Origin of the sequence: Bradyrhizobium sp. 142 (genome assembly GCF_023074015.1) — a bacterium.
Taxonomy (GTDB): Bacteria; Pseudomonadota; Alphaproteobacteria; order Rhizobiales; family Xanthobacteraceae; genus Bradyrhizobium.
This window is the reverse complement of sequence record NZ_JADPKQ010000389.1, coordinates 1-98,722: the sequence shown is the minus strand read 5'-3', so window position 1 is coordinate 98,722 and position 98,722 is coordinate 1. Positions and strand designations below refer to the sequence as shown.

General features: G+C 64.1%; 92 protein-coding genes and 3 pseudogenes. 49 read left to right on the top strand and 46 right to left on the bottom strand.

Annotated features, from left to right (window positions below; genetic code table 11):
• Positions 1-309: 309 nt before the first annotated feature.
• A complete protein-coding gene (locus IVA82_RS35935) occupies positions 310-1,689 on the bottom strand; it encodes an LLM class flavin-dependent oxidoreductase (protein WP_247381414.1) in 1,380 nt (459 codons plus the stop codon).
• 241 nt (positions 1,690-1,930) lie between these two features.
• Between IVA82_RS35935 and IVA82_RS35930 the strand changes: the two genes are divergently transcribed.
• The 6 genes from IVA82_RS35930 to IVA82_RS35905 all read left to right on the top strand — a co-directional run bounded on the left by IVA82_RS35930 (position 1,931) and on the right by IVA82_RS35905 (position 7,697).
• Positions 1,931-3,316 carry a M20 family metallopeptidase gene (locus IVA82_RS35930; protein ID WP_247381416.1) on the top strand — a complete coding sequence of 462 codons (1,386 nt, stop codon included), beginning with the start codon at positions 1,931-1,933 and terminating at the stop codon, positions 3,314-3,316.
• Between the two features lie 99 nt (positions 3,317-3,415).
• The gene (locus tag IVA82_RS35925) at positions 3,416-4,327 is read left to right on the top strand and encodes an amino acid ABC transporter substrate-binding protein (RefSeq protein WP_247381418.1); all 912 of its coding nucleotides are present in this window, start codon (positions 3,416-3,418) and stop codon (positions 4,325-4,327) included.
• A 127-nt stretch (positions 4,328-4,454) separates the two neighbouring features.
• Positions 4,455-5,186 (top strand): amino acid ABC transporter permease, encoded by a 732-nt coding sequence (locus IVA82_RS35920; protein ID WP_247381420.1) that lies wholly within the window; start codon positions 4,455-4,457, stop codon positions 5,184-5,186.
• A gap of 4 nt (positions 5,187-5,190) precedes the next feature.
• Complete coding sequence (locus tag IVA82_RS35915) at positions 5,191-5,883, top strand: ABC transporter permease subunit (protein WP_247381422.1); 693 nt, start codon at positions 5,191-5,193, stop codon at positions 5,881-5,883.
• A gap of 12 nt (positions 5,884-5,895) precedes the next feature.
• Positions 5,896-6,627, top strand: a complete 732-nt coding sequence (locus tag IVA82_RS35910; protein WP_247381424.1) for an amino acid ABC transporter ATP-binding protein — start codon at positions 5,896-5,898, stop codon at positions 6,625-6,627.
• 209 nt (positions 6,628-6,836) lie between these two features.
• Entirely contained in the window at positions 6,837-7,697 is an 861-nt protein-coding gene (locus IVA82_RS35905; RefSeq protein WP_247381426.1) for a D-amino-acid transaminase, read from the top strand.
• Between the two features lie 205 nt (positions 7,698-7,902).
• Here the strand turns inward: IVA82_RS35905 and IVA82_RS35900 are convergent, their stop codons facing one another.
• Genes IVA82_RS35900 through IVA82_RS35890 form a run of 3 tightly spaced genes read right to left on the bottom strand, consistent with a single transcriptional unit; the run spans position 7,903 to position 11,249 of the window.
• Complete coding sequence (locus IVA82_RS35900) at positions 7,903-8,361, bottom strand: carboxymuconolactone decarboxylase family protein (RefSeq protein WP_247381429.1); 459 nt, start codon at positions 8,359-8,361, stop codon at positions 7,903-7,905.
• A 29-nt stretch (positions 8,362-8,390) separates the two neighbouring features.
• The gene (locus tag IVA82_RS35895; protein ID WP_247381431.1) at positions 8,391-10,010 is read right to left on the bottom strand and encodes an MDR family MFS transporter; all 1,620 of its coding nucleotides are present in this window, start codon (positions 10,008-10,010) and stop codon (positions 8,391-8,393) included.
• Between the two features lie 57 nt (positions 10,011-10,067).
• Positions 10,068-11,249 (bottom strand): HlyD family secretion protein, encoded by a 1,182-nt coding sequence (locus tag IVA82_RS35890; protein ID WP_247381433.1) that lies wholly within the window; start codon positions 11,247-11,249, stop codon positions 10,068-10,070.
• A 328-nt stretch (positions 11,250-11,577) separates the two neighbouring features.
• Here IVA82_RS35890 and IVA82_RS35885 point away from each other — a divergent pair, with 328 nt between their 5' ends.
• Positions 11,578-12,486: a LysR family transcriptional regulator gene (locus IVA82_RS35885; RefSeq protein ID WP_247381434.1), complete on the top strand. Its 909-nt coding sequence runs from the start codon at positions 11,578-11,580 to the stop codon at positions 12,484-12,486.
• Positions 12,487-12,623: 137 nt separating this feature from the next.
• On the opposite strand, the gene iaaH is transcribed toward IVA82_RS35885, so the two are convergent.
• Both iaaH and IVA82_RS35875 read right to left on the bottom strand, forming a co-directional pair.
• Positions 12,624-14,042: an indoleacetamide hydrolase gene (gene iaaH / locus IVA82_RS35880; RefSeq protein ID WP_247381436.1), complete on the bottom strand. Its 1,419-nt coding sequence runs from the start codon at positions 14,040-14,042 to the stop codon at positions 12,624-12,626.
• A 76-nt stretch (positions 14,043-14,118) separates the two neighbouring features.
• A complete protein-coding gene (locus IVA82_RS35875; RefSeq protein ID WP_247381438.1) occupies positions 14,119-17,568 on the bottom strand; it encodes an indolepyruvate ferredoxin oxidoreductase family protein in 3,450 nt (1,149 codons plus the stop codon).
• A 154-nt stretch (positions 17,569-17,722) separates the two neighbouring features.
• Between IVA82_RS35875 and IVA82_RS35870 the strand changes: the two genes are divergently transcribed.
• Positions 17,723-18,178, top strand: coding sequence for an Lrp/AsnC family transcriptional regulator (locus IVA82_RS35870; protein ID WP_247381440.1), 456 nt, complete (start codon positions 17,723-17,725; stop codon positions 18,176-18,178).
• Between the two features lie 159 nt (positions 18,179-18,337).
• Here the strand turns inward: IVA82_RS35870 and IVA82_RS35865 are convergent, their stop codons facing one another.
• From IVA82_RS35865 to IVA82_RS35855, 3 genes and pseudogenes are all read right to left on the bottom strand, one after another.
• Complete coding sequence (locus IVA82_RS35865; protein WP_247381442.1) at positions 18,338-19,123, bottom strand: fumarylacetoacetate hydrolase family protein; 786 nt, start codon at positions 19,121-19,123, stop codon at positions 18,338-18,340.
• Between the two features lie 13 nt (positions 19,124-19,136).
• On the bottom strand, positions 19,137-20,504 hold the full coding sequence (locus IVA82_RS35860; RefSeq protein ID WP_247381452.1) for an LLM class flavin-dependent oxidoreductase: 1,368 nt from the start codon (positions 20,502-20,504) through the stop codon (positions 19,137-19,139).
• A gap of 21 nt (positions 20,505-20,525) precedes the next feature.
• A pseudogene (locus tag IVA82_RS35855) lies at positions 20,526-20,690 on the bottom strand (Ldh family oxidoreductase); the annotation flags it as partial.
• 348 nt (positions 20,691-21,038) lie between these two features.
• Here IVA82_RS35855 and IVA82_RS35850 point away from each other — a divergent pair.
• The gene (locus IVA82_RS35850) at positions 21,039-25,154 is read left to right on the top strand and encodes a GAF domain-containing protein (RefSeq protein ID WP_247381456.1); all 4,116 of its coding nucleotides are present in this window, start codon (positions 21,039-21,041) and stop codon (positions 25,152-25,154) included.
• Here the strand turns inward: IVA82_RS35850 and IVA82_RS35845 are convergent.
• The 4 genes from IVA82_RS35845 to IVA82_RS35830 form a co-directional block, all read right to left on the bottom strand.
• On the bottom strand, positions 25,128-25,469 hold the full coding sequence (locus IVA82_RS35845) for a hypothetical protein (protein WP_247381458.1): 342 nt from the start codon (positions 25,467-25,469) through the stop codon (positions 25,128-25,130). The genes IVA82_RS35850 and IVA82_RS35845 overlap by 27 nt on opposite strands.
• 249 nt (positions 25,470-25,718) lie before the next feature.
• A complete protein-coding gene (locus IVA82_RS35840; RefSeq protein ID WP_247381460.1) occupies positions 25,719-26,525 on the bottom strand; it encodes a WecB/TagA/CpsF family glycosyltransferase in 807 nt (268 codons plus the stop codon).
• Positions 26,518-28,884 (bottom strand): exopolysaccharide transport family protein, encoded by a 2,367-nt coding sequence (locus IVA82_RS35835; protein WP_247381462.1) that lies wholly within the window; start codon positions 28,882-28,884, stop codon positions 26,518-26,520. The genes IVA82_RS35840 and IVA82_RS35835 overlap by 8 nt, the downstream gene beginning before the upstream one ends.
• A gap of 246 nt (positions 28,885-29,130) precedes the next feature.
• Positions 29,131-29,925, bottom strand: a complete 795-nt coding sequence (locus IVA82_RS35830; RefSeq protein ID WP_247381464.1) for a class I SAM-dependent methyltransferase — start codon at positions 29,923-29,925, stop codon at positions 29,131-29,133.
• Positions 29,926-30,320: 395 nt separating this feature from the next.
• Here IVA82_RS35830 and IVA82_RS35825 point away from each other — a divergent pair, with 395 nt between their 5' ends.
• Positions 30,321-31,349 (top strand): glycosyltransferase family 2 protein, encoded by a 1,029-nt coding sequence (locus IVA82_RS35825; protein ID WP_247381466.1) that lies wholly within the window; start codon positions 30,321-30,323, stop codon positions 31,347-31,349.
• Between the two features lie 9 nt (positions 31,350-31,358).
• On the opposite strand, the gene IVA82_RS35820 is transcribed toward IVA82_RS35825, so the two are convergent.
• The gene (locus IVA82_RS35820) at positions 31,359-32,345 is read right to left on the bottom strand and encodes a glycosyltransferase (RefSeq protein WP_247381477.1); all 987 of its coding nucleotides are present in this window, start codon (positions 32,343-32,345) and stop codon (positions 31,359-31,361) included.
• Positions 32,346-32,704: 359 nt separating this feature from the next.
• Here IVA82_RS35820 and IVA82_RS35815 point away from each other — a divergent pair, with 359 nt between their 5' ends.
• Both IVA82_RS35815 and IVA82_RS35810 read left to right on the top strand, forming a co-directional pair.
• Positions 32,705-34,057 (top strand): O-antigen ligase, encoded by a 1,353-nt coding sequence (locus tag IVA82_RS35815; RefSeq protein WP_247381479.1) that lies wholly within the window; start codon positions 32,705-32,707, stop codon positions 34,055-34,057.
• A 141-nt stretch (positions 34,058-34,198) separates the two neighbouring features.
• Positions 34,199-35,344 (top strand): GNAT family N-acetyltransferase, encoded by a 1,146-nt coding sequence (locus IVA82_RS35810; protein WP_247381489.1) that lies wholly within the window; start codon positions 34,199-34,201, stop codon positions 35,342-35,344.
• Between the two features lie 28 nt (positions 35,345-35,372).
• On the opposite strand, the gene IVA82_RS35805 is transcribed toward IVA82_RS35810, so the two are convergent.
• Entirely contained in the window at positions 35,373-35,918 is a 546-nt protein-coding gene (locus IVA82_RS35805; RefSeq protein ID WP_247381492.1) for an alpha/beta hydrolase, read from the bottom strand.
• 123 nt (positions 35,919-36,041) lie between these two features.
• Between IVA82_RS35805 and IVA82_RS35800 the strand changes: the two genes are divergently transcribed.
• Positions 36,042-36,509, top strand: a complete 468-nt coding sequence (locus IVA82_RS35800; protein ID WP_247381494.1) for an Lrp/AsnC family transcriptional regulator — start codon at positions 36,042-36,044, stop codon at positions 36,507-36,509.
• Between the two features lie 31 nt (positions 36,510-36,540).
• On the opposite strand, the gene IVA82_RS48665 is transcribed toward IVA82_RS35800, so the two are convergent.
• From IVA82_RS48665 to IVA82_RS35785, 4 genes are all read right to left on the bottom strand, one after another.
• The gene (locus IVA82_RS48665; protein ID WP_256469770.1) at positions 36,541-36,675 is read right to left on the bottom strand and encodes a hypothetical protein; all 135 of its coding nucleotides are present in this window, start codon (positions 36,673-36,675) and stop codon (positions 36,541-36,543) included.
• A gap of 141 nt (positions 36,676-36,816) precedes the next feature.
• A complete protein-coding gene (gene wrbA, locus IVA82_RS35795; RefSeq protein ID WP_247381496.1) occupies positions 36,817-37,416 on the bottom strand; it encodes an NAD(P)H:quinone oxidoreductase in 600 nt (199 codons plus the stop codon).
• A gap of 136 nt (positions 37,417-37,552) precedes the next feature.
• On the bottom strand, positions 37,553-38,251 hold the full coding sequence (locus IVA82_RS35790) for a pirin family protein (RefSeq protein WP_247381498.1): 699 nt from the start codon (positions 38,249-38,251) through the stop codon (positions 37,553-37,555).
• Positions 38,252-38,286: 35 nt separating this feature from the next.
• The gene (locus IVA82_RS35785) at positions 38,287-39,039 is read right to left on the bottom strand and encodes an SDR family oxidoreductase (protein ID WP_247381500.1); all 753 of its coding nucleotides are present in this window, start codon (positions 39,037-39,039) and stop codon (positions 38,287-38,289) included.
• A gap of 118 nt (positions 39,040-39,157) precedes the next feature.
• Between IVA82_RS35785 and IVA82_RS35780 the strand changes: the two genes are divergently transcribed.
• Positions 39,158-40,093, top strand: coding sequence for a LysR family transcriptional regulator (locus tag IVA82_RS35780; protein WP_247381503.1), 936 nt, complete (start codon positions 39,158-39,160; stop codon positions 40,091-40,093).
• Between the two features lie 103 nt (positions 40,094-40,196).
• Here the strand turns inward: IVA82_RS35780 and IVA82_RS35775 are convergent.
• Positions 40,197-40,453: pseudogene (locus IVA82_RS35775) on the bottom strand (hypothetical protein).
• A 128-nt stretch (positions 40,454-40,581) separates the two neighbouring features.
• On the opposite strand from IVA82_RS35775, the pseudogene IVA82_RS35770 reads away from it, so the two are divergent.
• Positions 40,582-41,046, top strand: a pseudogene (locus IVA82_RS35770) (tripartite tricarboxylate transporter substrate-binding protein); the annotation flags it as partial.
• A gap of 95 nt (positions 41,047-41,141) precedes the next feature.
• Complete coding sequence (locus IVA82_RS35765; protein ID WP_247381505.1) at positions 41,142-41,486, top strand: hypothetical protein; 345 nt, start codon at positions 41,142-41,144, stop codon at positions 41,484-41,486.
• A gap of 5 nt (positions 41,487-41,491) precedes the next feature.
• Here IVA82_RS35765 and IVA82_RS35760 read toward each other — a convergent pair whose 3' ends face one another.
• Genes IVA82_RS35760 through IVA82_RS35750 form a run of 3 tightly spaced genes read right to left on the bottom strand, consistent with a single transcriptional unit; the run spans position 41,492 to position 43,619 of the window.
• Positions 41,492-41,959: a YbaK/EbsC family protein gene (locus IVA82_RS35760; protein ID WP_247381507.1), complete on the bottom strand. Its 468-nt coding sequence runs from the start codon at positions 41,957-41,959 to the stop codon at positions 41,492-41,494.
• A gap of 21 nt (positions 41,960-41,980) precedes the next feature.
• Positions 41,981-42,721 (bottom strand): haloacid dehalogenase type II, encoded by a 741-nt coding sequence (locus tag IVA82_RS35755; protein WP_247381510.1) that lies wholly within the window; start codon positions 42,719-42,721, stop codon positions 41,981-41,983.
• 13 nt (positions 42,722-42,734) lie between these two features.
• Entirely contained in the window at positions 42,735-43,619 is an 885-nt protein-coding gene (locus tag IVA82_RS35750) for an amidohydrolase family protein (RefSeq protein ID WP_247381512.1), read from the bottom strand.
• A gap of 297 nt (positions 43,620-43,916) precedes the next feature.
• Here IVA82_RS35750 and ykgO point away from each other — a divergent pair, with 297 nt between their 5' ends.
• The 3 genes from ykgO to IVA82_RS35735 all read left to right on the top strand — a co-directional run bounded on the left by ykgO (position 43,917) and on the right by IVA82_RS35735 (position 45,180).
• The gene (gene ykgO / locus IVA82_RS35745; RefSeq protein WP_006611362.1) at positions 43,917-44,042 is read left to right on the top strand and encodes a type B 50S ribosomal protein L36; all 126 of its coding nucleotides are present in this window, start codon (positions 43,917-43,919) and stop codon (positions 44,040-44,042) included.
• Between the two features lie 114 nt (positions 44,043-44,156).
• Complete coding sequence (locus IVA82_RS35740; protein WP_247381514.1) at positions 44,157-44,795, top strand: tetratricopeptide repeat protein; 639 nt, start codon at positions 44,157-44,159, stop codon at positions 44,793-44,795.
• A gap of 124 nt (positions 44,796-44,919) precedes the next feature.
• Positions 44,920-45,180, top strand: coding sequence for a hypothetical protein (locus tag IVA82_RS35735; protein ID WP_148736991.1), 261 nt, complete (start codon positions 44,920-44,922; stop codon positions 45,178-45,180).
• An 11-nt stretch (positions 45,181-45,191) separates the two neighbouring features.
• Here IVA82_RS35735 and IVA82_RS35730 read toward each other — a convergent pair whose 3' ends face one another.
• Positions 45,192-45,374, bottom strand: coding sequence for a hypothetical protein (locus tag IVA82_RS35730; protein WP_247381516.1), 183 nt, complete (start codon positions 45,372-45,374; stop codon positions 45,192-45,194).
• A 321-nt stretch (positions 45,375-45,695) separates the two neighbouring features.
• On the opposite strand from IVA82_RS35730, the gene IVA82_RS35725 reads away from it, so the two are divergent.
• Positions 45,696-46,652 carry an alpha/beta hydrolase gene (locus tag IVA82_RS35725; RefSeq protein ID WP_247381527.1) on the top strand — a complete coding sequence of 319 codons (957 nt, stop codon included), beginning with the start codon at positions 45,696-45,698 and terminating at the stop codon, positions 46,650-46,652.
• Positions 46,653-46,670: 18 nt separating this feature from the next.
• On the opposite strand, the gene cycA is transcribed toward IVA82_RS35725, so the two are convergent.
• On the bottom strand, positions 46,671-47,066 hold the full coding sequence (cycA, locus tag IVA82_RS35720) for a cytochrome c-550 CycA (protein ID WP_247381529.1): 396 nt from the start codon (positions 47,064-47,066) through the stop codon (positions 46,671-46,673).
• Positions 47,067-47,347: 281 nt separating this feature from the next.
• On the opposite strand from cycA, the gene IVA82_RS35715 reads away from it, so the two are divergent.
• The 3 genes from IVA82_RS35715 to IVA82_RS35705 are packed head-to-tail and all read left to right on the top strand — an operon-like array spanning position 47,348 to position 49,956.
• Entirely contained in the window at positions 47,348-48,841 is a 1,494-nt protein-coding gene (locus tag IVA82_RS35715; protein ID WP_247381531.1) for an FAD-linked oxidase C-terminal domain-containing protein, read from the top strand.
• Between the two features lie 6 nt (positions 48,842-48,847).
• Positions 48,848-49,678 (top strand): hypothetical protein, encoded by an 831-nt coding sequence (locus tag IVA82_RS35710; protein WP_247381533.1) that lies wholly within the window; start codon positions 48,848-48,850, stop codon positions 49,676-49,678.
• Positions 49,633-49,956, top strand: a complete 324-nt coding sequence (locus IVA82_RS35705; RefSeq protein WP_247381534.1) for a hypothetical protein — start codon at positions 49,633-49,635, stop codon at positions 49,954-49,956. Before IVA82_RS35710 ends, IVA82_RS35705 begins: the two co-directional genes overlap by 46 nt.
• 97 nt (positions 49,957-50,053) lie before the next feature.
• On the opposite strand, the gene IVA82_RS35700 is transcribed toward IVA82_RS35705, so the two are convergent.
• Positions 50,054-50,392, bottom strand: a complete 339-nt coding sequence (locus IVA82_RS35700) for an antibiotic biosynthesis monooxygenase family protein (protein ID WP_247381536.1) — start codon at positions 50,390-50,392, stop codon at positions 50,054-50,056.
• 211 nt (positions 50,393-50,603) lie between these two features.
• Between IVA82_RS35700 and IVA82_RS35695 the strand changes: the two genes are divergently transcribed.
• The 4 genes from IVA82_RS35695 (at position 50,604) to IVA82_RS35680 (ending at position 55,014) form a co-directional block, all read left to right on the top strand.
• The gene (locus IVA82_RS35695; protein WP_247381537.1) at positions 50,604-51,842 is read left to right on the top strand and encodes an FAD-binding protein; all 1,239 of its coding nucleotides are present in this window, start codon (positions 50,604-50,606) and stop codon (positions 51,840-51,842) included.
• On the top strand, positions 51,839-53,185 hold the full coding sequence (glcF, locus tag IVA82_RS35690; RefSeq protein ID WP_247381538.1) for a glycolate oxidase subunit GlcF: 1,347 nt from the start codon (positions 51,839-51,841) through the stop codon (positions 53,183-53,185). The genes IVA82_RS35695 and glcF overlap by 4 nt, the downstream gene beginning before the upstream one ends.
• Positions 53,186-53,229: 44 nt before the next feature.
• Positions 53,230-53,604 carry a histone gene (locus tag IVA82_RS35685; protein WP_247381542.1) on the top strand — a complete coding sequence of 125 codons (375 nt, stop codon included), beginning with the start codon at positions 53,230-53,232 and terminating at the stop codon, positions 53,602-53,604.
• A gap of 399 nt (positions 53,605-54,003) precedes the next feature.
• Positions 54,004-55,014, top strand: coding sequence for a TorF family putative porin (locus tag IVA82_RS35680; protein ID WP_247381552.1), 1,011 nt, complete (start codon positions 54,004-54,006; stop codon positions 55,012-55,014).
• Positions 55,015-55,306: 292 nt separating this feature from the next.
• Here the strand turns inward: IVA82_RS35680 and IVA82_RS35675 are convergent, their stop codons facing one another.
• Positions 55,307-57,070 carry an ABC transporter ATP-binding protein/permease gene (locus IVA82_RS35675; protein ID WP_247381554.1) on the bottom strand — a complete coding sequence of 588 codons (1,764 nt, stop codon included), beginning with the start codon at positions 57,068-57,070 and terminating at the stop codon, positions 55,307-55,309.
• A 312-nt stretch (positions 57,071-57,382) separates the two neighbouring features.
• Here IVA82_RS35675 and IVA82_RS35670 point away from each other — a divergent pair, with 312 nt between their 5' ends.
• Positions 57,383-59,047 (top strand): L-lactate permease, encoded by a 1,665-nt coding sequence (locus IVA82_RS35670; protein WP_247381556.1) that lies wholly within the window; start codon positions 57,383-57,385, stop codon positions 59,045-59,047.
• A gap of 129 nt (positions 59,048-59,176) precedes the next feature.
• Positions 59,177-59,575: an META domain-containing protein gene (locus IVA82_RS35665; RefSeq protein WP_247381558.1), complete on the top strand. Its 399-nt coding sequence runs from the start codon at positions 59,177-59,179 to the stop codon at positions 59,573-59,575.
• 132 nt (positions 59,576-59,707) lie between these two features.
• Here IVA82_RS35665 and IVA82_RS35660 read toward each other — a convergent pair whose 3' ends face one another.
• The 3 genes from IVA82_RS35660 to IVA82_RS35650 all read right to left on the bottom strand — a co-directional run bounded on the left by IVA82_RS35660 (position 59,708) and on the right by IVA82_RS35650 (position 63,177).
• Positions 59,708-60,919: a hypothetical protein gene (locus IVA82_RS35660; RefSeq protein ID WP_247381560.1), complete on the bottom strand. Its 1,212-nt coding sequence runs from the start codon at positions 60,917-60,919 to the stop codon at positions 59,708-59,710.
• 141 nt (positions 60,920-61,060) lie between these two features.
• Complete coding sequence (gene groL / locus IVA82_RS35655; RefSeq protein ID WP_247381562.1) at positions 61,061-62,692, bottom strand: chaperonin GroEL; 1,632 nt, start codon at positions 62,690-62,692, stop codon at positions 61,061-61,063.
• A gap of 188 nt (positions 62,693-62,880) precedes the next feature.
• Complete coding sequence (locus IVA82_RS35650) at positions 62,881-63,177, bottom strand: co-chaperone GroES (protein WP_200513063.1); 297 nt, start codon at positions 63,175-63,177, stop codon at positions 62,881-62,883.
• 328 nt (positions 63,178-63,505) lie between these two features.
• Here IVA82_RS35650 and IVA82_RS35645 point away from each other — a divergent pair, with 328 nt between their 5' ends.
• The gene (locus IVA82_RS35645) at positions 63,506-64,027 is read left to right on the top strand and encodes a hypothetical protein (RefSeq protein WP_247381564.1); all 522 of its coding nucleotides are present in this window, start codon (positions 63,506-63,508) and stop codon (positions 64,025-64,027) included.
• 160 nt (positions 64,028-64,187) lie between these two features.
• On the opposite strand, the gene IVA82_RS35640 is transcribed toward IVA82_RS35645, so the two are convergent.
• Complete coding sequence (locus IVA82_RS35640) at positions 64,188-64,967, bottom strand: protein phosphatase CheZ (RefSeq protein ID WP_247381566.1); 780 nt, start codon at positions 64,965-64,967, stop codon at positions 64,188-64,190.
• Positions 64,968-65,279: 312 nt separating this feature from the next.
• Here IVA82_RS35640 and IVA82_RS35635 point away from each other — a divergent pair, with 312 nt between their 5' ends.
• Positions 65,280-66,080 carry a L,D-transpeptidase gene (locus IVA82_RS35635; RefSeq protein ID WP_247381568.1) on the top strand — a complete coding sequence of 267 codons (801 nt, stop codon included), beginning with the start codon at positions 65,280-65,282 and terminating at the stop codon, positions 66,078-66,080.
• 667 nt (positions 66,081-66,747) lie between these two features.
• Here the strand turns inward: IVA82_RS35635 and IVA82_RS35630 are convergent.
• From IVA82_RS35630 to IVA82_RS35590, 9 genes are all read right to left on the bottom strand, one after another.
• Positions 66,748-67,563, bottom strand: a complete 816-nt coding sequence (locus IVA82_RS35630) for a DUF2076 domain-containing protein (protein ID WP_247381569.1) — start codon at positions 67,561-67,563, stop codon at positions 66,748-66,750.
• Positions 67,564-67,690: 127 nt separating this feature from the next.
• Entirely contained in the window at positions 67,691-68,536 is an 846-nt protein-coding gene (locus IVA82_RS35625) for a ChbG/HpnK family deacetylase (protein ID WP_247381571.1), read from the bottom strand.
• A complete protein-coding gene (locus IVA82_RS35620) occupies positions 68,533-69,579 on the bottom strand; it encodes a glycosyltransferase family 2 protein (protein WP_247381574.1) in 1,047 nt (348 codons plus the stop codon). Before IVA82_RS35620 ends, IVA82_RS35625 begins: the two co-directional genes overlap by 4 nt.
• An 86-nt stretch (positions 69,580-69,665) precedes the next feature.
• Positions 69,666-70,643: an ATP phosphoribosyltransferase gene (gene hisG, locus IVA82_RS35615; protein ID WP_247381575.1), complete on the bottom strand. Its 978-nt coding sequence runs from the start codon at positions 70,641-70,643 to the stop codon at positions 69,666-69,668.
• Positions 70,640-71,791: an ATP phosphoribosyltransferase regulatory subunit gene (locus IVA82_RS35610; protein ID WP_247381577.1), complete on the bottom strand. Its 1,152-nt coding sequence runs from the start codon at positions 71,789-71,791 to the stop codon at positions 70,640-70,642. The genes hisG and IVA82_RS35610 overlap by 4 nt, the downstream gene beginning before the upstream one ends.
• A gap of 297 nt (positions 71,792-72,088) precedes the next feature.
• On the bottom strand, positions 72,089-72,682 hold the full coding sequence (locus tag IVA82_RS35605; protein ID WP_247381578.1) for a DUF1349 domain-containing protein: 594 nt from the start codon (positions 72,680-72,682) through the stop codon (positions 72,089-72,091).
• Positions 72,683-72,820: 138 nt separating this feature from the next.
• Positions 72,821-73,795: a substrate-binding domain-containing protein gene (locus tag IVA82_RS35600; RefSeq protein WP_247381580.1), complete on the bottom strand. Its 975-nt coding sequence runs from the start codon at positions 73,793-73,795 to the stop codon at positions 72,821-72,823.
• On the bottom strand, positions 73,782-75,119 hold the full coding sequence (locus IVA82_RS35595) for an ABC transporter permease (protein ID WP_247381581.1): 1,338 nt from the start codon (positions 75,117-75,119) through the stop codon (positions 73,782-73,784). The genes IVA82_RS35600 and IVA82_RS35595 overlap by 14 nt, the downstream gene beginning before the upstream one ends.
• Positions 75,116-76,693, bottom strand: a complete 1,578-nt coding sequence (locus tag IVA82_RS35590; RefSeq protein ID WP_247381626.1) for a sugar ABC transporter ATP-binding protein — start codon at positions 76,691-76,693, stop codon at positions 75,116-75,118. The genes IVA82_RS35595 and IVA82_RS35590 overlap by 4 nt, the downstream gene beginning before the upstream one ends.
• A 237-nt stretch (positions 76,694-76,930) precedes the next feature.
• Here IVA82_RS35590 and IVA82_RS35585 point away from each other — a divergent pair, with 237 nt between their 5' ends.
• Positions 76,931-77,638 (top strand): GntR family transcriptional regulator, encoded by a 708-nt coding sequence (locus tag IVA82_RS35585; protein WP_247381583.1) that lies wholly within the window; start codon positions 76,931-76,933, stop codon positions 77,636-77,638.
• Between the two features lie 77 nt (positions 77,639-77,715).
• On the opposite strand, the gene IVA82_RS35580 is transcribed toward IVA82_RS35585, so the two are convergent.
• Positions 77,716-78,480 carry a 16S rRNA (uracil(1498)-N(3))-methyltransferase gene (locus tag IVA82_RS35580; protein WP_247381585.1) on the bottom strand — a complete coding sequence of 255 codons (765 nt, stop codon included), beginning with the start codon at positions 78,478-78,480 and terminating at the stop codon, positions 77,716-77,718.
• A 208-nt stretch (positions 78,481-78,688) separates the two neighbouring features.
• Here IVA82_RS35580 and IVA82_RS35575 point away from each other — a divergent pair, with 208 nt between their 5' ends.
• Together IVA82_RS35575 and ubiA are read left to right on the top strand one after the other, a co-directional pair.
• A complete protein-coding gene (locus IVA82_RS35575) occupies positions 78,689-79,348 on the top strand; it encodes a hypothetical protein (protein ID WP_247381628.1) in 660 nt (219 codons plus the stop codon).
• Entirely contained in the window at positions 79,345-80,277 is a 933-nt protein-coding gene (ubiA, locus tag IVA82_RS35570; protein ID WP_247381587.1) for a 4-hydroxybenzoate octaprenyltransferase, read from the top strand. The genes IVA82_RS35575 and ubiA overlap by 4 nt, the downstream gene beginning before the upstream one ends.
• A 110-nt stretch (positions 80,278-80,387) precedes the next feature.
• Here the strand turns inward: ubiA and IVA82_RS35565 are convergent, their stop codons facing one another.
• Positions 80,388-80,906 (bottom strand): DUF6101 family protein, encoded by a 519-nt coding sequence (locus IVA82_RS35565; protein WP_247381589.1) that lies wholly within the window; start codon positions 80,904-80,906, stop codon positions 80,388-80,390.
• Positions 80,907-81,169: 263 nt separating this feature from the next.
• Between IVA82_RS35565 and IVA82_RS35560 the strand changes: the two genes are divergently transcribed.
• From IVA82_RS35560 to lpxK, 6 genes are read left to right on the top strand one after another with little or no spacing between them, the layout of a single operon-like run.
• Positions 81,170-82,591: a TldD/PmbA family protein gene (locus tag IVA82_RS35560; RefSeq protein WP_247381591.1), complete on the top strand. Its 1,422-nt coding sequence runs from the start codon at positions 81,170-81,172 to the stop codon at positions 82,589-82,591.
• Complete coding sequence (locus tag IVA82_RS35555) at positions 82,578-83,387, top strand: 3'(2'),5'-bisphosphate nucleotidase CysQ (RefSeq protein WP_247381592.1); 810 nt, start codon at positions 82,578-82,580, stop codon at positions 83,385-83,387. The genes IVA82_RS35560 and IVA82_RS35555 overlap by 14 nt, the downstream gene beginning before the upstream one ends.
• Before the next feature lie 60 nt (positions 83,388-83,447).
• Positions 83,448-83,693, top strand: coding sequence for a DUF4170 domain-containing protein (locus IVA82_RS35550; protein ID WP_148744046.1), 246 nt, complete (start codon positions 83,448-83,450; stop codon positions 83,691-83,693).
• Complete coding sequence (locus IVA82_RS35545) at positions 83,690-84,403, top strand: lysophospholipid acyltransferase family protein (RefSeq protein WP_247381594.1); 714 nt, start codon at positions 83,690-83,692, stop codon at positions 84,401-84,403. Before IVA82_RS35550 ends, IVA82_RS35545 begins: the two co-directional genes overlap by 4 nt.
• Positions 84,366-85,712: a 3-deoxy-D-manno-octulosonic acid transferase gene (locus IVA82_RS35540; protein WP_247381629.1), complete on the top strand. Its 1,347-nt coding sequence runs from the start codon at positions 84,366-84,368 to the stop codon at positions 85,710-85,712. The genes IVA82_RS35545 and IVA82_RS35540 overlap by 38 nt, the downstream gene beginning before the upstream one ends.
• A complete protein-coding gene (gene lpxK, locus IVA82_RS35535) occupies positions 85,705-86,718 on the top strand; it encodes a tetraacyldisaccharide 4'-kinase (protein WP_247381596.1) in 1,014 nt (337 codons plus the stop codon). The genes IVA82_RS35540 and lpxK overlap by 8 nt, the downstream gene beginning before the upstream one ends.
• 249 nt (positions 86,719-86,967) lie before the next feature.
• Here the strand turns inward: lpxK and IVA82_RS35530 are convergent, their stop codons facing one another.
• Positions 86,968-87,165 carry a hypothetical protein gene (locus IVA82_RS35530; RefSeq protein ID WP_247381598.1) on the bottom strand — a complete coding sequence of 66 codons (198 nt, stop codon included), beginning with the start codon at positions 87,163-87,165 and terminating at the stop codon, positions 86,968-86,970.
• A gap of 501 nt (positions 87,166-87,666) precedes the next feature.
• On the opposite strand from IVA82_RS35530, the gene IVA82_RS35525 reads away from it, so the two are divergent.
• On the top strand, positions 87,667-87,981 hold the full coding sequence (locus tag IVA82_RS35525; protein WP_148744043.1) for a hypothetical protein: 315 nt from the start codon (positions 87,667-87,669) through the stop codon (positions 87,979-87,981).
• A 14-nt stretch (positions 87,982-87,995) separates the two neighbouring features.
• On the opposite strand, the gene IVA82_RS35520 is transcribed toward IVA82_RS35525, so the two are convergent.
• On the bottom strand, positions 87,996-88,223 hold the full coding sequence (locus tag IVA82_RS35520; RefSeq protein ID WP_247381600.1) for a DUF2093 domain-containing protein: 228 nt from the start codon (positions 88,221-88,223) through the stop codon (positions 87,996-87,998).
• Positions 88,224-88,430: 207 nt separating this feature from the next.
• Here IVA82_RS35520 and IVA82_RS35515 point away from each other — a divergent pair, with 207 nt between their 5' ends.
• Together IVA82_RS35515 and IVA82_RS35510 are read left to right on the top strand one after the other, a co-directional pair.
• Entirely contained in the window at positions 88,431-89,255 is an 825-nt protein-coding gene (locus IVA82_RS35515) for a dienelactone hydrolase family protein (protein ID WP_247381602.1), read from the top strand.
• A 297-nt stretch (positions 89,256-89,552) separates the two neighbouring features.
• The gene (locus IVA82_RS35510) at positions 89,553-89,696 is read left to right on the top strand and encodes a hypothetical protein (RefSeq protein ID WP_187436372.1); all 144 of its coding nucleotides are present in this window, start codon (positions 89,553-89,555) and stop codon (positions 89,694-89,696) included.
• 122 nt (positions 89,697-89,818) lie between these two features.
• Here the strand turns inward: IVA82_RS35510 and xseA are convergent, their stop codons facing one another.
• Positions 89,819-91,441, bottom strand: coding sequence for an exodeoxyribonuclease VII large subunit (xseA, locus tag IVA82_RS35505; protein ID WP_247381631.1), 1,623 nt, complete (start codon positions 91,439-91,441; stop codon positions 89,819-89,821).
• 137 nt (positions 91,442-91,578) lie between these two features.
• On the opposite strand from xseA, the gene IVA82_RS35500 reads away from it, so the two are divergent.
• The 5 genes from IVA82_RS35500 (at position 91,579) to IVA82_RS35480 (ending at position 95,784) form a co-directional block, all read left to right on the top strand.
• Positions 91,579-92,589, top strand: coding sequence for an alpha/beta hydrolase (locus tag IVA82_RS35500; RefSeq protein WP_247381604.1), 1,011 nt, complete (start codon positions 91,579-91,581; stop codon positions 92,587-92,589).
• Entirely contained in the window at positions 92,586-93,140 is a 555-nt protein-coding gene (locus IVA82_RS35495) for an alkaline shock response membrane anchor protein AmaP (protein ID WP_247381606.1), read from the top strand. The genes IVA82_RS35500 and IVA82_RS35495 overlap by 4 nt, the downstream gene beginning before the upstream one ends.
• A gap of 3 nt (positions 93,141-93,143) precedes the next feature.
• Positions 93,144-93,443, top strand: coding sequence for a transcriptional regulator (locus IVA82_RS35490; RefSeq protein WP_247381608.1), 300 nt, complete (start codon positions 93,144-93,146; stop codon positions 93,441-93,443).
• A gap of 133 nt (positions 93,444-93,576) precedes the next feature.
• Positions 93,577-94,860: a phosphoribosylamine--glycine ligase gene (gene purD, locus IVA82_RS35485; protein WP_247381620.1), complete on the top strand. Its 1,284-nt coding sequence runs from the start codon at positions 93,577-93,579 to the stop codon at positions 94,858-94,860.
• 21 nt (positions 94,861-94,881) lie between these two features.
• Entirely contained in the window at positions 94,882-95,784 is a 903-nt protein-coding gene (locus IVA82_RS35480; protein ID WP_247381622.1) for an alpha/beta hydrolase, read from the top strand.
• Between the two features lie 36 nt (positions 95,785-95,820).
• Here IVA82_RS35480 and IVA82_RS35475 read toward each other — a convergent pair whose 3' ends face one another.
• Entirely contained in the window at positions 95,821-96,279 is a 459-nt protein-coding gene (locus tag IVA82_RS35475) for a nucleoside deaminase (protein WP_148744033.1), read from the bottom strand.
• 133 nt (positions 96,280-96,412) lie between these two features.
• Between IVA82_RS35475 and IVA82_RS35470 the strand changes: the two genes are divergently transcribed.
• Complete coding sequence (locus IVA82_RS35470) at positions 96,413-98,494, top strand: pseudouridine synthase (RefSeq protein WP_247381624.1); 2,082 nt, start codon at positions 96,413-96,415, stop codon at positions 98,492-98,494.
• Positions 98,495-98,722 lie beyond the last annotated feature (228 nt).

Sequence of the window (98,722 nt, the reverse complement as noted above, 5' to 3'; positions counted from 1 at the left end):
ATGCGGTGCCGACCAACAGTCGGGCGCTCAGCGCCTTCCGCTTCTTCGTCATCGAACTCTGGAGACGCACGCTCCGGCGCCGCAGCCAGACCGATGGCATGAGGTGGGAGACGATCAGTCGCCTCGCCTGTGACTGCCTCCCCAGGCCCAACATCCGTCATCCTTGGCCGCGAGCACGCTTCGCCGTCACTCACCCGAGGTGGGAGCCGTATGCGGGAAAGCCGCACGTACGGATCTGTGCGGGGGGCGCTCAGCAATGAGCGTCCCTCCCGCGACCGCTTCGCTCGCAATGACGAGGAGGCGGCAGTTCTATCCCGTGTTCCCCACCCGATACCCTGCAGCAGGATGTGGCGCGCCCAGCCTTGCGCGGCCCGCGCCGAACAGCTTCTCCCGCAGAGTGCCGTTCGCATAGTCCGGCTTGTAGCGCTCACGGCGGGTCAGCTCGGGCACCAGCATGTCGGCAATATCCTCGAAGTCGCCCGGCGAGATCGCGAATGCGATGTTGAGACCGTCGACGTCGGTCGCTTCGAACCATGCTTCGATCTTGTCCGCGACTATCTCCGGCGTGCCGACCACGACGGGACCCGCGCCGCCGACGCCGACATGCTCGATGACATCACGCACGGTCCAGATGCGGTCGGGATCGGCCCGGGTGACGTTGTCCATCGCGCTGCGGCCGGCGTCGTTTTGGACGTGGCGCACCTGCTGGTCGAGGTCGTAGCCGGAGAAGTCGACGCCGGTCCATCCCGACATCAGCGCCAGCGCGCCTTCCGGACTGATGTGGCGGCGATAGTCGGCATACTTTTCCTTCGCCTCCGCCTCCGTCCGCCCGAGGATGATCGTCATCATCGAGAACATCAGGATCTCCGCCGGATTGCGGCCGAGCGCGGCAGCCTCCTGGCGGATCGCGGAGACGCGAGGGCCGATCACTTTGGCCGACGGCCCCGACATGAACACGCATTCGGCATGCTTTGCCGCGAATTGCCGCCCGCGTGGGGATGTGCCGGCCTGGTACAGCACCGGCGTGCGCTGCGGCGACGGCTCGCTGAGATGAATGGTGTTGTTGATGCGGTAATTCGCGCCCTTATGGTTGACGCGATGAACCTTTGTGGGATCGGTGAAGATGCCGCGCTTGCGATCGCGCAGCACCGCGCCGTCTTCCCAGCTCCCTTCCCAGAGTTTATAGACGACCTCCATATACTCGTCGGCAATGTCGTAGCGATCGTCATGTCCGGTCTGCTTGTCCTTGCCGGCGCCGCGCGCGGCGCTGTCGAGATAGCCGGTGACAACGTTCCAGCCGATCCGTCCCTCGGTGAGATGATCCAGCGTCGACATCCGACGCGCAAAGGGATAGGGCGGCTCGAAGGACAGATTGCTGGTGACACCGAAGCCGAGATTTTGCGTCACCGCCGCCATTGCCGAGAGCAGCAGCAGCGGCTCGTTCGACGGCGTCTGCGCTGCGTTACGCAAGGCTGCGTCAGGGCTGTTGCCATAGACGTCATAGACCCCGAGCACGTCCGCCAGGAACAGCCCGTCGAAACGGCCGCGCTCCAGCGTTTTGGCAAGATCGATCCAATAGGGCAGGCGGTTATAGTCGGCAGTGCGGTCGCGCGGATGGGTCCACAGGCCCGGTGATTGGTGTGCGACGCAATTCATCGCAAATGCGTTGAGCCTGATCTGCTTGGCCATGCTGGTCCCTCGGCGCCCTGTACCGGGCACTCTTCGAATGATAGATGTGCGCCCGAACTTGGCGAAGTTCTTGCATATAACTCGGCCTTGGCAAGGCCAAAATCGCCAGCGCGGCTGCCCTTGGCAAGCCAATCTCAAGAGAGCAAGAACGAAATCCCAAGAACTATCCGGTCCCCGCCACTTTCGAAGGCCCACCCGTCTCGGGTATGCTCCTTCGTCTCGCAATCCTGAAAAGCAACTGATGACCAGAGCCGACGCCATCGCCCGCGCCCGTGAGGATTTCAAGTCCGGCGCGTTCCTCGCCGAACTCGACCGCCGCGTCGCTTTCCGGACCGAAAGCCAGAACCCCTCGCGCAGCGCAGAGCTGCGCGCCTATCTGGAACAGGAGATGCAGCCTGCTTTCGCGGCGCTGGATTTCGAAAGCCGCATGGTCGAATCCCCGAGCGGCAAGGCGCCGTTCCTGTTCGCCGAGCATCGCGAGAGCGAGACGGCGCCGACGGTTCTGATCTACGGCCATGGCGACGTCGTCGACGGTATGGAAGGCGAGTGGCGCGAGGGCCGCGATCCCTGGCGCACCACGGTTTCAGGCGCGCGGCTCTACGGCCGCGGCACCGCGGACAACAAGGGCCAGCACAGCATCAACATGGCGGCGCTCCGCGCGGTGCGCGACGCCCGCGGCGGCAAGCTCGGCTTCAATGCCAAATTCATCGTCGAGATGGGCGAGGAGATCGGTTCGCCCGACCTCGGCAAGGTCTGCGATCTCAACCGCGACGCATTGAAGGCCGACCTGTTCATGGCCTCGGATGGGCCGCGCTTGTCCGCAGACCGGCCGACCCTGTTTCTCGGCTGCCGCGGCGGCATCCGCATCCATCTCGACGTCAACCTTCGCGATGGCGGGCACCACTCCGGCAATTGGGGCGGCGTGCTTGCCAACCCCGCGACCATTCTGGTCAACGCGATTGCCACGCTGGTCGACGGCCACGGCCGCCTTCAACTCGATGCGCTGAAGCCGCCGCGCCTCACCAACCAGATCCGCAGCTATCTCGCGGAGGTGCAGGTCATGCCGACCGAAGACGAGCCGGCACTCGCGGAGAACTGGGGCGAAGAAGGATTGTCGGCGGCGGAGCGGCTCTACGCCTGGAACACGCTCGAAGTGCTGGCGATGTCGTCCGGCAATATCGAGAAGCCGGCCAACGCCATTCCCGGCCATGCCAATGCCGTGCTGCAACTGCGTTTCGTGGTCGGCACCAGGATCGACGGCCTGATCGAGGCCATTCGCGCGCATCTGACCGCAAAGGGCTTTCCGATGGTCGAGGTGCGGGCGGCCCAGAGCTTTGCCGCCTCGCGCACCGATTTTGACAGCCCCTGGATCAAATGGGCGGCGGATTCGGTGCGCGAGACCACCGGCAAGACACCGGCGGTGCTGCCGAATTTCGGCGGCTCGCTGCCGAACGACGTATTTTCCGAGATTCTTGGCCTGCCGACGATCTGGGTCCCGCACTCTTATCCCGGCTGCTCCCAGCATGCGCCCAATGAGCACATCCTGCTGCCTTTGACCGAAGAGGCCTTAACGGTAATGGCCGGCCTGTTCTGGGATCTCGGCGAATTGCCCAGCCCGCTAACCTGAGCCGTTAACCTGAGCCGCGTTCCAGCCGAAAGTCACATTCTAATCTGGGCCGATTTGTGCTTGCATCCGGCCGCATCATCCTGAAAGGGGAAGAAAAAAGTGAAACATTTCCGTACCATCGGCATCGCGCTGGCCGCGACCTTTGCCGTCAGCCAGGCCGGGGCCCAGGAGCTGACTGGCACGCTGAAGAACATCAAGGACACCGGCGCGATCACGCTCGGCTTCCGCGACTCCTCGATCCCGTTCTCCTATCTCGACGACAACCAGAAGCCCATCGGCTTCGCGATGGACATCTGCTACAAGATCGTCGACGCCGTGAAGAAGGAGCTCAAGCTCGACAAGCTCGAGGTCAAGCTCAACCCGGTGACTTCGGCGACCCGCATCCCGCTGATGGCCAACGGCACCATCGACCTCGAATGCGGTTCGACCACCAACAATGCCGAGCGGCAGAAGCAGGTCGCTTTCACCAACACCCATTATTTGACTGCCAGCCGCTACGTCTTCAAGAAGTCGAGCGGCCTCAAATCGATCGATGACCTCAAGGGCAAGTCGGTGGTCTCGACGGCCGGCACCACGAACATCAAGCAGCTCACCGAGGCCAACGTCGCGCGCGGTCTCGGCGCCAACATCATCCCGGCCAAGGATCACGCCGAGTCCTTCCTGATGGTCGAAACCGACCGCGCGGTGGCCTTCGTCATGGACGACATCCTGCTTGCGAGCCTCGTTGCCGGCTCGAAATCGCCGGACGACTACGTCATCTCCAAGGATGCGTTCTCCAAGCCCGAGCCCTACGGCATCATGCTGCGCAAGGACGACGCGCCGTTCAAGAAAGTGGTCGATGCGGCGACCGCCGCGCTCTACACCTCCGGCGAGGGCGAGAAGATCTACAACAAGTGGTTCACGCAGAAGATCCCGCCGAAGGGTCTGAACCTCAACACCCCGATCTCAGCCGAGCTGAAGAACGAGTTTGCCAAGCCCACGGACTCGCCAAACCCGGACGACTATAAGTAGACTGAGCTGTTCGCCTCTCCCCGCAAACGGGGAGAGGCAGCACATTCCGGCCATTCTGGAAGGAGTGGCCGGACATTTGCATAGGCGCCTGCCACATCCATGATCGGCGCGTTCGCGCGGGGGACACGTGAACTACCACTGGAACTGGGGAATTTTCTTCCAGCCGAACCCGATGGGGACCGGCACCTATCTCGACATGCTGCTGGCGGGATTGGTGCTGACCCTCAAGACGGGTGCGCTCGCCTGGGTCATCGCGCTGATCACCGGCTCGATCGTCGGCGTGATGCGCACGCTGCCGTCGAAGGGGGCGTACTGGTTCGGCTTTGCCTATGTCGAATTCTTCCGCAATATGCCGCTGCTGGTGCAGCTCTTCTTGTGGTTCTTCGTGCTCCCGGAAGTGCTGCCAAGATCTGCCGGACTGTGGCTGAAGCAACTGCCGAACGCGCCATTCTGGACGGCTGCGATCGGCGTCGGGTTCTTCATGTCGGCCCGCGTCGCCGTGCAGTTGCAGGCTGGCATCGGCTCGCTGCCGCGCGGGCAGAAGATGGCGGCGACTGCGCTGGGCCTGACGACAATGCAAGGCTACCGTTACATTCTGCTGCCGATGGCGTTCCGCATCATCCTGCCGCCGCTGACGTCCGAGTTCCTTAACACCATCAAGAATACGGCCGTGGCCATCACCATCGGCCTGCTCGAACTCACCGGACAGGCGCGCTCGATGCAGGAGTTCTCGTTCCAGGTGTTCGAGGCCTTCACCGCCGCGACCATCCTCTATCTCCTCGTCAACGCCGTCGTCGTGACCGCGATGCGTTTCCTTGAGCGCTACGTCGCGATCCCCGGCTACATCACGGGGAAATAGCACCATGTTCAGCAATTTCGATTTCGATGTCATCCGCCGCGCGCTGCCCTATCTGTTCTATGAGGGCATGACATTCACGGTGACGCTGACGGCGCTCGCCGCACTCGGCGGCCTGATCTTCGGCACGGCCATCGCGCTGATGCGGCTCTCCGGCTTAAAGATCTTGGGCCATATCGCCGGCGTTTATGTCGACTTTATGCGTTCGCTGCCACTGGTGCTGGTGATCTTCTGGTTCTACTTCCTGGTGCCCTATATCGGGCAATGGGTGACCGGAGCGTCGCGGCCGATCAGCGTCGGCGCGTTCGCGTCCTCGCTCATCACCTTCATCATGTTCGAGGCCGCCTACTTCTCCGAAATCATGCGTGCCGGCATCCAGTCGATCTCGCGCGGCCAGCCGGCCGCGGCCAGCGCGCTCGGTCTCAGCTATGCGCAGACCATGCGCTACGTCGTGCTGCCGCAGGCATTCCGCAACATGCTGCCGGTCCTGATCACGCAGACCATCGTGCTGTTCCAGGACACCTCGCTGGTCTACGTATTGTCGATCACGGATTTCCTCGGTGCAGCCAGCAAAGTCGCGCAGCGCGATGGCCGTCTGGTCGAGATGTATCTATTCGCTGCCATCGTCTATTTCACCATTTCCTGTGTTGCGTCCTTTGGCGTTCGCCGCCTGCAGGCGCGCATCGCCATCATTCGATAGAGCGTGTCGGTCATGATCGAAATCAGCCACGTCAACAAATGGTATAGCCCGACCTTCCAGGTGCTGACCGACTGCACTACCAGCGTCACCAAGGGCGAGGTGGTGGTGGTCTGCGGGCCCTCGGGCTCGGGCAAGTCGACGCTGATCAAATGCGTCAACGCACTGGAGCCGTTCCAGAGCGGTGACATCAGTGTCGATGGCACCAAAGTCAACGATCCCAAGACCAATTTGCCGAAACTGCGCTCGCGGGTCGGCATGGTGTTCCAGCACTTCGAGCTGTTTCCGCATCTGAAGATCATCGACAATCTCTGCCTAGCGCAGCAAAAGGTGCTCGACCGTCCCCGCGACAAGGCAGTCACGAAGGGCATGAAGCTGCTGGAGCGCGTCGGGCTGAAGGAACAGGCGCAGAAGTTTCCTGCGCAGCTTTCCGGCGGCCAGCAGCAGCGCGTGGCGATCGCTCGCGCCCTCGCCATGGACCCGATCGTCATGCTGTTCGACGAACCGACCTCGGCGCTCGACCCCGAAATGGTGAGCGAGGTGCTCGATGTCATGGTCGACCTCGCCCATGACGGCATGACCATGATGGTCGTCACTCACGAGATGGGCTTTGCCCGCAAGGTCGCCAATCGCGTGATCTTCATGGACCGCGGCGAGATCGTCGAGGACGCGCCGAAGGACGACTTCTTCGGTAAGCCGCGCAGCGACCGCGCGCAGAAATTCTTGTCGAAGATTCTCTCTCACTGACCGGTCGTCATTCCGGGACGCGCCGCTTGGCGCGGGCCCGGAATCCATCGGGCGGCAGTACACGAGGTGAAATGGATTCTCAGATGCGCAATTGCGCATCATAGCTCGCGACCACGTCGCGCCCCGGAATGACGAATCGAGGGGTGCTCGGTGCCTCCAATTGACGTATAAGCGCGCTGATTTCCCCTTTCCCCGCCAGGAGACCTGCCTTGGACTCGATCGCCTACGTCAACGGCTCATTCGTCCCGCTCTCGGACGCCAAAGTCTCGGTTCTCGATCGCGGCTTCCTGTTCGCGGACGGCATCTACGAGGTTTCGGCCGTGCTCGACGGTAAGCTGATCGACAATGCCTCGCATCTGGCGCGGCTGGAGCGCTCGGTCGGCGAGATCAAGCTGAAGTTGCCGGAAACCGTCGAGCGCATCACCGCGATCCAGAAGGAGTTGATCGCGCGCAACAAGGTCGCAAGCGGCCTCGTCTATCTCCAGGTGACGCGCGGCGCCGACAAGGGCCGCGACTTCGCCTTCCCCAAGGGCGACGTCAGGTCGAGCCTGGTGATGTTCACCTCCGAAAAGGACATCATCAACGCGTCCTCGGCCAAGACCGGTATCAACGTGATCACGGTGCCCGACATCCGCTGGGAGCGTCGCGACATCAAGAGCGTGGCGCTGCTGGCGCAGGTGCTGGCGAAGCAGGCCGCGGCCGAAGCCGGTGCCGCTGAAGCCTGGATGCTGGAGGACGGGTATGTCACCGAGGGCGGTTCGTCCTCGGCGTTCATCCTGACCAAGGACGACGTCATCGTGACCCGCAAGAACTCCAATGCGATCCTGCCGGGCTGCACCCGCAAGGCTGTGGTGGCACTAGCCGAAGAGCGCCAGCTCCGCGTCGAGGAACGTTCCTTCACGGTCGCCGAAGCGCTCGCCGCCAAGGAAGCGTTCGCCACCTCGGCCTCGCTGTTCGTGCAGCCGGTGGTCGCGATCGACGGCCAGAAGATCGGCGACGGCAAGCCGGGCCCGATGGCAATGCGTCTGCGCGAGATTTATGTGGAGTTTGCGAAGGCGACGGCGGTTTGAGAAGCCGGCGTTGCGGACGGCGAGAGATGTGATAACGTCACCGCATACTCCGCCGTCATCGTCCGGCTTGGCCGGGCGATCCAGTACGCCGCGGCGGTTGTTCTGATTCTCGCTGTCTCTGGAATACTGGATGCCCCGCTTTCGCGGGGCATGACAGTTGCAAGTGTGGTAGCAGCGTTGCCTTCCTTACGCCGATCAACGCCCCTCACGCCGGTGCCTTTACCTTCACCGGGTGAATCGCCCGGAACGAGATCGCCAGCCTGTTCCAGGCATTGATGGTCGCGATCAGCATGGTCAGGTTCACCGTCTCCTCCTCGGAGAACTGCGCGCGGACCTGCGCGTAGACGTCGTCGGGCGCGTGCGTCTCCGCGATCAACGTCGCCGACTCGGTCCACGCCAGCGCGGCCCGCTCGCGGTCGGTGTAGAGCGGGGATTCGCGCCAGGCGTTGAGCAGATAGATGCGCTGCTCGCTCTCCCCGCGCTTGCGGGCGTCCTCGGTGTGCATGTTGATGCAGAAGGCGCAGCCGTTGATCTGAGACGCGCGGATCTTGACGAGCTCGATCAGCGATTTCTCGAGTCCCGTCGACTGGATATGCGTCTCTAATGCGTTCAACGCTTTGATGGTGTCCGGGGCTGCCTGGTAGAAGTTCATGCGGGGCTTCATGGTCGTTCTCCTTGCTTGCTGGGTTGATGTCAGTGCGCTCCCCCGGCCGAGACATGGCCGGGCTTCTTCAGGAACAGGGCGGCGATCAGGGCCACGATCAGTGCCACGCCGAGCAGATAGAAGGTGTCGCTGAAGGCCTGGATATAGGCCTGCTTCTGCACGATATGGCCGACCGCGACATAGGCACGATGCGTCGCATCCGAACGGTCGAGGATGCCGTGATTGACGAAATACTGCGTGAGTTGCTCCAGCCGCGTGCGGGTGGCCTGCTCGAACATCGAGACCGACTGCATCAGCACGTTGGAGTGATACTGCTCGCGCTTGGTCAGCACGGTCTGCAACAGCGCGATGCCGACGGCGCCGCCGAGATTGCGCATCATGTTGAACAGGCCGGAGGCCGAGCCCGCGTTCTCCGGCTCGATGCCGGCGGTCGCCACCGCCGATAGCGGCGCCATCACCAGCGCCTGGCCGATCGCGCGGACCACGTTCGGCCAGAGCAGCTGGTCGGCGGCATAATTGCTGGTCATGTAAATGTTCATGAAGTTGGACGCAGCGAACAGCACGAAGCCGATGCCGATGATGATCCGTGCATCGAACCGCTGCATCAGACGCGGCACCAGCGGGATCAGCACCAGCTGCGGCAAACCGGTCCACGCCAGCACCATGCCGATCTGCTCCGCATTGTAACCCTGAATGCGTGACAGATATTGCGGCAGGATGAACACTGAACCGTACAACGCGACGCCGAGCAGGAAGTTCGCGAGCATGCCGAAGCCGAAATTGCGGCGGACCAGCAGGCGCAGGTTCAACAGCGGCTTCTGGACCGTCAGTTCGATGATGAGGAAAGCGGTCAGCGCGACACCTGCGATCACCGACAGCCTAACGATGAAGGGCGAACCGAACCAGTCATCCTTGTTGCCTTCTTCCAGCACGGTCTGGAGCGCGGACAGGCCGATCGCCATGGTGACGATGCCGGCCCAGTCGCCCTCGCGCAGCAGCGAGAGCTTCATCAGCTTGGCATCCAGGGCGTACCAGAGCATGCCGACCATGATCGCGCCGGGCACGAGGTTGACGTAGAATATGTACTGCCAGCCGAAATTCTCGGTGAGATAGCCGCCGATGGTCGGACCGATCGCGGGTGCAAACGTCGCGGACAGCGCGAACAGCGCCAGGCCGACCGGCTGTTTTCCGCGCGGCAGCAGCGTGATGATGAGCGTGAACGCCATTGGGATCAGCACGCCACCGGTAAAACCTTGCACCGCACGGAGCACGATCATCTGCGGCAGGTCCTGCGCCAGCGCGCAGGCCGCCGACAGGACCAGGAACAGGACCGCGTTGGTGAGGAGATAGATGCGGATCGAGAACACCTGCGCGAGCCAGCCGGACAGCGGGATCACCACGATCTCGGCGATCAGATAGGAGGTCGAGATCCAGCCGCCATCGTCGATGCCGGCGCCGATCGCGCCCTGGATGTCGGCGAGCGAGGCGTTGACGATCTGGATGTTCAGCACCGCCATGAACGCGCCGAGCGTGGCGCCGATCACGGCGATCCAGGTCCTGGCGGAAACAGCCGGCACCGCGGGTGCCGCGGCCGGGGCGGGGATGCTGGGGGTGGAAGCGGCGCTGAGGGTCGGCTGGAGCGTGCTCATGGAAGCCTCGTCTCGGTTACGGAGACAGGATGCGTTAGACGGAGGATCCTCTCAGCGTTAGCCGCCGTTTGGCCGCGCAGTGTTCTCGGCAACTCGCTTGGCGATCTCGCGCTCAGCCAACACGGTCGCCTTGGTGTCGACGGTTGGCACCGCCGACATGCCCGGTCGCAGCAGGCCGGTCAGGCTGTGGTCGTCGAGCACGATTTTTACCGGCACGCGCTGCACGATCTTGGTGAAATTGCCGGTGGCGTTGTCAGGCGGCAGCAGCGCGAATTCGAGCCCGCTCGCCGGCGACAGGCTGTCGACGTGGCCGCGCAGGGTCCGGCTGTGGAAGCTGTCGACATGCAGCTCGACCGGCTGGCCTGGGCGTACATGGGTGAGCTGCGTCTCCTTGAAGTTCGCGACCACATAGACCGCATCGAGCGGCACCACCGCCATCAATTGTGTGCCCGCCTGCACGAATTGCCCGACGCGCAGCGAGCGGGCGCCGACAGTGCCGTCGACCGGCGCGGTGATCTCGGTATAGGACAGGTTCAGCTGTGCCTGGTCTGCGACCGCGCGGGCGCGTGCGAGCTGGGCTGTGGCCTGGGCGCGCTGGGTGGTGAGCACGTCGACCTTGCGCTGCGCGGCCACCAGGCCCGATTTGGCATGCTGCAATTGCGCGTTGCTGGCGCGGAGCGCCGCATCGGTCTGTTGTGCGCGCTGGATCGTGCCGGAGCCCGACTTCATGAGATCGTCGTAGCGGGCGCGCTCTTCCTGCGCGAATTTCAGATTGGCATCGGCTGCTGCGACGTCGGCGGTGCTTTGCTCGATGACCGGCTGTTGCAGCTCGAGCTGGGCATCGAGGTTGCGCACCGAAGCTTCCGCAGCGGCGACGTCGGCGCGGGCCTGGTCGAGCGCCGCCTTGAAGTCGCGATCGTCGATCTTCGCCAGCGCCTCACCTGCCCTGACCTTCTCGTTGTCGCCGACCAGCACCTTTGCGATGTAGCCGGACACCTTGGGCGCGATGATCGTGGAATCGGCCTTCACATAGGCATCATCGGTTGTCTCGAGGTAGCGGCCGCTCGTCCAGTAGTCGTGGCCGAAATAGGCGACTGTTGCCGTGCCGGCGAGGAACGCCAGCACCAGGGCCAAGCGCCGGACCACGTTCCGGGCCGGGACACGTGTAGTCCACTTGGAATAATCATCAATGATTTCAGCTGCTTGCTGGAAGTTCTCGGTGCGGGGCATTTCGGACATGTCAGTCTCCTGTCGGCTTCCCGGAAATATCGGTCTTTCTGGTTCGCGCGATAATCGGCGAAATGTCGGAAGGACTATCCATCAAAAGTGGATAACCGGGCCTCGCCTTGAGTGGATGGTCTAGCAAGCCAGGCGCGCGACTACCCCAGAGCGATTGCCGTATTTGCCGAGCGATTGCTGCTAACGCATCCGGTGCGGCCGACTTCGAGGACGAAGCGCTGTGGGGAGACTGATGGCGGTATCGACCAGCTAGTTGCGTGAACTATCCGATAGATAATCGGTGCGAAATCCTTGCGATTATCGATCAAACGCGGATAATCCGGCGGCCATGGACCGATTGACCAGCCTCGAAGTATTCAGCCGGGTGGTTGAGTCCGCCGGCTTCTCCGCAGCAGCCCGCAAGCTCAACATGTCGACCACCATGGTGAGCAATCACGTTCAGGCACTGGAAGACCGCCTCGGGGTGAGGCTGCTTCACCGCACCACGCGCAAGGTCAACCTCACCGAGATCGGCAAGGCCTATTACGATCGCTGCGTTCAGATACTGGCCGATATCGAGCAGGCCGACGACATCGCCGGCGCGCTGCAATCGACGCCGCGCGGCACGTTGCGGATCCACACCGCCACCCACATGGTGCCGTTCGTCGCGCCTGTAATGGCCGAATTCCTCGCGACCTATCCCGAGGTCAAGGTCGACCTGCGCATGGGGGAGACCAATATCGATATGATCGAGGAGGGTTTCGATCTCGCGCTGCGCATGACCGCGCCGGCGGATTCTAGCCTGATCGTGCGGAGCCTCGCGACTTGGCGGCACGTGCTGTGCTGCTCCCACGCCTATCTCGAGGCGCATGGGCGCGTGCAGAAGCTCGAGGATCTCACTGAGCATAATTGCGTCCGCCACGTGAACTATCCCTTCGACGAATGGCGCTTCTTCGATCGCAAGGGTTCGCAGGCCTCGGTGCGCGTGTCGGGCAATCTGATCACGAACAGCGGCGAAGCGCTGCGCGAGGCTGCGTTGCAGGGCGCCGGCATCAGCCTCGCGGCTGGATTTCTGGTGCGCGACGATCTCGATGCCGGTCGGCTGGTGCGCCTCTTGCCGGAATATCGTCCGGTCGAGATGTCGATGAATGCGGTCTATCCGCACCGCCATCATCTGTCCGCGAAGGTCAGGACCTTCATCGACATGCTCGTTGAGCACAGTGCCAGGCAGCAGAAGCTGATCAATCCGTATTCATGAGACACTTGCCTAATTCCTCATCCTGAGGAGCGCGTTCTTGCGCGCGTCTCGAAGGATGAAGGCCCGGCTGGTGGCCTCGCCCTTCGAGACGGCCGCTCCGCGGCCTCCTCAGGGTGAGGGGATAACATGTGTTCGCGTCAGCGCGGCGGGGGCAGGCGACCGAACACCTGCTCCAGCGCCATTCCAATCGCGAGCAGGCGGCGATCGCTGCCCGCCGGACCATCCAGCTCCATGCCGATCGGCAATTTGCTTGCGGCACCAAGCGCGATCGGAATCTGGATACCGGGAATACCGGCATTGCTCCCGGGATCGGTGTTCTGGATGAACAGGCCGAAATTCTCCAGACTACTGGAGTCCGGGTTGGAGGCAATCGCGACGCGCGGCGTGGTCGGGAAGGCGATGGCGTCCAGCCTGTTGACGGCAAATGCACTCGCGTAGAGTGCCTGAAGCGCCGGCCGTGCGGTACGGATCGCGCTGTCGTAGATCGGCTTGGCGTCGACCAGCGTGTTGTCGGGACCGGGCAGTTTGCGCGGGATCACCAGGCCGTCATAGGTGCCCTTTACATCCGGACTGGCGATGCCGCGCGCGAGCACCTCGATGGTGAGGCCGGTGCCGGTGTGCTTGAGATAGGCGACCATGTCGTCATAGGCCTCGTACAACGCGACCGGGAAGCCGACTTGGCCGTTGAGCTCAGCGAGCTGCGGCATCTCGATCTCGATCACGCTGACGCCCTGCGCTCCCATCCGCGCGATCGCCGCGTGGAAGGCGTCGTCAGTGTCGATATCGAGATTGACGAGCATCGTCCTCACGATGCCTATCCGCACCCCCGCGAGATCAGCTGGCACCACCGCATCGCCACCCGCGATGACGCGGTCGAGCAGCGCGACGTCGGCCATGGTCGCTGCCATCGGGCCGGCGGTATCGCGGGTGTGCGAGATCGGCGCGATGCCCGCTTGCGGATAGCGTCTGACGGTCGGGCGTAACGACGCGCATCCATTCAGCGCAGCCGGCACTCGGACCGAACCGCCGGTGTCGGTGCCGAGCCCGCCTGCGACGATCCGCGCGCCGATCGCGGCGCCCGTTCCGGACGAGGAGCCGCCGGCAATCAGCGCGCGATCATAGGCGTTGCGTACGCCGAACTCTGGGCCGGTCTTGAACGCCGTGTTGTAGCCGGAGATGCCGAAGGCGAGCTCGTGCATGCTGGTCTTGCCCATGATCACCGCGCCTGCGACCCGCAATTTTGTGACCACCGGCGCGTCGGCCTGCGGCACATAGTCTTTCAGCGCCGGCGTGCCCGCGCTACAGGGCAGTCCCGCGACCTCGATATTGTCCTTGATCACGATGGGAACGCCGCCGAGCGGCTTGTCCCTGTCGCCGTTCGCGTCGAATGCCGCAGCGGCCTTCAGGGCGCCGGCCTCGTCCAGGGTGACGAAGGCGTTGAGGTCGGCATCCGCCTTGGCGCGGGCCAGCGCTTCTGTCGTGAGCGCTTTGCTCGTCACTATTCCAGCGCGGAGGTCGGCTGCGGCCTGGGTCAGGGTCAACTGGTCGAAATCCATGATGCGTCACCCGAATGCAGGGCCATCATGACGGTGCCCTCTCGAGCCGTGAGGCTGGGGCTTCGTCGGCGTCGCGTCAACCGGTGGCCCGCACCTTTGGCGGCCGCAATGCGGTCAAATCCGCAAGCAGGCGTTCCACTTCGGCCCTCACCTTCGTAATAGCCGAAGCCTTCACCGGCCCGTAGCCGCGGATATCCATCGGGGCTCTGGCGACCGCGACAACATCAGAGAGGCGCTCGGCGTCGAGACCGTCGAGCATCCGATCGATCAACCCCTGGTACCAGGCGATCAGCTCCCGCTCCGTACGCCGTTCGGCCGTGTAGCCGAATGGATCGAGGGGCGTGCCGCGCAATCCCTTCAAGCGCGCGAGCACGGACAGCGGCACCTGGATCCACTGGCCGAAGGCGCGCTTGCGCGGACGGCCACGGGCATCGCGCTTGGACGGAAGCAAGGGCGGCGCGAGGTGATATTTGATGCTGAAGTCGCCGTCGAATTCTCGCTTCAATTCGTCGAGGAAGTCGCTCTGCATGTGCAGGCGCGCCACCTCGTATTCGTCCTTGTAGGCCATCAGTTTGAACAGGGCGCGCGCCACCGCTTCGGTCAGCGCCTCACTGCCCAGCGCCGCCTCCGCGTTGCGGACCTTCGTCACGAGCGTCCGGTAGCGCCTTGCATAAGCGGCATCCTGATAGGCGGTGAGGAATTCGGCGCGGCGGGTGATGAGTTGATCAAGCGTCTCGAATGTTGGAGTGCTGTCCGGCTTCGGTACCGAGTCCAGATCGGCGGCGGCGATCCGGCCCCAGGCAAGCGCCTGCTTGTTGCGTTCGACCGCCACGCCATTGAGCTCGATCGCGCGCAACAGCGCTTGTAGCGAGATCGGGACCAATCCATGCTGCCAGGCGAAGCCGAGCATGATGATGTTGGCATAGACGGCGTCGCCGAGCAGCCGTTCAGCGAGCTCGTTCGCATTGATGGTATCGAGATTATTCTCGCCAATGACCTGGCCGATCGCGCGCAGGCGGGCGGGCGAGGCGAGATCGGCGTCGCGGAAGCGGACGACGTCGCCGGTCGGCATCTCCGCCGTGTTGATCGCGGCGCGCGTGCCGCGGCGGTAGGTGCCGGACGCTTTTGGCGAGGAGCTCACCACGAGATCGCAGCCGATCAGCGCATCGGCCGCGCCCTGGTCGACGCGAACCTGATGCAATGAATCCGGGAAAGTTGCCAGACGGATATAGCTCAGCACAGGTCCGAATTTTTGCGCAAAGCCGGTGAAATCCAGCACCGAGACGCCGCGGCGTTCGAGATGCGCGGCCATGCCGATCAGGGCGCCGACGGTAATCACGCCGGTCCCGCCGACACCGGTCACGAGCAGGTCGTAGGGTCGATCGAGCGAGACGGGCGCAGGCAAGGGAAGCGTCGCCGCACGGCCGACCGCGTCGATCTGGCTAGCGGCCTTCTTCCGGCGCGTCGCACCCTCGACGGTGACGAAGCTCGGGCAGAAACCGTTGAGGCAGGAAAGGTCCTTGTTGCAGGCCGACAGATTGATCCGCCGCTTGCGGCCGAACGGCGTCTCCTTCGGCTCGACACTGAGGCAGTTGGATTCAACCGAGCAGTCGCCGCAACCCTCACAGACGAGATCGTTGATGTAGGCAAAGCGCTTGGGGTCGGCCATCTGTCCGCGCTTGCGCCGCCGTCGTTTTTCGGTGGCGCAGGTCTGCTGATAGATCAGGACCGATACCTCGGGGATGTCGCGTAGCTCGCGCTGTACGGCGTCCATTTCCTCGCGCGGGTGAATGGTCACGCCGATGGGCAGGTCCGCTAGTGAGAACTGCGAGGGGACGTCCGACACCAGCGCGATGCGCGTCACGCCTTCCGCGCGGACACTGTGCGCGATCGCATGCACGCTCACGGGGCCATCGACCGGCTGGCCGCCGGTCATGGCCACGGCATCGTTGAACAGGATCTTGTAGGTGATGTTAGCCTTTGCCGCGATCGCCTGCCGGATCGCCATCGAGCCGGAGTGATAATAGGTGCCTTCGCCGAGGTTCTGGAAGATATGCCTTTGGCCCGTGAATCGCGACGAGGCCGCCCAGTTCACGCCTTCGCCTCCCATCTGGATCAGCGACGAGGTCTCGCGGTCCATCCAGCTCGCCATGAAATGGCAGCCGATGCCGGCCAGCGCCTTCGAACCTTCAGGGACTTTCGTTGAAATGTTGTGCGGGCAGCCCGAGCAGAAATAGGGCGTGCGTGTCGCACCGGCGACGTTGATCGTTCGGGCCGCCTCCGGCAACAGCGCGGCGGCACGCGCGGCGAGATTGAGGCCCGGAAACATCGGATCGAGCCGGCGAGCGAGCACGCCAGCCAGCGCGCGCGGCGACAATTCGCCGATCCAGGAGATCAGCCGTGCGCCGGTCTCGTCGTGCTTGCCGACCATGCGCTCGGGCTTGCTGCCGGGATAGTCGTAGAAATACTCTTTAAACTGGCTCTCGATGATGCCGCGCTTTTCTTCGACCACGAGAATCTCGCGCTTGCCCTTCACGAATGCCATGGCGTCATGTAGCGCCAATGGCCAGACCATGCCGACCTTGTAAATGTCGATGCCGATGCTGCGGCACGCGGCTTCGTCGAGCCCTATCAGCCGCAGTGCTTCCATCAGGTCGAGATGCGCCTTGCCGGTGGTGACGATGCCGAAGGTGGCGTCGGCGACGTCGTAGATGTGGCGGTCGATCGGATTGGCTTTCGCAAAGGCGTAGACCGCGTGCTTCTTCGCCTCCAGCCGCTCCTCGATCTGCGGCCCCGGCAGATCGGGCCAGCGATAATGCAGCCCGCCCGGTGGCGGCGTGAAGTCCGGCGAGAGGAAGGCGCGCGGCGGGCGCAGCGCGACGGACGCGCCTGACTCCACGATCTCCGAGATCGCCTTGAAGCCGACCCACATGCCGGAGAAGCGGCTCAGCGCGTAGCCGTACTCGCCGAACGCGAGGTATTCGCCGATGCTGGCCGGATGCAGCGTCGGCATGAACCAGCTCATGAAGGCGACATCGGACTGGTGCGGCATCGAGGAGGAGACGCAGCCATGGTCGTCGCCGGCGATCACCAGCACGCCGCCATGCGGCGAGGAGCCGTAGGCGTTGCCGTGCTTGAGCGCATCGCCGGAGCGGTCGACGCCGGGTCCCTTACCGTACCAAAGTCCGAACACGCCATCGACCTCGCGGTCGGATTGCGTCTCGACCTGCTGCGAGCCGAGCACTGCGGTCGCCGCGAGGTCCTCGTTGACAGCTGGGAGGAATTCGATGCGGTCCCGCTTCAGGCGCCCGTTGATGCGCCAGAGCTCGAGATCGATGCCGCCGAGCGGCGAGCCACGATAGCCGGAGATGAAGCCGGCGGTGTTGAGGCCGCGCACACGATCGCGCCGCGCCTGGTCGAGTGCGATGCGGACGATCGCCTGCGTGCCCGTGAGGAAGACGCGGCCCTCCTCCCGGTCGTAGCGGTCGGAGAGCTCGTAGGTATCGAGTGACGGAATGGCGTCCATGGCGCACCTCGCGCGGCGTCCCTGCCGGATCGGCAAAGGTTAAGCCTGGGGCGCTGGTAGGTCTTACCTATTCATTCCGTCTTTAGCTGAAATCTGGTAGGATTTTGCGTGCCTGCGCGCCTTACGGTATAGTATGCCGAACTGAGGTGCCATCGTGATCGAAGACCAGGACGCGCGGATTCTTGGCCATCTCCAGAAGGACGGCCGCGCTACCAATCAGCAGCTTGCGGATGAGGTTGGCATGTCGACCTCGGCCTGCTGGCGGCGGGTGCGCGCGCTCGAGGAGACCGGCGTCATCCGGGGCTATGCGGCACTGGTCGCGCGAGAGCAGGCCGGCTTTGCAATGTCCGCCATCCTCCATGTCTCGCTGGAGCGGCACGACGCCAAATTCGTCGACGAATTTGTGGCCCGGGTAACGACGCGCCGCGAGGTGCTGGAGTGTTTTGCGACGACGGGTGACGCCGACTATCATTTGCGCGTCGTCGTGCAGGACATGGCCGCCTACAACAGGTTCCTCGACGACTTCATGTTTCGCATTCCCGGCATCCGCTACGTCCGCAGCAACGTGGTGCTGAAGGAGATCAAGACCAGCGTGGCGCTGCCGTTCTAGCCAGTCCGGTACACAAATGTTTCCCCTCATCCTGAGGGCTTGCGGAGCAAGCGTCTCGAAGGGCGAGGCCAAGAGCGGGGCCTTCATCCTTCGAGACGCGCGAAGACGCGCTCCTCAGGATGAGGGTCGGATAGTGCGCCGCGCAGCCGAGTGTACAGGCTACCGCTGCTCGCGCACGAATCGATTTCGCAGCGTGGCGATGCCGGTAATGTCGATCTCCACGACGTCGCCGTGCTTGATATCGGGCGAGGCGCCGTCGGTACCCATCCAGATCACGTCGCCGGGCCACAGCGTAAAATACTTGGTCAGCTCGATCAGGAACGGTACCACACCAAAAATCATGTCGTTGGTGCGGAAGCGGTTGGTCACTTTGCCGTTGACACGGACGACGGTCTGCATCTTGGCGAGATCGGCCTCGGTCTCGATCCACGGGCCCATCGGCTTGAACGTGTCGGCGTTCTTCGACCGCCACAGGCTGCGATCGGCCTTCTGCCAGCTGCGCTCGCTGACATCGTTGCCGATGGTGTAGCCGAACACGCAATCCATCGCGTTCTCCTCGGTGAGATGCTTCACCTTCTTGCCGATGACGACGACCAGCTCTCCCTCATAGTGGATCTTCTCCGTCGCAAAAGACGGGATTACAACCTCCTCGTCATGTGCGACCAGCGCGTTTTGGGCACGGTAGCCGATCTCCGGTCTGTCAGGGACGGCCGGCACCTCGCCGCGCTTGTCGGCGGCTTCCTTCAGGTGCTTCAGATAGTTCAGGCCGACGCAATAGAAGGTGCGCGGGATCAGCGGCAGCTCGATCTTCACTCGCGCTAAGGGAAACCTCTGCGAGGTGCGCTGCCATTCCCCAAAGGGATCGCCGTCGACAGCGATCGCCTGATCGCCTTCAACGATCCCCCATGACGTTTTGCCAGAGGCAGTGAATTTGAGCCAGCGCATGTCAGATCCCCTGCTATTCCGCGGCGTCGCGCGGCTGCACTTTCCAGGCGCCGGCCGCCGGCCGCTTCAGCCCGAGATTTTCCCGCAGCGTCTTGCCGCGATAGTCCTTCTGGAACAAGCCGCGGCGCTGCAATTCCGGCACGACATGGTGCACGAAATCGGCGTAGGAGCCGGGCACATAGGTCGCGGCGATGACGAAGCCGTCGCAGCCGCGTTCGACGAACATCTCTTCGAGCCTGTCTGCGATCTCCTTGGGCCCACCGACCATCGCGTCCTGAACCTGGCCGCGGCCGGAGAAGGTAACGAAGTCGCGCGCGCTTGGGTTGCTCTTGCCGGAGGTTTTCAGCACGCCGTCGCGGATGCCCAAAAGCCCCTGCATGTTCTTGAGCTCTTCCGTCGTCAGCGGCTCGTCGAGATCTTTCGAGGCGAAATCATAGTTGAGCGCTTCGGCGAGCAGAGACAGCGCGTCGATCTGGAGCGGCAGCTTGTTGATCAGCGCCATCTTGTCCTCGGCTTCGGACCTGGTCGCGGCGCAGACCGGCGTCGTCAGGTTGCAGAGGAACATCTGGTCGGGATCGCGACCGGCTTTGGCCGCCTCGTTGCGCACGGCCGCGTAGCCGTCCTTTGCTGCGGCGAGATTGCGCGCGGCGGTGAAAATCACCTCACCCCAGCGCCCGGCAAAGCGCTGGCCGCGGCCGGACGCGCCGGCCTGGATAATCACGGGATGGCCTTGGTCAGAGCGCGGCACCGTGAACGGTCCACGCGACTTGAAGGCCGGTCCGTTGTGATCGAGCCGCTTCACCTTGGCCGGATCGGCGAAACGGCCGCTCTTCTTGTCCATGATGAGCGCGCCGTCCTCCCAGGTGTCCCAGTGGCCGAGCACGACCTCCATGAATTCGTCGGCGCGGTCGTAGCGGGAGTCGTGCTCGGGATGGGAATCCTTGCCCATGTTGAGCGCCTCGCCGTCATTGAGGGAAGTGACGACGTTCCAGCCGGCCCGCCCGCCCGACATCAGGTCGAGCGTTGCGAAGCGCCGGGCGACGTCGAACGGCTCGTAATAGGTCGTTGAGCAGGTCGCCCCCAACCCGAGCATGTCGGTGACCAGTCCCATCGTGGTCAGCACGATCAGCGGGTCCATCTTAACGCAGCGGATGCCGTATTCGACGGTGTGGGCGTGATCGTTGCCATAGCGGTCCGGCATCGCCAGGCGATCGTCGAAGAAGGCCATGTGGAATTTGCCGGCCTCCAGGATGCGCGCGATCTCCTGATAGTAGTCCGCCGACATCGAATCGTCGCGCGAGTCCGGATGCCGCCAGGAGCTCGGCAAGTTGGTGCAGTTCTGTGCCTGGAGGAAGCCGACCAGTACCATTTGCCGCGTCATGCTGCTGTTCTCCAAATTCCGTCAGGCCAGATCGAGCATTGTGTCGAGCCTGTAATCGCGCGCCAGCGCGCGCAGCTTCTCCCAGGTCGCGTCCTCGATCTCGATGCCGTCGCGAAGCCGTTGCTGCTCGCGCAAGCCCTCGATTTCGCCGGGATAGAACACGCCCTTGCTGCCTTCGGACGGAGGAGCAGCGCCGCGCTAATGCGCGTGAGGCGGTCGGCCTTGACAATCGGCATGGCGCTTCCTCGGGTCATCGCCCTTGGCGGGCTCTGGTTGTTGGGGGCCATCGTCTCAAAGCACAGGTGCGATATCAATCTCCCGTAAACCAATACAGGGCTGCAAATTCGTAAAGAGAACGCGCCTTTGGTCGAACGCGCCATCCCGTACGGCAGGATTCCGGACAGTTTCGCGCCGGTTGTTCGCAGCTCGTTCACTTTGATTGACGGTTTGCGGGGACCAATAACGACCATTTAGGCCATCGCCTTCATAAAGCTACCCGGGAGAAAATGGCAGAAATGTCGGGGAGTTGAGATCGTGCAAACGCCCCTCGCGCGCACATTTGCAGCGTTGAGCGCCATCAATGAAGCGATCCTTTATGCGAAATCGCCGGACGAGCTGTACCAGAGGGTCTGCGACGCCGGGTTTTCGAGTGGGGACTTCATGGCAGTGGCCGTGTTCCTGGTGGAGCCGGACGGCCAGCGGCTACGGTTTGCGGCTGGCTGCGGCGACGACGTTGCGCGGTTGCGTGCGATCAAGATCACCACGGAGGCCGGTACGCCGGAAGGATCGGGCGTCGGCGGCGAAGCCTTTCGCAGCCGGAGGCTCTGCATCAGCAACGATTTCCTGAACGATCCGCGCTCGCTCGCGTGGCGCGAGGGCGCGTCGCGGGCTCATATCGGCGCCGCCGCGGCGCTGCCATTGTTGTGCAATGGTCAGAGCGTCGGCGTGCTGTACGTGACGCGCAGCGAGGCCGGCTCGCTGAATGAGCAGATGGTGTCGCTGTTCGAGCGCATGTCGGCCAACATTACCTATGCGCTGGACAATTTCGCCCGCGAAACCGCGCGGCAGACCAGCGAGCGGGCGACCCGCCGGCTTAATCGCATGTTCGGCGCCATCAGCGCCACCAACGAAGCCATTCTCCGCGCCAAGACCGAGCAGGAGCTTTACCAGCTCGTGTGCGACGCCTCCGTGCATGGCGGCAAGTCACTGGCGACCATCGTCCTGCTTCGCGAGACGGATTCGCATTGGATGAGTCCGGTCGCTTCCACGGGACAGAACCTGGAGCTGGTCACCCAGTCACGCTATTCGATCGACCCTGAAAACCCCTACGGCAAGGGCATCTCCGGCGAGGTGTTCCGGACCCAGAAAGCCATCGTCGAGGAAGATCTCGCCAGCCGCATCCGGGGAACGCCTTGGGAGCAGGCCAATGTCAATACCGGCGTCGCCGCCTGCGTGGTAGCGCCTCTGATCAAGCGCGGCGAAAGCGTCGGCGTGCTCTTGTTCTTCGTCAGCAGGTCGTGGGCCAGGGACGAGGAGGTCGTCGCGCTGCTGGTGCGCATGGCGGAGAACGTCTCGTTCGCGATCGACAATTTCGACCGAGAGACCGAGAAGGCCAGGATCGCTGCGGAAGAAGAGCGTCTCGCGCGGATGTATGCCGCGCTCAGCGCCACCAACGAGGCGATCCTGCGGGCGCGCTCGCGCGCCGAACTATTTGATCTCGTCTGCGAGGCGACGGCGCAGGGCGCCAAGTTCACCTCGGCAACCATTGCGCTTGTCGACCATGGCGCCGAGCAGCTGCGCGTCGTCGCCTGCTACGGACCGAACGCGGATCAGGTCCGCATTTTCAAGTTTTCCACCTCGAACCAAGTGCCCGAAGGGCGGGGATTGACCGGCACCGCGTACCGCACGCGCCGGCCTGCCATAAGCAATGACGTGCTGGCAGACGACCGCATCAAGCCCTGGCAGGCCAGCGCCCGCCGCAACGGCATCGCGTCGTGCGCCGCGCTGCCTCTGTTCAACGGCGACAGGCTGGAAGGGGTATTCCTGTTCAATTCGCCGGAATGCGGAACGTTCACGCCCGAATTCGTCGAGCTGTTGCGCAAGCTCCAGGCCAACGTGGCCTTCGCGCTGGAAAATTTCGATCGCGCCGAGGAAAAAGCGCGGGCCGACAAGCAGCGTGACCGCCTGAGTGGCATGTTCGAGGCGCTGAGCGCGACCAACGAAGCCATCATGCGGGCCAAGACGCGCGAGGAGCTGTTCGATGTGGCGTGCCAGGCGGCCGTGCTCGGCGGCGTGTTTGCCTCGGCCACAATCGGCATCCTGGACGGCAAACGGGAGCTCGTCCGCGTTGTCGCAGTAAAGGGGCGCCTTCAGGAGCGAATGGTCGGACGTACCTGCTGTGTTTGCGCCGATCATCCCGAGGGTCAGGGAATTATAGAGACATCGCTGCGGACCCGCCGACCCAGTGTCATCAACGATTATCTGAACGATCCGCGATCGCTGCATTGGCATTCCAAGGCGACCGAGGATGGAACGCGGGCCGCTGCAAGCTTCCCGCTTCTGCGGGCCGGCCGGGAGCCGATCGGCATTCTGCTTTTCCTCGCCCCGGAAGCCGATACATTCACGCCCGATCTGGTCGAACTGCTCGGACGCCTGGCCGAAAACGTCTCGTTCGCACTCGACAATTTCGATCGTGCCGAGGAGAAGGCTCGCACCGAGACCCAGAAGGAGCGCCTGACGCGCATGTTCGCGGCGCTGAGCGCCACCAACGAGGCGATCATGCGGGCAAAGTCGCGCGCCGAGCTGTACGACCTCGTCTGCCTCGCCGCATCGAATGGCGCAAAATTCACCTCCACCACCATTGCGCTGGCCAAGGCGGACAGCGACCAGCTGGAAATCGTCGCCAGCGCCGGACCGTCGTCCGACACCACGCGCAACATTCGCCTCTCCACGGACCCCGAACGCCCCGAAGGACGTGGCATGAGCGGCACCGCGTTCCGAACGTGCCAGCCTTGCATCAGCAACGATTATCTCAACGACGACCGCGTCCGCGCCTTCCACGCCGTCGTCCGCGGCGACGGCGCGCGGTCGGGCGCGGCGTTCCCGCTGGTCGCGCACGACCAGGCGGTTGGCGTCATGATCTACATGTCAACCGAACCGGACACTTTTACGGGCGAGTTCGTCGAGCTGTTGCAGCGTCTCGCCGAAAACGTTTCCTTCGCGATGGAGAATTTCGATCGCGCCGACGAGAAGAACAAGGCGGACGAGCGGATCGAATACCTCGCCTCCTATGACAGCCTGACCAACTTGCCCAACCGCGAGACGTTCAACGCGTTGCTGCGAGGAGCGATCGAGACCGCGCAGCGCCAAGAGCTCCGCTTTGCACTGCTGTTCATCGATCTCGACCGCTTCAAAGTCATCAACGACTCGCTCGGCCACGAGGCTGGCGATCTACTACTGCTCGAAGTCGCCGACCGCCTGCGCAACGCCTTACGCGCAAGCGACGTGGTGGCGCGGCTCGGCGGCGACGAGTTCGTGGTGATCCTCGACCAGTGCGGCGAGGTCGACGACGTCCAGCGCATCGCGACCGAACTGCTGACGGTGCTGGGCAAACCCATGGAGCTTGCCGGCCACGAGTGTCACACCACCGCTTCGATCGGCATCGCGATGTATCCAGCCAACGGCGCCGACGCGCAGACGCTGACCAAGAACGCCGACATGGCGATGTATCTCGCCAAGGAAGACGGCAAGAACGGCTATCGCTTCTTCTCCAAGGAGGTGAAGACGCAGTCGATCGAGCGGCTGTCGCTTGAAAGCGCGCTGCGCCGGGCGCTGGAGCGCGAGCAGTTCTCGCTGAACTACCAGCCCAAGGTGGACATGGAGACGAGCCAGATCACCGGCGTCGAAGCGCTGCTGCGCTGGACGCATCCCGATCTCGGCAACATTTCGCCGGCGCAGTTCATCCCGCTTGCCGAGGAAACCGGCTTGATCGTGCCGATCGGCCGCTGGGTGGTGAAGGAAGCGTGCGCGCAGGCGATGGCCTGGCAGCGTCGCGGTCTGCTGCCTGTGTCGATGGCGGTCAACCTGTCGCCGCGGCAGTTTGCCGACGCGCATTTGTTGCAGGACGTCGATGAGGCGCTGGCTGCAAGCGGCATGTCGCCGGTGCTGCTCCAGTTAGAGGTCACCGAGAGCATGATGATGCGCAATGTCGGGCGCGCGCTGAAGGTGCTCGATGCGATCCAGAGCCGCGGCATTCGTCTCGCCATCGACGATTTCGGCACCGGCTATTCCTCGATGTCGCTGATGAAGCATTTCCCGATCGACACCATCAAGATCGACCGCTCCTTCGTGCGCGACCTGCCGCAGGATTCGGAGGACCAGGCGATTGCGCAGGCGATCATCAGCATGGGCAAGGCGCTCGGCATGACCGTGGTTGCCGAAGGCGTCGAGAACGCCGAGCAGGAGGCGTTCCTGCGCGCCCATGGTTGCGACGAGATGCAGGGCTTCCTGATCTCAAAGCCGCTGCCGGCGCGGCAGATGGCCGAGCTGCTGCGGCCGATCGTCCTTCCGCTCGCACCGCCGCTCCAGCCGGAGCCGGAGCCGGTCGCGGACGAGGCCGTGGCGTTACGGTTGGAACGCGCTGTCGTCTGACGGTTGCGGGTGCAGTTCGCGGACGTCCTCTTCCTTGATTTCCGCCTTGCGCGGAAAATCATCCGGCCAGGTCAGCGAGGTTTGTTCGGCGAACAGCGCGATAAGGGCATGCGCGCCATCGGCAAAGCTCGAGCCGTCGCCGAGGCCGAGCTCGGTACACCACGCGTGTCGCATCGGTTCGTGCACGTCGAACATCGCCATCGCCGGTCCCCACCACCAGGCCGGTGCCGGCGAGCGTTCGTCCTCCGGCACCGCGTGCCAGAGCACGAGCTCGTCCATCACGCGCTCGAATTGCAGGCTTGCGGCCTGATGCATTCGCTCCGTGCTCCCTGGGGCCACGCCTGAAATCAGGCGACGCGCCGACTCGATCTGTTTCGCTGTAAAAAATCGGCTCGCGCTATTGGTCGAACCAAGTGTGCCGCCTGCGTCGGCCGCCATACAAAAACGTGCGGCCGCCTGGAAAGTTGCCAACGCTGACTGTCACAGTCTCTTTAGCCGCTCAGGGTGCCGACCGGCAAGGCACAATAAGGGCGCCTAGTGCGGCGAGGGGCATCTCGGCGGCTCTCAGCGGTTGATGGGTCGGTTGCGGCTGAACAGCAGATAGAGCGCGCGTGGATTGGTGGTCAGATAGCGCCAGAACAGGCGGCGTGGCTCGAGCAAGGTACGCCAGGCCCACTCCAGTCCGATCTTCTGCATCCATTGTGGTGCGCGGGACCGGCTGCCCGAGAGGAAGTTGAACAGGCCGCCGGACGTCTTGATGACGCCGACATTGGTGAGAAGTGGCGTGAATTCCTCGACGAAGGCCTGCTCGCTGGGCACGCCAAGCGCGACCCAAAGATAGTCCGGTGCGAGTGCATTGATCTCCTCGACCTTGGCCCGCATGGCATCGCCGCGGAGATAGCCGTGGCTGTGCCCGACAATCTTGAGGTTCGGATACAGCTTCTGGACATTCGCGACCGCTGCTGCGTTCTCGTCCTCGCTGGCGCCAAGCATGTAGAAGGTGCGGCCGGCAGCTTCGGCTTTGCGCGCGACGACGTGAAATAGGTCCGTGGTTGCGACCCGCTCGGGCAGCGGAAACCAGGATTGCAGCTTGGAGGCCGCCACCAGCGGCTGGCCGTCGGCATTGATCAGGTCGGCAGCGCGGAACAGGCGCTCGGTCTGCGGCTCGGTCGAGCAGCGTCCCAGCACCTCGCCATTGGCCGAGGTCAGGAACAGTGGACGGCCGATGCGATGGCGCGGATCGGTCGCCTCGATCATGAAATCGGCGGTCGCTTCCAGGTCGAGCGTGGCCATGCGAAGTCCGCCGACGGTGACCCGTGGCACTTCGGCGGTCGCTGCCCGCCCCTCGATGTTGACGCGGCGCTCAAGCATATTGTCTGCCTCGCTGGCGCGTTTGGGTTGCGGGGGTGAGCTCGTCGAGCACGACGCCGACGAGCTTGCGCTCGGCGCCGCCGAGCGCGGCCAGGATCTCTTCCATGCTGTCGTTGATGTCGAGGCTGGTTGGCAGCACCGCGACGAGCGCGTCGACGCCATCGAGCAGCTTGCGGCCGGCGGCCGACAGCGGTATCGCCGGACCGTCGAGGATGATGAGGTCGTAGCCGCCAGCGGAACGCGCCTGCGCAATCGCCTTGCGGATGGCCTCCGTCGCCTTGCCGGCATCGCTCTCGGCAGCCGGGAGCACCGAGATGCCGTTGACGGTCTTGATCTCGCGCACGGCCTTGCTGCCGATCGAGAGCCAGCCGTACTTGCCCGGCTCACTCTTGGCCGGACGGTTGACCTTGTTGGAGAGCGTGTGCGCCTGGTGATCGGCGTCGATCATCAGCACGCGGGTGCCATCGCGCGCCGCCGCGAGCGCGAAGTTCAGCGCGCTCATGCTACGCCCGGTGGTTTCGTTGGCGCCGACGAGCGCGATGACCGGCATCGCCTTGCTCCCGGCGCGCCGGGTGACTGCGGCGCGCATGTCGCGCAAGGCGTTGAGCAGCGTCGTCAGCGGAAATCCGGGGCGCAGCGTCGGCCAATCCAGCCGGGTGAGATCGACGCTGCTGCCGGTGGCGAGAATGGCGCCGAGCGTGTGGATGACGTCGGCCTCCTGGAGGCGCGCGATCAGGGGCTTTTCCACCAGCGAAAGCGGCGCCGCAGCGGCCTCCAGCGGCGCGGCCTCCGGAGAATTCTTGGCAACTTCCGGAGTGCGCGCGTTCAGCGGCGGCCGCGAAACCTCCGGAGTTCGCGAAACCTCCAAAGCACGCTTGGTCTCCGGGGCTGGCGTGTGCTCGCGACGTGTTGGCGTGGGCACCGGCGAGGTCGCGCCGGCCAACAGGAGCTCGGCCGCGACGAACCAGCCTGAAGCAGCGAGCGCGCCAAAGATGAAGCCGATCATGGCGAACAGGCTCATCGCCGGCGGGAACGAACGCCGCTGCGGCACTGTGGCTTCGCCGATGACACGCGCCGCCGAGGTGTTCAGGCTTTCCTGCTCCTCGGTCTCGCGCGAGCGCTTGAGGAAGGATTGATAGACGTCGCGGCTGGCATCGGCCTCGCGCTCGAGCTCGCGCAGCCGCACGGCAGCCTGGCTGAGCTGGACGCTCTGCCGCTTCTGGGCCTCGAGCGCCCGGTTGAGCGAGGCCTCATAGTCGCGGGCGCGCGTCAGGTCGTTCTTGGCCGATTGGGCGAAGCGGTCGATCTCCTCGCCGATGGTGCGCTTGAGATCCTCGACCTGCTTCTCGGTCTGGCGCAGCGCCGGGTGACGCGGCCCGAGCTCGCCGGCCTGCTCCGCATATTTCTTGCGAGCATCGGCATATTGGGCGCGCAGGTTGGCGATCGTCGGCGATTGCAAGGCTTCGGGAATCGCGCCGGCATCCGCAGCCGTGCGCCGGCTTGCCTCGATCTGGTCGAGCCGCGCCTGCGCATCCATCGTCGCCGCGCGAGCCGCGGAAAGCCGCTGGTTGCTGGAGGAGAGCTGTTGATCGCTGATCAGCGCGTCCTGGGTGCCGACAAAATTATTCTGGGCCTTGTAGGTCGCGAGCGCGGTCTCGGCGTTGCGCAGCCGCTCGCGCAATTCCTTCAGGCGGCCGGACAGGTCGCTGGTGGCGCGCCGCGCCGCCAGAGCCTGTGAATTGCGGGAGTCCGAAAGATAGGTGCTGGTCAGCGTGTTGGCGAGCATCGCTGCTTTCGCCGGATCGGTCGACCAGACCTCGATGTCGACGATGAAGCTCTTGTCGCCCTTGCGGACCGTGATGTGCTTGTTTAGGGCGTCGAGCGCCGCAAGCTGCACGTCCTTTATTTCTGCAGCAGAGGGCGCGCGTGGTTGCAGGCCGATCAGGCCCAGCAGCGACGACATCAGGCTCCTGGCATCGCCGCCGCCGAATTCCGCATCATTCTCGAGATTGGCGTGCTGGATCACCTGCAACAGCACGCTGTTGGATGTGATCAGGCGGGCCTGGCTCTCCACCACCATGGACATGCCAGAGACGTCCTGCGCGCGAGGGGTGAGTTCGCGATCGACGAGCTGGAGTTCGCGCGGATCGACATAGAGCTGGGATGTGGCGGTGTAGCGCGGCGTGAGACTCTTGCCGATGGTGACGGCGAGCGCCGCGCCGAGCAGGGCGGCTGCCGCAATCGCGACCCTGCGCCGCCAAAGCAGGCTGGCGAGTTCCAGCACGTTGAAGCCGGTCGGCGAGCTCTGCTGAGGGGCCCCCGATCTGGCCCGATCTATCGGCTGGTTATAGTCAAGCATGATCCCCAGCTTCCATTCCAAGTGTCGTAGGCTGAGGGGTTACTCTTCGCTCTACCCCACGCACCCGGGATATAGGTGCCCAATCAACGCAATAGGGAAAATTAACCATACTCATTGAGGGACTATTCACCGAAATGGCAAACAAAGCGTTTAAGCGGCCGCCGCTTCCCGGCGCGTCGTCGTGACGCTCTCGATGCGTCGGTCCCTCAGAGATTAACGGTTCGTTACTGAACATGCGCGCCATCGTCAGCGCTTCCGCAGAATGACATGATAGTCGCCGCGGCGGACGTCGGTCCCGCGCGGGAGCAGGGCATTCATGAGTGCGGCGCCGGCATCGACGAGGGCGGCGAACAGCGGCTTGCGCTGGCGCATCTCGGGATAGCGCGGACTCTCGACCTCGCGGCGATAGATCATGTCGAGGCCATGGGCGGCGGCGAACGTTTCGAGCTTCGACAGCGTCACCAGCGGGTGGAAAAAGGTCGGAAACGGCGGTTCGCCGGGCAGGCCGGCATTCCTGATGCCGCGGATATTCCGATAGAACCAGACATGGAACCAGTGCGGCGAGTATTTGGTGACGACGCCCGAGAGCGAGTGCGGATTGGGCGCACCGATCAGGATCATCCCGCCGGGCTTGAGAGCATCGCGGAAGTTCAACAGCGCGGCCTCGACGTCGGGCAGATGCTCGATCACGTTGTAGCAGATCACCACATCGAAGGCTTCAGCGCCGAAGCGATGGGTCTGCACGTCGCCGAGGATTGCGTCGTCTGCGTAAGTGTTGTTGCGGACCTGGTCCTCGTCGATATCGACGACCGTGACGTGGCTGCGGCTTAGCACGTCCACGGGCAGGAAGCTGCATGAGCCGCCGCCGGCCTCGTAGATGGCGAGCCGGCCTCGCGGCAGTTCGCGGCGCAGCACCTCATGAATGGCGAGCAGGCTGTCGCGGGCTTCGCCGGGGACCATCTCGAGCAGCGCCTGGTTATGGGCGGGCTTGGCGCGAGTGGGGATCGCTGTCGCGAAATCGATCGTGGTTGGCTTGTTCATGTTTCTCGACCGCGCTTGTTCGATTCAAATTTACAGGGAAAATCCCCCGTGCCCGAAGAGCAAATCTGATGCCGGGTCTCTTCACCGGTCGCGTCGGGTTAATGCGCATATGCGTTAACTACGGCATCTTCCGCATTGCGCGATTGCCGGACGATGGACCGCGAATTGCAATATCACGCGCATCAGAGCTCATAGGAAAAACGAGCGAAAGCGGTTAAGCGCTTGATAATAGGCTTGCATGCTCGAGGATGTCGGCAAGAAGGCTCGTTTTGTCGCCGAAGCGGGTCGCTCATTTTGGGACGCATCTGTTGCACGTCGTTGTGCCGTTGCGGGACTGCTCGATGCACGCGATCGACGCAGGGTTTCTTCAACACATCTCGGGCATCTAGAACGCCATGACGCTGATCCCGACAGACCTGTCCGCCAACCGGATCTCGGACCTCGTGCGTGATCCCAACCGGGAGATCGCCGCGAGCTCGCGCGTCATCGACCTGTCGGTCGGCATCGTCGTCTGCATTCCCTGCTTTCGCCGGCCGCAGCATCTACGGCTAACGCTGGAGTCGCTTGCCAGCCAGCGTAGCCCGCGCTCCTTCGCGGTCGTCATGGTCGAGAACGACGCGGCAGAGCGCGAGAGCGCGCCGGTCGCTGCGGAATTCCTCGCTGCCGGCAAGCTCCAGGGCATCTGCCTGGTCGAGCAGCGTCAGGGCAATTGCCAGGCGATCAATGCCGCGTTCGAGACGGCGCAGGCGCTGTTTCCGGCCGCGACCCGCTTCCTGATGATCGACGACGACGAGATCGCCTCGCCCGACTGGCTCGAGCTGATGGTTCGCACCTGTGAGGCAACCGGCGCAGACGTGGTCGGCGGACCGGTGCTGCCGGTGTTCGACGACGACAGCCAGCCATGGCTCGCGCGTCACCCGGCCTTCTGTCCCGCCTATGATTACAGCGGCGCGGTACCTTTGATTTATGGCTGCGGCAATTGCCTGATCACGCGCGCGGTGTTCGAGCGGTTCGATCATCCCGCCTTCGATTTGCGCTTCAATTTCCTTGGCGGCGGCGACTGCGATTTCTTCGTGCGGTGCCGCGATGCCGGCATGAAATTCCACTGGACGGCGGAAGCCGTCATCGCCGAGACCGTACCGCAAAGCCGCACCAGCCTCGGCTGGATCATGAGGCGTGGTCTGCGCATCGGCGCGATCAATTATCGCGTGCAGTACAAGGCCGCGCCAAGCACGGCGGCGCGGGCGTGGGTGTTTGCGCAGATGCTCGGTCGGCTGCCGCTGTCGGTGGTTCGCGCGGCGCGCCTGCTGACATCGTCGAAAGCCGTCATCGCGATGCATCCCGTGATGGTCGCACTCGGCGCTGCGCTCGCGGCGTTCGGTGTCGAATCGAGGCCTTACGAAGCCTCGAAGATCGTGTCGTGACGCAGCGGACTAGATGCCAAAGCAGGCGAGGACGACCCTGGTCGCGGCGCGCGGCAGCGATATGGGCGACAGCCGGCCGACCATTCCGAGATAGGCGAAGGCGTCACGATATCTGCCGAAGCGGATCGCCTGCATCGCCGAATAGGTGACGAGATGAATCTCGGCGGCCCGGCGCAGCCCGGCTGCCGAGCCCACGGGAAGTCTCGCCAGGATCAGCCCGTCATCGAAGATACGCGCGATCGCCGGGAAGAAATCCTGCGGCGTCCGCACCGCCGCATTCATGGTGTTAGCCGTGTGCAGCCGATAGTCGAGCAGCAGCTTTGGTGCAAACTCGAACTCGCCGATCGCGGCGAGGCGGCACCAGCAATGCCAATCCTCGCAGTATCTGAGCGAGACGTCGAAGCCGCCGATGGCGCGGAAGGTCTCCGCACGTGCGAGCGCGATGCCGCCATTGACGATGAAGTTGCCGCTGGCGAGCCGTGCCAGCACGTCGCCGGACGGTTTGCGGCGTCCCTTGAGGAGGTCCCGCCGGCCGATCTGCCGTCCCTCGCTGTCGATCGTGTTGTAGTCGCCGTAGACGAGGACCGCGCGCGGAGCAGCGCGCGCCGCCGCGAGCAGCGTCGCCACCGCGCCGGGCCGCAGGCGGTCGTCGGCATCGAGGAAGAGCAGCCACTCGCCGCTCGCGTGCCGGGCGCCGAGATTGCGGGCCGCCGACACGCCGGCGGAGTCGTTAGTCATCAGGTGCAGCCGCGGGTCGCGGATGGCTCGGACGATTGCGGCGGTATCGTCGGTTGAGCCGTCATCCACGACGATCGCTTCGCTCACCTCGCCTTGTGCCAGTGCGCTGGCGAGGGTTTCGCCGACATAGGCCGCAACGTTCTTGGCGGGAATGACGACTGAGACTGACGCAACCGCGGTCACCGGCCGCGCGATTCGCGCGACTGTCGCTACGCGCCGGGCGGCCGATCCATCGAGTACCTCGTCGGCGGTGATCAAGCTGCAGCTCGTCTTTAATGATCTGTTAACCAGGGTGCATCTGCCGCGCTGGCAATTGCCAGCGAATGCGGCTTCGGCCGTTGCAGATCATACCCGCATGACGACCAAATCGGTGCTGCGAAGGCCCGCATCGTGCCGGTTTCGTAGAATAGCGTTAAGCCGGTGACATTAGGCCTGTGCGCGACTACGTCTGGACAATCTCGCGCAGGCACAGCAGGCGCTGCAATATTGCGAGATCTCGCCGAGCATCGTGCGGGAGCAGGCTGTATCGCGCAGCTCCGGCATCCTGGTTGACGGATGGTTAACGGGGGTCGGTTAAGACCTGAAGCTTCCCCGGCTTATCGAACCGGCCTTGAGCCATGGATCGCAGCGCCACTGACATGACCGACGTTGAGGCCCGATCGTTCGGCCACGTGCTGCGCGATGGGCTTGCGAAGCTGAATGTCGTGCAGGCGGCGCGCTGCCTTGTCGCGGTCGCCGCCCTGTTGCTGGTCCTGATTACGCTCGATCCCTTTCCGGACCTGCGCAGCGAGGCGGTCGCCAACGTCGTCGGCGGCCGGATGGCGCTGAACTACATCTCCTTTGGATTGCTGGCTGCGGTCGCGGTGCTATTCGCAATCACCAGCGATGCGCCGTCGCTGAAGACCCTGGTCACCCCGCTGCACCTCTGCTTCATCGGCTGGATGCTGGTCAACCTCGTCTTCTCCGAGAGCCAAGAGGTGTCGATCCAGCGGTTCGTGCTGGCGGCCAGCGTGACCTCGCTCGCCGTCTTGCTGCCGCTGCTGCCACCAACGCAGCGAAGCTTCAACCTGTGTCTTGGCGGTAGCGCGCTCGTGCTGCTGGTGCTGTGCTATCTTGGCGTCTTTCTCGCGCCGCAATACTCGATCCACACCGCGCTCGACATCACCGAGCCGCAGCTCGCGGGCGACTGGCGCGGCAGTTTCGGCCACAAGAACGTTGCTTCGCCCGTGATGACAATCCTGATCTATGTCGGCATCTATCTCTGCGCAGTCGGATCGTTCGTGATGGGCCCCGTGATCGCTGCGCTTGCCGGCATCTTCCTGATCTTCACCGGCGGCAAGACGTCGTCGGTGCTGTGCCTGACCATCTACGCCCTGGCGTCGCTCGTCTACGCCACGCGAAGCTTGTGGCTGAGGCGGATCGTCTGCTTCGCGCCGCTGATCGCAATGAACCTTCTGACGGTCGGCAGCGTCCTCAGTCCCGGCCTCGGCGCCATCACGCGGCTACTTCCAGTCGATCCCACCTTCACCGGCCGTTCCGAGATCTGGGAGTTCGCGCTCGCCGCCGTTGCCGAAAAGCCTGTCATCGGTCACGGCTATGCGGCGTTCTGGGACGGTGTGACCGAGCGGCAGACGGCTCAGGGCTCCGAATGGGCGGTGACCGCCGCGCATAGTCACAACTCTTACCTCGATCTTGCCGTCACCATCGGCCTGCCGGGGCTGGTCCTCGTCATCTTCATCTTCGTGCTCGCTCCGCTCAAGAATTTCCAGGCGGCCCATGCTCACAACCGCAGCGGCGCGCTGGGAAAACTATTCCTGACCGTGTGGCTGTTCGGCCTGTATTACGGGACGACCGAAACCTTCCTGCTCGAACGGCAGAATCCGATCTGGTTCATGTTCGCTCTCGCGGTAGCGGGGCTGCACTTCCTGGCCAGGTTCCAATGCGTCGATCAGATGGAACGGGATCGCTGACAGGTTGCCGCAGCCGCGCGTTTCATAGCGGCACATGAAGGGGCACATGAAGGACAGCGCGACTTAACGATAAGCAGCGACGCAACTTGTGGTCTGCGGCAAAGCATAATCTACCTGGAAAAGTTCAGTAATTGTACGCGGATGACCTTTCTCAGCCTCGAGCAACCAGATGATCGGGTGTCCAGCACGCGGAGAATCTCGGTCGATTTCACGCGTGACTGGCGACAGGCAGCGTCGCGCCTGAACGATGGCCATCGCACTGCGTTTCAGCATGGTTACTGGCTCAGCGCCTGGTACGAGGCGTTTGACGGTGTCGCGCCGCTGATCGCCGTGATCTCCAATGCCGCGACCGGCAAGGACATCGCGATGGTGCCGATGATCAGCCATATGCGGCGGGGCATTCGCGTCGTCGAGTTCGCCGATCTCGACGTCTCCGACAACAACGCGCCGATCCTTGCGTGCGACGGCACGTTCGATGCCGCCGATATGCCTGCAATCGGCCGGGCGCTGGTCGAAGGGCTGCGGGCCTTGCCGGACCGCTTCGATCTGTTGCGCCTGAAGAAGATGCCGGCCCATGTCGGCGGCAAGCCGAACCCGCTGGTGTCGCTCGGCCGTATCGGATCCTGCTCGCTCAACGGCAATATCGTGCTAGCGGGCGATGACTATGCGGATTATCAGGCGTCGATCAGGCGGTTGCAGCTGCCGCGGTGCTGGCGCGTCTTCAGCCGTCTTGGCAGCGCGCGGTTCGAGATCGCCGCCGATGCCGAGCGCGCGCGCGAATTTCTCGATGTGATGGACGTCCAGCAAGCAGAGCGGATGAGACAGCTCGGCTTTTGGTTCGTTCTGAACGACGATGCTCATGCCCGATTCTATCGTGAGGTGGCGTGCCAGGGTGTCGCCGAAGGCTATGCCGTCGTCTCAGCTCTGGTCTGCGACAAGGGGATCGTTGCCACCACGTTCGGTGTCAAATACGGCGCGACCTATTTCCTGTTGCGCATCAGTCATTCCGGCAAGACCTGGGCGAACTTCTCTCCCGGGCTGCTCGCGACCGAGCGCACCATGGCGGCGCTGCATGCGCAGGGCGTGCGCCGGTTCGATCTCAGCATCGGTAATCAGGACTACAAGCGCCGGCTCGGCGCCGGGCGGCTGCCGCTGACCGACGTCAGCGTCGCGCTGTCCTGGCGCGGCGTGCCTTACGCCTGGCGAGACCATGTCGCGCAGGGACTGCGCCGCCATCCAAGGCTCGCTGCGTTGGCGGCGCGCGCGATCGGCAAGGGGACGCGCTGACGTCTCCGGGGTTCAGGCGCCGTCGCTGTTACTCATCCTCTTGCGAGGTCGTCGCAAAGTCATCCAGCAACGCGCGGCCCTGCGGCCAATCGCCCAACCCGCTTGATGCGTTGATGTGGCCGAGCGCTCCGACCACCTTCAATCCGGACCGCCATTCGTCCGCGCGCCGCCGCGCAACCTCGAGCGTGCTGTAGGGATCGTCCGTGCTTGCGATGATCAGCGATGGGAATTGCAGCGGTCCTGTCGGAACGGACTTGAACGAGCCGGCTGCTGCGGGAAACCGGGCGCCGTCCGGGTCGGGGACAGATACCAGGAATGCTCCGGCAATCGTCGATCGGGTGCATGCCGCCCAATGCGCGACGAGCAGGCAAGCCAGGCTGTGCGCGACGAGGACGGGCGGTTTCGCGTAGCTCTCGACCGCTCGCTCCAGGGATTGCGTCCAGTCATCAAGCTCCGGCTCATCCCAGCTCGCCGGCTGAAATCGCGTGAAGCGCGTGTCCGCCTCTTCCCAAGCCGTCTGCCAGTGGGTGTCTCCGGAGCCTCCGATGCCGGGCAGAGTGATCATTTTGCGCATGCGTATCTCGTGATATCTGGGATGACGATGCAGTGTGATCGATCCGGGTCATGGATCACATGGCGAGTCATCGGCGGAAACGATCATTTGCCGATAATCTCAAGGTCGAATGGAGAAATTCGCTTGGATCGTTCAGGGAGCATAGACGGCAAGGATCTCAGGATCCTGGAGGCGCTCCAAGCGAATGCGCGTGTGCCTTTGTCCGAGCTTGGCCGTTCAGTGGGATTGTCCCAGCCGGCGGTCTCCGAGCGCGTCAAGCGCCTCGAGGAGGCCGGCATCATTGAAGGCTATGGCGCCAGGATCAACCCGCGAGCGCTGGGGCTCGGCCTGATGGCACTGATACGGCTGCGAACCTCGCACGAGCACATCAAGACCTGCCTGAAGAAGTTCGGTGAGATTCCTCACATCGTCGAAGTCCACCGGGTGACGGGCGAGGATTGCTTCGTGCTCAAGGTGCTCGTGCCGGCGCCGGAGGACTTGGAAACGATCGTGGACCGAATTGCTGGCTTTGGTGCCGTCACAACATCGCTCGTGCTGCGGAGCGAGCCGGTGCGGCCGATCGGTCGTGAACTCATCAAGAAGGCTGACTAGCCCAGGGCGATCGCGTCTCGGCGCGCAGGTTTCACGATCCGGTGCACCCGGCGCAGTGGAAGCGGCCGCGCGAGGCCCGGAACAGGCTGCGGCAGTACCAGCGCCGTGCCAGCGCCTGAGCTGGCCTGCGGATCATCTGCGCGATCAAGAGGATTTCGAAGGCCATACGCGTTGCTCCTGCAACGTTAGATGGGGCGGCATTCCCACAAGAGAATGCAGCCCAAATCGCATCAGCCATGCAGTCGATCGTGAAGTTTAACCGTGAAGCTTAGCCGTGAAGCTTAGCCATGAAGTTTAGCCATGAAGTTTAGCGATGTAGTTTTTTGGCGGTCTCGGCGATCGCGCGCCCCTGATAGCGCGCGCCGGCAAGCTCGTTGGCGCTGGGCTGGCGGCTGCCGTCGCCGCCGGTGATCGTGGTGGCGCCGTAGGGCGCGCCGCCGGTGACTTCGTCGAGATTCATCTGGCCGGCAAAGCCGTAGTTCATGCCGACCACGACCATGCCGAAATGCAAGAGGTTAGTGATGATCGAGAACAGCGTCGTCTCCTGGCCGCCATGCTGGGTCGCGCTCGCCGTGAAGGCGCCACCGACCTTGCCGTGCAGCGCGCCCTTGGCCCAGAGGCCGCCGGCCTGGTCGAGGAAGTTCGCCATCTGCGAGGCCATCCGGCCGAAACGGGTGCCGGTACCGACGATAATCGCGTCGTAGTTGGGGAGGTCTTCGATCTTGGCGATCGGTGCGGCCTGGTCGAGCTTGTAGTACGAGGCCTTGGCGACCTCAGGCGGAACGAGCTCGGGCACGCGCTTGATGTCGACGGTGGCGCCGGCCTCGCGCGCGCCCTCGGCAACCGCATTCGCCATCGCTTCGATGTGGCCATAGGCGGAATAATAGAGGACGAGAACTTTGGTCATGGATGGTCTCCGTTGTGTGGTCGAGTTGCTTGGTGATTGGATCGTCATGCCCGGGCTTGTCCCGGGCATCCACGTTCTTGTTTGCTTGTGGAGAAGCGTGGATGGCCGGGACAAGCCCGGCCATGACGGAAGCGCTTTACGCTGCGTCGACGAGCACGAGCTCGGAATCTTCCAGAGCCGTGATTTTCAGCCTGTCTTCGTCGCGGATCGCGGCGCCGTCGCGGGCGTTGACGCGCACGCCATTGATCTCGACCGCACCTGCCGCGGGCACGAGGTAGAGGTAACGCGACTTTTGTGGCTCGTACTCGGCGCTCTCGCCCGCCTTCAGCGTGGTCGCCAGTACGCGCGCGTCGGCGCGAATCGGCAGTGCGTCTCGGTCGTGCTCGTCGCCGCTCGCGATCGTGACGAACTTGCCGGAGCGGTCCGCCTTCGGGAACGGCTTCGAGCCCCAGGTCGGCTGGCCGCCGCGCGCTGCAGGCTCGATCCAGATCTGGAAGATTCGGGTCTTGGTCGGCTCGAGATTGTACTCGGAGTGGCGGATGCCGCTGCCGGCACTCATCACCTGCACGTCGCCGGCTTCGGTCCGGCCCTCGTTGCCGAGGCTGTCCTGATGGGTGATCGCGCCCTCGCGCACGTAAGTGATGATCTCCATATTGGCGTGGGGATGCGCGGGAAAGCCGCTGTTCGGCGCGATCTCGTCGTCGTTCCACACCCGCAAGGCGCCGTGACCCATATTGTTCGGGTCATAATGGCTGGCGAAGGAGAAATGATGCTTGGCCTTGAGCCAGCCGTGATCGGCGCCGCCGAGCTTTGCGAAAGGTCTGAGTTCGATCATCTGCGTAGTCCTTGTTTGAATGGGTGAGGCCTGGATCAGGCGCCAAAACCGCCGTCGACGTTGAGCACGGTGCCGGTGACGAAGGAGGCTTCCGGGCTCGCCAGGAAGACCACGCCGGCTGCGACTTCCTCGGGGCGGCCGAAGCGTTGGAGCGCATGCTGCTTGCGCTGGGTCTCGGCGAATTCGCCGCCGTCCTTCGGATTCATGTCGGTATCGATCGAGCCGGGCTGCACCACGTTGACGGTGATGCCGCGTGGGCCGAGGTCGCGAGCCGCGCCCTTGGTGTAGCCGACCACGGCCGCCTTGGTGGCGACGTAGTCGGCGAGCCCCGGGAACGAGGCACGGTCGGCTAGCATCGAGCCGACGGTGACGATGCGGCCGCCTTCACCCATCAGCTGCGAGGCGGTGCGGATCGCCGCGATCACGCCATGCACGTTGATCGCATCCTGGCGGGCGAGGGCTTCCGTGTCGGCGTTGGCATCGTCGATCGCGCCGCCTGCGGCGACGCCGGCATTGTTGACGAGGATGTCGAGATGGCCGAATTCATTTGCAACGTCCTTGACGAGTTGCGTCACGTCCTTGGCGGAGGCCTGGTCGGCCTTGAACGCGCGTGCCTTCACGCCCTTGGCCTTCAGTTCGGCAACGACGGCTTTCGCCTTTTCGGGGGATGCGACAAAGCTGATGGCGACATCCGCGCCTTCATCGGCGAGTGCGCGGGCAGAAGCCGCGCCGATGCCGCGCGAGCCGCCGGTGACGAGGGCAACCTTGCCTGAGAGCTTCTTGGTCATTGGATTTCTCCATTCCCTGGAATTGCGATTGCCCTTGGATAAGGCTCCGCCCGTGGTATAGAAATAGAAACTGTTGAAACGCATTGTTTCCTTAAATCGACCTATCGGACCGGCTCCCATGGCAAAACTCCCCGATTTCGAGGCGCTCGCGGTTTTCGCAAAAGTCGTGGAGTTACGGTCGTTTGCGGCGGCCGCCAGCGAGCTCGTGATGTCGAAAGCGACAGTGTCCAAGGCGGTGACCCGGCTGGAGGAGCGGCTCGGCGCCCGGCTGTTCAACCGCACCTCCCGCCGGCTCGCGCTGACCGATGCCGGGCACAAGCTCGCCGAACGCGCGACGCGTCTGCTCGCCGACGGCGAGGCGGCGGAGAACGAGGCGCTGGCGCAATCGGTGGCGCCGCGGGGGCTGGTGCGGCTCGCGGTGCCCATGACCTTCGGAGTGAAGGCCGTGGCGCCATTGCTGCCGGAGTTTTTCGAGGCCTATCCGGACGTCTCGGTCGATCTACACTTAAGCGATGCGACCGTCGATCTGATCGGCGAGGGCTTTGACATGGCGGTGCGGATTGCGCGGCTGCCGGATTCGTCGCTGATCGCGCGGCGGCTCTTCACCATGCCGCGCTACACGGTGGCCGCGCCGTCCTATCTCAAGCGTCACGGCCGGCCGACGCATCCGATGCATCTGGCCGAGCACAAATGCTTCGCCTACGCTTATCTCTCTACGCCGAATGTCTGGCACTACACCAATGCGGCCGGCGAGCAGGCCAGCGTACGTCCGGGTGGACAGCTTCGCGTCAATAATGGTGAAGCGGTGATGCCGGCTCTGATCGCGGGCCTCGGCATTGCCGAGCTCCCCGAATTCATCGTCGGCGAAGCGATCGCCTCCGGCCAGGTCGAAGTGATCCTGAAGGACTGGAAGCAGGCCGAAGGCGCCGTGCACCTGGTGACGCCGCCCGGCGGCCCGCGGCCTGCACGCGTCGAGGCGCTCGGCGATTTTCTCGCTGCGAAATTGCCCGGGACCTGCAAGCGGCGGACGCGCGGAATAGCAAGGACGTTATAGAGCGGGCGGCTTCTACACCTCGTCATTGCGAGCGCAGCGAAGCAGAATCCCTCCGCGGAGACACTCTGGATTGCTTCACTGCGCTCGCAATGACGGAATGCGACTACGACACCTTCATGCCATTGATCACGACAATCCGCAGGCTCGGCTTCGGCGTCTCTTCCAGCTGCGACTTCAGTTCGTGCACGCGCGGGTCGGTCGAGCGCCTCGCGCAAACTGCATATTGATGCACGGATTGCGCCAATGCACGCCGCGCTTCCGCCATTCGCGTCACTCCGGCTTCGAAAGCCGCAGCACGATCGCAGCGAGATTCACCAGCATCTCATCCAATGCGACGTCGATGGTCCCAAGTTTCCTCATCACTCACTCCCTGCAGAGGAAACGGTGGGATCAGGGATGCGTTCCGGGCCGCGGGCCGAACACGGCTAACACTTCGTAAAAGCGGCCCGCGGGCGCGAGACATCCTTGTCCGGGCCTTACGGCACGCGGAGATGTTTGCGGGCAGCGCCGGCATCAAATTGCTGCACGTGCCGTTCCGCGGCGCCAGTCCTGCGCTCACTGCGACCCTGAGTGGCACCGTGCAGGCGATCGCGGCGGCACCGGGCACGCTGAAGCCGCAGGTCGACGACGGCAAGCTTCGCGTGCTGGGCAATTGCGGTGCGCGGTGCATCGCGAGCTTTCCCGATGTCCCGACCTTTCGGGAGCTCGGCTACAAGGATGTCGAGATGTACATCTGGGCCGGCCTGTTCGCGCAGAGCGCGCTGCCGGCGCCGATCGCGAGCCGTCTGCGCGAGGCAATGGCGCAGGTAATGTCGAGCCCGGAGGTGCTCAGGGGCTTCGAGGCCTCGGGGAGTCTCGTGGCCTATCAGGACGCGCCGGTGTTTTCGCAATTTATCGCGACCGACAGCGCCCGCTTGATCGCGGCGGTGAAGAAGATCGGCAAGGTGGAATAGGTTCCTGCCGAGCTTTCACAATTTTTTGTTGGTCCAGAACCAGCTCGCGTCTCATTGATTGACGAGAATTCGAGAGAATCGAGAAGGATCGGTATATGCGAACAGAGCGGATCGCGCTGGGTGTGGCGCTTGCGATCGGCGGCATCGTGGCGCAGAGCGCGGCGTCCGCCGAAGAATACCGTGGCACGATGGAACAGCAGATGGCCTGCACACCGGATGTGTGGCGCCTGTGCAGCGACCAGATCCCGGATGTGAATCGTATCGTGGCCTGCTTGCAACAGAACACGCCGCAGCTCTCCAGTGGTTGCCGCGCGGTGTTCCAGTCCAACAACCAGGTGCAGCCACAGCCGCCGGTCCCGCGCAATCGCGCCGCGCCGCCCCCGCGCTACAACGCAGCGCCTCCGCCGCCCGCACCGCGGCCATATGATGAAGACGATTAGCCGACTTACGGCCTGATCTCGCAGACGTCGACCCATTCAGCCGCGGTCAGCTCGGCCATCCGCTCGGGCGTGATGCGCACGGCGCTGTGGGTCGAGCCTGCGGCCGGCACCACGACGTCGAACGCCTTCAGCGACACGTCGCAATAGATCGGCAGCTGCGTCTTCAGCCCGAACGGGCAGACGCCGCCGACCTCGTGGCCAGTGATCTCCGCGACCTCTTCCAGCCCGAGCATTTTCGGCTTGCCGCCGAATGCCGCCTTGACCTTCTTGTTGTCCATCCGCGAGGTGCCGGCGGCAACGATGAGAATGACGCGCTCGCCGATCCGCAACGACAGCGTCTTGGCGATCCGTCCGGGCTCGACGCCATAGGCTTCGGCGGCCAGCGCCACGGTCGCGGAGCTGATCGGGGATTCAATGACCGATATATCGGGGGCTTGCTCGGCGAAGAAATCGCGAACGGATTGCAGGCTCATTCTAAGCGGCTCATTCCAAACTCACGGGCGGGCGGCGATCTCGGGCAGCTCGGAGAGCGCGCGGACGCGATGGTCCTGCGCAAAACCGAGCTCATCCATCTGAGTGCGGATCGCCTTGAACAGGGTCAGCGGTGCCATGAGTTCGTTTTCGACGCAAGCCAGAGCCATCGCCTCCGGCGTGACACGCTCGATCCAGGCGACGTTCAATCCGAACGATTTCGCGCCGGCCACGTCCCAGGGATTGGAGGAGACGAACAGAACCTCCTCTGGTGCGGTGCCGAGCACTTCGCCGATCAGCGCATAGGCTTCGGGAGAGGGTTTGAAGATCTTTTTCGCATCGACGCTAATGGTCGCGTCGAGCAGGTGATCGAGGCCGCTGTTGCGTACGAGCGCATTCAGCATGTCCGGGCTGCCATTGGACAGAATGGCGAGCTTGCGCGGCTTCAGCGCTGCAAGCGTGCTTGCGGCATCCGGATAGAGATCGAGATGCAAATACTTCTCGATCACACGTTCGAAGGTCTCGCTCTCATAGGCGAGCCCAAGCACGCGCAGCGTATAGGCCAGCGAGTCACGCGTGACCGCGGTGAAGTCCTGGTAGCGCTGCATCAGCGAGCGCAACCATGTGTATTCGAGCTGCTTGATGCGCCAGATCTGCGTGACGATCTCGCCGTAGCCCGGAAACGCACCCTCGGTGATCTCCGCGACCGACTGGATGTCGTAGAGCGTGCCGTAGGCGTCGAAAACGACGGCTTTGATCATCACGTTGGTCCCTCGGTCAAATCCCCAAAAGCTTGCGCGCGTTGGCCTTGAGCACCTTCGGCCGGATCTCGTCGCGGATGTCGATCTTGGCAAAATCCGCGAGCCAGCGGTCCGGCGTGATCACGGGCCAGTCCGAGCCGAACAGCATCTTGTCCTGCAGAATCGAGTTGATATAGCGCACCAGGATCGGCGGGAAATATTTCGGCGACCAACCGGACAGGTCGATATAGACGTTCGGCTTGTGGGTGGCGACCGACAGCGCCTCCTCCTGCCAGGGGAAGGAGGGGTGGGCGAGGATGATCTTGAGATCGGGGAAATCCGCCGCCACGTCGTCCATGTACATGGGGTTGGAATATTTCAGCCGCATCCCCATGCCGCCGGGCATGCCGCTTCCGACGCCGGTCTGGCCGGTGTGGAACAGCGCGATCGCGCCGCCATTGTTGATCTCTTCATAGAGCGGATAGGCCATGCGGTCGTTGGCGTAGAAGCCCTGCATGGTCGGATGGAATTTGAAGCCGCGGACGCCGTATTCCTCGATCAGCTTGCGCGCCTCGCGCGCGCCGAGCTTGCCCTTGTGCGGATCGATCGAGACGAAGGGGATGAGGACGTCGAGATGGTCGGAGGCGACCTCAAGCATCTCGTAATTGTTGTAGCGGCGGAAGCCGGTCTCGCGCTCGGCATCGACCGGGAAGATCACCGCGGCGATGTTCTTGGAACGGTAATAGGCCGCGGTCTCCGGCACGGTCGGCGGGTGCTTGTTCGGCGATTTGAAATACTCCGCCATCTGCGCCTGGAAGTCGTCATAGCCGTCATCAGCATGGCAGCCGCAGGGCTCCTCGGCATGGGTATGGATGTCGATCGCCACAACGTCGTCGATGTTCGGCAGCTTCAGCTTCGGCATTGGTGTCCTCCCGACGGGTTGCCAAATTGATTATAGGATATAACGAAATTGGCAAGGCTTGGCTGACAAGGCTCGGCTGTCGCGAGCGGCGCGGTGGCGATGGGGCCGTTTCAGTCCTATCCCGAGGTTAATCGGCTGGGAGGGGGCCGTTTGCATTGACATGCGGTCCCGCCATGCCTTAGAAACCGCCCCGTCCCGGGCGGCCGTCCGCCGGCGGGGTACACCTCATTTTGCCACATTCGCGCGTGCCGAAACGGTAGTGCCGAACACGGCCTTTCGAACGTTCAGGATTCTGCCATGAAGGTCCGTAACTCGCTGAAATCACTGCGTGGCCGCCACCGCGCCAACCGCCTTGTCCGCCGCAAGGGCCGGGTCTACGTGATCAACAAGGTGCAGCGCCGCTTCAAGGCTCGCCAGGGCTGATTTCGGCCTGATCCCTGCCGGACGCCCAAGCGCGCCCCGCAAGGCCACGGTCTCACACGAGTTTGACGCCGTCCCTGCTTTGCAAGGGCGGCTTTACGCGTTTAGACTTTCACCATGACAGTAAGATTCCTATTCGCGCCTACCCTGTGCCTGGCCCTTGTCCTGGGAACCGCCGGCATTGCTCCGGCCCTGGCGCAGGTTGATCCGCCGGCCCCGCCTGGCAATCAGAAAAAGATCCCCGAGGCACCGGCCAAGCTTCCCAAGGTCGACCGCACCAAGAATCTGGATTTCCTGTTCGGCGCGCTGAAGGCCGCCCCTGACGAAGCCAGCGCCAAGCATGTCGAGGCGCGGATCTGGGCGATCTGGATCCACACCCCGAGCGACACCGCGGCGCTGCTGATGTCGCGGGCCAAGACGGCGGTCGACGCGCAGAAGATCGACGTCGCCATCAAGCTTCTGGATTCCGTCATCAAGCTGCGGCCCGATTATATCGAGGCCTGGAACCGGCGCGCGACCCTCTACTACATGCAGAACGACTATGGCCGCTCGCTGGCCGATATCCAGCAAGTGCTGGCCCGGGAACCGCGCCATTTCGGCGCGCTCGCAGGCCTCGGCATGATCATGCAGGAGGTCGGGGACGAGAAACGTGCACTCGAGGCCTACCGCAAGGCGCTCGCCGTCAATCCGCATCTCGACAAGATTCCCGACCAGGTCAAATCCCTGACCGAGAAGGTCGAAGGCCGCGACATCTAGCGTATAACTCGATCATCTTTCGATCGATTGCGACGCGCGGCGATTAACCACGATCGCATGCCTCGCGCTGCGGGGGCTATTGCGCGGGCAAGGCGAGGCCTAACTGCATGGCAGGAGCAAAGCCATGAAGCGTTTGATCTTTGCAGGTAGTTTGCTGTTGGCGTCGGGGACAGTGAGCCTCGCCGACGGGCTATTCTGGGTGGTCGGCAACCGTGCCACCGGCAAATGCAACATCGTGACCAGCAATCCCGTGATCGCGGGCGACGTCTGGTTCGGCGACGGTCCCTACAAATCAAGAGCCGATGCCAAGCTTGCCCGCTCGACCATCCGCGCCTGTCCCGCAGTCGGTCCTGACGACGAAAAGGACGAGGACGGCACGAATTAGTCGTCCGCGTTCTAATGCAGGACGCTGCTGCCGCGCTCGGTGAGGCCCTGATCGGCGGCTGCGGCGTAAGCCTTTGCGAGCTCCGCCTCGAGATGCTCGTTGATCAACAGCAGCGCCCGTACGGCTCCGCGCAGGTCGCCGCTACAGCTCGCGACGATCTCGTCGATGGCAGTGTCTTTCGATCTCAAGCTCATCAAAATCCTCCGGTTCAAACCAGGACAAATCCTGCCGGTCTTTCCCACATCCCCAGAAGGTTGCGAGGAGGATCGGCGCCCACCCGCGCCTAGATGGCAGAACCGACCGTGGCGATTATATGGAGGCCGCGATGACGACTGCATGAAGCTGGTCCGGGGCTTGCGCATCGCTGAGAACATCACTGATTTCATTGCGTTTTTGCGGATTGAGATTATGCACATATCCACAGCCGCAGCCCTTTCCGTGGAAACGCTGGAGCGAAACTGCCGTGTGACAAGGTCCGTAGCTGCCATGTGCCCTGGATTGTCCGGATTCTCTCCATGATCGTGATGTCAGTCGTGACCGCGCTGGTTTTGCTGGCGCTGGCCACGCAGGCCGGTGTCGTTGCCGTGCAACGCGCCTTTCCACCGCAGGGCCAGATGATCGAGGTTGACGGCGCGACGCTGCATGTCGTCGATCTCGGCCCGCGCGACGCAGGCCCGCCCATCGTGATGTTGCATGGCGCGAGCTCCAATCTCGAAGCGATGCGCCGCCCGCTCGGCGATCTCCTGGCCAAGAATCATCGTGTTATCCTGTTCGACCGTCCCGGCCATGGCTGGAGCACGCGGGCGCGACGGCAGGATTCGACGCCGCAGATCCAGGCGCGGATGATCGACGAGGCGCTTGGCAAGCTCGGGATCGCGCGCGCGATCGTGGTCGTGCATTCCTGGAGCGGGGCACTCGGGGCGCGGCTGGCGCTCGATCATCCGGATCGGGTCGCCGGCCTCGTGATGCTGGCGCCGGTCACGCATCCCTGGCGCGGCGGCGTTGGCCGCTACAACGAGATCATAGCAACGCCTGTGGTCGGTCCACTGCTCGCCTACACCGTCACCTTGCCGCTTGGATATTTCCTCGCCGAGCCCGGCGCGCGCGACGTGTTCCTGCCGCAGGTCATGCCGGACGGCTTCGTGAAGGACTCCGCGACGCCGCTGCTGCTGCGCCCGCGCGAGTTCATCGCCAATGCCTATGACCTGGTGACGCTGAAGGAATCGGTCGCCGCGCAAGTTGCGCGGTACGGCGAGATCACAGTGCCGGTCACGATCATCGCCGGCGAGCCGGACAAGACCGTGTCGACCAACATTCATGCCCGTCCGTTTGCAGCATTGGTGCGGAATGCAAAGCTGATCGTGCTGCCCGATCTCGGCCACATGGTGCAGATCGCGGAGCCGGATCTCGTGAAGACTGAAATCGAGACGATGATCGGCAAGATCGTCCCAGTGCAGGCGGCCGCCGATTAGCGGCCGCCTTGCTAGCGCTTACTGCTTGACCTTGCCGTCCTTGTCGAACTGCGAGACGTAGGCCCAAAGATTGTTGATCTCGGTCTCGTTCTTGATGCCGGCGAACGCCATCTTGGTGCCGGGGATCTTGGCTTTGGGATCCTTGATGTATTCCTTGAACACCGCCTCGTTCCAGGTGATGCCGGAATTCTTGTTCGCGTCGGAATAGTTGTAGTCCGGCGCAGTGCCGGACTTGCGGCCATCGAGGCCGTTGAGCTCGGGGCCGACCTTATTCTTGGCGCCTTCGCCAATTGCGTGGCAAGCCAGGCATTTGTTGAACGACGATTTGCCGGCCGCGACATCCTGCGCCATCGCAGTGGAGGTCGTGGCAGTCACGGTGAGGATCATCAGTGCGCCAAAAGTCAGTTTTTTCATCGGGTGCTCTTCGTCTCTTCCCTGGTGGGTCTAGCCTGGTCAGTCTCTTGCCGGACGGCAACCGTCGGGCCTGCCGCATTTGGCATGGCCCGCTCGGCTTGGACAAGCCACGAAACCATGACAGGTTTCACGATTTCCTACTTGTCCCAGAGCGAACTCGCCTGCAATCGTCGATCCGACTTTCGGATGGCCTACCCAAACCACCGCGGACGTGGTTGATTTGCCGCGACAAAATGGATCGTGCGGGGCGAGTCGGAAGGATATGCCAGGATGGATGTGCTATGGCCATCATGATGCCTGCCAGCGACCAGGCGGTGCTCGCGCGCCGTGCGGAGATCGTCGCCGCACTGCGCGCGATCGTGCCCGGCGAAGGCGTGATCGACAGCGCCGCGGAGATGCGGGCCTATGAATCCGACGGGCTGACCGCCTATCGGCAGCCGCCGATGGTCGTGGTGCTGCCGGATACGACTGAGCAGGTCTCGCTCGTCCTGAAATATTGTGCCGGGCAGAGCATCAAGGTGGTGCCGCGCGGCTCCGGGACGTCGCTGTCCGGCGGCGCGCTGCCGCTGGAAGACGGCGTGCTGCTGGGCCTCGGCAAGTTCAAGCGCATCCGCGAGATCGATTTCGACAATCGCGTCGTCGTCACCGAGCCCGGCGTCACTAACCTTGCCATCAGCCAGGCGGTCGCGCATGCCGGGTTCTACTACGCGCCCGATCCGTCCTCGCAAATCGCCTGCTCGATCGGCGGCAATGTCGCGGAAAATTCCGGCGGCGTGCACTGCCTGAAATACGGCATGACCACCAACAACGTGCTCGGCTGCGAGATCGTGCTGATGAGCGGCGAGATCCTGCGCATTGGCGGCAAGGGGTGCGAAAGTCCCGGCTACGATCTGATGGGCGTCATCACCGGCTCCGAAGGCCTGCTCGGCGTCATCACCGAGATCACGGTGCGCATCCTGCAAAAGCCGGAAACGGCGCGCGCGCTGATGGTCGGCTTTGCGCAAGTCGAAGCGGCCGGCGAATGCGTGGCGCGCATCATAGGCGCCGGCATCATTCCCGGCGGCATGGAGATGATGGACAAGCCCGCTATCCATGCCGCAGAAGCCTTCGTTCATGCCGGCTATCCGCTCGAAGTCGAGGCGCTGCTGATCATCGAGCTCGACGGCCCCAAGATCGAGGTCGACGAGCTGATCAGCCGCGTCGAGGCCATCGCCAATGGCTGTGGCTCGACCACCTGCCAGATCTCGACGTCGGAGGCGGAGCGCAATCTGTTCTGGGCGGGCCGCAAGGCGGCGTTTCCGGCCGTGGGCCGCATCTCACCGGACTATCTCTGCATGGACGGCACCATTCCCCGCGGCGCGCTGCCAAAGGCGCTGGCGCGCATCCGCGATCTGTCGGAAAAATACCAGCTCGGCTGCGCCAACGTGTTCCACGCCGGCGACGGCAATCTGCATCCGCTGATCCTCTACGATGCCAACAAGCCCGGCGAGATCGAGCGCGCCGAAGCCTTCGGCGCCGACATCCTGCGCGCCTGCGTCGAGTTCGGCGGCGTGCTCACCGGCGAGCATGGCGTCGGCATCGAGAAGCGCGACCTGATGCCGGAGATGTTCAGCGAAATCGACTTGAACCAGCAGCAGCGCCTCAAATGCGCCTTCGACGCGCAGGGCCTGCTCAACCCCGGAAAAGTGTTTCCGACGCTGCACCGCTGCGCCGAACTCGGCCGCATGCATGTGCACGCGGGCAAGCTGGCGTTTCCGGGTATTCCGCGGTTCTAGCCCGCAATGAGTGAATTCAGTGCCAACTATCATATACGCGTCGGCGAACGTGCCGATGCGCAAAAGGTGCTGCGCCAGGCGAAGGTCAGCGGCGTCGTCTTCGGACCGGCGAATGGATGGCTGAGCTTCGTTCCGTACGCCGGCTTGGCCAGCTATCGAAACGCGGGCGAAGCTCGTTTCGCTGATTATCTCGCGAAACAGACCGGCCTTCCCGTTCTGTATTATTGCTACGCCGACGACCATGGCTGGAGCTTCGCACTCGCGGACAAGGAGCGCCCCTTGGTCCAGTTCGGGTGCTGGTGGGACCCGCAGCCGGCAGTCGAGCGCGACCAATTCGATCCGCTCGCACTCGCTCCCTTTGTCGCAACGGAGGCGCTCGAGCCGCTGCTTCGTTCGTTCGACCACGAAGACGCGATGCGTGCGCAACCGGCATATCGCTTCGGCGAGTTGCTCGGTCTTCCCGCGTACCAGTGGCTGTCCCCCGATCTGGCCCAGAACGACACGCAGGACCTTCTCGATCGTGCCGGACGCAAGCTCGGTACCAAGCCGGCCAGCGCGGCGGTGCGGTTTCAGCTTCCTCCAAATCGAAAGATCACGTTCCCAAAACCCGGTCCCAGCGCACGCGAGGCTCTGAACCTCATCACCCCGTTCATGGCGCAATTCAAGCCGCCCTGGTGCCTGACGAGTGTGCACACTTACGGCTTCGCGGTCGCGGCGTTTGGCGGGCACAATGGCGCTACGGTGACAGCGGTGAGACAGTGCAGGCTGCCCTCCTGGAGGATGGCCGGCTGTTGTTCAGCGCAGATTCAGCACCGTCCTATGCGACCGACTATCTGATGAGAGCGATGCACTTGCCAGAGAAGTGGCTCGACAGCCCCGACATTACAGCAATTATGGCAAATCTAACCATTCCCAGCGGATTTGACGGGGGGCGCTCGGGAGCCATGACCCTCAGGTCGCTCAACGACCTTCCGCACCTTTGGGAAATCGTGGTTGTTGGCGAGCACCGCAAAGTCGGATCTTCCACGTCCTGGACCGTCTATGTCGACGCTGTTTCGGGAGAAGTCCTCGCCGAAGTTCACTCGACGGTCACGTTTTGGTTCGATCGCGCGTGAGAGGCGGCGATTGGCAGGAGACGCATCACCAGGAGTGACGCGGCGCCGAACGGCACGGCGAGGCTGCGCCGTTCGGCTTTCCTATGCCGCCCCGAGTCTACATCAGCGCATATTGCGTGCGTTCGCGCCTGGCGAGCAGGGGCAGGGCCTGGTCGGCGATATGGCTCCTAAAATGCACACTCTCCTGATGCGCCTTGAAGGCCGCTTCGTCGCGGAACAGCTCGTAGAACAGGAACTGCGCCGGATTGTCCTTGGCGCGGCTGATCAGGAACAGTTTTACGCCGGGCTCGCTCTGCGCGTGCGGGAGGAAGCTGCGCAGGATCTCGGCAACCCTGTCAGCCTCTTCGGCCTTGGCCTCCCATTGCGCCACGACCAGTAGGCCGCCGCCGCTGATCGCCTGATGGATGGCTCGCTGGTTCATTGCCTGCTCGTTCATGGTGACGCTCCGTTTGCGGGGAGAGGACAATTCGACCAATAACGAACTTTGTATGTGAATGATTCGATGATGATCGAAGTGAGAATGCGCCGCAGGCCTGTGCACCATGCCGGCCTCATGGCGGTGCAGCGCGAAAGCCTAGCTCTCGAGATGGGGACGCGAGGTTGCGCGCGAATTGATTTCCGCCGCGAATTTCGTTACCGCCTCTTCCGTGGATACGCTCAAAGTCAGAGACGCCAAAGACGTCGAAGAGGTGGTGCGCGCGGCGATTGCCAATGAGCAGCCGCTCGAGATCATCGGTCATGGCACCAAGCGCGGCATCGGCCATGCGATGGCGACGAACGCCGTACTCGACGTCTCGGCGCTGAGCGCGGTGACCTCCTATGAACCCAACGAGCTCATAGTCACGCTCCAGGCCGGCGCGCCCCTGGCCGACGTGCTGTCGCTGATCGATTCCAAGAATCAGCAATTCGCCTTCGAGCCGATGAACACGGCACCGCTGCTCGGCACGCCCGCGCTCGGAACCATCGGCGGCATGATCGCCGCGGGACTGGCCGGGCCGCGGCGCATCAAGGCGGGCGGCGCGCGCGACCATCTGCTCGGGGCGCACGCCGTCTCCGGTTTCGGCGACAGCTTCAAGACAGGCGGCAAGGTGGTGAAGAACGTCACCGGCTACGATCTCTGCAAGCTGCTGGCGGGCTCCTGGGGGACGCTGGCGGTCATGACCGAGGTCACGCTGAAGGTGATGCCGAAGCCGGAAGCCGAGCGGACGCTGCTGCTGCGCGGGCTCGACGATGCCGCGGCCAACAAGGCGATGACCGTGGCGCTCGGCTCGCCCTTCGACGTTTCCGCCGCCGCGCATCTGCCGAGATCGGCGTTGCGGGCCAGAACGGAAGGGCTCGGCGACATCGTCGGCGAGGGCGAGGCGCTGACCGTGCTGCGGCTCGAGGGGATCACGGCCTCCGCCGCCCATCGCGCCGGCTCGTTGCTCGAATTGCTGGCGCCGTTCGGAACCGCGACGCTGGTCGAGGATGCCGCGTCTTCGGCGCTATGGGCCACGATCCGCGATGTCCTGCCGTTCGCGGCCAGCGGCGCCCTGGGCGCCTGGCCGGTCTGGCGGATCGTCTGCCCGCCCGCGTCAGGCGCGGCGCTCGGCACGCAATTGGCGCGCGAGACCGGCGGCGAGTTGATCTACGATTGGGGCGGGGGCCTGATCTGGGCAGCGCTGCCGCCGAAAGATGATGCGCATGCTCCCGCCGTGCGTATGCGCGCGGGCGCCGTCGATGGGCACGCCGTGCTGGTCCGGGCGGCCGAGGACGTCAGGCACAGTGTCGATGTGTTCCATCCGCAAGCTCCGGGCATTGCCGCTCTGAGCGAGCGGGTCCGCGCCGGGTTCGATCCGAAGACCATCCTCAACCGGGGACGGCTGATGCGGAGCCCTGCGGCATGAAGACCGAATTTTCACTCGCGCAGCTCGCCGATCCCGACATCGCGGAAGCCGACAAGATCCTGCGCGCCTGTGTCCATTGCGGCTTCTGCACCGCAACCTGTCCAACCTATGTGCTGCTCGGCGACGAGCTCGATAGCCCGCGCGGCCGCATCTATCTGATCAAGGAGATGCTGGAGAAGGACCAGGCGCCGACGTCGGAGGTGGTGAAACACATCGATCGCTGCCTGTCGTGCCTTGCCTGCATGACGACCTGCCCCTCAGGGGTGAACTACATGCACCTCGTCGACCAGGCCCGGGTCAGGATCGAGCAGCGCTATCAGAGGCCGCTTGCCGAGCGGCTGCTGCGACAGGTGCTGGCATTCGTCCTGCCGGACCCGCAGCGCTTTCGCGCCAGCATGCGGCTGGCGCGGCTGGCCCGTCCGCTTGCCGTATTCCTGCCGACGCCGCGGCCGTCGGCCACGCCCGGCCTGATCGAGCGCATCAAGGCGATGCTGGCGTTGGCCCCGGGCCGCCTGCCGTCGCCGGGCCCTGCCGCGGGCAGCGTGTTCGCGGCGCTCGGCAAGAAGCGTGGCCGGGTCGCGCTGTTGCAAGGCTGCGCCCAGCAGGTCCTGGCGCCGCGTATCAACCAGGCCGCCATCAACCTGCTCACCCGCCACGGCATCGAGGTCGTGCTGGTCAAGGACGAGCAATGCTGCGGCGCGCTGACCCACCACCTCGGCAACGACCACGATGCGCTCGCCCGCGCCCGTGCCAACGTCGCGGCGTGGCGGGCAGAAGCGGCAGGCGAGGGCCTCGACGCCATCCTGGTAACGGCCTCCGGCTGCGGCACGATGATCAAGGATTACGGCTATCTGCTGCGCGAAGATCGCACGTTCGCAGCCGATGCAGCGCAGGTCTCCGCACTCGCCAAGGACATCACCGAATACGTCGCCGGACTGGGCCTCGCGCCGACGACGCGACAGGACAACATCGTCGTCGCCTATCACTCCGCTTGTTCGTTGCAGCACGGGCAGAAAATCACGACGCTTCCGAAAGAATTGCTTTCCAAGAATGGATTCGTGGTGAAAGATGTCCCGGAGAGCCATTTGTGTTGCGGTTCGGCGGGGACTTACAACATTCTCCAGCCCGACCTTGCGGGCAGGTTGCGCGATCGCAAGGTCGCCAACATCGCGAGCGTCAAGCCGGACATGATTGCCGCGGGCAATATCGGCTGCATGGTGCAGATTGCCAGCGGTACGTCAGTTCCGGTAGTGCACACGATTGAGCTTCTCGATTGGGCTACGGGCGGCTCGCGGCCGACATCGAATTCGTCGAGCGGCGCTGCGTCCGGCGGTGACGGCTGAAGGCGCCCGATCGACCATTGATTGGCGGCAACAGGAGGACCACGATGGCGAAAGCGAAGAAGAAGAAAAGCAAGAAGGCCAAAAAGGCGAAAAAGGTTGTAGCGGCGAAGAAGAAGACCGCGAAGAAGGCGACAAAGAAAGCCGCCAAGAAGGCCGCGAAAAAATCCGCAAGGAAGTCTGCAAAGAAATCGGCCAAGAAGGCTGCGCCGAAGAAGGCCGCCAAGAAGACTGCAAAGAAGGCGGCCAAGAAAGCCGCCAAGAAAGCGGCGCCCAAGAAGAGCGCGGCCAAAAAGAGCGCGGTCAGGGCGAGGCCTGCGCCGGCTCCAACGGAAGCTCCGGCTCCAGCTGCCTCGCCGGCACCGGAAACGAGTTGGGCGACGCCTTCGCCTGCTGGGGACCAAGCACCGGCCGAAGGGTAGGGCTAAGGCCCTCCCGCATCCTCCAACGACTGCGAACAGAAGGGCCGTAGCGACGACGCTGCGGCCTTTTTGCATCGTCGCCGGCGCCCCGAGTAGCCGCCATGTCCCGCCTCGTCTGATTCGTAGCGTGGGTGCTACAACCTTTCGGTTTCCGTACTATCACGGCCCTTCCTGCGCACTTCGCAATGCAAATAATGTGGTCGGGAAGCAACACACGCTGACAACCTTTCATGGAATCGTCAGAACGCCCAAAAAGTCGGCAGATGCCCGCGCTTTTTGCTTCACGGGGCGCCTCCTCCCATCCAGATTGCCGCAGTTACGCAATTTTGCGGTCAGGTCGTATGCCCCCGGGGGCTTCCGGGATCGACTGGGGTTTAAGAACCGGTGATGGGGATCGAAATGAAAAAAATGGCTTTGTTGGCAACGGCGCTGGCAATGGTGACGGGCTCGGCTTTCGCGGCAGACATGCATGTGAAGGCATTGAAGGCTCCGCCGCCGCCCGCCTTCGACCCCTGGGATATCGCCTTCGGCGGCGCGATCATGAGCGACTACATCTTCCGCGGTATCACCCAGTCGAATCACAAACCGTCGGTCGCGGCCTATTTCGAGCCGCGTTACAACGTCACCAAAGACCTCCAGCTCTATGTGGGCGTTGCCGGTGAGAGCATCTCCTTCCCCAACCGCGCTGCGGCCGAGATCGATATCTACGGCGGTATTCGCCCGACCTTCGGAGCGTTTGCCTTCGACATCGGTGTCTGGGGTTACCTGTATCCGGGCGGCACCTGCTATTTCGGCGCTCCCGGCATCGACAACGCCGGCGTGTTCCAGGGCGCTGAATGCGCCGAGAAGGCCTTGCTCAACACCAACGTGATCAAGAAGGACCTGAGCTTCTTCGAAGTCTACGGCAAGATGACTTATACGGTGAACGACAACTGGTCGTTCGGCGTGACCGAGTACTACACCCCGAGCTACCTGAACTCGGGCGCCTGGGGCAACTACGCTTCGATCACCGGCAAGTACATTGCGCCCAGCACGATCTTCGGTTCGAGCGGCGTCGGCATGTACGTCTCGGGTGAGTTCGGCCGTCAGTGGCTCGGCACCTCCGACAGTTTCTATGGCGTTCCGGCCTTCCCGAACGGCATCAAGTATGCTGACTACAACACCTGGAACATTGGCGTCGGTTTCACCTACAAGGTCATGACGCTGGACCTGCGCTACTCCGACACCGATCTGTCGAAGGGCGACTGCAACGCTTTCACCAGCGACTTCTCAGCCCGTGGCAACATCGCGGCCAACTTGGGCACGAATATTACCCCGATCAATCCGACCGGCGTCGGCTCCAATTGGTGCGGCGCGGCCGGTATCGCCAAGCTGTCCTTCGACCTGACGGCGATGAGCAACCTGAAGTAAGCTTCTCCCCGAGACGAATTGGGCAAGGGCGGCAGAGCGATCTGCCGCCCTTTTGCTTTGGCGGCATTGCCGGAATTTGCAATGTGAGCTTGCCGGCGCTTCTTCGGGCCCGTCGAACGTAGCAATCGAATATGGCGCGCGTGGCCGCATCGTCATGGCCGGGCTTGACCCGGCCATCCACGTCTATCCCCGAGGAAGAGAAGAACGTGGATGCCCGGGACAAGCCCGGGCATGACGAGTTTGAGGGCTGCTGTTTGCCAGGCGGGCCGAACCGGTAGCCATCACGCCGTGCTCAGCGCACCCCATTCGGCTCGGCGCGGGCCAGCTTGCCGGCGTCGCTGAGGACGTGGATCTCGCCATACTTCGCCATCGTCATCTTGCGGGTGTGGAAGGCGTCGAGCGTCGAGCGGTGGCCGATCGAGACGATAGTGGCCCGCGGCAGCTTCTCTGCCAGGAGCCGGTACAGCCGGGCCTCGGACGGTTCGTCCAGCGAGGCGGTGGCCTCGTCCAGGAATAGATAGTCGGGCCCATGCAGCAGCGCGCGGGCAAGCCCCAGGCGCTGCTGCTCACCGAGCGACAGCATCCGATTCCAATGGCCGTCCTCCTCGAGCCGTTCGGCGAGGTCGGGCAGCCCGACCGCGACGAGGGCGTCTCGGACCTGCGTCGTTTCGAACGCGCCGGGTGCTGCGGGATAGACCACGGCGTCCCGCAGCACACCGACCGGGAAATATGGCCGCTGCGGCAGCATCATCAGCTTCGCCTTCTCGGGAATGACGATAGTGCCGGTGCCAAACGGCCAGATGCCGGCAATGGCGCGGAACAGCGTCGACTTGCCTGAGCCCGACGGCCCCGTGACGAGCACCCGCTCCGGGGCATGGATGGCGAATGCGTCCGCGGCGACCAATGGCGCCCCATTCGGCAGGTTCACGCGGAGTTGCTCGAGGCCGATCGCGCGGCTGCCGCCCGCTGCCTTGATGCCGATCGTCGGCTCGTATTCAGCGAGCCTGCTGGTCGAGCGCACTGACATCTCGAATCCGTCGAGACGGGCAACCACGGCGCGCCATTCGGCAATCGAGCGATAGGCCGTCACGAAGAACGACAATGCGCGCTGCACGCTGCCGAAAGCCGAGCCGGTCTGCATCATATCGCCGAGCTGAATCCGCTTGGCGAAATAGGCCGGCGCCACCAGCGCATAGGGAACGATCACGGCAGCCTGGCTGTAACTCGCCGTGAATGCTGTGAGGCGCTTGGTCCGGCCCATGATCGCGTACCAGTTGCCGACGACGCGGCCGAACCGGTCCAGCAGGCGCCCACGCTCGGCGTTTTCGCCGTTCAAGAGCGCAATCTGCTCGGAATTCTCCCGCACGCGGACGAGGTTGAAGCGGAAGTCCGCTTCATAGCGCTGCTGCTCGAAATTGAGATTGACCAGCGGCGCGCCGATCAAATGCGTCAGGGCGGTGCCGAAGATCGCGTAGATCAGCGCACCCCAGCACAGATAGCCGGGAATCACGACATCGGCCCCGAAAATGTGCATGGGCGCGGCATTGGAGAGGCCCCAGAGGATGATGACGAAGGAGAACAGCGTCACGATCGACGAGAGCAGGCCCAGGCCGATGGTCAGGGTCTGTTCGACGAAATTCTTGACGTCCTCGGTGATGCGCTGGTCCGGGTTGTCCGCCGCATCGCCCTTGAGCTGCATCCGGTAGTGCGTGGCGTCCTCAAGCCATTCGCCGAGATAATGGCGGGTCAACCATTGCCGCCACCGGATCTGGAGCCATTGGTTCAGGTAGAGCTGATAGACCGCCAGCGCGACGAAGCTGGCGGCGAGGATGACGAAGAACCAGACTTCGCTGACGAACCTGTCCCAGTCGTAGGCCTGGAGCGCGGTGTAGAACCGGTTCTGCCACTGGTTAAAGAGGACGTCGATCGCGACCAGCGACAGCTCGATCGCGATCACCGCGGCCAGCAGGCCGCCGCCGGCCCATTTGTCCTCCGATCGGAAATAGGGGATGGCGATTCGCCAAACGGTCGCGAGCGTCGCGCGGATGTTCTTCACGGATGGGGATCTCCTGCGGGGTATGCGCAAATGCCTGGAGCCAGACGGTTAAGACAACGGCGGCAATGAGTGCGCTTAGACTAAAGTCGCAAATTCCGCAATTTGCGTTGGCTTGTCGCAGCTTGCAACCCTAGCATGGGGTTTAACGGCGCGGGGCGGGGGCCTTCGGGATTTCGCGAGCTTGTGAGCGGGCGGGAACCGCCGCATTCGCGAGGAATTCGTGTCCGACTCGGGGGTTATCGCTTCAGCGTCAAGCAGGATCGGCTGTCCACGCTGGCCGCCTGCCGCACACATGCGTGGGGGAGGAAGACCATGTGGAATCAAGTCTATGACCCGGTGCACAGCCCCGTGCTGTCGACAATTGCAGCGGCAATACCCGTCGTCACGCTGCTGGTCCTGATTGCAAGCGGTCGCGTCAAGGCGCACATCGCGGCGGTCATTGCCGTGATCGTGACCAACCTGATCGCGATCTACATCTTCACCATGCCGGCGAACATGTCGATCCGGGCCTCGCTGCTCGGCATCGTCACCGGGTTCTTCCCGATCGGCTGGATCGTCCTCAACGTTATCTTCCTCTATCAGGTGACGGTGACAACCGGACGCTTCGAGCTCCTGAAGCGCGCGGTCGGCGGCGTCACCGAGGACCGGCGGCTACAATTGTTGCTGATTGCCTTCTCGTTCGGTGCCTTTTTTGAGGGGGCTTCCGGCTTCGGAACGCCGGTCGCCATTACCGGTGCGGTGCTGATCGGGCTCGGCTTCTCGCCGCTCGCGGCCTCCGGCCTCTCGCTGATCGCCAACACCGCGCCGGTCGCCTATGGCGCGCTCGGCACGCCGATCCAGGGCCTTGCCTCGGTCACCGGACTCGATCCCTATATCCTCGGCGCGATGGTCGGACGGCAATTGCCGTTCTTCTCGCTGATCGTGCCGTTCTGGGTGGTGTGGGCGTTCGCCGGCTGGAAGGGCATGAAGGACGTCTGGCCGGCGATTCTCGTCACCGGCGTATCGTTCGCAATCCCGCAATTCGTGATCTCCAACTACATCAACCCCTGGATCGTCGACATCGGGGCGTCGCTGATCTCGATGGGCGCGCTCATCCTGTTCCTGAAGGTGTGGCAGCCCAGGCAGCTCTGGTTGTCGCCGGCGCTGCGCGGCCGCGACGAATCGGTCTCGCATATGGGTACGACAGCGCCGCTCGACAAAACTCCGCTGACGCAGGCCGAGCTGTGGAGTGCGCTGCTGCCGTGGATCATCGTCTGCATCGTGATGCTGATCTGGGGCAACGGTGCTTTCAAGACTTGGGCGAATTCGATCTTTACGTGGAACTACGCCGTTCCCGAGCTGCATCAGATGATCAACAAGATGCCTCCGGTCGCGCCCAAGCCGACGCCCGAAGGCGCGGTGTTCGCGTTCACCTATCTTTCCTTCACAGGCACGGGCATGCTGCTCGCGGCGATCATCTCCGGCTTCCTGATGGGCGTCGGGCCCGGCCGCCTGCTCGTCGAATATGGCCGCACTGTCCGGCTGTGCGCGATCTCGCTGATCACGATCTCCGCGATGCTCGCGATCGGCACGCTGACCCGCCTCTCCGGCGTTGACGCGACGCTGGGTCTCGCCTTCGCCGCGACCGGCGTGCTCTATCCCTTCTTCGGCACCTTGCTCGGCTGGTTGGGCGTTGCGTTGACCGGATCGGACACCGCATCGAACATCCTGTTCGGCAACCTCCAGAAGATCACCTCGCAGCAGATCGGCCTGTCGCCGATTCTGATGGCTGCGGCGAACTCCTCCGGTGGCGTGATGGGCAAGATGATCGACGCGCAATCGATCGTTGTCGCCTCCACCGCTACCAGATGGTACGGGCACGAGGGCTCGATCCTGCGCTATGTGTTCTGGCATTCGATCGTGCTGGCCTGCCTCGTCGGCGTGCTGGTGACGTTGCAGGCCTATGTCTGGCCGTTCACGGCGATGGTGCTGAAGTAGCAGTCCACGCCCGGCTTCCCCGCAAATCCCCGCGGAGTTTCCGCGGGGATTTTTGTACGCGGGCGAACCTTCTCATGGTCGCCGCCGTCTTGTAAAAGGTGCGGCAACTCAGGTCAGTCGAGAGGTCTTATGGTTTCGCTCAAGCAGATGGCGTGTGCGGCGGTCGCGGTGCTCGCGATGTCCGCCGTCGCGCGTGCGGAAGATGGCTTCCCCTTCGGCACCGAGATGACGCTGGAGGCGCTGCCGCAGCCCGGCTCGAAGCGGATCCCGAACATCGAGATCGGCGACAATGGCGAGGTGGCGCTGGAGCTCTGGTGCAAGGGCGGCAAGGGCCAGTTTTCCGTTGCCGGCAACACCGTGATCTTCGTCCCCGGCCAGATCCAGGACCGGTCCTGCCCGCCTGCGCGGGCGCAGGCCGACGACGATCTCGTCACGGCGCTCGGCAGCGTCGAGACCTGGAAGCGCCAGGGCGACGTGTTGACGCTTCTCGGCCCCAAGCCGCTGCGCTTCCGCGTCAACGGGAATTGAGGCGTCGCTGTCATTCCCCGCGAAGGCGGGGAATCCAGTACGCCGCGGCCCATCGATCCGCCACGGCTGTCTCGGAGTACTGGATCGCCCGGTCAAGCCGGACGATGACAGAGAGTTGATGCGCGAGTCATGTCACTTCCACACCGACTTGTCGGCGTCCCAGCGCTGGCCCTTGAGCTCTTTGACGAGCGCCTCGACCGAGCCGTTGTCGTCGGGCTGATCGCCTTCCTCATCGGCTGTGGCTTCGTCCGACAGGTTGAGCTTGGCGCCGCTGCTCTCGTCGGCCGTCGTGGTCGAGGGGCTGCCGATCCAGAGCATCAGCCGGTCGGTCGTGCCCGGTTTGTCGGGCGAGACGAGGCCGGCGACCTCGATTGTGTCGGTGAGCTCGAGCGCCGGGAAATCCTGGTTCGGCCGCTTGAAGACCAGCTTGAGCTTGCCGGTGGCCGGGTTGAAGCTTTGCGAGACCGGCTTGGCCGCGAGCGTCCTGCCGAGCACGTTTGCGACAACGGCCGCGAGCTTGTCACGGTTGATCTTGTCGCCGTCGCGCCAGTCGGCGGCGGGGATGCGGATGGTGCGGTCCATCTCGGTCATGCCTGCGGTCCAGCCCGCGGCGGTGACGCCCGGCATCGCCTTGAATTTTGCGAGCAGCGCGCCGGCGCGCTCCGGATCGACCGACATGTTGATGGTCTGCTCGCCGGCGCGCAGCGCATCGCAGCCGACGTTGAGGCTTGCCAGTGTCACCTCGACATCCTGGCCCTTCAGGCTCTTCAGGAAGTCGGTCGCAGCATCCAGCTTGACCTTGACCGCGATCGCTTCCGGCGAGACGTCGGTGAAATCCTTCGGTTGCGGCGTGATGCCATCGTCGGAGGTCTGATTGTCCAGAAATTCCCTCTCGCTGAGATCGGAATTGTCGGACGAGGTGACCTCGGTCACGGCTTGGCCGATGCCGATCTGACCACGGAATTCGAAGGTGTCCCCGGTCGGCTTGCGCAAGAGCTTGACGGTGACCGGCGCCTTCTCACTGATGCTCTGCGTCGTGCCCGTCAACGTCTGGCCCGCGACCTGGAGGTTGACGACGAAACGGTCCTTGCGGTCGGAAGTTTTTGCGACGGGATAGCAGACGTCGAGCACCGCTGAGGTGACCGTCTTGCCCTGCCGCGTTTCCTTCAGGATCACGTCGGCATTGCCGTCCATCAGCCCGTCGATCGAGGTGAAATAGCGCGTCTCGACGCCGCCCGGGGCGGTGGCCTTCGGAGAGAGCTTCATCTGGGCGGATGCGGGACCCAGCGACGTCGCGAGCAGAGCCGCCATAAGAGCCGTCGAACAAACCAGGAGCGCGCGCATCGATAGGTCCTCAAAGTCAGAATCGGCGCCACCGTAGTGGGTTTTGGCCGCCGGTTGAATCGGAAAGCGCGGGTCATGGTCGGCAAAAAAGAAGGCCGCCCGGAGGCGGCCTTCGCATGATTGTAATGGAGGGGATGGGCTTTAGAAGCCGCCCATGCCGCCGCCGGCGGGCATCGCGGACGCAGCTTCCTTCTTCGGCGTTTCGGCGACCATCGCCTCGGTGGTCACCAGCAGGCCGGCGATCGAGGCGGCGTCCTGGAGCGCGGTGCGCACGACCTTGGCGGGGTCGATGATGCCCTTCGCGACCATGTCGACATAGTCTTCGTTCTGGGCGTCGAAGCCGAAGGTCTCGGACTTGTTCTCCAGGATCTTGCCGACGACGATGGAGCCTTCGAGGCCCGCGTTCTCGGAGATCTGGCGGACCGGGGCTTCCAGCGCCTTCAGCACGATGTTGATGCCGGCCTGGACGTCGGCATTGGCGTTGGTGAGACGGCCCACCGCCTTCTTGGCACGCAGCAGGGCGACGCCGCCGCCGGGGACGATGCCCTCCTGCACCGCGGCGCGGGTGGCGTTGAGCGCGTCCTCGACGCGGTCCTTCTTCTCCTTGACCTCGATCTCGGTCGCACCGCCGACGCGGATCACCGCGACGCCGCCGGCGAGCTTGGCGAGACGCTCCTGGAGCTTCTCACGGTCGTAGTCCGAGGTGGTTTCCTCGATCTGCGCCTTGATCTGGCCGACGCGGGCCTCGATGTCGGGCTTCTTGCCGGCGCCCTTGACGATGGTGGTGTTCTCCTTGTCGATCACCACCTTGCCCGCGCGTCCAAGCATCTTCACCGTGACGTTCTCGAGCTTCATGCCGAGCTCTTCCGAGATCAGCTGGCCGCCGGTCAGGATCGCGAGGTCCTCCAGCATGGCCTTGCGGCGATCGCCGAAGCCTGGCGCCTTGACGGCGGCAACCTTGAGGCCGCCGCGCAGGCGGTTGACGACCAGGGTGGCCAGCGCCTCGCCCTCGACGTCGTCGGCGATGATGACGAGCGGCTTGCCCGACTGCACCACGGCTTCCAGCACCGGCAGCATGGCCTGCAGGCCGGACAGCTTCTTCTCGTGCAGGAGGATGTAGGCGTCCTCGAACTCGGCGGTCATCTTCTCGGCATTGGTCACGAAATAGGGCGACAGATAGCCGCGGTCGAACTTCATGCCTTCGACGATGTCGACCTCGGTATCGAGCGACTTGTTCTCCTCGACGGTGATGACGCCCTCGTTGCCGACCTTCTGCATCGCCTGGGCGATCATCTTGCCAATGGCGGCATCGCCGTTGGCGGAGATGGTGCCGACCTGGGCGACCTCGGAGGAGGAGGCGACCGGCTTGGCGCGTTTCTCGATGTCCTTGACGACAGCCGCCACCGCGGCGTCGATGCCGCGCTTGAGGTCCATCGGGTTCATGCCGGCGGCAACCGACTTGGCGCCTTCGCGCACGATCGCCTGGGCCAGCACGGTCGCGGTGGTGGTGCCGTCGCCGGCGAGGTCGTTGGTCTTGGAGGCTACCTCACGGACCATCTGGGCGCCCATGTTCTCGAACTTGTCCTCGAGCTCGATCTCCTTGGCGACGGTGACGCCGTCCTTGGTGATGCGGGGCGCGCCGAACGACTTCTCGATCAGGACGTTGCGGCCCTTGGGGCCGAGCGTCACCTTGACGGCGTTGGCGAGAATGTCGACGCCGCGCAGCATGCGTTCGCGCGCGTCTCCGGAAAATTTGACGTCTTTGGCAGCCATGTTCTTGCTCCTGAAAAACTTGAATCGATGAGGCGCCGCAGTTTTTCCTCGTCATTGCCGGGCTTGACCCGGCAATCCATCATCTTGCGAAAACGATGGATGCCCGGGTCGTCTGGCGCGAAGACGCGCTTCGCGCTTCTGCCCGGGCATGGCAATGGAGCATTCAGCGGCTGTTCAGGCGTCCGGCCTTAGGCCATTACGCCCATGATGTCCGACTCCTTCATGATCAGGAGCTCTTCGTTGTCGATCTTGACCTCGGTGCCCGACCATTTGCCGAACAGCACGCGGTCGCCGACCTTGAGGTCGATCGGGATCAGCTTGCCGGCCTCGTCGCGGCCACCGGGGCCGACGGCGACGACTTCGCCCTGGGACGGCTTTTCCTTGGCGGTGTCCGGAATGATGATGCCGCCCCTGCTCTTTTCCTCGGCGTCGATACGTTTGACCACGACACGGTCATGCAGCGGACGAAATTTGGATTTAGCCATGACGTTTCCCTTTGGAGGCTCGCTTCGGATGCAACAGAAGTGGGTTGGGGGCGGCGCTGCCGTCCGCCCTCTCCGAGATCGAACGACGCGCTTAGCAATCGACGTTTTCGAGTGCTAATAGTGTGTCCGGGAATATGGCTTGGCCGCGATCCTGTCAAGCAAGGTGGTTAAGCGATTGGTGAGGCGGATATAGGATTGTGGCTCCAGAAACTTATTTGCGGTGCTGGCGTATTCAAGGACGTCATTGCTCCAACAGTGGTTTTGCGCTTGGCTGCAGCAGGGGTGCGGTCGCGGTCTTGGTCGGGGGCACTTTGCTCGGGGGAATAGCATGATCGGTTCAGCTCACGTGCGCACGGTTGCCAATCTGGCTGCCGCTTCCATGTTGGCGCTGCTGCTGGGCGCCTGCGGCGGAGGCATGAGCCTGCCGTCCTTCTCGTCGTCCTCGCCGCCGCCGGAAGCCGAGCCGGGCACCGGTCCGGAGATGCCGGCGAGCATTCGCGCCGACGAGATCGTCGGCCGCTGGGGCCTCGCCTCGTTCCAGAACCCGGCCGACCGCGCCCGGACCGAGGCCGCTGCCCGGGCCCAGTGCAAGAATCCCTACGTGATCACCGCCGGCTCCTCCGGCGGCGTGATCATGCATCTCGCCGACCAGGCGACGCCGCAGGAACTACGGCTGAAGGGTTCGCCCATTGGCAAGAATTATATCGGCCCGCCCGGTCCGACGCCGGGCGAGCAGGACCGTGAGATCGTCTCCTTCGACGGCCGCGTCCTGATCACCCGCTTCATCGACAAGGACGCCGCCACCCGCTACGGCAACATGGTCTACGTCCGCTGCGCGCCGAGGGCGTGATCGGGGTTCGGATCTAACCAGCCGTCATTGCGAGCGTGGCGAAGCAATCCAGAATCTTTCCACGGTGACAGTCTGGATTGCTTCGCTTCGCTCGCAATGACGGGGCAACAAAAAACGCCGGCTCCCGCCGGCGTTTTGTTTTTCTCTCCGTTGTGTCGAATCAGTCGAACAGCGCGTCGATGTCGTCCTGCGAGGCGTGGCCGACGTCGCCCGCGAGCTTCGGGCCGTTGAGAAGCTTTTCATCCTCGCTGCGGGTATCGGCCTGCGGCACGACGTGGGACTTGATCGCGTCGACGCCGCCCCAGATCTCCATCATCGCGTTGATGTGCTGCTCGATGAATTTCATCGTGCCCATGACCTTGCTGATGCGCTGGCCGGTCAGGTCCTGGAAGTTACAGGCCTCGAAGATCGAGATGACACGTTCCTGGATGTCGTCGGCCAGACGCTTCTGCTGGTCGGCCGACTGCACCTTGGCCATCGCACTGGCGGCCTGGTCGATCGATTCCGCGGCTTCGAGGATCTGCTGGGTCGCCTGCTCCGTGCCGCCGACCACGGCGCCGAGCTCGCCATTGACCTTTGCCATTTCGCCGCCGTCAAAGCTCTTGCCGTGCAGGGTCGCGATCTCGCGCTTGGTGCGGTCGATGGCGTCATGGATGAGGTCGAGCTCGACCTTCAGCTTCTCGCACTGCTCGATCTGAGCCCGGTACGTCTCCAGCATCGTGCGTGCGTCGGAGAGCTCCCGCTCCGTCGAGGCGTCGATCGCCGCCATGGCTGCGCTGCCGGACAGCGGGGCAGTGCCCTTCGCCATCTGTGCACGGATCGCGCGCAGCTCGGCCATGATCTCGCTATGCATCGGGATTGCCTCCTCGGTTACGTCGAGGATTGGCAATTCGCCACCGACGATATCTTCGACACGAAAACGTTTGCGGTGAACAGCCATCACGATACTCCCCCCACCTCACTCACGCGTCTTTGTAGGCAGAAGCGATTTAACACGAAGTTCACAGCAGGAACTGACATGCGGCCGCGCGCGACGGCCGGCAAACGACCGATTAACCATGCGAGCGCAGCGTTCACCGAAAATAAACGCTGATCGCCAAATTGCCCCTCGCTTGGCGACGTGGTGAATCGAAACGCCGTTTCCGTTTACCAAACAAAGTGGCTTTTGCTCTTTATTGACCACGTCGCGAGCGCGGACAGTCAGCGCGTTCGACGGCGAGTGCAACTAGACGAAACACTACAGAGTACGTCGATGTTCAAGAAAATGTCTGTCGCGCTGCTCGGCAGCGCTTGCACCTTCATTGCCGGCGCCGATCGCGCGAGCGCCTTCGACAACACCGTGCCCAACGATCCGCCCGCGGTGCTCTATCAGCCGCAGGTGCCGCCGGCGCCGGTGCGTGTCGCATCCAATTCGAACATGGGTGGCGGCTTCATCGAATTCCTGTTCGGGGATGGGCCCGGCCGCGGTCCGGCTTACGCTCCGGATCAGCCGATGTATCAGCAGCAGCCGGCCTATAATGACCCGCGCCGCCTGCCGCCGATGGGCGAGCCGCAGATGCAGGGCGCAAGCCTGCAGCAGGAGACGATCGACCCGCGGCAGCGTCAGCTCGATCCGAAATTCGAGAAGCAGCTTGTTGACTATAGCGGCAAGGAAAGCGCCGGCACTCTGGTGGTCGATACGCCGAACAAGTTCCTCTATCTCGTCGAGGGCAACGGCAAGGCTATGCGCTACGGCATCGGCGTCGGTCGTCCCGGCTTCACCTGGTCGGGCGTGAAATCGATCACGGCCAAGCGCGAATGGCCCGATTGGACCCCGCCCGCGGAAATGATCGCGCGGCGCCCCGACCTGCCTCGGCACATGGAAGGTGGCCCGGAAAATCCGCTCGGCGCGCGCGCAATGTATCTGGGCTCCACGCTCTATCGCATCCATGGCTCCAACGAGCCCTGGACCATCGGCACCAACGTCTCCTCCGGCTGCATCCGCATGCGCAACGAGGACGTCATCGACCTCTACGGCCGCGTCAATGTCGGCACCAAGGTGGTGGTGATGTGAGGTGTGAAGCGCCCGATGCGAGCCGTCGACTCTGCGCGCCGCAGCGGCTCGCGATGCGTGGCATCGAACTCGTCGCGTGCCGCCGGTTTGCAGCGTACTCCGGCCGGCTATGATCTACGCTGGCTGACAGCGCCGCGCCGGCCGAGACGGGGAGCGACGGAGCAGCGATGACCACTTGATGAACGCGAACGCGGTGCGCGATGGGAGCGGTTCAATCGCGGCGCCGATAGCTCTGCCGCCCTGACGCGCTCGTGCAGTCCCTCCAACTCGTATAACTCGCTGATGAGATTTGATGTCATGTCGGTCAAGGTTGCAATGCGCTGCTGAAGTGGATTCATTTTTAAGACCCCGACTATACCAAGAGAGGCAACCACATCGGTGTGTGGGATGAGCAACGTGTTCTTTCAGATGAACACCCCTGTCTGAATTTGGAAATCCGGGAGTCTACGGCCTCGCGCGCCAGAGAGTGATTTCGTCTTTCATGGTGAACTCAGACGCGTCTCGCGATGTTCAGCGCAGTGCAATTCAGTAACACGCATTAGTCATATTATATTCGAAATGACTCTCTGCGTGATGCGCAGCGGCAGTGAAGGCGTTTGAGCTAATGCTGTGACATGAAAACGGCCTCCTCAACGGCGGCCGTTTTGCTCGGTGCAAGGAGCAGCGATCAGGCGTAATCGCTGCCGCCGGCGTCGCCGCCGCCGAAATCGCTGTCGTCGGCCATGTCTACGTTGTCGTCGTTGTCGTTCTGATCGTTGTAATTGCGATCGTCATTCGATGCCTGATCAGCGAAGCCCTGGCGGGAATCCTTGCTGCGATCACCGCCGGAGCCGATATCGTTGAGGCCGGCGTCGCGGGCGAGCGAGCCGCCCGACTGGTCGCTACCACCCCACGGGCTGCCGCCGCGATCACCCAAGGCGTTGGTGTCGCCAAAGGCCTGCTGGTGCGATCCGCCCATCATGCCGCGGATGCTCGAGAGCAGCAGCGAGCCGCCGACGACGCCGGCTGCGGCTGCCGCTGCCGTGCCGAGGAAGGAGCCGCCGCCTCCGCCCGTCGGCGGAGCGCCGTAACCTTGGCCCTGGCCGGGAGCCTGCCCATAAGGCGGCTGGCCGTAACCTGGCTGGGTCTGCTGCATCGCGCCGCCGCTGTTCCAGACCGGCCCCGCGTCACGCGGTGGCACATTTGGAACCGAGCCGCGCGAGGGACCCGAGCCGAACAGGCTTTCGCGCATGGTATCCAGGAAGCCGCCGGACTGAGCCTGCTCGGGCGCCTGCGCGGCCTCCAGCTCCTGGATGCGGGCATGCGCACGCTTCAGCGCCTCGTCCTGCAACAGTACGGTCTGCACCAGCGCATAGATCGCGCCGGGTGCCTTGCGCAGCCCGTCGGAGATCGCGGCGATCGCGTCGGGGTCGCGCGGTGCATTTTCCAGTTTCGAAAGCCGGTCGAAAAGGTCGTCGACGAGCTGGCGTTCCTGCGGCGTCATGATCTGTCTCCTTCGCGCGAAACCAAGCGCGACGAAGATGTAGGGTTCCATTGTGGCCCGAACAGTGGCGCGCGGATTAAATTTCGGTATGCGACAAGCTGCCTCGCGGGGCCAGCTTTCGCCGGTTTCACTCCAGTGTCACGTTTTGTGCCGCGAGCAGCTGCGCGAAGGCGTCGCTGGCGAGATAGGCATGCTCGCGTTCGCGAACATCCGTCATCGGATCAAGTCCGGTGAGGACGTCGTCGACGAAGCCGGGGTGGCACATGATGAGCCCGCCATCCGGCAGGCCCGCCAGGAATTGCCGCATCAGCTCGCCGAAATCGGCCGTCCGCGTGAAATCATAGGCGCCGGCGAAGCCGGGATTGAAGCTGAGGCCCGCGTCGCCGGCGCGCCGGCGGAATTGCGCGCTCAGGATGTCGAGCAAAAGGGCCTTCGGCGATGCCAGTCGCCGTGCCAGCGGCACGTTGCGGCCGCCCTGGCGCACCCAGGCCTTTGGCGCGACTTCGCTGACCGCGTCGACAAAGCCGTCGCGCACCTGCGGAAAGAGCTGCACATGCTGGTGGCCGTCGACGAAGTCGGGGGCGCGCCCGAAAGCTTCCGCGAAGGCCGCCAGTTGCGCCTTCACCTCATTGCGGAAGAACTCGCGATCGAGCCGCCGGGCAATGCCGGCGCGCAAGAGTTTCGGGAACGGCAGGAACATGTCGCCGTCGAGCGGGCGGAAATGCATGGTCAGCGGCCGGAACGGCGCCGACAGCGTCACGTGCAATCCGATCGCGCAACCCGAGTTCGTCTTCGCCGCCGCCTGCAGTGCGTCGATCTCGCCGCGATCGATCGCGGGGCCAACCATCATCACCGAGGTGGCGTTGAGGCGGCTGCGTTCGATCAGGTCACGGATGGCGCGGTTGACGCCCGGGCTGATGCCGTAATCGTCGGCGCAGAGCCAGATCCGCCGCGGCGTCGCGGCGGCGCTCATTCCGCCGCCGTCCTGTTCGAAGTTTCCTCGGCCTTGTGAGCCTCAAAGCGCTTCTCGCTGTGCTCGGCGACGAAGTAGATCGGGCGCGCCTTCAGCTCGGAGAGGATCTTGCCGATATATTCGCCGACGATGCCGATCATGATGAGTTGCACGCCGCCGATCGTCATCAGGCCGATCACGAGTGAGGGATAGCCGGGCACCTGCTTGCCGGTGGTCCAGACCTCCCAGAGGATCGACAGGCCGAACAGGAACGCGCCGCCTGCCAGGATCACGCCGAGCAGGCTGGCAAAGCGCAGCGGCGCCACCGAAAACGACGTCAATCCTTCGATCGAAAGACCGAGCAGGCGCGTGGCGCTGAAGGTGGTTACGCCATGGACGCGCGGCGCTGGCTCGTAGTCGACGCGGATCTGGCGGAAGCCGATCCAGCTTGCCAGTCCCTTGAAGAAGCGATTGCGTTCGGGCAATTGCCTGAGAGCTGCGACCGCGCGCGGAGAGAGCAGGCGGAAGTCGCCGGCATCCTCGGGAATCTTCTGGCGGGCGCCCCAATTGATCAGGGAATAGAAGCCGTGCACGGCGAGACGGCGCAGGAACGTCTCGTTGTCGCGGTGCGCCTTGGCGGTATAGACGACGTCGTAGCCATCTTCGATCCAATGCCGCACCAGCTGCTCGACCAGGGCCGGCGGATGCTGGCCGTCGCCGTCCATGAACATCACGGCGCCGCGCCGCGCATGATCGAGCCCCGCCATCAGAGCGGCTTCCTTGCCGAAATTGCGCGACAGCGAGACCACCTGGACGTCGATCGCATCGGCCGGCAGGCTGCGTGCGACCGACAGCGTCGCGTCCGCGCTGCCGTCGTCGACATAGACGACCTCGCAGGCCAGTCGGTAGCGCTGCAGCAGGGTCTTGGCGAGATCGCAGATGCGCTGGTGCAGCGGCGCCAGTCCCGCCGCCTCGTTGTAGACGGGCACGACGATCGACAGTCCCTTCGCCGCGGCGCCGGTGGCAGTGGTCATCAGGCCGGAAACGTCAGAGCCCAGCGTCATCAATCAAGGTTCCAGATGCGTTCAAATTCTCTCAACAGCATATGGTAGCTGCCGTTTGCTGTCGCTACGCTGAACGGAACTGAGGCTCACCGCCGCAGGAACGCGTCCAGTCTGGCGAACAACGGGTTCTCCCGGTCGAACACGTAGTCGAGCGAGACCACCGAGACCGTCTCGGCACCATGCTCGCGCAGAAAGCTCGCGAGCGCATAGAGTTGCCCCGGTGGGCAGTGCAGCGTGAGCATGCCTGACGAGGTCGGTCCGCCGAACGGGGTCTCGACCCCAAAGTTCTTGTGGGCCTGGTCCAGCAGGGCAGCGTCGCACTGCCGGAACCGGGTGCGGACCTCGCGGTATTTGTTGGCCCGCGCCCGCCCCGCGATGTGATCGAGAATCACGCGTGCGGTCTCCCGTGCCTGCGGTGACCAGTCGGCCTCCTTCGAGGCGACCAGATTGGCCTGGCTGTGCAGGATCACGCCGTCGTCGAGCACTCTCAGCCCGTTGGCAGCGAGCGTCGCACCCGTCGTGGTGATGTCGACGATCAGCTCGGCGGCGCCGGCTGCCGGCGCACCTTCGGTGGCGCCGGTGCTTTCGACGATGCGGTAGTCGGTGATGCCATGGCTTGAGAAGAAGGTGCGGGTCAGGTTGATGAACTTGGTCGCGACCCGCATCCGCATGTGATGCTGCTCGCGAAAGCCAGTGGTGACGTCGTCGAGGTCGGCCATGGTGCGGACGTCGATCCACGCCTGCGGCACGGCGACGACGACGTCGGCATAGCCGAAGCTCAGCCCCTCGATCAGGGCGACGTGCTGATCGGCGTCCGGGATGGTCTCGCGCACCAGATCTTCCCCTGTGACCCCGAGATGCGCCATGCCGCGGGACAATTGCGCGGCGATCTCGCTGGCCGAGAGGTAGGCCACCTCGACATTGTCGAGGCCCGCGATCGTGCCGCGATAGTCGCGTGCGCCGCCCGCCTTCGACAGCTTGAGCCCTGCGCGGGCGAAGAAGGCCTCGGTGTTTTCCTGAAGGCGCCCCTTGGAGGGAACGGCCAGGACGAATGGCGCGCTCATGATTTGAGCTCCTTGCGGCCGATCCGGGTCAGCGCGTCGACCCAGACAGAGAAGCCGACGGCGGGAATCGGCTCGGGCGACCCGAGCTGGGTCATCAGCCCGTCATAGCGGCCGCCGGCGACCAGCGGCTCGGCGCCGTTGCCGCTGTTATGCACCTCGAATTCGAAGCCGGTGTAGTAGTCGAGACCGCGCCCGAACGCGGTCGAGAAGCGCGTCTGCTTCACGTCGATGCCGCGTGCCGCCATGAAGCCGACCCGGCTCTCGAACTGGTCGATCGCGGCGGCAAGGTTCAGCTTTGCGTCGGCGGTCAGCGCGCGCAGCCCGGCGATCGCATCGTCCGGATTGCCCGATATCGCCAGGAAGCGCTTGAGCACGGCGATCGCCTCACGCGGCAGCGCGCCGCCCTTCAGCGTCGACTGTTCGAGGAAGCGGTCGGCGATCTCGGCCGTGGTGCGGCCGCCGACATGGGTGGTGCCGGCGATCGACATCAAATCGGTGACGAAGGCGAGCGCCGCCTTGCGGTCCGAGCCGGCGAGTGCCGCCAGCACGCCCTCATATTCGCTGCGGGTGGCGGTGGCCGCCTGCGCGAGCCGCTCCAGGTCCTGCTCCAGGCTGATCTTGCGGTTGAAATCCTTGACCAGGCGGCGGCGCCAGACCGGATAGAGGTCGAGCGCATCGAGCAGCGCGTTGAACAGTGCGACGTCGCCGGTGCGGATCTCGACGTCGCGCACGCCGAAGGCCGTGGTCGCCTCGAGCGCCAGCGCCAGCATCTCGGCGTCCGCCGCGGCGCGGTCCTGACGGCCGAACGATTCGATCCCGGCCTGCAGGAATTCGCTGGGACGGCCGCTGCGGTAACGGAACACCGGGCCGAGATAGCTGAAGCCGGCCGGCTGGCCAGCACGTCCCGAGGCAAGATAGTCGCGCGCGACCGGAATGGTCAGGTCCGGACGCAAGCAGAGCTCTTCGCCGGAGAGATCCGTGGTCAGGTACAGACTCTTGCGGATGTCCTCGCCGGAGAGGTCAAGGAACGGCTCGGCCGGTTGCAGGATGGCGGGCTCGGCCCTGACATAGCCGGCCTGCGCGAGCGACAACAGCGTATCCGCCCAGGCGGCGGAGCCGGCAGCATTTGAGGTGGCAGTCGCGGTCATAACGGGGTCCATCGTCCGGCTGGAACCGGGCAGGGCAAGGAAGGGATGCGAGTTGGCGCAGGCCTTAGCATGGCCGGAAAGCGGTTTCGACCTCCAAAGAACCAATGGCTTAACGGTCGGCCGTCATGCCCTGGCCTCGAGTTGAACGGTGGATTGCGGCGTGGCTGCGCCAATCGGCTTTGGAGAGATCGGAAATGGCCAATCCGGCGACCGCCTGGGCAGAAAAAAGCTCACGTATCTTGGGGAAAGCAATTAGCGGCCGGGGTGCGCATGCGACAGAGGCTGATGGGTCGCCCCTCAGGCGAGATCATGTAGATCCTTGCCGAGCGGCGGTGTCAGGCGAAACGCCGAGAAAACGACCTTCAATCCGGCCCGCTCGGGTGTGCAGGCCATCGGCCCCACAAGGTACGAGTTTGCCTTGGGGAATGGCGCCAATCGCATCAGCGGCCAGAGCTTGCCGTCGGCAGAAACCTGCAAGCGAAGGACACCATTCGTCACGGTTGCGCGCATCCGGAAGTCGCCGGCGTCGTGCTCATAGGGGGCTGTCGCCCAGTCCGATCGCCCGTCGGTCAGAACGCTGCCAAGCGTGGCGCGGTCGTCGGAGAATTCAATTCCGGCCTTGACCCAACGTTGCGCGTCGATACGCACCATGATGCCCGCTTGGTCGTAGAGCGTACGAAAGTCGCCTTGGACGCGCAGTTCGGCGGTGAAAGCCTCGGCGGTCCGGAAGCCCAGAAAATGCCCGCTGTCCCGACTGAAGCCGTAATGTGTTTCGCGCCAGAAATCGGTAGCTTGATCAGTGACCATCTCAAGACTGTCGCCGCGCGCGGTCCATCGTTCCGGCTCATTGAGCCACACACCATCGCTTCTGCGGAAGATCGGATCGTTCATGTCAAGCCTCGATTAGCAGTGGCAACCGATCCAACGCCATCCCACAAGCAGAGGACAACCCATACGAATGCAGAGTCTGGTTCGACCAAGTCGAACCAGACTCTGTCAGCTTCCGCATCGGCTTTGAAAATCCGGAGATCAAAGCAGCCCGTTCTTCTTCAGGATCTCCGATGCGTTGTCCTTCGTAATCAGCATCGTGGGCAAAGTGATGACCGGCTCTAGCTTCTCGCCCTTCAAGAGTTTGACAGCTTGTCGCAGCCCCTCGGCTCCGGGCGTTGCATAGAGGAATGTCGCCGTGAGCTGCCCCTTGCTGACCCAGGTCACGCCTTCATCCGGCAGGCCATCGATGCCAAGAATGAACTTGATGTCCTTGTCGCGGCCGGCGTCCTTGGCCGCGAGATAGGCGCCATAGGCCATCGGATCGTTATGGCCATAGACCAGGTCGATCTTCTCGTTATTGCGCAGCGCAGTCGTCATGATGTTGTAGGCTTTGTCCTGCTTCCAGTCGCCCGACTGATTGTTGAGCAGGTTCTTGATGCCCGGTTCCTTGTCGGTGAAAGCATGGAAGCCGTCGTGTCGGTCGTGTGCGGGCTGCGTGCCCATGCCGCCCCAGATTTCGACGACGTTGCCGGCCGCCTTGCCGGGACCGCCGAGCAGCTTCACAGCGTATTCGCCGGCGGCCTTGCCGATCGCGACATTGTCGCCGCCGATGAACTGTGTGATTCGCTTGGTGTCGACGTTGCGATCCAGCACGATGACTGGAATCTTGGCGTCGATCGCCTTCTCGACGACGCCGGTCAGGCCTGCCGATTCCTTGGGTGAGATCAACAGGACGTTGACCTGCTGGACAACGAGGTTCTCGCAATCGGCGACCTGTTTCTCGGTCTTGTCCTGGCCGTCGGTGATGACGAGCTCGACGTCGGGCTGCTTCTTGGCCTCGGCCTGGATGTCCTTGTTGAACTGTACGCGCCACGGCTCGAGCGTGGTGCATTGGCTGAAGCCGACCTTCCACTTCGCAGCGGCCTTGGCGGGACTCCAGCCGGCCGGCACATAGATCGTCATTGCGGCGCCAGCCATGGTGGTCGACAGTTTTAGGAATTCACGACGCTTCATCGAGATCCTCCCTTGTAAATTGCGCCTTGGCGGCGCTTGGCAGCCGATAGGACTCGGCTGTTTTCGGATCGGCGCTGGCTTCCGGCGATCGGCTGAACCGCCATCGCGCGATGAGCTGGCCGAGATTCTGCTCCTGCACCAGCACGGTGCAGACGATGATCAACCCCTTCATCAGCAGCTGGACGTTGGAGTCGATGTTCTGAAGCTGGAGGATGTCCGACAGCAAACCGAAGATCAGGACGCCGACGAAGGTGCCGGCGAGACCGCCTCGGCCGCCCATCAGGCTGGTGCCGCCGATCACGACCGCGGCGATGGCGTCGAGCTCGAGCCCGGCGCCGGCATCGGGCTTGCCTTGCCGGTACTGCGCGACGAACAGGACTCCTGCAATTCCCGCCAGCAGTCCGGACAGCAGATAGGCCGTGAGCTGGACCTGGGCGACCTTAATGCCCGAAAGCTTGGCGGCCTCGATGTTGCCGCCGATCGCATAGGCGTAGCGTCCAAAGGTCGTGAAGCGCAGGATCGCGCCGAACAGGATGATCGCCGCAAGGAAGAAAACACTCGGCACCGGCAGCACGCCCCACAGCATCGAGCGGAGCAGCTCAAACGCTTCGGTGGCGTTGGTACCGGTGTAGACCGGCACGACGGCATTGTCCTGGCCGGCGGTGAGACGGGCGATGCCGAGTGCGCTGACCATCATCGCAAGCGTCGCGATGAAGGGCTGCAAACGCCCGGTGACGATCAAGAGCCCGTTGATGCCGCCAAGCAGCAGCGCGAGGCACGGCGCCACGAGGAGTACCCCGAGAACGCCGAACTTGCCCGACGCCTGGCTTGCCGTCCACCACGCAACCGCAGTGGCGCCGACAAGGCCGAGCAGCGCAGGAATCCACAGGCTGCGCCAGCGCGATACTGCGAGTTCACGGCGCGGCCCCGGGCCGACGTCTCGGCCGCGCGCCAGGCCGTGGACGACGAAGCGCACAACGAGCGCAATGGCTGCGCCGCTCACCAGCGTTGCCGCCGGAACGCCCATCGCGGCGGCCGCGGTCCAGCCGGGCTTGGTGAGCAGCATCGCGCAGATCACCGTCGAAAAGCCCATGACCGAGCCGACCGACAAATCGATGCCGCCAAGCAGAATGACCATCGTCATGCCGGTGGCGACCAGGCCCGTAATCGAGACCTGCCGCAGTACATCGGTCAGGTTACCGTAGGACAGGAAGATATTGCTACCGGATGACGTATGCGGCGAGGTGAGGGCACCGACCAGGCAGATGAGGAGCAACCCCCAGTAAAGCTTGGTCCGGGACAAGAGCCGAAATAGCGCCTTCATGACGATGTTTCCTGCGACCACGCTGCCATGCCTGGCGCTGCAAGACGCATCACCGTCTCTTGCGTCGCGCTCTCGCGCCGCAGGACTCCGGTCTGCCGTCCCTCACACATCACCAGGATACGGTCGGACAACAGAATAAGCTCCGGCATCTCGGAGGTGACCACGACGATGCCGAGGCCTTGCGCGGCGAGATCGAAGATCAGCCGGTAGATGTCCTGCTTGGCGCCGATATCGATGCCGCGGGTCGGCTCGTCGAGCAGAAGAATCCGCGGTTCGGTGGCGAGCCACTTGCCTATCACGACCTTCTGTTGATTGCCGCCGGAGAGCGCTGCTGCGGTCTGATCGATGCCGGTGCAGCGGACCGAGAGGCGCCGGGCCATGTCGGCCGCCAGGGCGCGTTCAAGCGCGAAAGCGCGCAGACCGAATCGCGACAGCGCGCCGATCGAGGGCAGGGCGATATTGTCGCAGATCGAGGCCGCAAGGTGCAGGCCGCGCTCTTTGCGATCCTCGCTCACGAGCGCGACACCGAGGCGGTAGGCCTCCGCTGGCGAGCTGATGTTAACGGCCGCGCCATCGATCGCGATGGCGCCACCCCGCCAACCGTTCGCAACACCAAAGATGGACTCCAGGATCTCCGTCCTGCCGGAACCAAGCAGGCCGCCGATGCCCAGAATCTCGCCGCGCCTGAGCTGAAAGCTGACGCCGTGTAACATCCGGCGCCAGCCGTGCGGACCAAGGGTATCCAGCGTCAGGTCATCCACCGAAAGGACGATCGCACCGTCCTGCGCAGCCGCACCGCGATCGCTTGCGACCATGTCGCGGCCGACCATCGCTGAGATGATTGCGTCCCGCGACAAGTCGCCGATCGGAGCCGTGACAACGCGCCTGCCGTCGCGCAGCACCGTCACCCGGTCGGCGAGATCGAGCACCTCCTCGATACGGTGCGAGGTGTAGATGATCGCGACGCCTTCGCTCGCGAGTTGTCGCACGATCTTGAACAGGGTCTCGCATTCCGACGATGACAATGCAGAGGTCGGCTCGTCCATGATCAGGATGCGGGCGTCGAGCGATAGCGCCTTGGCGATTTCCACCAATTGCTGCTCGCCGACGCGCAAGTCGGCGAGTCGGCTTTCCGGAGCGATCCAGACGCCGAGGCGGCGCAGCAGGCGCTCTGCCGCTTTGACCATGCGGCGGCGATTGATCAGCACACCGCCGATCAGCGGCTCGCGACCGAGAAAGATATTATCGGCGATGCTCAGCTCGGGAACGAGATTGAGCTCCTGATGGATGATCGCGACGCCGGCCTCTTCAGCATCGCGCACACCGGCAAATTCGGCGGCCCGGCCATCGACCTGGATCGTCCCCTGATAACTCGTATGCACGCCCGCAAGAATTTTCATCAAGGTGCTTTTGCCGGCACCGTTCTCGCCCATCAGTGCATGCACCTCGCCGCAACGCAGATCGAAGTCGACGTTGTTGAGCGCCTTCACGCCGGCAAAAGACTTCGAGACGCGCTCCGCAGAAAGCACGATTTGCCCGGTGGGCGCGCAGGCCCGACTGCTAGGCTCGACCATACGGGGGGAGCGGGCCGCGGCCCGGTCATCCTCTCCTCCGAGGGCGCCGAAGCGTGTCTCCATCGGGCTGCTCTCCTCCCGGCGCGCCCACAGTCTTTGGAGACATCGAGCCGCAGGTATTCCCTGGTTATTTTTCTGATATGCTAGTTATATCAGTTACCGCTCGTCAAGCCTCTTGGTGTCCACAATTGGCTCCCGCACCACTGGAAATGTGAACATTAGCGATAGGACCACAGCATGCATTCAGTCGGCGGATTCAGCGGAGGAACGGCTGCCGCACGTCGGGCGGGCGGATCGAAAGTCGACCAGGCCTATCTAGCGCTCAAGCGAGCCATCGTTTCGGGCGCGCTCGCGCCGGACGCCCCAATCGACAAGAACGAGTGGTGTGCAATTTTCGAAGTGTCTCGACTCTCCATAACGACCGCGATCAATCGGCTCGCTTTTGAGGGGCTTGTGGTGGTTGAGCCGCAACGCGGCTCTTACGTAGCCAAAATCCATCTTGAGGATGTGCGGCAATGGATGTTGATGCGGCGTGCATTGGAGATAGAAGTTGTCGGGGTCTGTGCTGCCGACATGCGGGACGATGCGATCGCGGCGCTTGGTCAGAACCTCGCCTACCAAATGGCCGCCATCAGCAGCGGCGATCTTCAAGGTTTCCACGAACTTGACACTCGATTTCATCGCCAACTGACCGAGGGCTTGCATCTGGGGCGAGTCGGCGAGGTCCTCGATCCGATCCGGACTCATCTTGAGCGGGTCCGCCGAACGCTTCTGCCGGAGCCGGGACGGCCCGAGGGAACCTTCCGCGAGCACGAGGCGATATTTCGCGCGATTGCTGCGCATGAGCCGGACCAGGCAAAGAGCGAAATGGCGAACCATCTCGATCGCGTCTCGCGCGAATTGCAGTCCTTTGTCGCGAAACATCCCGGCTTCTTCGAAGACTAGCACCCGGAATCAGAGCCGAGTGATACGGCGGCCTTTGCGTATGCTGATCACGACTACAATCTAAGATAAAGAGGGGACTAGCCGCCGCCCCAATCGCCCAGCACCGCCTGCACCAGCGCCAGTGCCGCCACCGCGGCCGTATCGGCGCGCAGGATCCGCGGGCCCAGCGCCAGCCGCAGGATTTTGGGCTGCCGCAGCAGCAGCGCCCGTTCTTCTTCGGCAAAACCGCCTTCGGGTCCGATCAGGACGTCGATGCCAACTCTGCCTTGGCCATGTCCGGCCTCACACGCCCGTTGCAGGCTCTGAATGGGGTTTTCGAGCTCGGCCGCCTCGTCGCAGAAGACCAGTAGCCGGTCGGCGGCGCGCTGACTTAGGAACCGCTCCAGCGGCACCGGCTCGGCCACGGCGGCGAGGCTCAGGATGCCGCATTGCTCGGCCGCCTCGGTGACATTGGCGCGCATGCGCTCGGTGTTGACGCGGAAGGTCTGGGTAAAGCGGGTCTGGACCGGTTGCAGGGTGGCGGCGCCCATCTCGACGGCCTTCTGCACCATGTAGTCCAGTCTGGCGTGCTTGAGCGGGGCAAAGACGTAGGCGACGTCGGGCAGCCGGTCCTGGGGCCGGGTCTGCTGGAGGATGACGAGACCGTCCGGCCGCTTGCGGCCCTCGATCGCGGCCTGCCACTCGCCATCGCGGCCGTTGAAGGCCAGGATCGGGGCCCCGGCGCCAAGTCTCAGCACATTGCCGAGATAATTGCTCTGGTCGCGGTCGAGCGCGACCCTGGCGTCCTGGGCAAGGGGGGCATCGACGAACAGGCGGGGGGCGCGGAAATCGTGAGAGGGCATCGTTCAGGTCCGATTTGCTGCCGTTCTTAACCGAAAGCAGCTATTTCGGGGGTAAATATTGCCAAACCGGTGTATCCCCGCGCCGCGCTCTTGCCCCATTCGACGGGTTGTTAAGGGCCGGCGGGAATCGTAAAAACGCGAACACGCTGGTTGCGCTTCAATTGGGAAGACGCCGAACCCGTAAGCTCCTGCCGGAGAGACTGCCTTGATGATCCGTCATCTGATGGTTCCGATCGCTGCCGCCATGCTCACCATGGGGCCCACGGGCGCCTATGCGCAGGGGTTCCCGGCGCCGCTGCCCAGCCAGACTGCACCCAGTTCGGCTTTTCCGCCCGTGAACGGCTCGGCGCCGGTCGCCTCCGTCGGCGGCGCGCCGCAATCGTCCTTTCCCGTCAACGGCGCCGCGCCCGTCGGAGGCGCCGGCGCTTTCAGCGCGGCCCCGCCGACGCAAGGCGGGCCCGGCGAAGACTGCATGAAGGCCTTCATGCCGCTGCGCGAGGAAGCCGAGAAGCGCGGCAAGATGATCAAGGCCGCGAGCGACCGCCACGCGCCGCCGGACGAGGCCTGCAAGCTGATCCGCAGCTTCAGCCAGGCTGAAGGCAAATTGATCAGGTACATCGATTCAAACGCCGCCAAATGCGGAATCCCGCCGCAGGTCGGCGCGCAGATGAAGGACGGCCACAAGAACACCGAGGCCATGCAGACGAAGGTCTGCAACGTTGCGCAGCAGATGCAGCAGCAACCGCGCGGTCCGGCCGGCCCGTCGCTGAGCGAGGTGCTGGGCTCCGGCTCGGCACCCGAGGCCAATGCCGGCAAGAAGGGCGGCAGCACCTTCGACACGCTCAATGGCAACGTCCTGACCCGATGAGGGATGCATCCGCCCGCGTTGCCGATTCCACCGGCAACTGGGTGGATACGCTCGCGCCGCGATGGGCGCGGCCTTATTTGCGGCTCGCCCGCTTCGATCGTCCGATCGGGTCCTGGCTCCTGCTGATGCCGTGCTGGTGGTCGGCGGCGCTGGCCTCCGGCATGGCGCATGATTCGAGCCGTCTGCCGCTCACCATTCTCCTGTTCTTCGTCGGCGCCTTCGTGATGCGCGGTGCCGGCTGCACCTGGAACGACATCACCGACCGCGACCTCGACGCCAAGGTCGAGCGCACGCGCTCGCGCCCGCTGCCATCGGGCCAGGTGAGCGCGAAACAGGCGCTGGCCTTCCTGGTTGCGCAGGCCCTGATCGGTCTCGTCGTGCTGTTGCAATTTAACCGCTTCGCGATCCTGACCGGGATCGCCTCGCTGGTGATCGTCGCGATCTATCCTTTCATGAAGCGCGTCACCTGGTGGCCGCAGATCGTGCTCGGTCTCGCCTTCTCCTGGGGCGCCCTGATGGGATTTGCCGTCATCTTCGCGCGCATCGATGTGACCGCGCTCGTGCTCTATGCCGGCGCGATTTTCTGGGTGATCGGCTACGACACCATCTACGCGCATCAGGACACCGAGGACGACGCGCTGATCGGCGTCAAGTCGACCGCGCGCCTGTTCGGCGCCCACACGCACCAAGCGCTGATCATGTTCTACGGGCTGGCGGTGATGCTGATCGGCGTCGCGCTGGCGTCAGGCGATGCGCGCTGGCCGGCCTGGCTCGGGCTTGCGGCGTTCGCCGCGCATCTGGCGTGGCAGATCAGGCGGCTCAGGATTGACGATCCTGCGCTGTGCCTGCGCGTGTTCAAGTCGAACCGCGATGCGGGACTGTTGTTGTTTGCGGGGTTGCTCGCCGACGCGGTGATGCGGGGGGTGTAGCATCGTAGTAGGGTGGGCAGAGGCGCACTTGCGCCGTGCCCACCATTTCTCCACGATCCCGACAGCAGAGGTGGGCACGCTTTCGCTTTGCCCACCCTACAGAACCGGACTCAATTCCGTGCGATGATCTCGCGCTCGTCCCGATGAACCGAAAGCTCGCGTGCGACACCGGCGCGCCGGCGCATCAGGAACTTGGGACGGCGGGCGCGGATCGCGTTGGCGCGGCGGCGGCGCGGCGCGGGCTTGCGGGCACCTTCGTCGAGTTGGGGCAGCGCAAGGGTCTCGCTCCAGATCGCCCAAGCTTCAGTGAGTTCGTCGCCGTCGGCGCTGACGAGCAGCGGAACGGAGAGCGAGGGATCGCGGTGGACGAGAACGAGGGTCTGCGCCTCGTCATTGCCGCGCAGCGCGACGCCCGTGAAGTCGCTGACGCGCACATTGATCGCCATCTGCATGCCGCGGACGGCACGGCGCAGCACGACGCGTTCGCGATGAAGCTCGATCTGCCTGACATATCCGTCGGCGCGCGGATCATGCGCATCGAAGCGGACCGGAAGGGAAAGAGGGTCGAGCCGCAGGCTGCGGCTCGACCCGGCGGGAGTGATCCCGCTTGTTGCTGTTTGACGCCTCACGGCTTTAGTCTCCCCGCCAGGATTATGTTCCCGGTCGATGCGAGGACCTTAGCGCGGCGCTTTCGGAAACCGCTTAAAAAGGCTGGTTAATCCAGCGTCACCGCCGCTCATGATTGACAAGACCTTGGCGCGCATGATTGACGAGACGTTGCGCCAAGAGTGCGAATCTGAGCTTTTGGCGGTCTGAAAATGCTTGAAGTCCGCGCCAATCGGGCACATCTGTGGGTTCCGGTCCCGAACCTCGCCCCAACAGGATTTCGTTTGTGAACCCTTCACCATCCGCAAGCTCGACGCTTTCGTCCAAGGAATCATCCAAGGATGGGTCCAAGGCCAACCGAGACCTGTTCGACCAGTCCGCACTCTCTGATCTTGCACAGCGGCTGGTCGAGGCGGCCAGGCGTGCCGGTGCCGACGCGGCCGATGCGGTCGCGGTGCGCGGCATCTCGCAAGGCGTCGAGGTGCGCGACGGCCGCGTCGAGGAATCCGAGCGTTCCGAGGGCGATGATGTCGGCTTGCGCGTTTTCGTCGGCCAGCGCCAGGCGGTGGTCTCGACCAACGACGCCAGCGGCGATGCCGTGACCAAGCTTGCCGAGCGCGCCGTTGCGATGGCACGCGTTGCGCCCGACGACAAATATGTCGGGCTCGCCGATCCCGCGCTGCTCGCGCGCGACTTCCCTGATCTCGATCTGCTCGATGCCAATGTGCCGGCCACCACCGAACTCGAGCGCCGCGCGCTCGAAGCCGAGGCCGCCGCGCTCAGCGTCAAGGGCGTGAGCAAATCCGGCGGTGCGTCGGCCTCCGCTGGCATCGGCGGCATGGTGCTGGTGACCAGCACCGGCTTCCACGGTTCCTACTTGCGTTCGAGCCAGGGTATATCGGCGACCGCGATATCAGGCGAAGGCACCGGCATGGAGCGCGACTACGACTTCACTTCGGCGCCGCATGGCGCGGATCTGCTGTCGCCGGAGATCGTCGGCCGTTCGGCAGGCGAGCGCACGGTGGCGCGCTCCAATCCGCGCAAGGTCGAGACCTGCAAGGTGCCGGTGGTGTTCGATCCCCGTGTCGCGGGCTCTCTGGTCGGCCACCTCGTCGGCGCCATCAACGGCGCCTCGATCGCGCGCAAGACCAGCTTCCTCAAGGACAAGCTCGGCCAGCAGCTGTTCGCCAAGAATATCCGCGTCATCGACGATCCCTTGCGCAAGCGCGGCCTGCGCTCGCAGACCTTCGATGCCGAAGGCGTCGCGGTGAAGAAGATCGCGCTGATCGACGAAGGCGTGCTGACCACCTGGCTGCTGGACTGCGCCACCGCGCGCGAACTCGGTCTTGCCACCACCGGGCACGCCCATCGCGGCGTCTCGTCCTCGCCGTCGCCCGGTCCGTACAATCTGCATCTCGAAGCAGGCACGCCGACGCCGGCCGAGCTGATCTCCGACATCAAGCAGGGCTTTTACGTCACCGACCTGATCGGCTCCGGAGTCAATGGCGTCACCGGCGACTACAGCCGCGGCGCCTCCGGTTTCTGGATCGAGAACGGCGAGATCACCTATCCCGTGAGCGAGGTGACGATCGCGGGTCATCTGTTCGAGATCTTCAAGTCGATGCAGCCGGCGAACAATCTCGAATTCCGCTACGGCGTCAATGCGCCGACGGTGCGCATCGAAGGATTGACGCTTGGCGGACGCTGACGCGAACGACGCCATCCTGGCGCGCGATGCGGGGCTGCTGAAGGACTCGGTGCGGGAAGCGGGCACGCTCGCGCAGTCGATGTTCGGCACCGAGCTGAAGAAGTGGACCAAGGGCGCTTCGTCGCCGGTCTCGGAAGCCGACATTGCCGTCAACGACCTCCTCGAAGCGCGATTGCGCTCCGCCACGCCGGACTATGGCTGGCTTTCGGAGGAGAGCGCCGACGACGCGGCGCGACTCTCGCGGCGGCTGACATGGGTGGTCGATCCCATCGATGGCACCCGCAATTATCTGGGCGGCCATCACGACTGGTGCGTCAGTGTGGCGCTGGTCGAGGATGCCTTGCCCGTCCTTGCCGCGGTGTTCGCGCCGACCAGTGGCGAATTCTTTTTCGCGGCCCGTGGCGAGGGCACGACGCTCAACGATGCGCCCGTGCGGGCGACGCCGGGATCCGAGCTCGACTTCTCCCGCGTCGCCGGCCCGAAGCCGCTGGTCGAACGGCTCAAGCCATCGCTGGGCGAGATCAAGCTACATCCGCGAATCGGTTCGCTCGCGCTGCGGCTCTGCCGGGTCGCCCACGGCGGACTGGATGCGGCTTTTGCGGGGGGCAACAGCCACGATTGGGACCTTGCGGCGGCCGATTTGATCGTGCAGGAAGCGGATGGTAGGATGAGCGACCTCTCCGGAGGACCCATCCTTTATAACCGCCGGGAAGTCACGCACGGGGTGCTGGTGGCAGCGGGCCGCGATCGTCATGCGAGCATTGTCGCGCATTTTCGAAATCGGCCCTTGCCCTGAGCGCGTCCGCCGTGCTTGTCGACAACTGCTTTGCCGGGCAGCCCGTTAGGAAGAGAACCCATGCCAGATAGTGCCCCGCAACAACTGCTCCATCTCGTCATCGGTGGCGAGCTGCTCGATCTCGAGCACAACACCTTCAAGAACCTGGATGACGTTGAGATCGTCGGCCTCTATCCGAACTATGCGACGGCCCATGCCGCCTGGCGGGCCAAGGCGCAGAGCACGGTCGACAACGCGCAGATGCGCTATTTCATCGTCCATCTGCACCGGCTGCTCGATCCGAATCAAGAATCGAAGGCGCGTTGAAAAAGCTGCTTCGCAATACGCTGCGAAGCAGCTGGTTTCAGCGTGCCGTCGGGGTTCTGGCGGCCGAATATCTGCGTCTGGTCTGGCGGACCAACAAGTTCACGTTCGATCCGCCGGACGTCTATGAACGCGTCGAGCCGCAGATCCCGGCGATCTTCGCCTTCTGGCACGGCCAACATTTCCTGACGCCCTTCATCAAGAACAAGGACTGGTACAAGGCCAGGGTCCTGATCTCCCGCCATCGCGACGGCGAGTTCAATGCGATTGCCGCCGAGCGGCTCGGCATCGGCACCATCCGCGGTTCCGGGGACCACGGCAGCGCCTTTCACCGCAAAGGTGGCGTCGGCGCCTTCAAGGAAATGGTGCGGACGCTGCAGCACGGATGTAATGTCGCGCTGACCGCCGATGTCCCGAAGCGCTCGCGCGTGGCCGGGCTCGGCATCATCATGCTGGCACGGGAATCGGGGCGGCCGATCATGCCTTTCGCGATGGCGACCAGCCGCTTCATCCGGCTCAAGAACTGGGACCGCACCACCATCAATTTGCCATTCGGGCGGGGCGCGTTGGTCGGCATCAAGGAGATCCACGTTCCGCCGGATGCCGACGCTGCGACCATGGAAGCGCTGCGGCTGGAGCTGGAAGAGACTTTGAACGAAGCGACGCGCCGTGCCTATGCGCAACTCGGCCGGCCGGGGCCCGAAGATGTCTAACTCGCTGCCCAATTCGCTGCCGATGACGCTGCGGATGTATCGGCGCCTGGCCTCCGGACTGGTGCCGCTCGCGCCTGCGCTGATCAAGCGGCGCCTGAAGCAGGGCAAGGAGGATCCCGCACGCGTCGGCGAACGCCGCGGCCTCAGCCGGGATGTGCGGCCGCACGGCCCGCTGGTCTGGATTCACGGCGCCAGCGTCGGCGAGGTCCTGGCCGCAGCCGCGCTGATCGAGCGGCTGCGCGAGCTGAACCTGCGCATCCTCCTGACCTCGGGCACCGTCACCTCGGCGGCCGTCGTGGCGAAACGCTTTCCGCCCGACGTCATCCATCAATACGTTCCTTACGATTCTCCGCGCTACGTCGCGCGCTTCCTCGATCATTGGAAGCCATCGCTGGCGCTGTTCATCGAATCCGACCTGTGGCCGAACCTGATCCTGGCGGGCGCGACGCGGCGGGTGCCAATGGTGCTGATCAACGGGCGGATGTCGCCGCGCTCCTTCCCGCGCTGGCGGCGGATGCATGGCACCATCTCGGCGCTGCTGTCACGGTTCGACATCTGCCTCGCGCAATCCAACACCGATGCCGAGCGTTTTGCCGCGCTCGGCAGCCGTGATGTCCTTACCACGGGCAATCTCAAGCTCGACGTGCCGGCCCCGCCCGCCGATCCTGCAAAGCTCGAGCGGCTGATGGCGATGACGCGCGGGCGTCCGATCATCGTCGCGGCCTCGACTCATCCGGGCGAGGAGGAGATGCTGGTCGCGGCGCATCGCAGCCTCGCCGGCTTCTTCCCGCAGCTCCTGACCGTGATCGTGCCGCGTCATCCGGATCGCGGCCCCTCGCTTGGCGGTTTGATCACGGCCTCGGGTCTGAAGCCGGCCCTTCGCTCGCGCGAGGAACTCCCGACGGCCACGACCGACGTCTACGTCGCCGACACCATGGGCGAGCTCGGCCTGTTCTACCGCCTCTCGCCGATCGTATTCATGGGCGGATCGCTGATCCGCCATGGCGGACAGAATCCGATCGAGGCAATCAAGCTGGGTGCCGCGATCATCCATGGTCCGCACGTCTTCAACTTCGCCGACGTCTATGAGGCGCTCGATGGCAACGGCGGCGCGCGGCAGGCCGAGACCCAGGAGCTGCTGGTCAAGCAGCTCGGCCAGCTGCTGGCCGATCCCGCCGTGCGCGACAAAATGCAGCGTGCGGGCACAGGCGTTGTCGAGCAGCTCGGCGGCGCGCTGGACCGCACCATGTCCGCGCTCGAGCCGTATCTGATGCAATTGCGGATCGAGATGGGAGCCGCCAATGCGTGAGCCGGCCTTCTGGTACCGGCCACGTTCTTTCAAATCACACGTGTTACGGCCGTTGGGCGCGCTCTATGGCGCGATCACCGAACGGCGCATGCTGCGCGAAGGCGTCGATGCCGGCATCCCCGTGATCTGCGTCGGCAACTACCATGTCGGCGGCGCCGGCAAGACGCCGACCGTGCTCGCGCTGTCCAGTCTCTTGCGCGAGCTCGGCGAGACGCCGGTCGTGCTCAGCCGTGGCTATGGCGGGCGCTTGACGGGCCCGGTGATGGTCGATCGCGACCGTCAAACCGCAGCCGATATCGGCGACGAGCCGCTGATGATGGCGCGCGACGTTCCGGTCGCGGTCGCGCGCGACCGTCTCGAGGGTGTGGTGCTCGCAAAGTCACAAGGTGCGACCGTGGTTCTGATGGATGACGGCTTTCAGAATCCGCGCATCGTGAAGGATGCGTCCCTGATCGTGATCGACAGCGAGCGGGGCCTCGGCAACGGCAAGGTGTTTCCGGCCGGTCCCCTGCGCGCGCCACTGAAGGCGCAGCTCGCGCGCACCGATGCGCTGGTGCTGATCGGCGACGGCCATGCCGCGGACGATGTCGCATCGGAGATCGCGGCGCGCGGCAAGTCGGTGCTGCGCGCGCGCTTGCGGCCGGATGCGGCATCCGTCGAAAGATTGTCCGGCAGGCGCGTGTTGGCCTTTGCCGGCATCGGCGACCCCGAGCGGTTCTTCCGCACGCTGCGCGCCAACAACGTCGACGTCGTGCGCGCGCGCGCCTTTGCCGATCATCACATGTTCTCACAAGGCGAAATCGCGGATCTGTTGGCGGAAGCAAGGGACGAGCAGCTCGTGCCCGTCACCACGGAAAAGGATCGTGCGCGCATGCGCGGCCGGGACATGCCTCGGGAAATTCTGCATTTCGCCGTGCAGCTCGAATTTGACGACGCGCCGGCGCTTCGTCACCTGATCAGCGATCATCTCTACAAGGCGCGCGAGCGAAGATTCGGCAGGCGATGATCTCGTAGCGCGGGCAAGCGACTCCGCCGTAGCTCAAAGAGCGAAGGCGGAGTTGCCCGTATCCATGCTGCGGTTCGACAGTCACTCGTGCTCACCACGCCTCAACGGCGATTAATCCGATAATGGTCAGGCACGAGGCGCAGGCCACCATGACAGTATAGTATTCAGGTGTATTCATCGCTGCCTCCCAGACTGTTGCCAATTGCTTGGTCACTGCTACGCGGGAGAGGTCGCCGGTTTTGGGCCGCTTCAGTTCGGCGCGTCGCGGCGGGTCTTGCGGTGTGCGTCCGTCGTCTCATCTTCCCCCTGATCTGCAGGATGATGATTCGCTTCGAGAGCTTCAGAACGTTCAGCTGCGATCAGAAGCTGTTTCCGCATTTCAGCGAGGCGGGCGCGGCAATATTCACGATAGAGCAGGTCTAATATGGCGGGCATGATCACCCCCATCGTTTGAATCTCGATTTACAGATATTTCATTGCAAATTTTCGAGGTGATCGTAGCCCGCCAGATGGCTCTTCGATATGAGCCCGTTCACAGACTGCGCCAATTGCAAAGTTCAATGGCCAGCTTTGTCCGTGCGATAAAAAGAACAGGGCTAATTACCTAACATCCACTATAGCAGCCCTTTGTTTCAGCAAAACTTCGTCAAACAACTTAAGGGCGCTGAGCCGAAACAAAGAATCCAACCACAGCGCGAAATAACTTACCACTAAGTGCAAGCACGATTCGATGCAACGCGGATCGGCACGACGGGGATCATTTCGGCTGTGAGACTTGCAGTTCAGGCGCGGGCAAACATGGTCGGGACGCCGACACATCCATGCCCCGCTGCACGCTCAGGTGACTCCGACAGGGCAGCTGCGCTTTGCCCATCCTGCAGCAGCCTGCCATTCACCGGTCATTCATCGCAAAGCTTCTATCGGTCTGGGATCGATCAGGAGAATTCGATGAAACTGCCGTTCGCAGCTGTCGCCGCCTGTCTTGTCTGTCTGATTATTGGGCCTGTGTCCGCGCAGACGTCGCCGCCAGCTGCGCCCGCTGCTCCCACCGGCACGGTGCCGGTTCCTGCGACCAAGCGTGTGACGTGTCTCGGCACGACGCAAAACCTGAAGGGGCAGGACAAGCGCGATCAGCTGCAGCTCTGCCTGGCGCAGGCGCGGCTCGATTGTCTGAAGCAGGCGATCGACCAGAAGATCGTTGGTGAGGCTCGGAAGAATTTCATCAAGAGCTGCTTGGGCGGTGATGGCGCGGAGCAAGAATAGGCGCGCCCGTGGCCCTACGACTGCGGCTTCGGCGCGCCCGGGAAGTGCCGCTCGAGCACAGCCGCGGGCGTGGCGTAGGCCTCTTGCAGGTCGACGCTCCAATATTTCAATTCGTCGAGCGGAATCCGTGTATCTGATATCGCGCAGCGTACATAGGTTCCCGGCGAGATCACGCGGAAATCGCCGTCGAGATATTGTACCTGGGCTTCGCCATTGCCCGAAGGGCCGAACTTGTTCAGCACGGTCGAAAGTCTCCGTGGAAGGCCTCTCCATGGAAAACCTTGGAGGGCATGATGTGTTGAAATGGATGTATCATAGATGGGGCGGCTTGTCCGCCCGTTAAACCCACCGATTTGTGATGTTTTGCTGCGTTTTCGCATGATAGTGCTGCGGCGAAGGATCGCTGGTTCCGGCCCACTTGCAGCCGGCACCTCATACGGCAGAGTCCGATGCACCTTCGACTGACCGCCCTGCTTTTGATGCTGCTGATGCCGGCTGCGCGTGCCGCGCCCGCGCCGCAGCAGGTCGATATTCCGCTGTCGGCCGGCGTCTTGCATGCGCAGCTCTACAAGCCTGAGGGCGAGGGGCCATTTCCGGCGGTGATCGCGCTGCACGGCTGCGGCGGTCTCGGCGGCCATTCCGATCCGGTGCTGCCGCGCTACCGTGACTGGGCACTGCAATTGCTCAAGGCGGGCAATGCTGTGCTGCTGCCCGACAGCTACGGTTCGCGAGAGCTCGGACCGCAATGCCGGGTCAAGGAGCTGCACGTCAAGGCCCGGCGCGAGCGTGTCGCCGACGTCGCGGCGGCGCGCGGCTGGTTGATGAAGCAGGCCTGGGTCGCGCGCAACCGCGTCAGCTTGATCGGCTGGGCCAACGGCGCGAGCACGCTGCTGTGGGCGGTGCGCCCGCAGAATGCGGCGCGCGACGCCGTTCCGGATTTCCGCGCCGCGATCGCCTTCTATCCGGACTGCCGGATTTCGGCCGGCCTCGGCTGGAGCACGCGGGTGCCGACGCTGGTTCTGATCGGCGCCAACGATGACGTGTCGTCGCCGCCGGCTTGCCGCCAGATGGTCGAGGGGGCGCATGGCCGCAGCGCGCTCGCTCGCATCGTGGTCTATCCAGACGCCTACCACGATTTCGACCGCGCCAACACGCCGCTGCACGCAGCTGCCGGCAGCACCGATGCCGCAACTCCCGAACGCGGCCATCTCGGCACCGATACGCAAGCGCGCGCAGATTCGCAGAAGCGGGTGGCGGAGTGGCTGGCCCGGTAGCGGCCGTGTTGTAGATCCTATGGGTGGCAGGTGATCAGTACGCATCGTTGATCCTCCAGGGTGAGTTGGTGGTCACAAACTCAATTTACCCCTCTGACCACCTGCCACCCCATAGGATCTACGCGTCGCACGAGAAGCGGGACCGCCCGAGGAACAACGTTGAGGCGGACAGCCCCGCATCGACCACTGCCCTGCACGGATGATGGCCGACCGTAAATCTACGGATCGCGCCTCATGCCGGTTTCAACCGGTGTCGGCGCCATAGTTCAACCACGATGTCGATTAAACGCATCTGACATGCGCATCGCCCTTTTCTCCTCCGCTCTGATCGTCTTCACCGTCGCGATCTTCCTGTATGAGGCCCACGCTGGCGCACCGATGCGCGCGCCGGAGCATTGCGGCTTCTGGACCACGATCGACGCGGGATTGTCGTGCAGGTAGGCCGCGGTTCATCGCCTCCACACCGTCATTGCGAGCGCAGCGAAGCAATCCAGAATCTTTCCGCGGAGGGACTCTTGCTTCGCTGCGCTCGCAATGACGAGTTCGTGGAAGCGCCACAGCCTCTAAAACAAACTGCCCTGATCCACCGGCTTGCCCACGCGCTTCGGCGTGGGCTTGGCCTCGTGCGAGGCGCTCTTGTGTTGCGATGCCGCGCGCTTTGCGGCCGGGCCGGGCCGATCTAAGTCCGCGGTCGCGCCGAGACGGCCATCCGCAAACTCGATCTCAACGCGCGCACCGGGCCCGACGCTGTCCGCGGAACGCAAGGGATGGCCGGCCTCGTCGCGCACCAGCGCAAAGCCGCGGGCGAGCACGCTGCGATAGGACAGCGCAGAAAGCAGCTTGCCGCTATTGGCAACGCGGGTGTCGAGCCGGTGCAGCAGCGTGACAAGCGCGCGGCTGGCGCGCTCGGCCAGACGCTGCGTGCGCTCGCGCTGGCGGGCGATTGTGTTGCGCTGGGCCTGCGCGTTCGAAAGTTTTGAGGCGCGCAAGCGAACTTCAAGTCCGGCGAAACGGTCGCGGCGCTGGCGCAAGAGCGAGCGTGCTGACAGGCCGAGCCGCTCGCCGCACACAGTGAGCCGGTGATCGGCCTGCGAAATCTGCCCGTGCAGCACTCGCAGCGTCAGCTTTGCGCCGGCGGCAGTAAACCTTCGGAAATGGGCGTGCGTGTTGGCCTTGAGGCCGCGGGGCAGGGACGCGCCCGCCGAATCCAGCCGTTGCCGCGGAATCGCCAGGAGATCGCCTGCCGCCGGCAGCGCGCGCGCGGCGGCGCGCAGCTCGTTGCGGCGGTTTTCATGGCCACGTTGCCAGCACGCGCGCGTGCGGCGGGCGAGATCTGCGACCTCGACAAAGAGATCGCTGCGCACCGGCACGGCCATTTCGGCGGCCGCTGTCGGGGTCGGCGCGCGCTTGTCGGCGACGAAGTCGATCAGCGTGATGTCAGTCTCGTGGCCCACCGCCGAGATCAGCGGGATCATGCTCTCGGCCGCCGCGCGCACCACGATTTCTTCGTTGAACGACCAGAGGTCCTCCAGCGAACCGCCGCCGCGCGCGACGATCAGCACGTCCGGCCGCGGAATCTTGCCGCCCTCCGGCAGCGCGTTGAAGCCGCGGATCGCGGCCGCGACCTGCTCGGCCGAGCCTTCGCCCTGCACCTTGACCGGCCACACCAGCACGTGGCGGGGGAAGCGGTCTTCCAACCGGTGCAGAATGTCGCGGATGACGGCGCCGGTCGGCGAGGTAACGACGCCGATCACCTCCGGCAACCAGGGCAGCAGCTGCTTGCGCGCCTGGTCGAACAGGCCTTCGGCGGCGAGTTTCTTCTTGCGCTCTTCCATCAGCGCCATCAGCGCGCCGATGCCGGCCGGCTCCAGCGCCTCGATCACGATCTGGTATTTCGAGGAGCCGGGAAAGGTCGTGAGCCTGCCGGTAGCGATCACCTCGAGGCCCTCCTGGGGCTTGAAGCGCATCCGCCCGTGCACGCCCTTCCAGATCACCGCCTCGATCTTGGCGCTCTCGTCCTTGAGCGCAAAATAGCAGTGACCGGAGGAATGGGCGCCGCGGAAGCCGGAGATCTCGCCGCGGACCCGGACATGGCCAAAGGCATCCTCCACCGTCCGTTTCAGGGACTGCGAGAGCTCGGAAACGGTGAATTCGGGAGCGTTGAGCAGCGGTTCCGCAGGCGGCATCGGCAAACGATTCGGCATGTTGGGGTCAGACCCGACGTTAAGGATTTTTACCGGCCGGCGCCAATCCGAGGATTGATCCCAAGAGTACTCTGCAATATAGAGTTATCTATAGATGGTTAATTCACGAGGGTAGGGTCATGGCGATCCGGCTGTTGCGCGGCGTGTTGGATGGACTGAAATGGGTGCTGTGTGCGGTCGGCGGCGTGGCGCTGATCCTGGCCGCGATGATCGCAACGCCGCTGCAACGGCCGCCGGAGCTGCGATCGGTCTCGGAGTCGGTGAAGCTTGTTGACTTTTCGACCATGCCGCCGCTCGAGCGCTTCCAGGCGCGCGACGGCACCTGGATCGGCTTCCGCCACTACACGCCGAACGGACCGGCGGCCGGCCGCGGCGCGATCTTCATCCACGGCTCCTCCGGGTCCAGCGGCACCGTCAACCACGCGCTGACCTATGCGATCGCCGCGCGCGGCGTCGAGACCTGGGCGCTGGACATGCGCGGCCACGGCGCCTCCGGCACGCGCGGCGATATCGGCTATATCGGCCAGCTCGAGGACGATCTGGTCGACTTCGTCGCGCATGTCCGCAAGAGCGCGCCGGACCTGCCGCTAACTTTGATCGGCCATTCCGCCGGTGCCGGCTTCTCGCTCCGCGTCGCCGCGACGCCGATCATGCAGGACATGTTCGTGCGCACCGTGCTGCTCGCGCCCTATCTCGGTTACGACGCGCCGACCAACAAGCCGCATTCCGGTGGCTGGGCCAATGCCGACCTGCCCCGCCTGTTCGCGCTCGCCGCATTGCGCAAGCTCGGCATCGACTGCTGCGCTCAGCTTCCGGTGCTCGCTTTGGCCGTGCCGGCGAACTCGGCAAAATACCTCGTCTCGACCTATTCCGACCGCCTGATGCGCAATTTCGCGACGCGCGGCTATCGTCTCGATCTTGCGGCGACGACGCGTCCGATCACGATCTTTGGCGGCGCCGAGGATGAGATGATGATTTCGGATAAATATGCCGAGGCCGTTCAGGCCATCGAACCGTCGGTCGACGTCAAGATCATCGACGGCATCAACCACATGGGCATCGTCACCAACCCGAAGGCGATCTCCGCCATCGCCGAGGACGTGGCAACGCGCGGGGCAGGGCAGTCATGATCGACAGCAGGGAGGCGTCCGCAGCGCTGGCTGATATCGACGACATCGTCCAGCGCGTGAAGCAATCGCAGCTCTATGAGCTGGCAAGCCTTGCGGCCGTCTGGTGGGGCATATTGGTGTTCGCAGGCAATCTCGTGACCTGGCTCTGGCCGATCTACGCGGCCCAAGCTTGGGTTGCCGTGGACGTTGTCGGCGTCGGCGGTCTGGTTGCGCTGCGCGTGTTCAATCCGCCGCACCACCCTCACGGTGCCGCCCATAGCATCAGGCTCCTCCTGGTGTTCGTGTTGTTCTTCGCCTTCGGCTATCTCTGTACCAACGTCGTCGGTCATTTCGGTCCGCGCCAGTTGGGAGCGTTCTGGCCGCTCTACTTCATGCTGTTCTATACGCTGGCGGGCCTCTGGTTCGGCTACGCGTTCGTGGCGATCGGTCTTTTCATCTCCGCGCTGACGCTGATCGGATTTTTCTACATCGGCGAGGCGTTCCCGCTCTGGATGGCCTTCGTGAATGGCGGCGGCCTGATCCTCGGCGGCCTCTGGATGCGACGGATCTAGCCAATGGCCGAGCTCGACGACATCATCCATCAGCCGTTGCGGCTCAAGATCATGGCGGCGCTGAATGCGCTGCCGGCGGCGACCGGCCTGGAATTCTCCCGGCTGAAGAAGCTGACCGGCGCCACTGACGGCAATCTCGGCGCCCATATCGAGACGCTGGCCAAGGCCGGCTACGTCCAGGTCGACAAGGCCTTCGTCGGCAAGAAGCCGCAGACCACGGTTACGGCCACCGCCGCAGGCCGCGGCGCGTTCGCAAGGCATGTGGCCACGTTGCAGGAGATCATTGCGGGGAAGCAAATCTAACCCCATCGTCATTCCGGGCTCGCGCCCAAGCGGGCGCGCCCCGGAATGACGGGGAGTTCGGGGCAGGCCCCCTTGAGACCCGCGCCGATTCGTGCGACCGACGCGCTCAGCAAACCCCTATTCTGAGCCTTCCATGCGCATTCTCCTGCTCGGTTCCGGCGGCCGCGAACATGCCCTGGCATGGAAAATCGCGGCCTCCCCCCTGGTGACGAAATTCTGGTGCGCGCCGGGCAATGCCGGCATCGCGCGGGAGGCCGAATGCGTGGCGCTCGACGTCGCCGACCATGCCGCCGTGATCGACTTCTGCAGGAAAAATGCGGTCGAGCTCGTGGTGGTCGGCCCGGAGACGCCGCTTGCGGCCGGCATCGTCGATGATCTCACCAAAGCCGGCATCAAGGCGTTCGGGCCGAGCGGGGCGGCGGCACAGCTCGAAAGCTCCAAGGGTTTCACCAAGGCGCTGTGCACCGAATTCGGCATCCCGACCGGCGCCTACAAGCGCTTCACCAACGCCAATGATGCGCGCGCTTACGTCCAGAGCCAGGGCGCACCGATCGTGGTCAAGGCTGACGGTCTTGCCGCCGGCAAGGGCGTCGTCGTCGCCAAGACCGTGCGTGAGGCCGAGGATGCCATCGCCATGATGTTCGAGGGCGCCTTTGGCGAAGCCGGCGCCGAGGTCGTGATCGAGGAATTTTTGCCGGGCCGCGAGATCAGCTTCTTCGCGCTCTGCGACGGCGAGACCGCCATTCCGCTCGCCTCCGCCCAGGACCACAAGCGCGTGTTCGATCACGACGTCGGCCCGAATACCGGCGGCATGGGCGCCTATTCGCCGACGCCGCTGGTCACGCCCGCGATCCACGACGCCATCATGGCAAAAATCATCCTGCCGACGGTTGCCGGCATGAAGGCGCGCGGCACGCCATTCCGCGGCGTGCTGTATGCCGGAATCATGCTGACGACGCAGGGCCCAAAGCTGTTCGAGTTCAACGTCCGCTTCGGCGATCCCGAGTGCCAGGTCTTGATGCTGCGCATGATGTCGGACATCGTGCCGGCGTTCCTCGCCGTCTGCGACGGGCAGCTGAAGCATTTCGATCTGCGCTGGCATCCGGACTCCGCACTCACCGTGGTGATGGCGGCAAAGGGCTATCCCGGCGACTATCAGAAGGGCACGCGTATCGAGGGTCTCGATGACGCCGCGAAGGTCGACACTGTCGAGATCTTTCACGCCGGCACGGTGGCAAAGGACGGCGCCATCCTCGCCAATGGCGGCCGCGTGCTCAACGTCTGCGCGCTCGGCAAGACCGTGACGGAAGCGCAGGCGCGCGCCTATCAAGCCGTCGACCGCATCAACTGGCCGGAAGGTTTCTGCCGCCGCGACATCGGCTGGCAGGCGGTGGAGGCGGAGAAGGCCGGCCGCTGATTCAAACCGAGGATAAGAACAATGTCGGATCTCGCCGACCTCTACCCCGGCTTCGCCTCCCAATGGATCAATACGTCCTTTGGCCGCATCTTCGCCCGCGTCGGCGGCCATGGGCCGCCGCTGCTGTTGCTGCACGGCTTCTCCGAGACGCACGTGATGTGGCACCGCGTCGCGCCGCAGCTCGCCGACAGGTTCACGCTGATCATCGCCGATTTGCCGGGCTATGGCTGGTCGGACATGCCTGAGAGCGATGCGCTGCATATGCCCTACAGCAAGCGCGCGATGGCGAAGGCCATGGTGGAGGTGATGGAGCAGCTCGGCCATGTGCACTTTTTGCTCGCCGGCCATGATCGCGGCGGCCGCGTGTCTTACCGCCTCGCGCTCGATCATCCCGGCCGGCTGTCGCGCCTCGCCGTGCTCGATATCCTGCCGACCTATAATTATTGGGAGCGGATGAACCGCGCCTACGCGCTGAAGATCTATCACTGGACCTTCCTCGCGCAGCCGTATCCGCTGCCGGAGACGCTGATCTCAGGCAATGGCGAGTTCTTCCTGCGCTTCAAGATGGCGAGCCAGACCAGGTCGAAGACACTGGATGCGATCGACGACCGCGCGCTCGAACATTACATCGCGCCGTTCCGCGATCCCGCCCGCGTCCACGCCATGTGCGAGGACTACCGCGCCGGGGCCTATTTCGACTACGATCTCGACAAGGCGGATTTCGAGGCCGGCAAGAAGATCACGATCCCGATGCTGGCACTGTGGGGCAATGCCGGCATCGCGCAAGCCGCCGCTACGCCGCTCGATATCTGGAAGCAATGGGCAACCAACGTCGACGGCATGCCGGTGGATTCCGGGCACTTCCTCACCGAAGAGAATCCGGACGTGACGGCACGGGCGCTGCGCGAGTTCTTCTCGGCTTGAGCCACATCGTCATTGCGAGCAATGACGGGGAGGGAGCTACCTTCGCTCCCGAAAAAACTCCCGCAGCAGCCGGGCTGCCTCGCTCTCGCCGACCGACGAGTACACCTCCGGGACGTGATGGCAGGTCGGCGAGGTGAAGAACCGCACGCCGGATTCCACCGCGCCGCCCTTGGGGTCGGCCGCGCCGTAATAAAGCCGCCGGATCCTTGCGAAGGAGATCGCACCTGCGCACATGGTGCAGGGCTCCAGCGTGACGTAGAGGTCGCAGTCGACCAGGCGCTCGCTGCCGATCTTTTTGGCGGCTTCGCGCAGCGCGATGATCTCGGCATGGGCCGTCGGGTCGTAGTCCGTCAGCGTCCGGTTGGCCGCCGTCGCGATCACCTCGTAATTGCGGACCACGACGCATCCGATCGGAACTTCGCCCGACTTTCCGGCGTTTTCGGCCGTTTTGAGCGCCAAATCCATGAAAGAAGGGGCTTTCATGCCTCGTATCATCGCCAGAAACCTGCTAGTAGCTGCGCCTTCAGCAAGAGTGAATACCGGATTTGCCTGAGCATGCGGCTCGAAAAGAGCGCGCACAATGCCCTTTTGAACATCCCCACGTGACCATCCCTAAGTGAGACGATTCATGCCCCGCGACAGCGACAAAGACAACGATTCCTCGCGCGGTCGGCGTGATCGGGGCGGCCCGCCCAAGGGCCGGTCCGGCAAGTCACGCGGCCCCGAGAAGAAGTTCGCCAAGCGCGGTTTTGAAGGCAAGGGCGCAGGCGAGAAGCGGCCGTTCGCCGGCAAGCGCGAGGACCGCCCCTTCCGCAGCCGCGACGAGACCGGGCCGCGGCCCGACCGTGGCGACCGGCCCAAGTTCAATCGCGAAGACCGGCCGCGCGGCGAACGCTCCTTTTCCGATCGTCCCTCGCGCGACGGCGAGAAGCGCTCGTTCAAGCCGCGCGGTGATCGCCCGTCCTACGGGCGCGACGACCGTCCGCCGCGCAGCCGTGATCGCGACGATTCCCGCCCCGCCGGCCGCACCGGCGACAAGAAGTTCGGCGACAAGCGGCCCTACGCGCCGCGCGGCGACCGCCCGGAACGCAAGTTCGATGGCGAACGGAAGTTTTCGCGGGGCGCACCGGACCGTAGCGACCGCCCACGCTCCTTCGGTGATCGCAATGACCGTCCGCGCGATCGTGGCGAGCGCAGTGATTCAAAACCCTGGCAGAAGCGCGATGCAGCCCCGCGCGGCGACCGGCCGCCGCGGAAGGATTTCGGCAAGGGCCCGCGCAAGGACTTCGCCGGCCGTGATCGCGGCCAGGACAAGCCCTGGCAGAAGCGCGAAGACCGGCCCGAAGGCGGCCGAGGCGATGACCGTCCGCGTTTCTCTCGTGCGCGCGACGATCGTCCATCGGGCGATCGTCCGTTTCGCGAGCGGCCCAAATTCGATCGACCGCGCGAGGACCGTCCGAAATTCGATCGGCCCCGTCGTGACAATGATGGCGAGCGTGGCGCTCGCGGCGGCGACCGTCCCAAATTCGATCGTCCGCGGCAGCGCCCCGAAGGCCGCTCCGATTGGCACGAGCATCCGCGCAGCGAAGCTCGGTCCGGCGACCGTCCGCGGCGTGAAAACGAGGATGACAGCAGGATCTTCGAGAAGCGTCCGGCCTTCGGCGGCCGCGGCGCCTATCGCGAGCGCGATCGTGATGTCGACCGCCGGCCGCAGCGCGAAGAGGAGCCGAAGCCGAAGAAGGCCGGCGAGCGCATCGCAAAAGCGCTGGCGCGCGCGGGCCTTGCCTCGCGGCGCGATGCCGAGGAGATGGTCACGCAGGGCCGTGTCGCCGTCAACGGCCGCGTGATCAATTCGCCGGCGCTCGACATCACTCAGAACGATGTCGTCACTGTCGACGGCAAGCCGTTGCCGCCGCGCGAGCGCACCCGTCTGTTCCTCTACCACAAGCCGCGCGGGCTGATGACGACGCATGACGACCCCGAGGGCCGTCCGACCGTGTTCGACAATCTCCCCGAAGGCCTGCCGCGCCTGATCTCGGTCGGCCGGCTCGACTTCAACACCGAAGGCTTGCTGCTGCTTACCAATGATGGCGGGCTCGCACGTACGTTGGAGCTGCCGGATACCGGCTGGCTGCGCCGCTACCGCGTTCGCGCCCATGGCGACGTCACCCAGGCCCAGCTCGACGAGCTCAAGAAGGGCATCGAGATCGAAGGCGTCAAGTACGGTCCGATCGAGGCGACGCTGGAGCGCGACCAGGGCGCCAATGTCTGGCTGGTGTTCGCGATCCGCGAAGGCAAGAACCGCGAGGTGCGCAATGTCTGCGCCCATCTCGGGCTCGAGGTGAACCGCCTGATCCGCGTGTCCTACGGTCCGTTCCAGCTCGGCGAGGTCCCGGAAGGCCAGGTCGAGGAGATCAAGTCGCGCGTGCTGCGCGACCAGCTCGGTGACAAGGTGATCGAGAAGTCGGGCGCACAATTCGACATGCCGCAGAAATCCGTTTCGCACGAGGACGCTGCGCCGCCCGAGAGGAAGCCGGTCAAGCGCGACGTGATCAACGACCGCAAGGGCCGCCGCGTGCTGGTCCAGCGCACCGGCAGCGACGAAGCACGCGAGCGCAACGAGGCCGAAGCCAGCGGCTACGGTCCCCCGCGCCGGCCCAAGCGCGGCTATCACGGCAAGCGCGACCTGACGCCGAAGGACGACGAGTAGCATATGCGCATGCGGCGTGATGGTTCGCGGGGCTCTCTCTGGTTCCCTCCCCCCTTGTGGGGGAGGGTTAGGGAGAGGGGTGCCCCACGAGAGGTCCACGCGTGTGCCCCCCCCTTCCCCTCCCCACAAGGGCAGGGCAATCGCATATGGATTTCACGAGGATTGTCCGCGGGCTTGCTCCGCCTCTCCCGCTTGCGGGAGAGGCCGACGCGCTCGCAGAGCGCGGCG

What these genes read in the sequence shown, in the direction of transcription:
- IVA82_RS35915 (WP_247381422.1), top strand. Translation starts at nt 5,191, where the DNA reads ATGTTCAGCAATTTCGATTTCGATGTCATCCGCCGCGCGCTGCCCTAT.
- IVA82_RS35750 (WP_247381512.1), bottom strand. Translation starts at nt 43,619, where the DNA reads ATGCCGAAGCTGAAGCTGCCGAACATCGACGACGTTGTGGCGATCGAC.
- iaaH (WP_247381436.1), bottom strand. Translation starts at nt 14,042, where the DNA reads ATGGATTTCGACCAGTTGACCCTGACCCAGGCCGCAGCCGACCTCCGC.
- IVA82_RS35490 (WP_247381608.1), top strand. Translation starts at nt 93,144, where the DNA reads ATGGCCGAGCTCGACGACATCATCCATCAGCCGTTGCGGCTCAAGATC.
- IVA82_RS35730 (WP_247381516.1), bottom strand. Translation starts at nt 45,374, where the DNA reads ATGAGCTTGAGATCGAAAGACACTGCCATCGACGAGATCGTCGCGAGC.
- groL (WP_247381562.1), bottom strand. Translation starts at nt 62,692, where the DNA reads ATGGCTGCCAAAGACGTCAAATTTTCCGGAGACGCGCGCGAACGCATG.
- IVA82_RS35585 (WP_247381583.1), top strand. Translation starts at nt 76,931, where the DNA reads ATGCATTCAGTCGGCGGATTCAGCGGAGGAACGGCTGCCGCACGTCGG.
- cycA (WP_247381529.1), bottom strand. Translation starts at nt 47,066, where the DNA reads ATGAAAAAACTGACTTTTGGCGCACTGATGATCCTCACCGTGACTGCC.
- IVA82_RS35515 (WP_247381602.1), top strand. Translation starts at nt 88,431, where the DNA reads ATGCACCTTCGACTGACCGCCCTGCTTTTGATGCTGCTGATGCCGGCT.
- IVA82_RS35530 (WP_247381598.1), bottom strand. Translation starts at nt 87,165, where the DNA reads ATGGGGGTGATCATGCCCGCCATATTAGACCTGCTCTATCGTGAATAT.
- IVA82_RS35525 (WP_148744043.1), top strand. Translation starts at nt 87,667, where the DNA reads ATGAAACTGCCGTTCGCAGCTGTCGCCGCCTGTCTTGTCTGTCTGATT.
- IVA82_RS35625 (WP_247381571.1), bottom strand. Translation starts at nt 68,536, where the DNA reads ATGAGCGCCGCCGCGACGCCGCGGCGGATCTGGCTCTGCGCCGACGAT.
- purD (WP_247381620.1), top strand. Translation starts at nt 93,577, where the DNA reads ATGCGCATTCTCCTGCTCGGTTCCGGCGGCCGCGAACATGCCCTGGCA.
- IVA82_RS35785 (WP_247381500.1), bottom strand. Translation starts at nt 39,039, where the DNA reads ATGACCAAGAAGCTCTCAGGCAAGGTTGCCCTCGTCACCGGCGGCTCG.
- IVA82_RS35645 (WP_247381564.1), top strand. Translation starts at nt 63,506, where the DNA reads ATGATCGGTTCAGCTCACGTGCGCACGGTTGCCAATCTGGCTGCCGCT.
- IVA82_RS35860 (WP_247381452.1), bottom strand. Translation starts at nt 20,504, where the DNA reads ATGACGCGGCAAATGGTACTGGTCGGCTTCCTCCAGGCACAGAACTGC.
- IVA82_RS35725 (WP_247381527.1), top strand. Translation starts at nt 45,696, where the DNA reads ATGATCGTGATGTCAGTCGTGACCGCGCTGGTTTTGCTGGCGCTGGCC.
- IVA82_RS35500 (WP_247381604.1), top strand. Translation starts at nt 91,579, where the DNA reads ATGGCGATCCGGCTGTTGCGCGGCGTGTTGGATGGACTGAAATGGGTG.
- IVA82_RS35715 (WP_247381531.1), top strand. Translation starts at nt 47,348, where the DNA reads ATGGCCATCATGATGCCTGCCAGCGACCAGGCGGTGCTCGCGCGCCGT.
- IVA82_RS35470 (WP_247381624.1), top strand. Translation starts at nt 96,413, where the DNA reads ATGCCCCGCGACAGCGACAAAGACAACGATTCCTCGCGCGGTCGGCGT.
- xseA (WP_247381631.1), bottom strand. Translation starts at nt 91,441, where the DNA reads ATGCCGCCTGCGGAACCGCTGCTCAACGCTCCCGAATTCACCGTTTCC.
- IVA82_RS35935 (WP_247381414.1), bottom strand. Translation starts at nt 1,689, where the DNA reads ATGGCCAAGCAGATCAGGCTCAACGCATTTGCGATGAATTGCGTCGCA.
- IVA82_RS35840 (WP_247381460.1), bottom strand. Translation starts at nt 26,525, where the DNA reads ATGCTTGAGCGCCGCGTCAACATCGAGGGGCGGGCAGCGACCGCCGAA.
- IVA82_RS35665 (WP_247381558.1), top strand. Translation starts at nt 59,177, where the DNA reads ATGGTTTCGCTCAAGCAGATGGCGTGTGCGGCGGTCGCGGTGCTCGCG.
- IVA82_RS35700 (WP_247381536.1), bottom strand. Translation starts at nt 50,392, where the DNA reads ATGAACGAGCAGGCAATGAACCAGCGAGCCATCCATCAGGCGATCAGC.
- IVA82_RS35550 (WP_148744046.1), top strand. Translation starts at nt 83,448, where the DNA reads ATGCCAGATAGTGCCCCGCAACAACTGCTCCATCTCGTCATCGGTGGC.
- IVA82_RS35620 (WP_247381574.1), bottom strand. Translation starts at nt 69,579, where the DNA reads ATGACGCTGGGCTCTGACGTTTCCGGCCTGATGACCACTGCCACCGGC.
- IVA82_RS35825 (WP_247381466.1), top strand. Translation starts at nt 30,321, where the DNA reads ATGACGCTGATCCCGACAGACCTGTCCGCCAACCGGATCTCGGACCTC.
- IVA82_RS35930 (WP_247381416.1), top strand. Translation starts at nt 1,931, where the DNA reads ATGACCAGAGCCGACGCCATCGCCCGCGCCCGTGAGGATTTCAAGTCC.
- IVA82_RS35670 (WP_247381556.1), top strand. Translation starts at nt 57,383, where the DNA reads ATGTGGAATCAAGTCTATGACCCGGTGCACAGCCCCGTGCTGTCGACA.
- IVA82_RS35660 (WP_247381560.1), bottom strand. Translation starts at nt 60,919, where the DNA reads ATGCGCGCGCTCCTGGTTTGTTCGACGGCTCTTATGGCGGCTCTGCTC.
- IVA82_RS35650 (WP_200513063.1), bottom strand. Translation starts at nt 63,177, where the DNA reads ATGGCTAAATCCAAATTTCGTCCGCTGCATGACCGTGTCGTGGTCAAA.
- lpxK (WP_247381596.1), top strand. Translation starts at nt 85,705, where the DNA reads ATGCGTGAGCCGGCCTTCTGGTACCGGCCACGTTCTTTCAAATCACAC.
- IVA82_RS35480 (WP_247381622.1), top strand. Translation starts at nt 94,882, where the DNA reads ATGTCGGATCTCGCCGACCTCTACCCCGGCTTCGCCTCCCAATGGATC.
- glcF (WP_247381538.1), top strand. Translation starts at nt 51,839, where the DNA reads ATGAAGACCGAATTTTCACTCGCGCAGCTCGCCGATCCCGACATCGCG.
- wrbA (WP_247381496.1), bottom strand. Translation starts at nt 37,416, where the DNA reads ATGACCAAAGTTCTCGTCCTCTATTATTCCGCCTATGGCCACATCGAA.
- IVA82_RS35635 (WP_247381568.1), top strand. Translation starts at nt 65,280, where the DNA reads ATGTTCAAGAAAATGTCTGTCGCGCTGCTCGGCAGCGCTTGCACCTTC.
- IVA82_RS35830 (WP_247381464.1), bottom strand. Translation starts at nt 29,925, where the DNA reads ATGAACAAGCCAACCACGATCGATTTCGCGACAGCGATCCCCACTCGC.
- IVA82_RS35890 (WP_247381433.1), bottom strand. Translation starts at nt 11,249, where the DNA reads ATGTCCGAAATGCCCCGCACCGAGAACTTCCAGCAAGCAGCTGAAATC.
- IVA82_RS35710 (WP_247381533.1), top strand. Translation starts at nt 48,848, where the DNA reads ATGAGTGAATTCAGTGCCAACTATCATATACGCGTCGGCGAACGTGCC.
- IVA82_RS35590 (WP_247381626.1), bottom strand. Translation starts at nt 76,693, where the DNA reads ATGGTCGAGCCTAGCAGTCGGGCCTGCGCGCCCACCGGGCAAATCGTG.
- IVA82_RS35600 (WP_247381580.1), bottom strand. Translation starts at nt 73,795, where the DNA reads ATGAAGCGTCGTGAATTCCTAAAACTGTCGACCACCATGGCTGGCGCC.
- IVA82_RS35835 (WP_247381462.1), bottom strand. Translation starts at nt 28,884, where the DNA reads ATGCTTGACTATAACCAGCCGATAGATCGGGCCAGATCGGGGGCCCCT.
- IVA82_RS35735 (WP_148736991.1), top strand. Translation starts at nt 44,920, where the DNA reads ATGAAGCGTTTGATCTTTGCAGGTAGTTTGCTGTTGGCGTCGGGGACA.
- IVA82_RS35630 (WP_247381569.1), bottom strand. Translation starts at nt 67,563, where the DNA reads ATGACGCCGCAGGAACGCCAGCTCGTCGACGACCTTTTCGACCGGCTT.
- IVA82_RS35475 (WP_148744033.1), bottom strand. Translation starts at nt 96,279, where the DNA reads ATGATACGAGGCATGAAAGCCCCTTCTTTCATGGATTTGGCGCTCAAA.
- IVA82_RS35610 (WP_247381577.1), bottom strand. Translation starts at nt 71,791, where the DNA reads ATGACCGCGACTGCCACCTCAAATGCTGCCGGCTCCGCCGCCTGGGCG.
- IVA82_RS35875 (WP_247381438.1), bottom strand. Translation starts at nt 17,568, where the DNA reads ATGGACGCCATTCCGTCACTCGATACCTACGAGCTCTCCGACCGCTAC.
- IVA82_RS35815 (WP_247381479.1), top strand. Translation starts at nt 32,705, where the DNA reads ATGGATCGCAGCGCCACTGACATGACCGACGTTGAGGCCCGATCGTTC.
- IVA82_RS35765 (WP_247381505.1), top strand. Translation starts at nt 41,142, where the DNA reads ATGCGAACAGAGCGGATCGCGCTGGGTGTGGCGCTTGCGATCGGCGGC.
- IVA82_RS35760 (WP_247381507.1), bottom strand. Translation starts at nt 41,959, where the DNA reads ATGAGCCTGCAATCCGTTCGCGATTTCTTCGCCGAGCAAGCCCCCGAT.
- IVA82_RS35510 (WP_187436372.1), top strand. Translation starts at nt 89,553, where the DNA reads ATGCGCATCGCCCTTTTCTCCTCCGCTCTGATCGTCTTCACCGTCGCG.
- IVA82_RS35540 (WP_247381629.1), top strand. Translation starts at nt 84,366, where the DNA reads ATGCGCAACTCGGCCGGCCGGGGCCCGAAGATGTCTAACTCGCTGCCC.
- IVA82_RS35790 (WP_247381498.1), bottom strand. Translation starts at nt 38,251, where the DNA reads ATGATCGAACTCAGACCTTTCGCAAAGCTCGGCGGCGCCGATCACGGC.
- IVA82_RS35895 (WP_247381431.1), bottom strand. Translation starts at nt 10,010, where the DNA reads ATGAGCACGCTCCAGCCGACCCTCAGCGCCGCTTCCACCCCCAGCATC.
- IVA82_RS35845 (WP_247381458.1), bottom strand. Translation starts at nt 25,469, where the DNA reads ATGCATCAGGCCGCAAGCCTGCAATTCGAGCGCGTGATGGACGAGCTC.
- IVA82_RS35595 (WP_247381581.1), bottom strand. Translation starts at nt 75,119, where the DNA reads ATGAAGGCGCTATTTCGGCTCTTGTCCCGGACCAAGCTTTACTGGGGG.
- IVA82_RS35865 (WP_247381442.1), bottom strand. Translation starts at nt 19,123, where the DNA reads ATGCGCTGGCTCAAATTCACTGCCTCTGGCAAAACGTCATGGGGGATC.
- hisG (WP_247381575.1), bottom strand. Translation starts at nt 70,643, where the DNA reads ATGAGCGCGCCATTCGTCCTGGCCGTTCCCTCCAAGGGGCGCCTTCAG.
- IVA82_RS48665 (WP_256469770.1), bottom strand. Translation starts at nt 36,675, where the DNA reads ATGGCCTTCGAAATCCTCTTGATCGCGCAGATGATCCGCAGGCCAGCT.
- IVA82_RS35910 (WP_247381424.1), top strand. Translation starts at nt 5,896, where the DNA reads ATGATCGAAATCAGCCACGTCAACAAATGGTATAGCCCGACCTTCCAG.
- IVA82_RS35805 (WP_247381492.1), bottom strand. Translation starts at nt 35,918, where the DNA reads ATGCGCAAAATGATCACTCTGCCCGGCATCGGAGGCTCCGGAGACACC.
- IVA82_RS35680 (WP_247381552.1), top strand. Translation starts at nt 54,004, where the DNA reads ATGAAAAAAATGGCTTTGTTGGCAACGGCGCTGGCAATGGTGACGGGC.
- ubiA (WP_247381587.1), top strand. Translation starts at nt 79,345, where the DNA reads ATGAGGGATGCATCCGCCCGCGTTGCCGATTCCACCGGCAACTGGGTG.
- IVA82_RS35900 (WP_247381429.1), bottom strand. Translation starts at nt 8,361, where the DNA reads ATGAAGCCCCGCATGAACTTCTACCAGGCAGCCCCGGACACCATCAAA.
- IVA82_RS35740 (WP_247381514.1), top strand. Translation starts at nt 44,157, where the DNA reads ATGACAGTAAGATTCCTATTCGCGCCTACCCTGTGCCTGGCCCTTGTC.
- IVA82_RS35495 (WP_247381606.1), top strand. Translation starts at nt 92,586, where the DNA reads ATGATCGACAGCAGGGAGGCGTCCGCAGCGCTGGCTGATATCGACGAC.
- IVA82_RS35605 (WP_247381578.1), bottom strand. Translation starts at nt 72,682, where the DNA reads ATGAACGATCCGATCTTCCGCAGAAGCGATGGTGTGTGGCTCAATGAG.
- IVA82_RS35575 (WP_247381628.1), top strand. Translation starts at nt 78,689, where the DNA reads ATGATCCGTCATCTGATGGTTCCGATCGCTGCCGCCATGCTCACCATG.
- IVA82_RS35780 (WP_247381503.1), top strand. Translation starts at nt 39,158, where the DNA reads ATGGCAAAACTCCCCGATTTCGAGGCGCTCGCGGTTTTCGCAAAAGTC.
- IVA82_RS35640 (WP_247381566.1), bottom strand. Translation starts at nt 64,967, where the DNA reads ATGGCTGTTCACCGCAAACGTTTTCGTGTCGAAGATATCGTCGGTGGC.
- IVA82_RS35685 (WP_247381542.1), top strand. Translation starts at nt 53,230, where the DNA reads ATGGCGAAAGCGAAGAAGAAGAAAAGCAAGAAGGCCAAAAAGGCGAAA.
- ykgO (WP_006611362.1), top strand. Translation starts at nt 43,917, where the DNA reads ATGAAGGTCCGTAACTCGCTGAAATCACTGCGTGGCCGCCACCGCGCC.
- IVA82_RS35810 (WP_247381489.1), top strand. Translation starts at nt 34,199, where the DNA reads ATGACCTTTCTCAGCCTCGAGCAACCAGATGATCGGGTGTCCAGCACG.
- IVA82_RS35885 (WP_247381434.1), top strand. Translation starts at nt 11,578, where the DNA reads ATGGACCGATTGACCAGCCTCGAAGTATTCAGCCGGGTGGTTGAGTCC.
- IVA82_RS35580 (WP_247381585.1), bottom strand. Translation starts at nt 78,480, where the DNA reads ATGCCCTCTCACGATTTCCGCGCCCCCCGCCTGTTCGTCGATGCCCCC.